Annotated in this window: 82 protein-coding genes and 1 pseudogene (1 of these 83 running past the window's edge); 45 read left to right on the top strand and 38 right to left on the bottom strand. The window is 49.1% G+C overall.

The window, feature by feature from the left end; translation table 11 throughout:
* From G451_RS0113100 to G451_RS0113070, 5 genes and pseudogenes are all read right to left on the bottom strand, one after another.
* On the bottom strand, positions 1 to 244 hold a 244-nt coding region (locus tag G451_RS0113100; RefSeq protein ID WP_156921618.1), incomplete at its 3' end, for a transposase.
* Between the two features lie 493 nt (positions 245 to 737).
* A pseudogene (locus G451_RS35330) lies at positions 738 to 848 on the bottom strand (IS1595-like element ISDsba1 family transposase); the annotation flags it as partial.
* Between the two features lie 353 nt (positions 849 to 1201).
* Entirely contained in the window at positions 1202 to 1516 is a 315-nt protein-coding gene (locus tag G451_RS0113085) for a hypothetical protein (protein ID WP_027184612.1), read from the bottom strand.
* Between the two features lie 1026 nt (positions 1517 to 2542).
* Positions 2543 to 3961 (bottom strand): sigma-54-dependent transcriptional regulator, encoded by a 1419-nt coding sequence (locus G451_RS29320; protein WP_084448564.1) that lies wholly within the window; start codon positions 3959 to 3961, stop codon positions 2543 to 2545.
* A gap of 70 nt (positions 3962 to 4031) precedes the next feature.
* Positions 4032 to 4709, bottom strand: coding sequence for a LexA family transcriptional regulator (locus G451_RS0113070; RefSeq protein WP_027184610.1), 678 nt, complete (start codon positions 4707 to 4709; stop codon positions 4032 to 4034).
* A gap of 381 nt (positions 4710 to 5090) precedes the next feature.
* Between G451_RS0113070 and G451_RS0113060 the strand changes: the two genes are divergently transcribed.
* From G451_RS0113060 to G451_RS29310, 6 genes are all read left to right on the top strand, one after another.
* A complete protein-coding gene (locus G451_RS0113060) occupies positions 5091 to 6056 on the top strand; it encodes a radical SAM protein (protein WP_027184609.1) in 966 nt (321 codons plus the stop codon).
* A 277-nt stretch (positions 6057 to 6333) separates the two neighbouring features.
* Positions 6334 to 7671, top strand: coding sequence for a glutamine synthetase family protein (locus tag G451_RS0113055; protein ID WP_027184608.1), 1338 nt, complete (start codon positions 6334 to 6336; stop codon positions 7669 to 7671).
* 159 nt (positions 7672 to 7830) lie between these two features.
* Positions 7831 to 8751: a transposase gene (locus tag G451_RS32800; RefSeq protein ID WP_027184607.1), complete on the top strand. Its 921-nt coding sequence runs from the start codon at positions 7831 to 7833 to the stop codon at positions 8749 to 8751.
* Between the two features lie 372 nt (positions 8752 to 9123).
* Complete coding sequence (locus tag G451_RS0113040) at positions 9124 to 9903, top strand: LytR/AlgR family response regulator transcription factor (RefSeq protein ID WP_027184605.1); 780 nt, start codon at positions 9124 to 9126, stop codon at positions 9901 to 9903.
* Between the two features lie 10 nt (positions 9904 to 9913).
* The gene (locus tag G451_RS0113035; RefSeq protein ID WP_027184604.1) at positions 9914 to 11614 is read left to right on the top strand and encodes a LytS/YhcK type 5TM receptor domain-containing protein; all 1701 of its coding nucleotides are present in this window, start codon (positions 9914 to 9916) and stop codon (positions 11612 to 11614) included.
* Positions 11615 to 11768: 154 nt separating this feature from the next.
* Entirely contained in the window at positions 11769 to 13208 is a 1440-nt protein-coding gene (locus G451_RS29310; RefSeq protein WP_051261471.1) for a carbon starvation CstA family protein, read from the top strand.
* 112 nt (positions 13209 to 13320) lie between these two features.
* On the opposite strand, the gene G451_RS29305 is transcribed toward G451_RS29310, so the two are convergent.
* From G451_RS29305 to G451_RS0112985, 9 genes are all read right to left on the bottom strand, one after another.
* A complete protein-coding gene (locus tag G451_RS29305) occupies positions 13321 to 16389 on the bottom strand; it encodes an efflux RND transporter permease subunit (RefSeq protein ID WP_034642151.1) in 3069 nt (1022 codons plus the stop codon).
* A 70-nt stretch (positions 16390 to 16459) separates the two neighbouring features.
* Positions 16460 to 17560 (bottom strand): efflux RND transporter periplasmic adaptor subunit, encoded by a 1101-nt coding sequence (locus G451_RS0113020; RefSeq protein ID WP_027184603.1) that lies wholly within the window; start codon positions 17558 to 17560, stop codon positions 16460 to 16462.
* Positions 17557 to 18246: a CerR family C-terminal domain-containing protein gene (locus G451_RS0113015; protein WP_027184602.1), complete on the bottom strand. Its 690-nt coding sequence runs from the start codon at positions 18244 to 18246 to the stop codon at positions 17557 to 17559. Before G451_RS0113015 ends, G451_RS0113020 begins: the two co-directional genes overlap by 4 nt.
* A gap of 308 nt (positions 18247 to 18554) precedes the next feature.
* A complete protein-coding gene (locus G451_RS32795; protein WP_051261470.1) occupies positions 18555 to 20012 on the bottom strand; it encodes a carbohydrate porin in 1458 nt (485 codons plus the stop codon).
* Positions 20009 to 20359, bottom strand: coding sequence for a DUF4156 domain-containing protein (locus G451_RS0113005; protein WP_027184601.1), 351 nt, complete (start codon positions 20357 to 20359; stop codon positions 20009 to 20011). The genes G451_RS32795 and G451_RS0113005 overlap by 4 nt, the downstream gene beginning before the upstream one ends.
* Positions 20360 to 20578: 219 nt before the next feature.
* Entirely contained in the window at positions 20579 to 21241 is a 663-nt protein-coding gene (locus tag G451_RS0113000; RefSeq protein ID WP_027184600.1) for an energy-coupling factor ABC transporter ATP-binding protein, read from the bottom strand.
* Positions 21241 to 21930: an ABC transporter permease gene (locus G451_RS0112995; RefSeq protein ID WP_027184599.1), complete on the bottom strand. Its 690-nt coding sequence runs from the start codon at positions 21928 to 21930 to the stop codon at positions 21241 to 21243. The genes G451_RS0113000 and G451_RS0112995 overlap by 1 nt, the downstream gene beginning before the upstream one ends.
* Before the next feature lie 158 nt (positions 21931 to 22088).
* A complete protein-coding gene (locus G451_RS0112990; protein WP_027184598.1) occupies positions 22089 to 22910 on the bottom strand; it encodes an ABC transporter substrate-binding protein in 822 nt (273 codons plus the stop codon).
* 99 nt (positions 22911 to 23009) lie between these two features.
* Complete coding sequence (locus tag G451_RS0112985; protein ID WP_027184597.1) at positions 23010 to 23510, bottom strand: TlpA family protein disulfide reductase; 501 nt, start codon at positions 23508 to 23510, stop codon at positions 23010 to 23012.
* Positions 23511 to 23729: 219 nt separating this feature from the next.
* Here G451_RS0112985 and ilvD point away from each other — a divergent pair, with 219 nt between their 5' ends.
* Both ilvD and G451_RS0112965 read left to right on the top strand, forming a co-directional pair.
* Positions 23730 to 25406 carry a dihydroxy-acid dehydratase gene (ilvD, locus tag G451_RS0112980; RefSeq protein WP_027184596.1) on the top strand — a complete coding sequence of 559 codons (1677 nt, stop codon included), beginning with the start codon at positions 23730 to 23732 and terminating at the stop codon, positions 25404 to 25406.
* A 737-nt stretch (positions 25407 to 26143) separates the two neighbouring features.
* A complete protein-coding gene (locus tag G451_RS0112965; protein ID WP_027184594.1) occupies positions 26144 to 26680 on the top strand; it encodes a ferritin-like domain-containing protein in 537 nt (178 codons plus the stop codon).
* An 87-nt stretch (positions 26681 to 26767) separates the two neighbouring features.
* Here G451_RS0112965 and G451_RS0112960 read toward each other — a convergent pair whose 3' ends face one another.
* On the bottom strand, positions 26768 to 27544 hold the full coding sequence (locus G451_RS0112960) for an alpha/beta hydrolase (protein WP_027184593.1): 777 nt from the start codon (positions 27542 to 27544) through the stop codon (positions 26768 to 26770).
* Positions 27510 to 29651, bottom strand: coding sequence for a SpoIIE family protein phosphatase (locus G451_RS0112955; RefSeq protein ID WP_027184592.1), 2142 nt, complete (start codon positions 29649 to 29651; stop codon positions 27510 to 27512). The genes G451_RS0112960 and G451_RS0112955 overlap by 35 nt, the downstream gene beginning before the upstream one ends.
* Positions 29652 to 29921: 270 nt before the next feature.
* Here G451_RS0112955 and G451_RS0112950 point away from each other — a divergent pair, with 270 nt between their 5' ends.
* The 4 genes from G451_RS0112950 (at position 29922) to G451_RS32790 (ending at position 35342) form a co-directional block, all read left to right on the top strand.
* Positions 29922 to 32171 (top strand): glycoside hydrolase family protein, encoded by a 2250-nt coding sequence (locus G451_RS0112950; RefSeq protein ID WP_027184591.1) that lies wholly within the window; start codon positions 29922 to 29924, stop codon positions 32169 to 32171.
* A 30-nt stretch (positions 32172 to 32201) separates the two neighbouring features.
* Positions 32202 to 33677 (top strand): O-antigen ligase family protein, encoded by a 1476-nt coding sequence (locus G451_RS0112945; protein WP_027184590.1) that lies wholly within the window; start codon positions 32202 to 32204, stop codon positions 33675 to 33677.
* An 86-nt stretch (positions 33678 to 33763) separates the two neighbouring features.
* A complete protein-coding gene (locus G451_RS29295; protein WP_051261469.1) occupies positions 33764 to 34609 on the top strand; it encodes a trypsin-like peptidase domain-containing protein in 846 nt (281 codons plus the stop codon).
* 10 nt (positions 34610 to 34619) lie between these two features.
* Positions 34620 to 35342: a hypothetical protein gene (locus G451_RS32790; protein WP_051261468.1), complete on the top strand. Its 723-nt coding sequence runs from the start codon at positions 34620 to 34622 to the stop codon at positions 35340 to 35342.
* A gap of 170 nt (positions 35343 to 35512) precedes the next feature.
* Here G451_RS32790 and hcp read toward each other — a convergent pair whose 3' ends face one another.
* Complete coding sequence (gene hcp, locus G451_RS0112930; RefSeq protein WP_027184589.1) at positions 35513 to 37144, bottom strand: hydroxylamine reductase; 1632 nt, start codon at positions 37142 to 37144, stop codon at positions 35513 to 35515.
* A gap of 368 nt (positions 37145 to 37512) precedes the next feature.
* Between hcp and G451_RS0112925 the strand changes: the two genes are divergently transcribed.
* The 8 genes from G451_RS0112925 to G451_RS0112890 all read left to right on the top strand — a co-directional run bounded on the left by G451_RS0112925 (position 37513) and on the right by G451_RS0112890 (position 47658).
* A complete protein-coding gene (locus G451_RS0112925) occupies positions 37513 to 38328 on the top strand; it encodes a PstS family phosphate ABC transporter substrate-binding protein (protein WP_027184588.1) in 816 nt (271 codons plus the stop codon).
* 144 nt (positions 38329 to 38472) lie between these two features.
* On the top strand, positions 38473 to 39366 hold the full coding sequence (gene pstC / locus G451_RS0112920) for a phosphate ABC transporter permease subunit PstC (protein ID WP_027184587.1): 894 nt from the start codon (positions 38473 to 38475) through the stop codon (positions 39364 to 39366).
* An 18-nt stretch (positions 39367 to 39384) separates the two neighbouring features.
* Positions 39385 to 40257, top strand: a complete 873-nt coding sequence (gene pstA / locus G451_RS0112915) for a phosphate ABC transporter permease PstA (protein WP_027184586.1) — start codon at positions 39385 to 39387, stop codon at positions 40255 to 40257.
* Between the two features lie 210 nt (positions 40258 to 40467).
* Complete coding sequence (locus G451_RS0112910; RefSeq protein ID WP_027184585.1) at positions 40468 to 41670, top strand: PhoH family protein; 1203 nt, start codon at positions 40468 to 40470, stop codon at positions 41668 to 41670.
* Between the two features lie 288 nt (positions 41671 to 41958).
* Positions 41959 to 43746, top strand: a complete 1788-nt coding sequence (locus tag G451_RS32785; RefSeq protein WP_051261467.1) for a methyl-accepting chemotaxis protein — start codon at positions 41959 to 41961, stop codon at positions 43744 to 43746.
* A 131-nt stretch (positions 43747 to 43877) separates the two neighbouring features.
* Positions 43878 to 44438, top strand: a complete 561-nt coding sequence (locus tag G451_RS32780) for a GAK system XXXCH domain-containing protein (protein ID WP_051261466.1) — start codon at positions 43878 to 43880, stop codon at positions 44436 to 44438.
* Positions 44439 to 44652: 214 nt separating this feature from the next.
* A complete protein-coding gene (locus G451_RS0112895) occupies positions 44653 to 46350 on the top strand; it encodes an ABC1 kinase family protein (RefSeq protein WP_034642211.1) in 1698 nt (565 codons plus the stop codon).
* A gap of 636 nt (positions 46351 to 46986) precedes the next feature.
* Positions 46987 to 47658, top strand: a complete 672-nt coding sequence (locus G451_RS0112890; RefSeq protein WP_034642209.1) for a response regulator — start codon at positions 46987 to 46989, stop codon at positions 47656 to 47658.
* A gap of 114 nt (positions 47659 to 47772) precedes the next feature.
* On the opposite strand, the gene G451_RS32775 is transcribed toward G451_RS0112890, so the two are convergent.
* The 4 genes from G451_RS32775 to G451_RS0112870 form a co-directional block, all read right to left on the bottom strand.
* The gene (locus G451_RS32775; RefSeq protein WP_156921613.1) at positions 47773 to 51486 is read right to left on the bottom strand and encodes a transporter substrate-binding domain-containing protein; all 3714 of its coding nucleotides are present in this window, start codon (positions 51484 to 51486) and stop codon (positions 47773 to 47775) included.
* Between the two features lie 130 nt (positions 51487 to 51616).
* Positions 51617 to 52864, bottom strand: coding sequence for a patatin-like phospholipase family protein (locus tag G451_RS29270; protein WP_051261464.1), 1248 nt, complete (start codon positions 52862 to 52864; stop codon positions 51617 to 51619).
* Positions 52865 to 52938: 74 nt separating this feature from the next.
* Entirely contained in the window at positions 52939 to 54543 is a 1605-nt protein-coding gene (locus G451_RS0112875; RefSeq protein ID WP_027184581.1) for an ABC transporter ATP-binding protein, read from the bottom strand.
* Complete coding sequence (locus G451_RS0112870; RefSeq protein WP_027184580.1) at positions 54540 to 55580, bottom strand: ABC transporter permease; 1041 nt, start codon at positions 55578 to 55580, stop codon at positions 54540 to 54542. Before G451_RS0112870 ends, G451_RS0112875 begins: the two co-directional genes overlap by 4 nt.
* A 441-nt stretch (positions 55581 to 56021) precedes the next feature.
* Here G451_RS0112870 and G451_RS0112860 point away from each other — a divergent pair, with 441 nt between their 5' ends.
* Positions 56022 to 58052 carry an RCC1 domain-containing protein gene (locus tag G451_RS0112860; RefSeq protein ID WP_027184579.1) on the top strand — a complete coding sequence of 677 codons (2031 nt, stop codon included), beginning with the start codon at positions 56022 to 56024 and terminating at the stop codon, positions 58050 to 58052.
* 202 nt (positions 58053 to 58254) lie between these two features.
* On the opposite strand, the gene G451_RS0112855 is transcribed toward G451_RS0112860, so the two are convergent.
* From G451_RS0112855 to G451_RS0112830, 6 genes are all read right to left on the bottom strand, one after another.
* Positions 58255 to 59736, bottom strand: coding sequence for a sigma-54-dependent transcriptional regulator (locus G451_RS0112855; protein ID WP_027184578.1), 1482 nt, complete (start codon positions 59734 to 59736; stop codon positions 58255 to 58257).
* A gap of 55 nt (positions 59737 to 59791) precedes the next feature.
* The gene (locus tag G451_RS0112850) at positions 59792 to 62170 is read right to left on the bottom strand and encodes an ABC transporter permease (protein ID WP_027184577.1); all 2379 of its coding nucleotides are present in this window, start codon (positions 62168 to 62170) and stop codon (positions 59792 to 59794) included.
* Positions 62167 to 62874, bottom strand: a complete 708-nt coding sequence (locus G451_RS29265; RefSeq protein WP_034642147.1) for an ABC transporter ATP-binding protein — start codon at positions 62872 to 62874, stop codon at positions 62167 to 62169. The genes G451_RS0112850 and G451_RS29265 overlap by 4 nt, the downstream gene beginning before the upstream one ends.
* 180 nt (positions 62875 to 63054) lie before the next feature.
* Positions 63055 to 64029, bottom strand: coding sequence for an ABC transporter substrate binding protein (locus tag G451_RS0112840; RefSeq protein ID WP_027184576.1), 975 nt, complete (start codon positions 64027 to 64029; stop codon positions 63055 to 63057).
* Positions 64030 to 64091: 62 nt separating this feature from the next.
* Positions 64092 to 64514 (bottom strand): MarR family winged helix-turn-helix transcriptional regulator, encoded by a 423-nt coding sequence (locus G451_RS29260; protein ID WP_051261463.1) that lies wholly within the window; start codon positions 64512 to 64514, stop codon positions 64092 to 64094.
* 219 nt (positions 64515 to 64733) lie between these two features.
* Complete coding sequence (locus G451_RS0112830) at positions 64734 to 66599, bottom strand: MASE3 domain-containing protein (protein WP_027184575.1); 1866 nt, start codon at positions 66597 to 66599, stop codon at positions 64734 to 64736.
* 231 nt (positions 66600 to 66830) lie between these two features.
* On the opposite strand from G451_RS0112830, the gene G451_RS0112825 reads away from it, so the two are divergent.
* The gene (locus G451_RS0112825) at positions 66831 to 68453 is read left to right on the top strand and encodes a sensor domain-containing diguanylate cyclase (protein ID WP_027184574.1); all 1623 of its coding nucleotides are present in this window, start codon (positions 66831 to 66833) and stop codon (positions 68451 to 68453) included.
* Positions 68454 to 68487: 34 nt separating this feature from the next.
* On the opposite strand, the gene G451_RS0112820 is transcribed toward G451_RS0112825, so the two are convergent.
* Positions 68488 to 69381, bottom strand: coding sequence for a LysR substrate-binding domain-containing protein (locus G451_RS0112820; RefSeq protein ID WP_027184573.1), 894 nt, complete (start codon positions 69379 to 69381; stop codon positions 68488 to 68490).
* Between the two features lie 128 nt (positions 69382 to 69509).
* Here G451_RS0112820 and G451_RS0112810 point away from each other — a divergent pair, with 128 nt between their 5' ends.
* Together G451_RS0112810 and G451_RS29255 are read left to right on the top strand one after the other, a co-directional pair.
* A complete protein-coding gene (locus G451_RS0112810) occupies positions 69510 to 69758 on the top strand; it encodes a DUF1127 domain-containing protein (protein WP_027184572.1) in 249 nt (82 codons plus the stop codon).
* Between the two features lie 211 nt (positions 69759 to 69969).
* Positions 69970 to 72270: a glycosyl hydrolase gene (locus G451_RS29255; protein WP_051261462.1), complete on the top strand. Its 2301-nt coding sequence runs from the start codon at positions 69970 to 69972 to the stop codon at positions 72268 to 72270.
* 100 nt (positions 72271 to 72370) lie between these two features.
* Here the strand turns inward: G451_RS29255 and G451_RS0112800 are convergent, their stop codons facing one another.
* A complete protein-coding gene (locus G451_RS0112800; protein ID WP_027184571.1) occupies positions 72371 to 73591 on the bottom strand; it encodes an efflux RND transporter periplasmic adaptor subunit in 1221 nt (406 codons plus the stop codon).
* Positions 73592 to 73632: 41 nt separating this feature from the next.
* Positions 73633 to 74103: a chemotaxis protein CheW gene (locus G451_RS0112795; RefSeq protein WP_027184570.1), complete on the bottom strand. Its 471-nt coding sequence runs from the start codon at positions 74101 to 74103 to the stop codon at positions 73633 to 73635.
* Between the two features lie 540 nt (positions 74104 to 74643).
* On the opposite strand from G451_RS0112795, the gene G451_RS0112785 reads away from it, so the two are divergent.
* The 12 genes from G451_RS0112785 to G451_RS0112730 all read left to right on the top strand — a co-directional run bounded on the left by G451_RS0112785 (position 74644) and on the right by G451_RS0112730 (position 88804).
* The gene (locus tag G451_RS0112785) at positions 74644 to 75342 is read left to right on the top strand and encodes an ABC transporter ATP-binding protein (protein WP_027184568.1); all 699 of its coding nucleotides are present in this window, start codon (positions 74644 to 74646) and stop codon (positions 75340 to 75342) included.
* Entirely contained in the window at positions 75317 to 76474 is a 1158-nt protein-coding gene (locus tag G451_RS0112780; protein ID WP_027184567.1) for an ABC transporter permease, read from the top strand. The genes G451_RS0112785 and G451_RS0112780 overlap by 26 nt, the downstream gene beginning before the upstream one ends.
* Positions 76474 to 77640 carry an ABC transporter permease gene (locus tag G451_RS0112775; RefSeq protein ID WP_027184566.1) on the top strand — a complete coding sequence of 389 codons (1167 nt, stop codon included), beginning with the start codon at positions 76474 to 76476 and terminating at the stop codon, positions 77638 to 77640. The genes G451_RS0112780 and G451_RS0112775 overlap by 1 nt, the downstream gene beginning before the upstream one ends.
* 96 nt (positions 77641 to 77736) lie before the next feature.
* Positions 77737 to 78384 (top strand): DUF3540 domain-containing protein, encoded by a 648-nt coding sequence (locus G451_RS32770; RefSeq protein WP_051261461.1) that lies wholly within the window; start codon positions 77737 to 77739, stop codon positions 78382 to 78384.
* Between the two features lie 54 nt (positions 78385 to 78438).
* Positions 78439 to 78843: a DUF4150 domain-containing protein gene (locus tag G451_RS0112765; protein WP_027184565.1), complete on the top strand. Its 405-nt coding sequence runs from the start codon at positions 78439 to 78441 to the stop codon at positions 78841 to 78843.
* A gap of 381 nt (positions 78844 to 79224) precedes the next feature.
* A complete protein-coding gene (locus G451_RS29245; RefSeq protein ID WP_051261460.1) occupies positions 79225 to 81300 on the top strand; it encodes a glycoside hydrolase family 9 protein in 2076 nt (691 codons plus the stop codon).
* A gap of 228 nt (positions 81301 to 81528) precedes the next feature.
* Positions 81529 to 83604, top strand: coding sequence for a glycoside hydrolase family 9 protein (locus tag G451_RS34795; protein WP_051261459.1), 2076 nt, complete (start codon positions 81529 to 81531; stop codon positions 83602 to 83604).
* 297 nt (positions 83605 to 83901) lie between these two features.
* Positions 83902 to 85062: an MlaE family ABC transporter permease gene (locus G451_RS0112750; RefSeq protein WP_027184564.1), complete on the top strand. Its 1161-nt coding sequence runs from the start codon at positions 83902 to 83904 to the stop codon at positions 85060 to 85062.
* 4 nt (positions 85063 to 85066) lie between these two features.
* A complete protein-coding gene (locus tag G451_RS0112745) occupies positions 85067 to 85861 on the top strand; it encodes an ABC transporter ATP-binding protein (RefSeq protein ID WP_027184563.1) in 795 nt (264 codons plus the stop codon).
* A gap of 11 nt (positions 85862 to 85872) precedes the next feature.
* On the top strand, positions 85873 to 86931 hold the full coding sequence (locus G451_RS0112740) for an MlaD family protein (RefSeq protein ID WP_027184562.1): 1059 nt from the start codon (positions 85873 to 85875) through the stop codon (positions 86929 to 86931).
* 3 nt (positions 86932 to 86934) lie between these two features.
* Positions 86935 to 87534, top strand: a complete 600-nt coding sequence (locus G451_RS0112735; protein WP_034642142.1) for a PqiC family protein — start codon at positions 86935 to 86937, stop codon at positions 87532 to 87534.
* 64 nt (positions 87535 to 87598) lie between these two features.
* Positions 87599 to 88804, top strand: a complete 1206-nt coding sequence (locus tag G451_RS0112730; protein ID WP_027184560.1) for a cation:proton antiporter — start codon at positions 87599 to 87601, stop codon at positions 88802 to 88804.
* 82 nt (positions 88805 to 88886) lie between these two features.
* On the opposite strand, the gene G451_RS0112725 is transcribed toward G451_RS0112730, so the two are convergent.
* Entirely contained in the window at positions 88887 to 89534 is a 648-nt protein-coding gene (locus tag G451_RS0112725; protein WP_027184559.1) for a hypothetical protein, read from the bottom strand.
* A 184-nt stretch (positions 89535 to 89718) separates the two neighbouring features.
* Positions 89719 to 91557, bottom strand: a complete 1839-nt coding sequence (locus tag G451_RS32765) for a methyl-accepting chemotaxis protein (protein ID WP_051261458.1) — start codon at positions 91555 to 91557, stop codon at positions 89719 to 89721.
* Positions 91558 to 91984: 427 nt separating this feature from the next.
* Here G451_RS32765 and G451_RS29230 point away from each other — a divergent pair, with 427 nt between their 5' ends.
* From G451_RS29230 to G451_RS0112670, 9 genes are all read left to right on the top strand, one after another.
* The gene (locus G451_RS29230; protein WP_051261457.1) at positions 91985 to 92833 is read left to right on the top strand and encodes a zinc dependent phospholipase C family protein; all 849 of its coding nucleotides are present in this window, start codon (positions 91985 to 91987) and stop codon (positions 92831 to 92833) included.
* 598 nt (positions 92834 to 93431) lie between these two features.
* Positions 93432 to 93971 carry a DUF2939 domain-containing protein gene (locus G451_RS0112705; RefSeq protein ID WP_027184558.1) on the top strand — a complete coding sequence of 180 codons (540 nt, stop codon included), beginning with the start codon at positions 93432 to 93434 and terminating at the stop codon, positions 93969 to 93971.
* A gap of 273 nt (positions 93972 to 94244) precedes the next feature.
* The gene (locus tag G451_RS32760) at positions 94245 to 97259 is read left to right on the top strand and encodes a transporter substrate-binding domain-containing protein (RefSeq protein WP_027184557.1); all 3015 of its coding nucleotides are present in this window, start codon (positions 94245 to 94247) and stop codon (positions 97257 to 97259) included.
* A gap of 165 nt (positions 97260 to 97424) precedes the next feature.
* Entirely contained in the window at positions 97425 to 98177 is a 753-nt protein-coding gene (gene glnH, locus G451_RS0112695; protein ID WP_027184556.1) for a glutamine ABC transporter substrate-binding protein GlnH, read from the top strand.
* A 98-nt stretch (positions 98178 to 98275) separates the two neighbouring features.
* On the top strand, positions 98276 to 98947 hold the full coding sequence (locus G451_RS0112690) for an amino acid ABC transporter permease (RefSeq protein ID WP_027184555.1): 672 nt from the start codon (positions 98276 to 98278) through the stop codon (positions 98945 to 98947).
* Positions 98948 to 98959: 12 nt separating this feature from the next.
* Entirely contained in the window at positions 98960 to 99700 is a 741-nt protein-coding gene (locus tag G451_RS0112685) for an amino acid ABC transporter ATP-binding protein (RefSeq protein ID WP_034642138.1), read from the top strand.
* Between the two features lie 222 nt (positions 99701 to 99922).
* Entirely contained in the window at positions 99923 to 102568 is a 2646-nt protein-coding gene (locus G451_RS0112680; RefSeq protein WP_027184553.1) for a TrlF family AAA-like ATPase, read from the top strand.
* Positions 102547 to 103704, top strand: a complete 1158-nt coding sequence (locus G451_RS0112675; protein WP_027184552.1) for an RNA-binding domain-containing protein — start codon at positions 102547 to 102549, stop codon at positions 103702 to 103704. The genes G451_RS0112680 and G451_RS0112675 overlap by 22 nt, the downstream gene beginning before the upstream one ends.
* Before the next feature lie 96 nt (positions 103705 to 103800).
* Positions 103801 to 104964, top strand: coding sequence for a BaiN/RdsA family NAD(P)/FAD-dependent oxidoreductase (locus tag G451_RS0112670; RefSeq protein ID WP_027184551.1), 1164 nt, complete (start codon positions 103801 to 103803; stop codon positions 104962 to 104964).
* Positions 104965 to 105084: 120 nt separating this feature from the next.
* Here G451_RS0112670 and G451_RS0112665 read toward each other — a convergent pair whose 3' ends face one another.
* The 6 genes from G451_RS0112665 to pta all read right to left on the bottom strand — a co-directional run.
* On the bottom strand, positions 105085 to 106095 hold the full coding sequence (locus G451_RS0112665) for an alpha-hydroxy-acid oxidizing protein (RefSeq protein WP_027184550.1): 1011 nt from the start codon (positions 106093 to 106095) through the stop codon (positions 105085 to 105087).
* A complete protein-coding gene (locus G451_RS29220; RefSeq protein WP_084448555.1) occupies positions 106096 to 107970 on the bottom strand; it encodes a methyl-accepting chemotaxis protein in 1875 nt (624 codons plus the stop codon).
* A gap of 207 nt (positions 107971 to 108177) precedes the next feature.
* Positions 108178 to 109386, bottom strand: coding sequence for an acetate kinase (locus tag G451_RS0112655; RefSeq protein ID WP_027184549.1), 1209 nt, complete (start codon positions 109384 to 109386; stop codon positions 108178 to 108180).
* Positions 109387 to 110590: 1204 nt separating this feature from the next.
* Positions 110591 to 112738, bottom strand: a complete 2148-nt coding sequence (gene ldhH / locus G451_RS0112650) for an L-lactate dehydrogenase (quinone) large subunit LdhH (protein WP_027184548.1) — start codon at positions 112736 to 112738, stop codon at positions 110591 to 110593.
* Between the two features lie 5 nt (positions 112739 to 112743).
* A complete protein-coding gene (locus tag G451_RS0112645; protein ID WP_084448554.1) occupies positions 112744 to 113385 on the bottom strand; it encodes a LutC/YkgG family protein in 642 nt (213 codons plus the stop codon).
* Positions 113386 to 113418: 33 nt separating this feature from the next.
* A protein-coding gene (pta, locus tag G451_RS0112640; protein WP_027184546.1) for a phosphate acetyltransferase crosses the window boundary here: on the bottom strand, positions 113419 to 113479 show its 3' end. It continues 2045 nt past the right edge of the window; 61 of the gene's 2106 nt are visible here — the last part of the coding sequence; its start codon lies beyond the right edge, outside the window; the stop codon is at positions 113419 to 113421.

The following is a 113479-nucleotide window of genomic DNA, read 5'->3' as shown; positions in this document are numbered from 1 at the left end:
ATTCCCAGATTCCCTTGTCACGCCAACGACAAAATCGACGATGTGTATTTTTCCAATCGCCGTAATCGGGTGGAAGATCTCTCCATGGAGCCCCAGTTCGGAGTATCCAGAAAACGGCATTAATGAAAAGCCGATTGTCATGGGCGACACCTCCCCACGTTCCTTTTCTTCCTGGTAAATGAGGTTCGAGCAACTCCCATACCCGGTCAGAAATATCATGTCGTCTATGTGCTGCACTCTTCATTCTGTCTTCTTTTTCCTTTTAGTATCCGATGCCAGGAAAAGAAGAATAAAGCAATCTTGTGACGACACTACCTAGAAACAACGATGTTAATCCATTTAAAAAAGACAAAATATGGCTCTTCATCTGCGGTACATACAATTCCTGAGATGTGTCCATGACCAACTTTCTTTGCAAGAGCATACGCAGGGAAGCCGCCAGGCTTTATGAATGCAAATTGACGACATTACTTTCCAAAGAGCCTTTGATGGACTTACTATCAAAATGACTGACCACATTCATTTTTGCAAATGCAAAAGCATCGTCAACCTGGATAAGACCTGCAAGCAGGTAATGTGAATCACGAGCAGCCATGACCAAGCGGATTTTATGCAGTATTCCCCAAACTGTATTGTATATAACACCGATTTATACGAGGTATAGAGGTCAAAAATACCCCATTTATCGAGAGCACAAGAAAGATAGCCCAGAACATTTGAGGAGCGAGGTCCTCGTTTTATGTATCACTGCCCTGTATTTGTGAAGTTTGATATTTACACTTTTTACATTGGAAGAAGGCACGCTTGGGGAGATCACAAAGCTGAGTATGTCCGCATTTCGGGCATTCAAACCCATGAGGCTAACGAAATGCATACAACTTTTGCTCACAGGCAACATCGTTTGGATATTTTATTAAAAAGCAAAAACCCCATGTTTTCATATAGTTTGAGCACACCAGGTCTCCACTTCGAGGATTATTCAAAAAAATAACCACTCTTTGGATCTAAGGGAATATCCGTATTCTTTTATGTCCGTTTCCATTTAATACACTCAATCATTTCATTGTCTGTGAGAAACATACATCCGTCCATCCTCACATCACGACAACGCAACCACTCTCTCCCAATAAAAAACGCCTCAGGAAGAACAATCTCCCCGAGGCGTCATGAGGCCAATGACAGACCAAGCGATACAACTCGCTTAATTGACCAACGTCGCAGCAGACAGATCTTGATTATCAACAAGATCGCTTGCACCACGAATTTGAACTTGTTTGCCGGAAGCAAGAGCCGTCAACAGCAGGGCATACTGATCTTTGCTTGTCGTATTCAGCCATGCTTGATCCTCAGCACCATCATTGGGGCTGATGCGTGTACAAACCATTTTTGCGCTATAGACTGATTCGCCATTGTTTGCGGAAACACCATTGACAGTGCATTTCCACCAGTCAGCATGAGCAGCCGTTGCTCCAAAAAGAAACAACCCCATCACCAAAAGCATACCAATCTTTTTCATCTTCAATACTCCTCTGTTACGCTCTTCGAAATGTTGTTTGAAAAATTTTCGCACATACAGAAAATTCCAAGCCCCAGTCAGATTTTGCCGTTCATGACTCAATGTCAACATAAATAAGTGTCGCGCAAGAACACTAGCAATATATATACCGTCCAATTAGCTTTTTGCACTCGACACCCTACTATTGCCATTTTTTTTCGGTTAAATATTTTTTAGCAAAAATATAGCACCCCTACATACTACGCAACCAACCATTCTGATTTAATAAAATAATAGATAACGATGGCGTATTTGTCAACAAAGAAACCATTTAAAGAATTGAGATAAGCTGCATTGCTCTTCTTCCCCAAATCTTCTATCCAAAAAATGTACCGTCTCCAACTGCTGATTAAAAGAAACAATGTCAACTCACTAAATAAAAACGCCAGAAAAAGGAACTATCCTCGTTTACCTTCTCAAAAGAACACACCCACCTTAATTCCCATGAACTGCAATCACTACCAACAGTAACAGATTCATTCAATCTCCGAAAAACACACAATATAGATACGAAGAAAATACTGAGTCATGCCTCAACAACAAATTTTCTTTTCAAAATATTACAAAAACAATAAGAACACATATATAGCTATACATCAACATAGATTTCAACGATAGAGTCCAATCTTTTCATGGACTTCGCCACAGTTACAGACTCACACCAATTTTCATGGCAATACAATCTATAAAATTGTGCGTGTATGTATCCAGCAACATTTCAATGAAGACCATACGCCTAAGCAGCATCGTGTACAGTACATTACTTTTGAACGACGATCCAAGTTGATCATGAGACAGAAGGGAAAACGGAATATAAAGATATTTACGAAATTTCGACAAAACCATCAAAATATTTCGTATCCACTCCATCAGAACAGGACTCCACTCCTTTTCGGCCGGAATAGGCTCCAATATAAATAGTCTCTCCGAAAAAGCGACTGATGTATTCACACATGGTTGGCTCAAAAAGGAACAAAGGCACACTTCCTATTCTGGCGAATCAGTACGCCAGTCTTCTTCTCGCAGTCCATGTGCAAAAATTTTCTTCGTCAAGGTATTGCGATGAATACCCAATGATGCCGCGGCTTTCATTTTTTTTCCGTGATGTTTGCGTAGCGCTTCAACAACAAGATTCCGTTCAAAACGCTGACAGGCATCGACCAAACCGACCGTATCGGATGCTGAAGGTTGTCCCGCAAGAGGAGAGGAATGAAAATGATCGAATAACATATCGTTTGTTGCAATCGCTTTTCCCGGTTCTCCGAAAACAACAAGCCGTTCCACAATATTTTGAAGCTCGCGCACATTTCCCGGCCAAGGGTACGACTCGATTGCCGCAAGGGCATCGGCTGTAAAGCCAGGGATAGACTTGCCCTGGCGCTCACAGATTCGAAGAAGAAAGTATTCAGCCAGGAGTGCGGCATCTCCTGTCCGCTTACGCAGGGGGGGAAGCGCTATTGGAACGACATTCAAGCGATAATAGAGATCCTCGCGAAATTCTCCGCTCTTGACGAGCTCAGACAAATCTCTGTTTGATGCGCAAACAACACGCACATCGACATGGATAACATCGTTGCTCCCCACTCGACGAATCTCTTTTTCCTGCAAAGCACGCAAAAGATGGGCTTGCACCGATGGATTCAGAGAGGCTATTTCGTCGAGAAACAACGTTCCGCCATCGGCATATTCAAATTTTCCGATTGTTTTGGAATGTGCACCGGTAAAAGCGCCTTTTTCATGGCCGAACAATTCCGACTCAATCAATTGTTCCTGGAAAAGCGCACAGTTTACGGCAACAAATCGCTTATCTCTGCGTAAGCTCTGACTATGAATGGCCCTGGCCGCAAGTTCTTTTCCCGTGCCAGACTCGCCCGTTATCAGGACAGTGGAATCGGTATACGCAACCTGCTGGATACATTTCAGCACATCTCCCATAGCAGAAGAACGACAAACAATCTCAGGACAGGAAATGGACGAAGAACTCGGAGCGGAAGAACAGAGTGTGTTGCGGATACGGCGCCGATCAAGGATTTCTTGAACGAGCTCAAGAAGCTTGGCATTGTTGAAAGGCTTGTTCACATAATCCGCCGCTCCCGTCATCAAGGACTCTCTGGTTGGTGCCGTCTTGTCCAAAGCACTGACCATAACCACATCAACGGCGGGATCTCGATTTTTTATATGACGCAAGACATCGATACCATTAATATCGGGCATATCCACATCAAGCAGAACCACATCGAATGCCCGAGCTTCAAAGAGTTCGATTGCCTCATGACCGGAAGAAGCGCAGACCATGTCGTAATCGTCTTCAAAAAGGGTCTCGAGAACATCCAATATTCCTTGTTCGTCATCGACGAGAAGGATGCGCGGCAGTACAGCATGTGACATTCTGAAAGACTCACTCATAAAATATGTATCCGGGCAATACCCTGCACAGGGAAGAAACTCTCTGAAATCATCTCATAATCCGTAAAAACTACATCCGTCGTAACACCCAAGAGACACGGCCCACAAGATGATGTTCGATCTTGGACACGGCAAGATACTGACAGTGGTAGTCTGGGTTTTCCGCGCGAAGAACGAGTCGACCATCGGTCGTTTCGAAAAAAACGCGGCGTATAACAAGACCTTCAGGAGGCAACGCAACGGCAAAAAACTCTCCGGAGACAATACGCCGCTGTCCAGTATCGATGCCGACATAGGCTTCCCGAGGGATGAGTGGTTCCATACCGGAACCGTCCATTTTGACGCATACAAGCCCTGGGATATGAAAATCCTCTGGAAGAGGAATAATTTCAAGAGGAGCCCCTGTCCAGCGTTCGCCTTCGCCAATCTCACCAGCCATTGAGTACACAACAACAGAGGTAGAGGCCAATCGTTTGGGAGAAACGGCCCGAGGACTCTGAAGACCAATGCGCCCTTCTTCAGTTTCATATAAATACATCGGTTTTTTTCCTGATTGAATCCATTCCGGATTCAATCCATGACGAGAGAGTAATTTCAATAACCACTCTGCCGGAATGGAATTACGACGTTTGGCGTCAGAAATACTCGATTGTTGAATATCTAGTAGTACCGCTACCTCCATTTGCGATTTGGCACCGGTCGCATTTTTAATCCGACCAAAAGCGTCATCGAAATAAGCTTGATCCATGACAGCCCCTTTCTCACCGGAAAACAAATTTTAAAACACGGCATGACATTTTATCATCACGTCTTCGAATAAAAAGCACAATATACCGATACATGAATTTTATTACTCCTTCATAACACGCAATAATTCTGACAAATTTTTGACCGATTTTAAAGAAAAAAAATGAAGCATTTTCTTTTTTTCAGCCAATTCATACATTTTCCCAAGCATAAAGAAATTCCATTTCATCCGATGAGCATCATAAAATGCATGTCATCAGATCAAGATTCCACACGACAGATTTTATATATGTGAATAGATATAAAATCCTAAGAAGCCCACAATGCGAAAAATATTGACCGTGTATTGTGCTCCGATTCAAATAAATGATAATGACACTCCATGTTTCCTGGATATAGAAACCTTCATCACCAAGGCCTGCTGGCTCAACGTGCCGCCAAAGCACTGACACGCCTTGGATCATGTCGACTGTGCCCACAATCTTGCGGGGTCAACCGCAAAGCAAGCGAAACAGGCGTTTGTTCGACCGGCCGACATGCAATGGTCGCTAACGCTATGCTCCACTTCGGTGAAGAAATCCCTCTTGTTGGTGAAAAGGGTTCGGGCACGATCTTTTTTTGCGGATGCAATATCGGCTGCGTCTTTTGCCAAAACAGTTCTATCAGCCGCACTACACAAGGATGCCAGGAAACACCCGCTGAAGACCTTGCCAGCATCATGCTGGATTTAGCTGCTCAAGGCGCACACAACATCAACCTGGTCACTCCATCACATGTTGTTCCCCAAATCCTTGAAGCTGTGAATATTGCAGCATCACAGGGCCTCAATATCCCACTCGTCTATAATAGCGGGGGATACGACAGCGTGGAGACGCTGGCCTTGCTTGATGGTGTCGTGGATATTTACATGCCGGACCTCAAATTCTACGACCAGAATGTGTCCGCACGTTTATGCCAAGCCCCCGACTACCCTGCAGTTGCCCGGGCAACAGTCAAAGAAATGCAACGCCAGGTTGGTGACCTCATCATAACGGACGGAATCGCCACCAAAGGCCTCCTGGTCCGTCATCTCGTCTTACCCAGTGGCCTTGCTGGAACAGCGGAGTGGATGCGATTTCTTGTGTCGGAGGTGTCACCCCATGTATACGTCAACCTCATGGACCAGTATTATCCATGCGCCGAAGCCGAATACCATCCCGACATCAACCGTCCACTACACCCAGAAGAATTCACTTTAGCACAAGAACACGCTGAAAGAGCAGGTATCTCTCGGCTTCATGAGGCAGATGCCGCCATGCTCGCACGTCTTATTCGGTTGTTTTCCTCCTCTCGCAGCAAAGAACGATGAACACGTTCCACATTGAAATGTTTCATTATTATTCGTAACCCAACAAAATTTGTATGTTTTTTTCACGATTACATCGAATAGCAAACGCTCGTTTATCTTCAAATTATACTAATTATATCATGGTGTTATGTTAAAAATACAGCTTGCACAGCTGTATTTGTTTACATTTTTGTCATTAATGGGCTTTGCGTCTTCTATCAAAATTGCGTAGAGAATGAAGAACTGAAAATTGCCACGTTTTAAAGAAAAGACGCACCTTCATCCAAGGAGGAAAAGTATGGCGGTATTCAATTGTAAAAACGCTGACGATGTGCTCAAAGCCGTAAAGGACTATAACATTTCGTTTGTCCAATTTTGGTTCATTGATGTGCTTGGTACACTGAAAAGCTTCCAAATCACGCCGCGTGAGCTTGAGTCGGCGTTTGAAGAAGGAATGGGGTTTGACGGCTCGTCAATCACGGGATTCACCAAAATCCAGGAAAGCGATATGGTCGCGTTTCCTGATCCCACCACCTTTCAGCTTGTCGCCTGGCGGCCGACAGACCGTCCTGTTGCACGACTTTTCTGCGATGTCAGAAATCCCGACGGAACCCCGTACACGTCGGACCCTCGGTATGTTCTGCGTAAAATGCTGAAAAAAGCTGAGGACATGGGCTATACGTCTTATGTTGGCCCGGAACTGGAATTCTTCCTCTTTGCCAACTCATCCGAGCCGATCACGCTGGATGTAGGCGGCTATTTCGATGCCCCACCACTTGACTTGGCCAATGACGTTCGCCGGGATATCATTTTCGCTCTTGAATCCATGGGCATCGCTGTGGAATACAGCCACCACGAAGTCGCTCCCTCTCAACACGAAATCGACCTGCGCTACGCCGAAGGCATGGCCATGGCCGATATCGCCACAACGTATCGTGTCGTTGTCAAAGAAGTCGCGCGTAAACATGGATGTTATGCGACCTTCATGCCCAAACCCTTATTCGGGGAAAATGGATCGGGCATGCATGTGCACCAGTCGCTTTTCAAAGGTTCCAAAAACGCCTTTTTCGACGAGAGCTCACCGACACACATGTCCAAAGAAGGCCGAAGCTATATTGCCGGTCTGCTCAAGCATGCGAAAGAATTCGTCTGCGTGACCAACCAATGGGTCAACTCCTACAAACGCCTTGTGCCGGGATACGAAGCTCCTGTCTATATTGCCTGGGCTCAACGCAACCGTTCGGCACTTGTTCGCGTGCCCATGTACAAGCCAGGCAAAGAAGCGGCAACCCGCGTAGAACTCCGCAGCCCCGACCCGGCCTGCAACCTCTACCTTGCCTTTGCCGTCATGCTGGGTGCCGGTCTCAAAGGGATTGAAGAAGGTTATGAACTGGCCGCTCCGGTTGAAGATAATATCTTCAGCATGACAGAATCAGAAATGTCTTCGCGAGGAATCGATGCGCTGCCGGGTAGCCTGAATGAAGCGGTCGTAACGCTTGAATCGTCCGAACTCATGAAAGAAGTTCTGGGTGAAAAACTTCATGCGGCACTTGTCGAGAACAAGAAGGAAGAATGGGATAATTATCGCATGCAGATCACCGAATACGAACTCGAACGATATCTGCCCTCCCTGTAACCCACTTCTCAAAAACATAATTGCGCATGGGGCAAACAAAGCCCTGTGCGCAATTTTATTTTTCGGCATCAAAAAGGGACAGGCAAATTTTGTTGCAGACAAACGTATTTTTGACTACACAATCGAAAAACAACGACCGCTTATTCTTGGGAGCTTTGCATGCCGCGTTCAGCCCGATTTATTCTCGACGATCGTCCAGCCGTGTATCACGTCATGTCTCGCACCGCGCTGGACGGTTATCCCTTTGGCGACGTGGAAAAAGATTATTTTCTCGCCCTGCTGAAGCGACTTGCTCGTGTGTATTTCTGCGAGATCCTCGGATTTGCCATCATGGGGAATCATTTTCATTTATTGGTACGCATGACGCCGGCTGCGTCGGTCTCCGAAGAGAATGTGTGCGAACGATTTAAGCGTTGTTACGGCGATACCATTCCCTTCAGCAACGCCCGATGTGCCGAGTTACAACACAAGTGGACCAGCTTGTCCGAGTTTGTCGGTGAGCTGAAGCAGACGTTTTCCCGATTCTATAACAAGCGTCACCGCCGTCGTGGAACCTTATGGGGCGAGCGTTATAAAAGCGTCCTTGTGGAAGATGGTCGGACACTCGTCCATTGCTTGGCATATATTGATCTCAATCCGGTACGAGCCGGTCTTGTACGTCGTCCCGAGGACTATCGATGGTCTTCGATCGGCTATCATCTCCAAACCAACAATCGAGACACACTGCTCAGCCTTGATTATGGCTTGGTTGACTGGAATTTCGACGACAGCACGGAGCGCCAACGACACTATAGGCAATATCTTTACGAGGTTGGAGAATGCTCTTCAGATACTGACGCCTCCATTGATCCGGAAATTGCCGAACGCGCTCGACAAGCCGACTACACATACACATTGCACGATCGGCTCCGACTGCGAACCCGTTGGTTTACAGATGCCGGGATCATTGGCTCCAAATCTTTTGTCAGCCGTATTGCACGCGAACTCGGCCTTCCCGGAGCCGATACCCGTATGCCTAAGCATGTCTCCGGATTGGAGATATATTCTCTGAGACGTTTATCGGAGAAACTGTTTTCATAACACCACACCAACGGTTCTTTCTTCGAATATTATACGCCTCTGTTTCTTCTCCTCCAACTCCATATTTTGGCAACATCCTCGCTCAATTCGGTACTGTTGAACCGGATGTGGAGGATATTGCTCCGATACAAAACTCAAAACGAGTGAAATGTCAGTTCTTCTGCTTGGAAAAAGTGAGACAAACAAAATATGCCTGTCCCCTTTTGTCGAAGTATACATTTTGCCTCACGACGCATACTGATAAAAATGACATACGTTACTCCATGAACACGACCGCTCGACACGGGATGTTCCTCAAAACGCAAGAACGTAACGCGCATTGCTTCGGCCTTTGTCGGCGTCGAGACTTCCGGTAACAACAAGGATTGAGGTATGGCTTCCCCCATTCGTACCATTATTGTTGATGATGAACTTCCGGCACAGGATGAACTCCGTTATCTCCTCACCCCGCACAACGATATTGAAATCATCGAGACTGCCGATAATGCAGCCGATGCCGTGGAATTGATTCACACCCACGAACCAGACCTTGTCTTTCTGGATATCCAAATGCCGGGTGAAAGCGGATTATTCGTTCCTCAGGCGGTGATGGATATGGAAGATCCACCGCTCATCATCTTTGTCACCGCCTTTGACGAACACGCCATCCGGGCGTTTGAAGAAAACGCCATGGATTACATTTTGAAACCCGTTGGCAAAGACCGCCTGGCCGCGAGCTTGGAGCGCGTTCGTCAACGCATGAAACCGGATGAGAGTGGCCAATCCGGCGAAACCCTCCGCAAGCTGCTTGCCGGTGTCGGCATAAAACCAGGCATCACGCGTATCAGTGCCGAGCATAGCGGGCGAAACATCCTTCTCAATCCACGTGAAATCATTTTTTTTACCTATGAAAACCGACGCGTCTACGCGGTAACGTTTGATAATCGGTATGCGTGCCCGTCCGATCTGACGTTAGACCGACTGGAAGAACGACTTGACGCCTTTCCATTCTTCCGGGCAAACCGCTCGCAGCTCGTCAATCTGGCACACGTCCGCTCCTACGCTCCCTGGTTCAATGGGAAATATATACTGACGATGAACGATCAGACAGAAACCGACGTCACCGTCAACAAAGCCCGTGTGCGCGATTTCAGAGACGCCATAGAATTGTAGGAGAAACGGTGTGGAAGCCTTAAATCTTATTCTTGTATTGGGTGAACGCTTCGGCTTGATGGTCGGAGTGGTTTTTCTCCTGCTTACCATCATGCCGGTCCAGCGGCTTCATCACATGCCCGATCAGTTTGACGGCCGTACCGCCTTGCTGACCTTGATATTCGGTTTGTTCGGTATTCTTGGAACGTATACGGGAAACTCGGTCTTTGGATCAGTCGCCAACCTGCGCGCTATGGTTGTTATTACAGCGGGATTATTCGGTGGACCGGTTGTCGGCATAGGGTCTGGACTCATTGCCGGAGCGCACCGCATTCTCACAGACATCAACGGGTTCAGTGCTTGGCCCTGCGGCATTGCCACGGCGATGGAAGGAATTATTGCCGGGATTTTCTGCTTGCGGTTGCGAGAACGGTCCATGGATTGGCGTATTGCTACGGGGATAGCCATCGTTGGTGAAAGCGTGCACATGCTGCTGATTTTGCTGTTGTCACGACCGTTCACTGAAGCCCTGACATTGGTCAAAATCATTGCCCCGCCCATGCTCCTGGTCAACACCATTGGCGCGGGACTCTTTGTGGAAGTCATCAACCTGTTCTCGCGTGATCGGGAACGGCGAGAGTCTCTTCACGCCCAACTTATTTTGGATATTGCCAATACTGCCGTCAGATATTTGCGTATGGGGCTCAGTCCTGAAACTGCGGAAGCCACCGCCAAGATCATCCATTTTCGTGTCGGCGTTGCCGCCGTCGCTATCACAGATACCTGCAATGTGCTTGCTCATGTCGGCAATGGTGCGGACCACCATCTCCCCGGTCACGAAATTCAAACCTACGCGACCAAACATGTGTTGGAAACCGGTGAACCGGTCAGCATCCATACGGCGGAAGAAATCGGCTGTACACATCCGAATTGCCCCATGACGTCGGCCATCATTGTCCCTCTGACCAAAAACGGTGTCATTATCGGGTCTCTCAAGCTCTATGGCAGTGCGAGAAATCCGCTCAATGCAACGCTTTTCGAAGTTGCCAAAGGGCTGGGTAATCTGTTCTCCACGCAACTCGAACTCAAAGATATCGAGATCAAAGAACAGATGTTGGCCCATGCTGAAATCCGTCGCCTCCAAGCCCAAATCAATCCACATTTTTTGTTCAATTCCCTCAATACCATTGCCTCGTTTGCTCGCACCAACGCAGAAAAAGCACGCGAATTACTCATTGACCTGTCGTTGTACATGCGGCGCAATCTCGACTTGAGTCGGGGATTCATCCCCCTGAGCGAAGAGTTGGAGCAAGTTCGTTCCTATCTTGCGATTGAAAAAGCACGCTTTGGCGAACGAATCGCTGTCGAGATGAATATTCCCGACGACGCGATGAATTGGCCGATCCCTCCGTTGATCATTCAGCCGCTTGTGGAAAATTCCATTCGACATGGTTTACTGCCCCGCAAAAAAGGAGGGGCCGTACGATTGAGTGCCGTTCGCAACAACGGGAATCTTGAAATCCTCGTGGCCGACGATGGCATGGGGATGGATGCCGCTACCCTGCAATGCCTTCTTGCCAAAGGCGGAATCGATTCCTGTCATGACGGTATCGGCATGCGAAACTGTTTAAGTCGCTTGGAACATATCTATGGACCGCAATACAGCCCCACTGTACACAGCACTCCGGGGAACGGAACCAGTATCCTCATGCGTATCCCCAAACAGCAGTGACGCAGCTGAAGCGTTTCATTCAATCATGTGATTTGCTCATTCAACCGACCAAATTGACGGTTCAATCAAATTCGGTAGAAATTGTTCATCCAGACCTCGTAAGGGAAGGGGCAGCCACTCTTGAAGCATGACATCTTTTCTGGAGGTAACTGCGATGCTGTATTTTTTCAGTTGTATAGCCCTGTTGATCCTGGGCTACTTTGTGTACGGAACATTGGTTGAAAAAATCTTCTCCCCCGATTCGACTCGCGTCACTCCCGCCATTGCCATGCATGACGGTGTCGACTACATGGCCATGCCGAAATGGAAATTGATTCTGATCCAGGTCCTCGACATTGCCGGTATCGGTCCTATTTTCGGTCCCATTCTCGGTGCGCTTTATGGTCCAGCCGCGCTTGTCTGGATTGTTGTCGGCTGTATCTTTGCCGGCGCCGTCCATGACTACTTCAGCGGAATGCTATCCATCCGCAATAACGGTGCTTCCATTCCCGAAATTGTTGGTGAATACATGGGCTTGTCTGCCCGTCAGGTGATGCGGGTATTTTCCTTTATTCTGCTCATGCTGGTTGGCGTCGTCTTTGTCCTCAGTCCAGCAAAATTGCTGACTGGCCTGACAGGTGTGCATACTGGCATCTTCGTTGCTTGTATTTTCGGCTACTACTTCCTGGCCACCATCCTTCCCATCGACAAAATTATTGGCCGTATCTATCCATTTCTCGGCGCACTACTGCTGTGTATGACGGTGGCACTCGCCATTGCCTTGCTGGGCAGCGGCCATGAAATTTTGCCGAACATGGACATCATGACCAACGTCAACCCCGGAGACAAACCGATCTGGCCGTTGTTGTTCATCACCCTGTCGTGTTCCGCTATCTCCGGCTTTCACTGCACGCAATCGCCGCTGATAGCTCGTTGCGTCACCGATGAACGCCAAGGTCGGTCCGTCTTCTACGGTTCCATGATCATTGAAGGTATCATCGGATTAATCTGGTGTACGTTGGGACTGTCGTTCTACAACTCTCCGGAAGCTCTGAACGCCGTGGTCGCCGCCGGAAGCCCGTCGGCCGTGGTCGCGGAAGTCTCGCATGGCCTGCTCGGCTCTTTTGGTGGCGCGCTGGCCATCGCCGCCGTCATCGTTCTGCCCATCACCAGTGGGGACACCGCCTTTCGCTCTACAAGGCTCATTGTGGCCGAAGCGTTCAAAGTGGAACAGGGGCAATCGAGCAAACGCTTGCTCATCGCCATTCCGCTGTTCATCATCGGATATCTCATTTCTACACAGAATTTCTCTACCATCTGGCGCTACTTTGGCTTTGCCAATCAGTCGCTGGCCTGCATGATGTTGTGGACCGCCGCGGTCTACCTTGCCCAACGCGCCAAACTGCATTGGATCGCCACGATTCCGGCGACGTTTATGACCACCGTCTGTGTGACCTTTATCTGCAATGCCAAAATCGGACTGAACCTGGATTATTCTCTGTCCGTCATCATCGGCCTTATCGCGGCTGTTACCGCCTTCGGTATCTTCATGACGAAATATGTCCTGGGTGGAGGTGGAACTGAACCAACTGAAATCGCCGATGAACTTAGCTGACAGACGTTCCTGAAGTGTTGACTACAAGATACATTTGCGTTCCCCAACGCAAAACCACACACCAAGACTCCCCCATTAAAAACGGCCGCCCGAATTCGGACGGCCGTTTTTTCTATTCCGCGTTCTGCACAGGGCGTGTGTCTCGCCCCATAAAAACCATATAAAGGACAGGACAGAGGAGTAGTGTCAGGACGGTGGCAAAGGACAACCCCGAAATGATGCAGTTCGCCATGGGGCGCCACATTTCCCCTCCTTGCAGCGACAACGGAAGCATCCCGATGACCGTGGTAATCGTCGTCATGAGAATAGGACGCACGCGTTGTTGCGCGGCAAGATAGACGGCATCAGCCACGGACATTCCTTGGCCACGCAGTATTTCGATACGATCAATGAGCATGATGGCATTGTTGACGATAATGCCGAGTAAACTGATCATGCCCAGCATAGCCATGAATCCGAACGGTGCATTGGTCAACAGCATGCCGGCAGTAATACCGCAGATCATGGGCGGCAATGTCAGGAGAATGATAATGGGTCGACGAAGCGAGTTAAATTGCGCGATAAGCGTCAAAACAAGTAAGCCCATGGCCAAAGGCATATTGGCATTGATACTCGCCTGCGATTCATCACTCTTCTCATGTTCCCCGCCATACTCCACAAAAAATCCGGTTGGCCAATCTGGCTGAGAGCGCATGGCATCGATTTGTGGTGCAACGTCGGCCAGCACTTGCGATGCAAAAGCGCCAGCAGCGACGTCGGCTTTAATAGTGATAGTACGCGTCTGGTCGCGACGGCGAATATTGGACGGTTGCCAGACCAGTTCTGGATCAGCGACCTGCAACAAGGGGACACTATGCCAAGCCCCAGCTCCAGCGTTTTGGGCATAGACGTTAAGCCCGACCAACCGATCAGGTTCATGACGCAAGGACTGTTCACTGCGCAGCAAAATGGGAATAATCGTATCGCCCTCGCGATAATCGGAAGCGTGCAATCCGGTTGTTTCCGTCATCATAGACAGGGCGATGTCTTCGCTCGACAGACCGGCTTTGCGCCCGCGTTCCTGGTCCACATTAAGGACAAGTTTTTTCGTCCATTCTCCCCAGTCGTCCCACACGCGGGTAATATCGGATCGCTCTTTCAACAAAGCGGCGATACGGTCTCGTATGCGGTACAATGAAGGAATATCCTCACCAGACAGCCGAATCTGCACGGCAGCGCCAACGGGTGGACCATTCATCAATTTTTTCAGACTATACGATGCATCGGGAAAGGTACGCTTCAAATGCTGATCAGCACGCTCAAGCAGGCCGTCCACTCCGTCGATAGTCTTCGTATTGACCACCATGGTAGCCAGACTTGTATTTTGCTCTTCAAGAAATAAGGTCAAATCCCAACGCGGGCCGCCAAATCCGACAAACGAACCCACGGATTTAGTCTCAGGATCCTGTAATAAAAACTCTTCCAACAATGCGGCACGACGTGATGTTTCCATGACATCGGTACCGTAGGGTTGCCAAAAATCAATCAAAAGTTGAGGTCGCTCATTGGGAGGAAAAAACATTTTAGGAACAAACTGGAACCCCCAAATAGCAACGGCGCAGGCCACACCGACAAAGAGCAGAAAAAGCGTTTTATTACGAAGTGCTAAGCCGAGTATCCAGCGATAGAATCGCATGAGCATGGAATCGGGATGCTCGGTTATCACTTTGGGCTTGAGGAAGCGGTAGCAGAGCATCGGCACCATGGTCAGCGAAAGCAACCAAGAAGCTCCAAGTGTCAGCGTCACCACGACAAAAATGGATGCGCAATACTCCCCGACTTCACTTTGCGCCAACGGAATGGGAAGAAATGCAAATATGGTGGTCAACGATGCTGCCATCAGCGGCATCCACAGTTCCTGAACCGCCTCCGTCACCGCCGCATACCGATCTTGTCCAGAAACAAGACGGACAAGAATATTCTCACTGACGACGACCCCGTTATCCACCAGAATCCCAAGAGAAATAATAAGCGATGCAATGGAAATACGCTGCAGACCGACATCGAACATCGGCATCAGCGCCAAACAGGCCAACATGGCCATCGGAACAAGCGAACCGGCGATCAGCCCGATACGCCACCCGGCAAAGATAAGCATGACAACGAAAACAAACCCGAACGACTCCAAGAGATTCATCATGAAGTCGGACACAGCTCGTTCAACGTGTTCAGGCTGGTACATAAAGACATTCAGGTCGATGCCGAGCGGTGTCTCGGATTCAACCGTTTGGAGCGCCGTGGTGACACGTTCTCCAAGCTCCATGATATTGCCGCCTTTCACCATGCTGATACCGAGCAGTATCGCGGGCTGACCATTGTAGCGAACCAGCGTATCGGGCGGGTCGACATACCCACGAGAGATGCTGGCGACATCAGATAGTGCTACGCCATAGTCTTTGCCAGGCAGGCGCAAGGACAGGTTTCGTAATTCATCGAGATTGGTGATGACCCCGGTCGGTTCGATACCGATGCGCTCCGGACCATCAATGACATCTCCGCCCGGCGTAATGGCGTTTTGCGTATCAATGGCCGCGGCAAGTTGATATGGAGTAAATCCGAATTCCGCCAATCTCGCGTTGGAAAATTCCACAAAAACGCGTTCATCGATGACACCAACACGTTCGACCTTGCCGACGCCTTTGACTTTTTTCAGAATATCACGCGCATTGTCCGCCACGTCCTTCAATTCTCGCATGGAATATTCCGAACCGGTCACGGCAATCAAAATGCCATAGACATCGCCGTACTCATCATTGACCTGAGGTCGACCCGCTTCAGGCGGGAGTAATGCGGCTGCATCATCGACTTTGTTCCGCATTTTTTGCCAAATCGGCCCCATGTCTTTGTATCGGTGCTGAAATTCCACACGCACGACCGAGACACCGGTCATGGATTGTGATTGGATATTCTTCACCTGCGGCATTTCACGGATCTTTTCTTCGATCTTGTCTGTGACAAGCTCTTCAACCCGTTTGGGCGCAGCACCGGGAAAAGGGGTCACAATAACCGCAACCCGAATGGTAAAATCCGGGTCTTCACTTCGCGATATACTGACAAACGACATCATCCCGGCAAGAAGAATAAGAGCAAATAACGCAAATGCCGTTCTATCGTTTTTAATGCACCAGGCAGCCAGATTCACACTCTACCTCACTTCAAAAAGAAGGTTGTGTCCGGAAAATGTTCTGGACGCAAAACTCTGGCCATTCCCGTTACGATGTCTCGGAGAGGATACGAACCTTCATGCCTTCCTCGACACTATGAACACCACGTATAACGAGTATTTCCCCTGGGATTAGCCCTGAATCGATCGTCAAACCGTGCTTTGTAATCGGTCCAAGCGTAACCATCTTTTTGTGAATGATGGCCGTTTCCGGATCAACGGTGAAAACGTGGGTCGTGGTGTCAGGATTGCCAACAACGGCTACCGCCGGCACAATGGGCTTGCCCTTTTTTTTACCGAGAACAAAGGTGACGCGTGCTGCCATACCGCTTCGCGCTCGGACCGGTCGCTCGGTGAGTGTAATCGTGACGGGATAGGTCGTACTACTGCCCGCATCGACGCCGACTTCCGTGACAATGCCTGACAATGATGCTCCGGGAAGCGCATCGAATGTGACAACAACCTGCTCACCACGATAAATATCGGCAATAAGAACATCAGGAATCCCGACCACGACTTCAAGCTGTTGATCGGCTTTCAATGAAACAATGGTCTGTCCCGCATTCACGACCTGATGAACCTCCAGCGGAGCATCGCTTACAATGCCGTCAAAGGGAGCGTGTAGGACCGTATAATTTAAATTTTGCTTTGCAATATCAAACCGTTGATTTGCCGCATCAAGCAATGCTCCAGTGGTTTTATAGACGGCTTCGGCAGCATCGAGTTCGCTTTTGCTCACCACGGCCTTCTCGTACAGCACCCGGATACGCGAAACATCAGCCTGAGCTTTGATGAATTCAGCTCGGGCTTGCTCCAGTTGCGCTTTGGCTTGTTTTTCCTGCAATTCAAAATCAACAGGATCAAGTCGTGCCAAAACTTCATCGACCGAGACTTGCTGCCCGACCTTGGCCTGCATGAAAATGATACGTCCACCAACCTGGAATGACAGATCCGAGTCCATCGCATCTTGAGATGTACCGGAAAATGTCCGTTCAAGCGCGCCGTCCCCTTGGGAGACCATCATCACTTTAACAGGTCGAACGATTTTCGGCTGTTCCACAACGACGTCGTGACATCCGCTGAGACCAGACAGAAGGCATGCTGCTATCACAACAATACAAAGGGATGTTGCTTTTTTCGATGACATCATTTGCTGTCTCCCGCATTTGTATATGGAGGTAGATCCAGAGCGCGCAGTATTTGTCCGGAAACAATCCGTCCAATGATTTCGACATGCTTTTCTTCGTAAGTTTGCCATCCAATGCGCGGCAAAAAATACGGATGACCTTCGACGAAATGCAGACACATTCCACAGATGGCGAATGCAGCAATGAAATTTTCATCACTTCCAACGGGATCGCCTGTGGCTGCAGCGACAATCGCTCCAAAGCAACGCATAACTGGATCGCCGATATTATCGAATAATTGGGCAAACTGCTCTGTAGGTTTATGCGTTTCATTGTGCATAATGAGCGCTACCCAAAGATTTTCTTCCTTCCCCATCAGTAAATTCATGAATTCTCTGACAAACCGATCAACAAATTGCGACATTTCTTCACGTGTCTCAATGCCATTCAGTGTCTCGAAAAACCGCTCATCAAATGCGGGGGGCCCGGTTTGCGCAGCGTGAATGCTCTTTTGGACAATGGCTTGGTAGAGCCCTGGCTTGCCCCCAAAATGGTACCCAACAGCGGCTAAATTGACGCCAGCCTCTTTGGCAAGCATGCGTACGGACACCCCATGGTAGCCGTGGGTACCAAACAAACGCGTTCCAACCTCAATGAGCCGTGCTCGCGTTGCTTCGCCTTTCTCAGAGTTTGTTTTGACTTCTTCCATGATTCACCTCTTGCGGGGTCGTACACGGAACAAACAATCGTGTCAAACGACCGTATGAAACATACATATGTTTTATAAAAACCCGTACGCAAAAATGCGCTCTTCTCAAAAGACCAAAATCCAACGGAAGGAAACGGTGAGAATGAATGGCGGGAAGATGGACAGCAGGCTGCGATCACGTTCAATGAAAGACCGAACGTACAATGCATGCATGCTTATGCTTCAAAAGCACGACAAGAAAAACGATAGACCGATGCACGGGGGAAGCGAAAGAGCTTCCCCCGTATATCTTCAGGAGGGGAGCAGGCCTACCACCAGGCTTCCATTTGCAGCCCAAAAGATGCGCCATCGAGACAATTGCGGAAGGCCGAGCCACCAACATGGCGTTTGAGTCCGTCAGTCCATCCGGCATACGTGGCAAAGGCACGAAGTACAGGACGGCCCATGATATCTTCGGATATAGTAAGCTCTGGGGCAAGGCTGATCTTGTAGAGAGTACCGTAAGCATTGTAGGGCTCGGAGGCGACCCAGTCGAGTCCGCCTTCGAGCGATACGGCAAAATGCTTGTTAAAATGCCAAATAGGGCGCAAACCTCCAGAAATCCACATGGTCTCTGATCGCCAGCTTGCGCCGTTATCGCGATGCTCAAAAATGAACACCGGCATAACGGCGAATTGTTCGGTAATCTGGGCAAGACCGGAGGCCGTGACCTGAAAATTCCAGGCGTCGGCAAGACCCTGCGTAGGATCTTGAACATTCGTTGTAAAATCCGCGCTCGTACCACGTCCATATTGGACGGAAATTTCTTGATACCCGTCCGTCAAACCCAAAAAGTCGTCACGAGAATGGGAGAACCCGGCACCGAAGCCATTCGCATCGGGATACCCGCGAGTGATGTCGTTCGAATCGGTATACGTCCCCCCCTTGACGAGTGAGCCGGAAAGCCAGAACATTCCTTTCCCGAGTGGCACATTGACATCGTACAAGCGGATGTCGATAGTATTCTTTGAGACATACCCAATGTTTTTAAATCGATAGCGGTCAGTAGAGCCACCAAGATAGGCAAGGGCAAGTTTCCCCAAACTCCAGACCGGAATGTCTTCGACGCCACCACCGAAGCCACTCATATCGAGCCAATAGTAGTCATTGATGTAGATATGTTTGCGCCGGTAGAACCGTTGCCCGACCCAGAATTTGACGCCCGGTGACCAATCGAAATTCCCCATTTCCGCGTAGGCTTCGCGAATAGCAAAAACATCGGCGGTGCCGTCGGTCTCGGAATTGTAATACGAATTCGAGAACGACATGCGTACCTGTGTCCGGAAAAACGGCCCGTCAAGATCGTCGAAATTGAGCCAATTCTTCGCCAGGACAAGTTCTCCGTAAACCTCGGCTTCGTTGCCTAAACGATACTTTGCCCCAGCGCCGGGAGCCTGGAAAGGTTCCATGACCCCTCCTTGGCTGTTGACGCCAAAACCGGAACGAAGATAGCCGCCGAACTCGAAACCACTGGCAAGCTTTTCGGTTTTGTCGACAACCTTTTTGACCGCATCAGTTTTCTCTTCGTTTCGTGTCGTTTTCTCTTCCAAAGCACTCAATCGCTCTTCCATCGTCTTCATGCTGGCAGCGTATTGGGCTTTGACCTCCTCAAGTTCCTGACGAAGACGCGTAATTTCAGCATCTTTATCCGTCTCAGCCAGAGCTGGAGTCAATGCAAGCAGACAAAAAATAATAACGCACGGCAAGCAAAGCGGTTTGATGGTCATGGCGTCCTCGAAACGTTATCCGACGAGGTTGAAGTGGATTTGCAGCGGTACGTGTCAGCCGAGATATACGGAGCGTACACATCAGGAATAGGACGCCACACAATGTGGTCGGCACCAAGCCGGGCGGCATCAATGCGAGCGGCATTTCTCGCCCGTTGCAGACCTTGGCCATGCGACAAATTGCCCATGTCCGAATACCCACGAACAATGCCGAGAGAAACGCAGCCCACAACACCGTCAGGTTCGGCGTCGGCAATGGATTGCGGTGAAACGGGTAATGGCGCACAACACGGGAGAAACAACAGGAAGGAAAGGAGAAGAACAACAGGGAAAGCGACTCGGGTCATGGCGCATCCTGCATGGGAAGATGGTTCGAGGAAGAACGGCATAAATGCATTCACATGCCGGCCCGTCAATATACGAACAGTAACGAATCAGGCACGATACATTCGGACTGCCATTTAGACAAGGCTTGAATGGATACCCCATGTGATATGAATGCACAGAAGCACAGGGTGAGAACACCACATGACATTGCGGACGCAATGCCTCTTCATGGAGGGAAGCTAGACAGTCGCACTTTCTACAGGGCAGCCTCGAGCGAGAACAAGTCGGTTATCGGTCATTGCATCAAGGTATTCCATATCATGACTGACAACAATGATCGTTGTCCCCCACTCGTCGCGGGCGGCAAGCGCCGCTTGGACGATGCGTTTGGTACTTTCCAGATCGAGGCTTGCTGTCGGTTCGTCAAGCAGCAGTACCTTTGGCCGTAGTACAAGTCGTGCAGCCAACGCAACACGCTGGGCTTCACCACCGGAAAGTTCACGCCATGATCGACTCAAAAATACGTCAGGACTCAGCCCAACCTTTTCCATGGCTTCGGCTGCTTTGTCCCGTATACCAGATATACCACGAACTTTCAGGCCATACGCAACATTGGCGAGGACAGAGCGTTTGAGCAAATATGGTTCTTGGGTGAGCAACGTGATATTAAGCCGAGCGGCCGAATCTTTAGGTGTGGTCACAGCGCCGTCAAAAATAATTCTGCCTTCATCGGGTGTTTCGAGCAATGCCAGCATACGCATAAGCGTACTTTTCCCGCTCCCGTTGTGACCGGCAACGCCAAGAATAGAACCACGGGCGATATCGAAATGCTCCAAATCGAGAGCACAACGCCCGCTATAATACCGTTTGAGATTTCGCAATTCGAAAATATTATCCATCATCAGGCAACTCGTCGCAGGCTGGCTCCAGCCAGGTTGACGATAAAGGCTATAATCATCAGCACCATGCCAAGGGCGATCCCCATGGCGAACTCACCTTTCCCCGTTTCCAGAGCAATAGCTGTTGTGATGGTTCGGGTATGCCATTTGATATTGCCCCCAATCATCATGGATATACCAATTTCCGAAACAATACGGCCATACGCCGAGGCGCCGGCCAGGAGCATGGAAAACCGTGCTTCCCATAATGTCGTGAGAAGAACCTGCCAGGGATTCGCTCCCAAAGTGAGTAACGTTTGATGGAGTCGGGTGTCCATACTTTCCACGGCAGTGGCCGTCATCGCCACAACAATAGGTAAGCCAAGCAATGTTTGGCCCAGGGCGATACCGGGAATGGAGAACAGGAGATTCAGCCCTCCAAGAGGGCCATGCCGTGTCAGGAATGCATACACGATAAGCCCGATAACAACTGTCGGCAATGAAAGCAGTGTGTCGACAACAAGTCGGACAGCTCGTTTTCCAGGAAATTCAAAATAACCCAGGACAAAACCGAGAGGAGAGCCAATGCAAAAACAGGCGATCATTGACATCGTGGAAACTGTCAACGTCGTTGTGATGGCCGAGACGGTTTGTGGATCAAGCCTCATAAGGAGGCCAATGGCGTGCCAAATACCCGAGGCAATATAATCCATACAAATTCTCCAACTATCATCCGCGTGGAGACTACTGACTATTGTTGCGGAGTGACGCTTGTTTCATGAAAGGAAGGACGTTGTCATGTAACAAACAAAAGAATTTCGCAACGAAAAAACGGCCCTGCGAAAGCAGGGCCGTCCAGTATAACAGACAATTATTTCGCGTTGGGCGTAAACAATGGTTTGCCCATAAGCTGGAAGTCAGCAATCATTTTTTGTGTCTTTTTGGAAGCCAACCAATCACTGAACTTCATAGCCAAATCGTTTTTGGCTTTGGCGCAATGCTTGGGATCAATGGGAATGACGCTGTATTGGTTGAACAGATTTTTGTCGCCTTCAACCAGAACGACCAGCGGCGGATTGCCTTTTTTGCTATCAGCGTACTTAATAAAGGTACCGCGGTCGGTCATGGTGTAGCCGTTCTTTTCGGCCGCAACATTGATGGTGGACAACATGCCCTGACCAGTCTGAACATACCAGGGAGCCTTGTCAGGCACGTTCATGCCAGAGGCTTTCCACAGCGAGATCTCTTTTTTGTTCGTACCGGAATTGTCGCCACGGCTGACGAAGGGAGCCTTTTTGGCTTCAATCGTCTTCAGCGCATCGGTGACGGACTTGCCTTTCACACCAGCCGGATCAGCGGCGGGCCCGATAATGACGAAGTCGTTATACATGATTTCGCGACGGTCTTTCCCAAAACCGGCATCCACAAATTTCTTTTCAGCGGCAGGGGCATGAACAAGCAGCACGTCCACGTCGCAATTCTCACCCATTTTCAGAGCTTTCCCTGTGCCAACGGCAGTCCACTTCAGTTCGATGCCCGTATCTTTCTGAAATTCAGGAGCCAGAACATCGAGAAGTCCCGTATTGTCCGTGCTGGTGGTGGTAGCCATCATCAACGTATCAGCGGCAAAAGCCGTCCCAACCAGAGCCAAAGAAAGCGCAAACGCGCAAAGCATCAATCGAGTAATTTTCATTGAACCCTCCGTTTTTGTTATCAAACAGCCTTGAATAATATAGATATGTATCATGTGACACAAAAGGAGGGGTAAGGCAAGTGGGGTAAATAAAAAGAGTCAGTTCGTCCGTGTTATCAACTCTTCAATAATGGGTCTCAACGTGTTTTCCGACTGTACTCCGATAAGACGTTCAGTAATCTCTCCCTGTTTGACCACAAGCGTCATGGGAATAGCGTAGAATCCGAATTCTTCAAGACCCTGTTCCCCCAACCATACAACGGGAAACGGCACATTCAATGCGTCAAGAATCGGAGCCATGGCATCTGCTCCCTGGTAGTCGAGACTTATACCGCGTATACATAGGCCTTTTGAGCTGAATTCATTATATAAAGCAACAAGAGTCGGCAATTCTTCCTTGCATGGAGCGCACCATGACGCCATGCCAACAACGAGACACGTCGTTGACGGATCAGAAAGAAACGATGCATATTCTTCCGATGATATCGGCTGGATATCCGCAGCAGAAACGAGTCGAGCCCCCCCTGTCCAAAATATCGCCATAAGAATCACACAGTGTACAACGCGCCATAAACCTCTGCTACAAACAAACGTATGCATTGTCGTATCCTTATTTCCTGTTAGGCAAAAAGTCAGAATCCGTTTACAATCTCTTCTTGAATCCGCTGTGTTGGGCTCACATGGCTTGCCCGGTGCGGTTCCCCATGCTACCACCCAAACACTGCAACGAACCATCAAATTTCCGTGCCCGACGCGGTCTGCGGCCAAAAATTTCGGCGACCGCTCCCAGCCGGGCTCACATACATCAAGGAGTCGTCCATGCGTAGCAAACTTATGACCGGGGGCATTGAAAAAGCCCCTCACCGGTCACTGCTTTACGCCCTGGGTTTGACCAGGGAAGAAATCGAACGCCCACTTATCGGCGTGGTCAACAGCGCCAATGAAGTTGTTCCCGGCCATATCCATCTTGACACGCTTGCCAAAGCAGTCAAGGACGGTGTGCGTTTGGCTGGCGGTACGCCGTTGGAATTCCCCGTTATCGGCGTGTGTGACGGCCTCGCCATGAACCATGCCGGCATGCGCTATTCGCTGCCTTCGCGTGAAAATATTGCCGATGCCATTGAAATCATGGCCACCGCTCACCCCTTCGATGGTCTGGTGCTGATCCCCAACTGTGACAAATCCGTCCCCGGCATGTTGATGGCCATGTTGCGTCTCAACATTCCGGCTGTGCTCGTCAGTGGTGGCCCCATGATGGCCGGTCCCACGTCCAAACCGGGCAGCAATGATGCCACGGACCTTATTACTGTGTTCGAAGCAGTCGGCCGCGTCAAGCGTGGTGACATGGATGAAGCAGCATTGGCCGATTTGGAAATGAAGGCATGTCCCGGATGCGGCTCGTGTTCCGGGATGTTTACCGCCAACTCCATGAACTGTTTGTCGGAAAGCATCGGTTTGGCCCTGCCCGGAAACGGTACGGCTCCTGCTGTGACGGCCCAACGCGTCCGGCTTGCCAAGACTGCCGGGATGAAAGTCATGGAACTCGTCGACAAAGATATCCGGCCTCGCGATATTGTCACCCCAAAAAGCGTGGCCAACGCCGTGGCCATGGATATGGCTTTGGGATGCTCGACGAACACCGTGCTGCACTTGCCCGCTGTTTTTTCTGAAGCCGGCCTGGACCTCACCCTGTCCATCTTCGACGAAGTCAGCCAAAAAACACCCAATTTGTGCAAACTGTCTCCGGCCGGGCACCATCACATTGAAGACCTGCACGCGGCTGGCGGCATTCCGGCTGTTATGAATGCCCTGGTGCAAAAGGGATTAATCGACACGACGGCATTGACCGTCACCGGCAAGACCGTTGGCGAAAACCTGGCCGACCTGAAGCCCGTTATCACGAATCCTGACGTCATCCGCGCGGATACACCTTACTCCGAACAGGGTGGTATCGCCATTTTGCGTGGCAACCTCGCCCCTGACGGCGCCGTGGTCAAGCAATCAGCCGTGGCTCCGGAAATGATGCAGCGCACAGCCCGCGCCCGCGTGTTTAATGCGGAAGAAGAAGCCGGAGAAGCGATTCTTGCCGGTAAGATCGAAAAAGGCGATGCCGTTGTGATTCGCTATGAAGGCCCCAAAGGCGGCCCAGGCATGCGCGAAATGTTGTCACCGACAGCCTTTATCATGGGTATGGGACTTGGTTCCGATGTCGCTTTGCTCACCGATGGACGCTTTTCCGGCGGTACTCGCGGTGCAGCTATTGGTCACATCAGCCCGGAAGCTGCCGACGGAGGCACGATTGCTTTGGTGGAAGAAGGCGATCTCATCGAAATCGATATCCCGAAACGCATCCTCAACCTCAAAGTTGATGAAGCCACCCTTGAGACACGCCGTCAAAACCTCACGCATCCGGAAAAGCCCGCACCAACCAACGTGCTTGCCCGTTATAGCCGGAGCGTTTCTTCCGCAGCCAGTGGAGCGGTTTTGGAAAAATAGAGGACTATTTTTCCGGTACTTTGCAAGAAATTGTTGCTATGACGCTTGTATGAACAGAATAGTTTGATCACATTTTCTCTTTTTGAGAGAAAAATGAGAGAGCCGCAATGATGTGTCGTTGCGGCTCTCTTTATTGAGTGAGAACTGAATTTTGCCTGTTCCCTTTTTCTCATTTCTTTTCTTCTGTCTTCCCGGCTTTCTCTCCGATGAAAAAGAAGCAAAAAAATGAACGCAAGATGATTGGTCAACTATTTGCCTACGCAATATCTACTCCCATAAGACACTGATAATGCTAAGCATATTGCTCACACTGCAAAAGGAGTCTTTTGACATGAAACATTGTTGCATCATTGTGCTTTTCTTTGCTTTTGCTTTGACTTTTATCGACATTCTCATGGCGAACAATATGAATTTCCAGAGAATGCAACACCAGTATTAATGTATCAAAAAGAAACGATAGACGGAACAATTGAAGCATGGGGAAAAATGTGGATTCAAGAGAATAAAGTATATGTATATATTATTCCGTGGTGCAAACCAGCGGAATCAACAAGCTGTATCGAAATACATCGCTGCTTTTTGAATGAAGAACGTGAAAACTTCTTTCGACACTCCTTCTAAAAAAACAGGGCAAGTACGGAAGTGAGGGTTTGACAATTTGTCGTGTTTTGTTGATAGGGAATATGAAAAAACATTTTTCCGTAACCATGCCTATTCACACCCCTAAGGAGTCTCATATGTCGCAGGATAAAGAACAACGCCGCAAAAACGTTCTGGAAGTTCTCAACAAAGCCCGATCCATGGAGCTTCAGGCTATTCACCAGTACATGAATCAGCACTATGGCCTGGATGACATGGATTTTGGCGAAATGGCCGCCAACATGAAACTTGTCGCTATCGACGAGATGCGTCACGCCGAGCAATTTGCCGAACGGATTAAGGAGCTTGGAGGGGAGCCGACCACGGAAAAAGAGGGGCCTGTCGAACGAAACCAGGAGGTCGGTGCCATCTTTGCGTTCGATGTCGGCCTTGAAGACGACACCGTCGACGCATACAACCAATTCGCCATTGTTGCTCGTGAAAATGGCGACAGTATCACCGTGAAACTCTTTGAAACGATTATCGAAGAGGAACAAGAGCACCTCAACTACTTCGACAATGTCAAAAAGCACATCGAAGCGTTGGGCGATGCGTACCTGTCCAAAGTGGCTGGAACACCGTCATCAACAGGCTTGGCTCCGCAAGGCTTTACCATTCGCAACCAAGGCGCATAGCGCCTTATCGTCTCACGACATAACTCCGGCCATGTCTGTTTTGGACATGGCCGGTTTGTTGTAACCGGCCGCCCAATCATCGTCATGCTATGACTGCATCATATCAATGATGGACGCTGCACAGAAGTCAAGAGCATGCGTGAAATCCTCAGGCCGTGAAAATCGATGGTCACCGCTATCAATTTCCAGAAACCGACACCGATCCCCCAAGAGCAACGCGAGCCGACGACTCTGTTCCACAGTGACAGCCTCATCGACCGTACCATGCACAATGGCGAAGGAACACGAGCAGGCCTGTGCAAGAGTATAGCTGTCATAGCCGAGGGAATCGGAAATGAAACGATAGGACAACGCAATATCGGGACCAAATTCAGGAAGGCTCAATACACCGTCTTCTTTCCACTGCTGCATGATGGCATCACCACGAATCTGACGCTGGAAACCGGCGATATCGAGCGCTGGAGATTTGAGAACAACACCACAAGGGCTCATATATGGCGCACTGGCCAATGCAACGGCACCACCAAAACTGGAGCCGAACACGACCAATGGAAACGAAGCCATATTCGGAAAATGTTCCCGTGTGGCTGTAAGCGTTGCACTCACGCCCTCGACTCCCGATGAAATACAAATATCCTTAAGCTCTCCATCACTATCACCATGCCCCATAAAATCGAAAGACAATGACGCAATGGACGCATCATTTAAAATAGGGATGAGTGTTGTATTCGTCGAACTCCGTTGCGAACTCAGCAAACCGTGCAGAAGAAGCGCCACGCCTCGTATATCGCGTTCTGGCAGATGAAGTTCAGCAGAAAGCCGACTTCCATCACGATGCTGCGGTGTGAGTGGGATGGTCTTCATCGAATTTCTCCTTTACCCGAACCACAATCATGGTCACATCGTCATCCGGTTTACTGTGGCCGCGATGTTGCTCAACAGCATGGAGAATGTCATCAATAATGGCAGCAGCCGTATTGTCTGCATTTTGACGAATAGCTTCATGCATGGGCTTTTTGCCCATAAGTTCGCCAGCCTCATTTTTGGCTTCCCAAATACCGTCCGTCCCGACGAGAAGAATGTGGTTGGGGCGCAAGCGGTGAGTTTCCTCGGTGTACACAACATCGGGTATGACCCCAACGGCGATGCCTTTGCCCATAAGCTCGTCCCAGGTCTCGGCCTTTCGATCATAGACCAAAGCCGGATCGTGTCCGGCTCGAACCGTGGTAATGGTCATACTCTTGGGATCGATTTCCGCATAGAATGCCGTCAAAAATCGTCCCGATCCCTGGGTAATATTTGCGATTTGCCTATTCACATCAGTGATGATGGCCGCAGGCTCGCCGGGCTGATCGGCACGTTGTCGCAGTGCCCCCTTCAACGTCGCCATAAGTAATGCCGCCGGGATGCCATGTCCACAGACATCGGCAACGATCAATGCGAGGTGACCATTCTCTCGAAAGAAATAATCGTAATAATCCCCACCAGTTTGATCACACGAAACCGAGATACCCGCAATATCGAACCCAGGCAGCGTCGGAGGACACGAGGGTAATAATTCCTGCTGCACTTCATGAGCTAGCGCCAGGGCTTTACTCATGGCCACATGTTCTTCCAATTTGGGGACCATCTCATTGAAGGCTTCAACCAGCCGATCACGTTCATCATTGGTCTTGAGCGTCAATCGAGTCGTGAAATCTCCCTGTCCAAGCCGATTCCAGGCGTCGATCATGGCCTGAAACTGATTACTCATACGTCGTGAAGAAAAGAATGCGGTAGCCGCTGCCGCCAACATTAAAATCGGTAATGCCGCACCAACCTTGTAGCGCTGGTCACGCATAATCGATGCCAAGATATCCATCGGCTGGTCGACGACTTTATTGACACTACTTGTGGGCAAAAGCAGCAGAAAATAGGAATGTGAAAAAAGTTTGGAAAAAGCCCAAATGGTCTCTTCCCCTTCAAACGGCAGCGTTATTCTCCCGGCATGCTCGACTTCGATTGCCCGCATGAACAACGCTTTGGATTCCTCATCGGAAAATTCAAGTGGCTTGATCTGAACCGATTCATTCCACGACGTTTTTTCGTCTTCGTATTGCCGCGTGGCAAGAATATTGAATTGCACTGCACCCGACGTTTCGTCACGGCTTACGATATAGGTCTCAAGTTCTTTGGAAAGAGCACTGCTCGCAACGTTGTCAGACAAAACGGCTTTAAGCAACACATCCATCGCGGCCACACCAAGAACATGTCCCGCATTGTCCAGGACTGCCTGCGAACATGTAAACACAATACGCTGAGACGAGGCATCAGGCATGGGGCCGCTCCACACAACGTCTCCTGGGTTTTGCAACGCTTTCACGTACCAAGGGCGAGATTTGGGATCGTAGCCTTTGGGAAGTATGCCTTGCACCGGGTAGGCAGCGTGAATGCCGTCATCAAGGCAAACATATATACGCCATGCGATATTGTCTGGATTAAGTATCACGGACTGAAAATAGGGAAGCAGGCTATTCAATGACGCCGCCGCACCCCGTGCAGCTTTGCCAGCTTTCCCTTTGTACAGATAATACACGATGCGTTCATATCCCGGCGTTGTCGGAGTCGCGCCGTCATGCGTTGCATCATTGGCTGCCGGATGAAAGTGTTTGGGAAGTTCTGCACGTTCAACAAAAAATAACGATTGTCCTGAATCATCTTCCAACCGATTCGACAGCACTTGCTTGCTCTCCAGCGAGAGCGAACGAACTGCCATCTCCACATAGGAAAAATCTTTACGTAAAATGATAGAGGAATCACGGGCGCTGTTGACCAACTCATGCTCATACACACGACGTAAAATACCTTTCACGCCAGTAGAAAAATGTGCAGAGCGCTCTTTAGCGTAAAAATGCACAAACGTTATGGAAAGAATCAGAGGTACCAGGCTGAAGAACAGCAAAAGGCAAAAAATTTTGATACGCATTCGCATGGCGTTATTTTCTCATCGTTCTCGATTAACGCGTCAGCTCTGCAATATTGTACGCCGCGACCAAAAGAAGAAAAAAAGGCAGAGACATACAAGAATACGAGGTGAAGCGTATACTCATGGTTCGCTCATGTGCTACCAGGGAACAATAAACTTGACCAGCGCCACGTCCATGCTCATCTCCAGGGAAAGGCTTTGCTAATCGAGTGTGCCTGGGGTAGAATTCTGACGTAATAAATACATTTCATTTTCCCAGTTTTCATGGGGGGTCTTATGGAAGGCAAACGAAAAACCGTTGGCCTGATGATGGTACTTGTATTGACCGTACTGGCCGGCAGCGCCGGGTGCAGTTTATTCGAGAGCGATCATAAAAACGAATCAAAGCGTCAGTCCGATGTTGCAACGTATGAGCAGCTTTTCAAGGCCAAGGTTGCACAGGGACATGATGTTTCCGAGCCGGCCCGACTCAACCGCCAGGCCATGCAGGCAGCGGCAAACGGGGATTATGACCAGGCCAAACAATATTTGACACAGGCGATTAATGCACTGAATTCCTTGCCGAGTTCCGAACATCGACCGGCTGAAGGACGCCCGGCCATTGCGTCACTGACTCCGGATCGATTGGCATTCGGCAATACACCACAAGAAAAAATTCGCCGTTTCCGTCAACTGTTGGAAGAAAAACGTCGCCTCGGTGTCGATGTCTCCAGGGCAGAAGCTTACAATGACCAAGCCAAACGAGCAGCAAAAGAAGGCAACTTCGAACACGCCGACCGCTATTTAACGCTGGCAATGACAAGCCTTGATCCACAAGCCGGTGGCGTCATGTATGCGGCCGACTCAAATTATTTCCTCATTTCCCCCCCGCCCCGCTCGAAAGAGACACCGGACAGCACCGCCACGGGTACCGATGATCCGACAACACTCCCCAAACCGTCCATGACATTTACGCCTCCAGCGCAAAGCGGAGGCAGTGCGGTGTTTGAAAACCAAAACAACGGGAGGCCCGCGGGGACAACCGCCTTCCGGCCGGCACAAAATTCGACCATACCGATCGGGACAAACACCATTCCTCGCGCCGCTGCCAAAGACATGGTGCCACAAGCTGCCCCGCAACAAGGGATGACGAAGAGCCCTCTCTCCAATGTCACTGTAAACGACAATGCCGCAAGCATGGTGAAACTGCCGGTCAAAGCTCCCGAAGTCACCGTGATATCAGCGGTTCCCGAAGCTGATGCCGGGAAAGATGTGACACAATTCGGTTCTGCATTTGCCGTCAAGTCGCTGTCTGCGGCTGACGGATTCGTTGAGCTCAAAGCCACGACCAACCCGGTGTACATAGTGGCCATCGGGGATAACCCCGGTGCAGTGTCCTCTACGGAATCACCGTTCGGCATGCATCCGGCCAACACCACAAAAATTCTGCCTTCCAAAGGACAGCGCGTTCCCCCCTCACGAGAAGGACATAAGTACGAAGAAGCCCTTGATTTAGGCGTCGGCTGGGACCGACCAGCGTTCTATGTTTTGTGGGGCAAGGTGCAAAACCAGGGCATGCTCAGCAAGGGAACTTTCGACTTCAAAGAAAACGATTATGTCTATCAAAGTGTTCCTCAAGAGCTCAACATCTTTGCCAACATTGGCGGATTGCGCGGACGAACCACGGGGAGCATGGGAAATATCCAGGGATTTCGACTTGCCGACGCCGGACTGGAAAGTAAATTTGCTGATTTTGTCCAAGAGTCAGTCAAGCGATACGATGGGTCCAATGCACAAGTCCGACTGAATAACCCCATACGCCATTGGCAGGTTCTCAACGAACCCGATTTCCGATCGAATGATTGGCAAGGGTATACTCGACTCTATGATATTGCCTCCAAAGCGGTCAAAGACGCCTGTCCATCGTGCAAAGTGGCTCCAGGTGGTCTGTCACGCTTTCAACAACCGGAAGTTTTCGATAATTTTTACAAACCCATGCTCGAACAATTGCGAGGGAGGAACGTCGATATTTTCGATATCCACGTGCTCTCCAAGGCATCTATCTGGCAGGATGCCGCCCGAGACTGCTTTGCCCGGGTCAAACGCACCCTGCAAAGTGCCGGGTATTCCAATACCGAGATATGGGTGACGGAAACCGGTACATACTCCGGATCGCCCAAACAGTTCAAAGGCAATGGAACCTGGCCGTTCCAGAGTGAGAAACTCCAAGCCTCCGACCTCGTCAAACGGTTCAGCCTGCTGCTCGGCCTTGGCGCAAAAAAAGTCTTTTGGGCATTTGGCATGCTTGAAGGGTTTGAACACGACGGAACATGGTTCGATAATTTTGGCCTCATTTATGACGGCCGTTTCGACAATGATTTAGGTCGAGACGTGAAAAAACTCAGTTTTTATTCCTACAAAAAACTCATAGACCTTCTTGAAGGCTGCGACTTCTCCAAAACCACCGAACGGAAAGACGCCTCGGGGGCAACCGTGATCACATTCGTACATCCGGAAAAGACCATATACGTCGTATGGGCACAGTAGTAGATTACGGTTTCGATAGAGCACGATAGTATGGTGTCCGATACGTCTTCTCTTGCTTCATCTCACGGCCGAGGAACGCTTTCCCCGGCCGTTTCTGCTCCCACATTGCCGCCGACTTGGGCCGTCCTGGGAAGCGTCCTTATTGCGTGTTGCGGAATCGCCTTTGCATTCTGGCCGCTGGAGACGAGCCTGGTTCTGGCCTTGTCGCCGCTTGTCCTATATTTGGCGCTGTCTCCGATTGCGTTCTATTGCTGTACCGTCGCGTCCTTTTCTTTCATTGTCATCACGCTCACGATGACAAAAGGAGCGGTGCAATATCCCGTTCGACCGTTCGACATTCTTATCATCCTGTCACTCTTCTCCTATGCCGCCCACCGTGCGCTCGGCACCTTGCCTCGTTGGCGCCCAACGCCTGTTGATCTCCCTGTTTTTGCACTGTTTATTCTGGCTTTGGCTTCTCTCTCTTGGAGCCATGATATAACGCGTGGCCTGTATGAACTCCGGAATCTGGTTGCTATCCTCCCTTTTGCTTTGGTCGTGACGCCGGCAATACTCTCATCCTGGCAACGACTGTCTGCCTTTATGTGGTTTGTCATCATTTGTGGAGCCATCAATGCAGCCATATCGATCTTTGCATTCTATACCTATCCCGACTACCTGAGCGTGATCCTCGACCGGACCCATTTGTATCGATTGGTGATCGTTTTCAACGATCTCACCGTTGCCAAACGAGGACATGGATTTGCTCACCCCCTTGTAACGTCCATCTGGCTCGACGTGGCAATTCTCTTCGGTCTGGCCCAGGCCATGACCATCACCAACCGAAAGAAACGCAATTGGACCATCGTTCTGACGCTGTTCATTCTCTGCGGCCACTTGAGCACTATGAGTAAAGGCGCCATTGTCAGTTTGGTTCCGACGTTTGGATTTCTCATTCTCATGCAACGATCCTGGCGACGGTTTGCCTTAACCAGCATGACACTGTTTTTTCTCACTATTGCGGTCTGTTTCGTCACTGTCCACAGCGCCGATCTCGTGAAACACCTGAAAGTCATCGAAAGCCAGACGACAGGCGATACCGAAGGATCATCGACAAGCGATAGATTGACATGGTGGGGGCAATCACTGGGCCAATGGGTAGATTCCGATTTCCTCGGTGTTGGCATCGGGGGGGTGTTTCAATATCTTGACCCATGGGGACCACATCCGCATAGTATTTATGTTTCCATGGTGTCTGAACTCAGTTTCCCGGGAATATTTCTCTATCTTCTTATTTTTGCTATTACCCTATCGCGAATGCGCACCGCTATCGACATGGCCGTCACGCTTCAAAAACGACAGATAACGCTGTTTACCACTGCGGCACTGATCAATATTCTTTTTTATGGTTTTTTCGACCTCTACTTTACGGAATATCTTGTCTGGTTGCTCGTCGGTGTTGCGCTGTCCTGTGCTCGACTTGTGGATGATGACGCACTTCAGACGGCGGGAAAAGGCAGTATGTAGAGAATGAAAATCTGTGCTAGAATGCATAAGAGACAATATGGAGCCGCCGCAGACGTGTGATGCTTCAAGTCAGCAGGAGGGCAAACATGCAAACACGATTCCTCTTTGTCGTTGTCATTATGGCATGTGCATTAGTCGGCGCATGCACGACCAGACCATCAGCGACAAAACCCGCAATGCCACAACACGCGACAATCTCCTCCCCATCAAAACAACGAATCGAGACGAAAGCCCCGCACTTTGTCGAATTGCCTGATTTTACGGAAATTGTGCAACGAGTTGGTCCGGCCGTCGTGAACGTCAGCAGTGAACGCACGATCGAGCCTCGACGTTCACAGTATTTTCAAGTTCCCAAAGGATCACCTTTTGAAGATTTCTTTCGAGAATTTGATCAATTCTTTCCCCAAAGCCCTGTAAAGAAACAATCTCTTGGCTCCGGTTTCGTTATGAGTCCTCATGGACATATTGTCACCAATGCACACGTCGTCAGCGGAGCAAGCACCATTGCAGTGAATTTGCAATTACCCAATGGAGAAGAAGAGTCCTATCCTGCTCGCGTTGTTGCAACACAACCCGATGTAGACTTGGCTGTCCTGAAAATCGATACCGGTCGACCGCTGCCCTATCTCCATCTTGGCGATTCTTCACGCATTCGAACGGGAGAATGGGTACTTGCTATTGGCAATCCTTTTTCTTTAAGCCATACCGTAACCGTCGGCATTGTCAGTGCAACCGGTCGCAATATCGGAGGCCCCTTGGGCGATATAATCCAAACCGATGCGGCCATTAACCCCGGTAACAGCGGAGGCCCGCTGCTTGATCTGCACGGCGACGTCATCGGTATCAACACGGCCATTGTTGCCACGGGACAAGGAATCGGGTTTGCCATTCCAAGCAATACGGCCAAGCGGCTTATCGCTCAATATCAATAAGGACGGTATCATGAAGTCTGTTCTGTCGTTTCTCATCGGTTTATGTCTTTTGGTCACGAGCGCGACCCCGGCGTTATCTGTGGGTAAATACTCTGAGGGCTACCGAATGGGGCTGTTGTCCAAATATTCGGACAAAGGCTACCTGATCAAAACCGGAGAAGGCGAAATCATGCTCGGTCGCGACAGTTCCGCTGCAACGGAATCGTTTACCGACAAAGAAGGCAAAACCATTGATGCCACGATTAATCCTTGGAGATTTTCAGCGTCACGCAGCAAGTCCGATGAAATTATGAAATACGTCGGCGAATATGTCTGGGTGAAATATCGTGAAGAAATGATCAACATGTCGTTTAAGGATACGGATTATCGTCTGCAAGAAATTGACTTCGTCACCCGCAAAGATCCTAACCCGCTGTCCTATGAAATCAAGAAACCGAGTGGATTTCTCGCAAAGTCCGAAGGCATGCGCGCCGGCCGTATTGTCAAAGCCTCACGCAAAGGGAATCTCATAAAGACCTGGGAAGTCATCGTCCAGCTTGGGAATGCCGGCAACCAATTTGTGCCGATGTCCATTAGCGATGAAAGTTTGTTCAACTACGCCATACAATGCCTCAAATCCGGTCGACTTGTGAAAGTGTTCTATGTCGATAAAGGCGTCGCTGCGAAAATTTTTGTGAATATGGAAGACACTCCTTATCGCGTCTACAAACTCGAAGTGGTGCGAGATTTGTAAACGAAAGAAGAAAAAACAGAATATCAAAAAGAAGATGCCGTGACGGTTAATCGTCACGGCATCTTCTTTCTGATGCTCGTGTGCTTGGTATAGAGAAGATACATGAGTCAGAAAAGAGGGGGCGGAGGAGATAATCTCCCCCAGCCCCCGAAGACAACACGCACTGTTCCTTATCCAAGAATCTCCTTGAGATCGTCGTCAGGAGTGGTAATCGGTTTGATATTATAGTTTGCCACAAGGAAGTTCAGGACATTCGGCGTCAAGAACGCGGGCAAAGAGGGTCCGAGGCGAATATTCTTGATACCCAGCGCCAACAAGGTCAACAGAATAGCCACCGCTTTTTGTTCGTACCAGGACAATACGAGCGACAGCGGCAGGCTGTTGACGTCGGTATCGAAGGCTTTCGCCAAGGCAACGGCAATCTGAATCGCCGAGTAGGCATCGTTACATTGTCCGATATCGAGCAGACGAGGAATGCCGCCGATATCGCCGAGTTGCTTGTCAAAAAAGCGGAACTTCCCGCAGGCCAGCGTCAAGATAACAGTATCCTTCGGAGCCTTTTCTACGAATTCAGTGTAGTAGTTCCGTCCGGGCTTGGCACCATCACAACCGGCAACGAGGAAAAAGTGCTTGATAGCACCCGATTTGACGGCGTCGATGACCTTATCGGCCACACCCATGACAGCATTGTGACCAAAACCAACCAGGACACTTCCTTTTTCTTCGTCAGCGTCGAATCCAGGCATAGCCAAAGCTTTTTCGATCACCGGACCGAAATCACCGTTTTTGACATGGTTCACACCAGGCCAACCAACAAGACCGGTCGTAAAGATATTATCCTGATATTTGGCTTGAGGCCTCTGAATGCAGTTGGTCGTCATGAGAATGGCGCCGGGGAACTCACCGAACTCCTGCTGCTGATTTTGCCAGGCTGTACCGTAATGCCCATAAAAATGGTCGTACTTCTTCAGCTCAGGATAGCCATGCGTGGGCAACATTTCCCCATGAGTGTAAATAAAGACGCCTTTGTCTTTGGTTTGCTCAAGAAGATCGTGCAAATCTTTGAGATCGTGGCCGGAAACAAGAATGGCCTTACCTTTCTTGTGACCCAGAGGAACGCTCGTCGGGACAGGATGCCCATACGCCGAGGTATTGGCTTCATCAAGCAATTCCATGGTACGCAGGTTCACCTGACCGGCTTCCAGTGCCAGACCAACCCAATCTTCCAGGCTGAGATCGGTCCTCAATGTCGCAGCCAAAGCCTTGTGGACGTATGCCGCAATCGACGGATCGGTTTTGCCCAAAATTTGTGCATGATCGGCATACGCACAAATCCCCTTGATGCCATAAATCACGGTCTGCTTAAGACTATGGATATCGTCTTCGCCTTCAGGGGTCTTTCCTTCGAGTACCCCATGGATTTCGCCTTCCTTTTTCACGGCGTCCACCGTAGCGCTCGGATCGGTCGCTGCAGGTCCGTCAGTCGGGTAGGTCACGCCTTTGGCGTCGAGAGCTTTTTTCAGCCCTTCACGCAGTTCCACAGCTTTTTTGACCAGGCCGGGAAAGCGTTCAGGGTCGAAGTTGACGTTGGTCAACGTGGAGAACATAGCTTGATGCGTAAATGCGTCGACATCAGCCATATCAATATCGTTTTCCCGTGCAGGAACGGCAATTTGCGACAAACCTTTCAGCACATACACCAACTCGTCCTGCAACGCGGAGACTTCATCTGATTTACCGCACACACCAACTTTGGTGCAACCGGTTCCCTTCGCAGTCTGTTCACATTGGTAGCAAAACATATCGTGTCCTCCTTCCTGTAGGCGGTTTGAGTTTTCGTTGGAGTCGAAACTACGCCATGACTGAGAAGCTCACCTTGACGTAAGTCAAATTCAGCGATTTGAGGAGTTTTTTTTATTTTTTTTGATTGAGCCCCATCGTGACATGCACGCCTCAAGCAAGATCATACGACTGTAACATACATCGCGTGGAGATTCAGGAATTGCTAAAAAAACGCAGGATAAAGCGAGGAAATCCTTGTGTCACCTATTCTTCCTGCGCTCGACACCAATTTGTAACATCTTCAATCTAGGTTCCAGCCCTATCGTAAGCAGGTTAAGCACTGTCGGTTCACGACAGATTAAAATCACCATTTTTGGAGGGTTCCTCGATGAAAAAGATTCTTGCTCTTTTCGCTGCTGCCATGTTGCTGGCCAGCACGGCTTTTGCTGAAACAAAAATCGAAGTGAAAGGTTCCACCACGGTTCTGCCCATCATGCAAAAGCTCGTTGAAGCTTACATGAAAAAAAATCCCGACGTGAAAATCACGGTTTCGGGCGGTGGTTCGGGCAACGGTGTGAAAGCCATCATCGACGGCACCACCGACCTCGCCATGAGCTCGCGCCACATGAAAGATAAAGAAGTCAAGCTGGCTGCTGACAAAGGCGTGAAAGCCAACCCGATCATCATCGCCATTGACGCCATCATCCCCATCGTTAACCCCGCCAATAAAGTGAAAGGTGCCACCATCGAACAGCTGCGTGACATCTACATGGGTAAAATCACCAACTGGAAAGAACTCGGTGGCGACGACGAATCCATCGTTGTCATTTCTCGCGACACCTCCTCCGGCACCTATGAAGCCTGGCAGGAACTCGTGATGGGCAAAGGCAATCGCGTTTTCCCTGGCGCTTTGCTCCAGGCCTCTTCCGGTGCTGTTCTGCAGGCCATTGGTAAAAACAAGAAAGCCATCGGTTATGACGGTTACGGTTATGTCAACGAAACCGTGAAAGGCCTCGAAGTCAACGGTGTCCCCGGCAACCCCGGTACCGCTGCTGCTGGCAAATACGCCATCTCCCGCCCCCTCTTCATCATCACCAATGGTGAACCTCAGGGTACTCTGAAGGGCTTTGTTGACTTCATCATGGATCCCGCCACCGGCCAGAAGATTGTTGCCGAAGAAGGCGCTGTTCCCGTCAAAAAATAAGACGCCTGAGTAAATTCCTTTACGCCGGGTGGCTCTGTCCGCCCGGCGTTCTTGTCCGAAGCCGACACACCGGCATCATCCACCCGGCCTAACCGCTACGGAAAGGCTCAAAAGCTCCCGGCGGCGGGGGCGACGAGGTGCGCCATGGCTTGGTCACGCAAGCAAAAAGACGATTTCATTCGCAATGTTTTCTTCGTCACCGCCATTTCTTCCATCGTGGCGCTGGCACTCATCATGATTTACTTATTCATCGAAGGCCTGCCCATTTTCAAAGTGACTTCGGTTACAGACTTTCTCTTCGGAAATTATTGGTATCCCACGGACGATCCGCCGGACTTCGGCATATTTCCGCTGATTATGGCATCCATCGCTGTTACAGCTGTATCTTCAATGATTGCCATTCCTCTGGGAGTGTTGACGGCCGTCTATATGGCCGAAATTACGACCCGTAAAGTGCGTGGTATTATTAAGCCTATTGTCGAATTGCTTGCTGCCCTTCCCTCCGTTGTCATCGGGTTCTTTGGAATGGTCATTGTAGCTCCGTTCCTTCAGCAAACATTTGATCTCAATACAGGGTTAAACTTGTTCAATGCCTCCATCATGCTTGCGTTTATGTCTGTCCCCACGATTTGCAGTGTTTCCGAAGATGCGATTTACAGCGTCCCTCGCGAACTCAAAGAAGCATCGCTCGCTCTTGGCGCAACTCACTGTCAGACAATTTTCCGAGTTGTGCTGCCGGCGTCGTTATCCGGCATTTCTACAGCCGTCATTTTGGGAATGTCTCGGGCCATTGGCGAAACAATGGTTGTCCTCATGGTCGCTGGTGGCGCTGCGCTGATCCCCACATCGCTGTTCGACCCGGTTCGCCCCATGCCGGCCAGTATTGCCGCGGAAATGGCAGAAGCACCATTTCGTGGCAATCATTATCACGCGCTGTTCGCCATTGGTATGGTCCTTTTTGTCTTCACGCTCGTTTTCAACATCGTCGCCGATTATGTGTCTGAAAAGCACAAACAGGTCGGCGCTTCCACTCTGTAAACGCGGGAGCAAATCAATATGCTGACTATTCATCCCGGTTTTCAAGCCAGACGACTGCTGTCACAACGCATTGTGTGGTGGATTCTGCGTGCGGCTGCCATCATCAACGGGCTAGCGCTTCTCGTTATTTGCTCCTTTTTGCTCTATTATGGGTTACCGGCAATTAATTTTGAATTCTTGACCCAAGCTCCGCGTGATTCCATGACGGCAGGGGGAATTTTCCCCTGTATTCTGGGAACGGTTATCCTTAGTATTGGTTCAATGATTGTCGCATTTCCATTAGGCGTTGCATCAGCAGTATACCTCAAGGAGTACGCCCGACCTGGCAAAGTCGTTCGTGTTATCCGTCTCGGCATCAATAACTTGGCTGGTGTCCCTTCGGTGGTTTTTGGACTGTTCGGACTCGCGTTTTTCGTCACGATGTTTGAATTTGGCGTCAGTATCCTCTCGGGGGTATTGACCCTGGCCATTCTTATTTTGCCCGTTATTATCGGCACCGCTGAAGAAGCGCTCAAGTCTGTGCCGCAAACGTATCGTGAAGCCTCGCTTGGATTAGGCGCGACGAAATGGCAAACCATCCGACTTGTCGTGTTACCCGCGGCTCTGCCCGGCATGTTGACCGGAGCAATTCTTGGGTTGTCCCGTGCAGCCGGAGAAACTGCGGCCATAATGTTTACAGCAGCGGTCTACTATTCGCCGAATCTGCCATCATCAATTTTGGATGACGTCATGGCGCTGCCTTATCACATCTACGTTTTAGCCACGGCCGGCACAGAGATCGACAAAACACGCCCTCTGCAATACGGCACAGCGCTTGTGCTCATAGCCTTGGTCTTCGGTATGAACATGTTTGCCATCTGGTATCGGGCGAAATTGCAAAAACGCTATTAAGCAATAGGTTCTTGTGACGCCCCCACAGCGTTCGCATCCTTTTCTGAATTTTGCGCGGTCCGGTTTCCTCACCGGACCGCACACCCTCTCTGTTTACCCAAGACACCGCTCTCGCTCACTCGCGCTTTTTACTCCCTCTCCCCAATTCTCCGGTGATGGAATGTTCCTGGCACATCCGGATCAACACTGAAACGAAGGTGCGTAGTGTTCATGACACAACGAATCCAAAAGAAGAACTATGTTCTCGACACCAATGTCCTTATTGAGAATCCTCAAAGCATCCTGACGCTACAAAATGGTGCGGAAAATAATATTTACATTCCGTATCACGTCCTCATGGAACTCGAGGGACTCAAGAAAACGCCAAAATTGCGACACATTGTCGCCAATGTTGTCAACTTGCTTTTGGAGCATAAAGACACCATCCAATTTCTTCGCACTGACAACGTTGCGTCGCATTTCGCGGATATTGTCGATAACTATATTCTTGATGAAATAACGTCCTCTGACGAAATTGAAGACCCCATTCTTGTAACGAATGATCGTATTCTGCAACTTCAAGCAAGTTTGCGGGATATCAAAAGTGAAGAATTACGAGATTCCAGGCCGTTTGAATCCGAATCGCAACTTTTTACGGGGTTTGTTGAAAAGGAAGATGAACGTGTTCCCAACTGTTTTAGTTGGTTAGAAGGAAAACCCGTTTTTCATGGACCGGAAACAGACAAGGTCATTGGCTATCAAAACGAAGTCTGGAATGTGAAGCCACGTACGGTGTATCAAAACCTTGCCTTGGAACTCATCCTGACCGAGCACATTGACCTCGTCTCCATACAAAGCGATGCAGGCTTCGGCAAAACGTTCCTTGCTTTGGCGTCCGCCCTCTATCTTATGTTGGAAAAAAAGCAGTTTGATAAAATTTATGTCGTCAAACCAACGATTGAAATCGGCGCAAAACTCGGTTTTCTCCCTGGCGATGTCACCGAGAAGCTTGAACCTTATGTCAAATATATCTACAGCTTACTCGGAAAACTCCATACTGTGCGAAAAGCGAATAAAGTCTTCATCAATCCGAATGATGATGTTCCCAAACTGAATCCCAAGAAATTTGAAATCCTTCCTCTCACGTTTGTTCGCGGCATGAACATCGAGAACGCTATTGTTATTGTCGATGAAACGCAAAACCTCTCCCGTTCTGAAGTACGAGCACTGCTGACAAGAATGGGAGAAGGCGTAAAATGTCTATGCCTCGGCGATACATCACAAGTCGACAATGTATACCTCAACGCTCAAAACAATGGTTTGAATTGGATTGTGAGAAAGTTCAAAGGGTTTAACAATTATGGCCATATTGTACTTAAAGGCGATAAATCTCGTGGTCCAATCACCGATATGGTGCTGAAGTCAAAACTCTAAAACACAACATCATACATCTATGTGTGCGTAGAAGTGATTGCAGGATACAACGGAAAATCATTGTTTGTTATATTCATCAAAAGAATGTTTGTTTGTCACATAAGCGCCACGACTTCTTCTATATAGAAGCACGCACGAATTCATGATTTCCGGCACATCCGTCCAAGATAACGGATGTGCCGGGAAAAAGACCTCATGACGCGATGTGTTCTTCAGTCTTTTGGTGGAAGGCAATATATCGTTGTGCAAACGATATACTGTCTTCATTATGCTATGGAGGTAGTTCAGATGCGTATTTCTATAAAGTTGAAATTGATTTTTGGTTTCTTGCTGTTGCTGATGGTGATGCTCGTCATTGGTGCATTGGCATATTTTTCCATTAATTCCGGAAACGAAAACCTTCTTGCGTTCAAGAATAAGGATGTCACGTTTCTTGATAGAGCTCAAAATATCAATGTGCAGATGCTCAATTTGCGCAGATATGAAAAAGATTTCTTTTTGAACATTGGAAACACTTCCGTGCAAGAAAAGTATCTCAATAAATTTATACTTGAGGCAAAAGATGTCAAAGCCAGCATCGATGTTTTGAAAAAAATAGCCTCACCAGACATGCATGATGAACATATCACACAAGATATACGTGAGAATATTTATTCACTGCAAAAAAAATGTAATGACTATACGGAAGGATTTCTTGGAATTGTCAAAAAATTAAAAAAGAACAAAAACGTTACCCCGCAGCAAGCCAACACGATGATGGCTGAATTCAAAAACATAATCCATGACTTCGAATCAGATATAGAAGACCTTTGTGTATTTAGTGAGTCCATGTCGGACCAATCCATCCATAACACACTCCATGCTTCATCATACTCCAAAACAATGATTAGTTGTGCAATTGGCTTTGGGTCTCTTTTTGCGGTATTATTTTCTTTCTTCACCGTCATGTCCATACTTAGTCCACTGAACCGAGTCATTGCATACGCCAACGCAGTGTCACAAGGGGATCTGGAAGCCAGAATACAAGGTGTTTTTTCTGGTGAAATGGACATATTGCGCCAAGCTATCCAAAACATGGTTACGCATCTCCAGCAGATGATGTCACAGGCAGAAGAAAAGAGTCAACAAGCAGAAACGGCCGAGCACCAAGCGCGTCAAGCCTTAGTCGAGGTTGAAACAGCCACGCGTCAAGCCGCAATGGCACGAAGCGAAGGGCTGAGCGATGCGGCCAATCAGCTGGAATCCATCGTTAACAACCTCTCAGCGACAAGCAGCCAACTTTCTGTTCAGGCCGAACAGGTGCACATTGGCGCCGGGACACAAAATCAACGCATGGATGAAACGGCACTTTCTATGATTGCCATGAATGATTCTATGCTTGAAGTGGCTAAGAACACTTCCGGCGCAGCTCAAAGCGCCGATACAGCGCGACAAATGGCGCATGACGGACAAATCGTCGTCGACGATGTGGCATGCGCTGTCAAAGAAGTACTCAACAAGACGGTCCGGATGAAAGAAAGTTTGGGACAACTCGGACTTGAAGCCGAAAACATCGGTGGAATCATGGCCGTCATCAATGACATCGCTGATCAAACTAACCTCCTGGCTCTCAACGCAGCCATTGAAGCAGCGCGTGCTGGCGAAGCCGGGCGAGGCTTTGCCGTTGTTGCCGATGAAGTGAGAAAGCTTGCAGAAAAAACCATGAACGCAACACATGATGTTGAAGTTGCCATTGTCGCCATTCAAAGCGGGACAAATAAAAATATCGAAGAGATGAAACACGCCGAGCAAGCGGTAGAAAAATCCACTGCATTGGCCAGTCAAGCTGGTGAATCTCTGCGACGCATCGTGGAAGTCGTTACCTCGACAACGAATCAAGTCAACGCCATTGCTATGGCAGCAGAAGAACAGTCCTCGGCGAGTGAAAAAATCAACCAAGCAATAGAAGAAGTGAATCGAATTTGTTTGGAGACAACGGACGGAATGGGGCAATCTCAAACGGCAATCAATGAACTTGCCGAATTGTCTTCCCAGCTCAAAACGCTCCTTGTCGAGCTCCAACAAAACCACCAATAATGGCGCGATGGTACACAGTCAGCCCCCTTTTTCGATGAACTTTTGAAAAAAAGATTAAAAGTGGTGGCAGAAAAAAGGATTTAACGGTAAGGGAATACTCTGAAAATCCTAATAACTCTGAGGAGACTGTTATGTATCTTGCTCCGAAACAAAAATATGAAGCACTGGTCAAAACGACTGAACTGGGAGAGTTTCTTGCGAATGTCGCGGAAACCGTCAAAGCCGGTAAACTGATCTTTAACGAACAGGATGTTCCTCTCGAAGGTTTTTCATCGCTGAAAATGTCCGTCAAAAACATGGGTGAGTCGTCACTCGTCAAGATCAAGCTTAAATACCAAAAGACGGACGACGATGGCGTTTTTGTTCAAGAAGGTGGAACGACTGAGGCTACCAGTTCCAGTGGACGTCCGAAGTATAAGTCACTGAAGAAAAAAATGAAAAACGAATGGAAAACGATCAGGCTTTCTCTGCAAAACGGTCAATTGCCTAATCCGGCCATTGCCAGTGTTTTCATTGAAGAATCACGCCTCATGACAACGTATCCGGGAAAAGGCGACGAATATTATACTGCTTTTAATACTGCTACCGATGCGTTTGAAAAAGCCATCAACGAAAATGACCTTGAAGCCGCTCGCATCGCGATGTCCGAACTCGGCCGTCTCAAGCGTGAGTGTCATGACCGATACGCTTAGAAAATAAAGCGGAGAGAAAACTCGTGGCGAGCCGCGATAACAATCCAAACTCAGCACCACAGGGCTTTCATCTCCCTATAAAACGAATACTCTCCAAAGAGACGGCGAAAAATGTTCTTTCGCCGTCTCTTTGACATTGTATTTTTTTCCTCTCCCCACTCTTCATACATTTTCTTGTCTTGTTCTCCTGTGCATGCCGACGTACAACGTCGTTATGAAACTCAGCATCAAAAAACTTGGCGTTATCGAACATACCTATCGTCATTTGGACAGATATCGACAAATCTTGGCTATCTTCTTCAAATATGGATTTGGGGATTTGTTGGATCGTCTTCGACTTGAGCCCTATTTAGGGAAGAGTCTCGATCTTGTTGCGAAGAACCGTCATCGACTCGACGGCTTCACCAAATATGAACGCGCACGAATGGCTTTTGAAGAACTCGGACCCACCTTTGTCAAACTAGGCCAAATTCTGTCGACACGCCCGGACCTGATTCCTATTGATTATGTTCGCGAGCTGGAAAAACTCCAAGATGATTTACCGAATTTTGCTTTTTCCGAAGTCCAACGGATTTTCCAAGAGGATTTCGGAGCAGAACCGGAAGAGATGTTTGAATCGTTTGACCGAAAGCCCCTTGCGGCCGCCTCTCTTGGACAAGTCCATAAAGCGCGCCTCAAAACCGGCGAAGAAGTTGTCGTTAAAGTGATGCGGCCTGGCGTGCGCGCTATCATCGAGACCGACCTTGAGATCATGATGCATCTCGCCACCCTTATGGAGCGCCATGTTGCAGAATTCCAAATTCATCGACCAACACGAATCGTTGAAGAGTTCGCCCGAGGATTGGAAACCGAGCTCGATTACAAATTTGAGGCGGCCAATGCCACACGCATCGCCAAGCAATTTAAAGAAGATCCTCGAATATATATTCCGACTATTTCGCCCGACGTGTTATCAAGTCGCATTTTAACCATGGAATATGTGGAGGGCATTAAAGTTTCTGATATCAAACAATTACGCTTGCGCGGTCACGACCTCGAAAAAATTGCTGAACGTGGTTTCGATTTGCTTATGCAACAAATTTTCGTCAATGGATTTTTCCACGCCGATCCACACCCAGGAAACTTGCTGATTCTCGACAATGACGTGATCTGCTTTCTCGACTTCGGCGTTACCGGTCGCATCAGCCAACGTGAGCGCGAAAATTTCATCGACCTCATCTCATACATTGTACGAATGGATGAAACGCGCTTGCTGGATGCCCTGCTTCGACTGTGTGTATATGAAGATGATCCGGACCGCCTACAACTCGGGTCTGAAGTAGGCGATGTCGTCGACCGCTATTTCCACATTCCCGGACAGACAATGGACTTTGGTCGATTTGCCCATCATCTCCTTGAGGTGTTGGAGCGACGAGGTGTGTCCCTCCGACCGAATCTCTATGTCATGATCAAGTCGTTGAGTATGGTGGAAAACATGGCCAAAACTCTTGATCCGGGATTTGAAGTCGTCGAACACGTCAAACCGTTTGTTAAACGCGTTCAGGCCAAACGCTATAGCCCCCATCACGTGTTCAATGAACTTTTTTTAGCGTCAATCGATGCACTGCGTTTGGCGAAAGACCTTCCCTTTGAACTTCGCTCCATTTTACTCAAAGCCAACAAAGGCAAAGTCAAACTCGAATTTGAACACAAGGGACTTGATCCCCTTTTGGCAACACTCGACCGTATTGCCAACCGCCTTGCTTTTGCCGTGGTTCTTGCGGCATTCATTATCGGTTCTGCCCTTGTTGTCCTTGCCGGTGTGCCGCCAACCTGGGGAGGAATCCCTGTTGTCGGCATTATTGGTTTTCTCATCGCAGCCGTTATGGCGCTTTGGCTCCTCATCACTATTTTACGAAGTGGACGAATGTAATACATCACAAACACAGCATTTGTATGTGCTATAGATAACACAATGAATAGTCATACTATCGATAAACAAGATACATATTCAATATAGCAGAATATTAAAGAATACAATTCACCTTATATGTCTGACACGACGTATACCAACAAGTCGATGACGATTTAAAAAAAATCAAAGCCATTTACTTAAATCAAAAAGAAATATACTTCTGTGTGATTGACGCATATATCAATATATCGAAACAAATTATTTGATACATGTTTAACGACAGCATCATGTTGTACGTAGCACCAATCACAACTACACACCATATAATCAGATATAAAAACTTCAAGTCACAAACAAGAAAACCACACTAAAAAAAACCAACCAAAACATCTCTTCGATAAACATACACAAGAAAAAAATCATAAACTATACAAATTTATTCACACCAATTTGTGCTGTTACGTAACATGATGCATATTGATATTTTTATGACATCTTCGTTCTCTTCAACACTTACAGAGAATATCCGCTCTTTTTTTGTGTATTGCGATAAAATGGCCAGATAACTTTGGGGTTTATATTTTGACCCCAACAGTGTATTCAATAAAAAATCAAAAGACACAGATGGAGACGAAAGACGGAAAGGGCATTGCAATGAAAAGATTGTCTCAGGTGGTTATTGTTGATGACCATCCTCCACTTGTTATGGGATTAAAAGTTTTTATTGAAAATGACCCGACATTTGTTGTGGCTGGTGAAGCCGGCTCAATTGCCGATGCTTTGAACGTCTGTCAAAATATTCAACCGGATTTGGTTGTCGTTGACCTTGGACTTCCCGATGGAAGTGGCCTTGATCTGGTGCGAGAACTCCGGTTACGCAATAATGAAGTACGTATTCTCGTCATTTCTGCCAATGATCGATCCGATGTCGCCAGGCAAGCGATTCAGGTCGGCGGTGATGGATACCTTGTGAAAACATCAGCATCGTTCGATCGACTTACCGAAGCGCTCCACTGCATCCTCGAAGGCCGAGTTTTTTTCGATAATATTGTGGCGCGTCAATATTTTGAGCAAAGCCTAACCGAAGAAGAGTTTTCTCCCGAAAAATTAAAAGAAAAAGCGGCATTGCTTACTCGGCGGGAAAGCCAAGTCATGCTTCTTATGGCTCAGGGAAATGCAACACGTGAGGTCGCCAAAAGTCTCAATATTAGTCCCAAAACTGTCGAAACGCATCGAGCAAATATGATGCGGAAAATGCGGTTTACAAACCCTATGGAAATCGTCCGCGGGGCCATCAAGCTCGGACTTATTGAATTCGACGATTAATAAATGTCATTACCGCAAAGAAGAATGGATGCTCCTCCTTCGTTGGGAGAATCCACATATGACAGATTCTCAACAAAATACAGGGCTATTGTCAAGTCGGTGTGACGATACGTCTTAATGAAATGGAACGGATGTATTGCCGCGTGGGGCGTTTTCAAGCTCAAGCAGAACCTGGCGAAGCTGTTGAATACGCTGCAAGCTGGTTTGAATATCGTTGTCAATGAGCGCATCTTTTATGTCTTGTAAGTGACGTGCGGCTCCGGACGAGGGTAAAGTCGCAATGTCTTCCTTAATAATCATCAACGCCAGCTCTACATTCTGAGACCGTAGCGCGGCCTCAACAGAATCGAGCCGGCGTCCCAGTCTGACCAAACCAAGCTGCATAACATCAGCAAGAAGCCCACTTTCGAGATGAGACGTTGCGACGTCGGAAGGGGACAGCTTGCCCTGGCTGCGATCGGACAAAACATCTTTGATACGCTTGGCGAGAACACTGAAATCCACAGGTTTCGTTAAATAATCATCCATACCGGCAGCAAGACCAGCTTGACGTTGCTCAGCCAACGCATGGGCGGTTAAACCAAGGATAGGGATATGAGGGTCAAGCACGCCGTGCTCTCCACGTCGGATACGGCGAGTTGCTTCGATACCGTCAATGTCATCAAGCTGTACATCCATGATGATGACATCGAAGTGATCGTGGGCAAGAAGTTCAAAGGCCTCGGTTGCCGAGCATGCCACGATGGGATCGGCCTTCATATGTTTGAGATAGTTCTCCGTCACATGGCGATTGACCTCATTGTCTTCGACGAGAAGTGGTCGCAATCCTTCGAGAAGCGGCGCATCGTTTGGACTTGCGTCGTTATCAACCTTATTTTTCGTACCAGGCAAAAAAGCAGCACTAAACCGAAAACGACATCCCTTCCCTGGGAGACATGTAAAATCAAGGCTCCCCCCCATATTCTGCGCTAATCTCCGACAAATACTCAGACCCAACCCGGTCTGCCCATACGAAAACACTTCGACATCGTCGCTTTGCGTAAACGACTCACGAATCTGTTGTTGTATTCCTTCGTCAATACCCGGTCCCGTATCCCAAACAGTGAAGCGAACTAAAAAACGACCGCTTGGCAACGGACCATGATTGATGCCTCTGACATCAAGCTCGACTCTTCCTGACTCCGTGTAAGTGACAGCATTATCAAGCAAACAGGATAACGCTTTACGCAAACTATCTGGATCGCCTTTCACAAAGCGAGGCACAGCAGGTCCAAGCGAAATATGCAACAGCAGTTGTTTGAGTGCGGCCTTCGGCAAGTACGCTCTGGCTATGTTCCGCACAAGGCGATGCAGATCAAAATCCGTGGTGGCAGCAAGAGGGTCGCGCACCTCGACATGCGCCATATCAAGCACATCATCGACCACGCTCAACAAGTGTTTCGCGGCGGTATCAAGTTCTTCCAAGGCCTGTTCATGCACCTCGGCCTCTTTCGTACACAGCGTATTCGCCGCACCGATAATTGTTTGTAACGGGGTTCGTATTTCGTGACTCATTGCAGCTAAGAACTCGCTTTTTGCACGGTTTGCTGCATCGGCGGCCTCTTTGGCTGCCAGGAGCTCGGCTTCCACATATTCTCGCCGCATCATCTCCGCTTCGGCTTCTTGAATGCGGGCATTGAGTTCTTCTTCCATGCGTTTTTGCTTCGTGATGTCAATCAACGAGACAAGAACGCGGTCCATGAAGGCATGGGAACCCGGTGGAACACTCAAATTGAGGTACACATCAATAATTTCCCCATCCAAACGACGATTGACGGTCTGCTCTGTAAACAGCGTCGCACCTTCATACAAATGAATAAGTTCATGGAGAAAAACGGTCTCTGATTCCTCGACAAAAACTTTATCAATGCGACCAAGAAGTTCTTCTTTGGACGATGCCCCGAGGAGATTCACCGTGGCTTGATTAACATTACGCACGGTGACACATGCAACAATCCGCTTGCACTCGTCTGGATTGCGATCAAAATAATCATGTAAATTGGGAATGCCAGCATCTTCCAGTATTGCCAACTCCGCCATTGCGCTGGAGAAGTCTTCTTCCCATAACGAAATGGGACTATTTTCGAACAATGTCCGGTAATGGGCTTCACTCGCAAACAACGCATGTTGCGTATCTTCCCGGCGGCGACTTTCGAGATACAATTTGCGGTTCCAATACAAGGTCACCCCAAGCAGCAATAAAAGCGCCCCCACTGTTGGCAGTACCCAAAGCAAGGTATCACGTGAGATAACAGTGTGCTCAAATCGAAGCGTTATCCAGCGTCGATAAATATCATCTCGCCGATTTTCAGGGATGGCACGGAGCGCTTTATTAAAAATAGGAATGAATTCCGGCCAGTCATTTCGAACAGCAAGGGACAATTTGAATTCATACGGTGTGGGGGCAGCCACTTTGATATTGGTCAGCCCTAATTTATGAATATAATATGATGTCGATGCAATGTTGCCGACGAAGGCGAAGACCTGCCCCGTGGAGACGGCACGCAAAGCCTCTTCAAGGTTGTCGACATTGATATATTCGAAAGAAGGATGCCGACTTCGCAAAATATCTTCAGTCGCAAATGATGTAATGACCGCAACGCGTTTCCCGTTAAGATCTTTCAGCCCGCGCAAAGGAGGCGCGTCGTCACGAGTCAGGATAATCATGGGAAACGTGAGGTAGGGTTCCGTAAAGTCGAGATAGCTATCACGCTCTGGGCTTTTCACCGCACACGCGAGGACATCGACGTCTCGTGCTTTGGCGGCAATAATCACATCTCCCCATGTTGGCTGAGGAACAACCTCCATGGTAATACCAAGCATATCCGAAAGCAGACGCATATACTGAGAAGCCATCCCCTCGTATTCCCCTTCGGCGGAGAGAAATTCGAAAGGAGGCCACAATGGGTCCACACCAAGATGCACGACCGGATGTTTGGCAAGAAAATCCTTTTCTTCATCGGTCAGACCAATATCTCTCGGGCTCGTAGGATCTAAAATCCAGGACTGCTCAAGTGTATCAAAAGTACCGTCACGTTTCATCTCATCAAGCGTCCGCTGCCAGGCATTAACGATGCGGTCATCGCTACTCAACGTGAAACCGATATACGACGCTGTTTCCATCACCGTGACAACAGGAACGATGTCTTTGGGATTGAGGCCGACAGCTCGCACCGCTTCAAGCATAGTGATATTGTCGGTAAGCCAAAGCTGAGCACGTCCATATTTCAAATCATCGGCACATTGTGCCGGGCTGCGCGACGCCATCAGATTAGAAAACCCTTTGTTGGTCAGCCCCCTATAGGCATCTGAACCGGTCACGGCAGCAATACGACTCACCCGTTTGGCTTGATCCAAGCTGGATATGCCGACAACATTGTCCTTCAACCCATAGAGTATAATGCGCTTTGGGAGAACAGGGCCGACCCACTTATACAAGTTCTCTCGTTCAGGTGTGCGCAAAAGAGGGAGAATGGCTTCTAATTGCGACCGAGCAGAAGAGCCATCTTTTGCGTTGGCATGACGTATGGTAATATCTACGTTTTCATTGAGACGACGAGCAATTTCCCGGACGAGTTCCACCCCAAATCCGGTGGGACGATCGTCCTGAAGAAACGTAATGGGGGGAGAATACGTGGCGAGAATATGAAGCGTTGGTGATGGAGTGGAATGTTCTTGTTCTGTAGCGGCGAAGCCCAGCCCAACGCATTCCAACGATATCAGCCAAACTATCGGCAAGACGTGCAGAAATGCGCGGCATAACATGGATAGGTATACTCTCATATTCATATCAAAGACTGCAGAACCAATCACGCCCGCAAACACAAATCAATATAATTGTAACAAATGAAATAGCCCATCTCTAGAAGCGAGACAAGGAGAATTCAGCGTGTATCACGCAGGGGAACACGACAGTAATTTACTGTGATGAGTAATCCGGCGGTGTTTTGCTCCAAAGTTTATCGGTTAATGCTAAATCATATCCGAGCTGAAAGAGCTCTTTCATAATTTGGGGATCAAAATCTTCACCAGTATCCAAGGTGAACGATTCGGGGATACAGGCAAGATTAAAGTCGACGTCATCGTCGCGACTTAAGTTGTACATGGTATAAATTGCGCCCATAGTCTGCGCTTTAATCAAAGACGATACGGCATCGGCGGCAATAGAAAGAAGACGTGGCGAAACAGGATCATACGTCGCACCCATACGGTTGTTCACGAGAACATAAAGATGTCGTGGACTATCGGGGAGTGGTAAGTGGAGAGAGGTATAGATTTTTCGAGGATTGACATGCGGCCCGTAGAGAAATATCTGCGTTGTCACCCCACCATCAACATGCATTTCGTCCCAGGTTTTACCGTCAGCTTCAACCTTGAAGTACATGGGAGGAAACGCCACGGGAATAGCCGACGACCCGATAAGGACATCTTGGAACAACTTCAAGGCTTCGGAAGTGCCTTGAGACGCAATTGCCCCCATGTCCCACACGACACTGCGTTTGGCATCGAGATTGGTTGTGCCTATGTATAATCGCCGACCAACACGATATTCCCGTGCAACAGCATCCATCATCTCTTTCGTAATATACTGTTTGACCAAGGTATCAAGAGGGGCCGTATCAAAGACGGAATCACCTCGAAGAATACTCATGATGCCCTTAAAAACATAAATCTCGTTAGACGAAATGGTTGTATACACTTCTTTCAATTCGTCGTCGTAGTCTGCACCAAGAAACGCAAACGGAGCAATAAAAGCACCTGTGCTCACGCCGGTGACAATATCGAAAACAGGTCGTGAGCCTGCGACACTCCAACCACACAGCAATCCGGCTCCGAATGCTCCATTGGGCCCACCGCCTGAGATAGCCAGGTAATTGATGGGTTTTTCACCGTTGGAGTTTTTATGCTCCTCCACCCGTTGTCTCGCATACCCAACAAGCCCCTCAAGAAGAGCAGGGCTGAGTTCATCGGCAAACCCTCGTACATGAGGAAATCCTTTCACCTCGGCAAGTGCAATCTTATCTTCGGGAACGGGCTTTCGTACACGCAACGCACCGCATCCCCCTGCAATCAGCGTAAAGACAACGATGACACATATGCACAGAAAACGATACCCATCAGACAATGTATTGCACTCTGCTGACGCACTATATTCTTTGGTACTCATAAAACTTTTCAATCATGCAACGAAGAGCATGCCAAAATACAGTTGCGTGATAAACGTATTGACCATGGAACGACCTATAGCGGAGGGAGAGTATCAAAAGCGGCTTTAAGCAGAGCCCGTGTATAATCATGCCGAGGCGTATTGAATACAACATCAGACGGACCTGATTCGACGACATGACCATCGCGCATAACAAGAATATCATGACATAAAGATCGTACAACCTTAAGATCATGTGCTATAAAAAGATACGCAAGTTGATGTGTGCGTTGCAGCTCGCGCAAAAGTGAAACCACCTGAAACTGAACAGCCCTGTCCAGTGCTGATGTCGGTTCATCCAGGAGGATACATTGTGGTTTGAGAACAAGAGCACGCGCTATAGCTATTCGCTGTCGTTGTCCTCCAGAAAATTCATGTGGATAGCGATGACGAACGTCCGGATCAAGCCCGACTTCCGTCAAGGCTGCGGTTACTGCAGCATCCCGCTCGGCCCGCGTGCCGTTGCGATGGACTTCCAGTCCTTCGCCTATAATACGCCCCACAGACATGCGTGGAGAGAGAGAACCGTATGGATCCTGAAATACGACCTGAAGTCGTTCCCGTAAAGGACGCATGGCGCGATGGGACAAACCATCAATCGATTTTCCCAGAAATACGATGGAGCCCGTACTTGGAAGAAGACGCAATAAGGCCAGGCCGAGGGTCGTTTTCCCCGAACCGGACTCACCGACAATACCAAGGCTGTGACCTTGCCGAAGTTGCAAAGAAATGTCGGTCACTGCTTTGACGGAATCGACCGTGCGGCGAAAAACCCCTTTTTTGATGGGAAACCAAACACGTACCGTCTTGGCTTCCAAAATGACCGGAGCATCTGCAGCCGCTGCAACGGGTCCGGCGCTATCTCCTTCCCCAAGAAGCAGACGAGTATATGCATCTTGAGGACGTTCAAACACGTCTTGTGTTGCTCCCGTCTCCACAATGTGCCCCTCGCGCATGACATAAACACGCTCACTAATGCGACGCACTGCAGCAAGGTCATGCGTGATAAAGAGGACGGCCATTCCCATTTCGCGCTGAAGCTCCCGCAACAGGTCAAGAATCTGCACCTGAAGCGTGACATCCAGCGCTGTTGTGGGTTCGTCCGCAATGAGCAGACGAGGGCGGTTCGCCAACGCCATGGCAATCATGGCACGCTGCCGTTGACCACCGGACAGCTGGTGAGGGTAGGCATCCTTCCGCTTCTGCGGGTCTCGAATGCCCACTCGATCAAGCAATTCAACCACACGTTGCAGTGGGTTATCTAAACCCGAATCATGAAGGCGGATAACCTCGGCAATTTGCCGGCCAATAGTATGCAGCGGATTGAAGGAACTCATAGGTTCCTGAAAGATCATACCGACATCGCGACCGCGGATACGGCGCAGGGTTGTCTCCGATGCGTTCAAAACATCCAGTGTATCAAAGGTAATGGAACCAGAGGTATAAAGAGTCGATTCCGGAGGCAGTAATTTCAATATGGCATGCGCTGTGACCGACTTTCCCGACCCTGACTCCCCAACAAGAGCCACGGTTTCAGCAGGCGCGACGCTGATATTGACCCCTTTGACGGCCTCGACACGACTGGCCCCTGACTGAAATGCGATACGAAGATCTGTGATATCAAGTAGCGAAGAACTCATTTGCGAATATCCAGAGAGGCGGTTTCACGCGGATCGAAGGCGTCACGGGCCGCTTCGCCGATAAAAACGAGCAAACTGAGCATGACCGACAGCACAACAAAGGCAGATATTCCAATCCAGGGAGCCTGAAGATTATTTTTGCCTTGGGCCAACAGTTCACCGAGTGACGGAGAGCCTGCTGGCAGACCGAATCCGAGAAAATCAAGAGATGTCAGGGTGGTAATAGAACCATTCAACACAAAAGGCATGAACGTAATGGCCGCCACCATCGCGTTGGGTAGGATATGTCGAAACATTACCATAGTATCGGAAAGACCAAGTGCTGTTGCCGCGCGGACATATTCGAGATTGCGTCCCCGTAAAAATTCGGCGCGAACGATGTCGACAAGAGACATCCAGCTAAACAACAGCATAATCCCAAGCAGCCACCAGAAATTCGGCTGCACGACTCCTGAAAGAATAATAAGCAGAAACAACACCGGGAGCCCCGACCACACTTCGATAAACCGCTGAAAACCGATATCGATCACCCCACCATAAAACCCCTGCACAGCGCCAGCGGCGACCCCCACAACCGAACTGAACAGCGTCAGACACAGCCCAAAAAGCACGGAAATACGAAATCCGTACAGAATACGGGCTACAATATCGCGACCTTGGTCGTCGGTTCCCAACCAGTTGTCCCAGGAAGGGGGAGATGGCGCCGGTGTGGGCAAATCATGAATAATCGTATTGTAACTGTAAGGAATAATTGGCCAGACAAGAAATCCGTGTTCGTTGATAAGATCAAGGACATACGGATCATGGTAGTCGGCTTCAGTAGGGAAATCGCCGCCGAAGGTCGTTTCCGGATACGTTTTGAAAATAGGAAAATACAATCCGCCTTCGTAGGATACGAGAAGCGGTTTATCGTTAGCGACAACTTCAGCGCAGAGACTGATGCCGAATAAAAGGAGAAAAATCCATAAAGAATAGTAGCCGCGTGTATTGGCTCGAAATCCGAGCAAGCGGCGTCTGGCCATGGGAGACAGCGTCATGGGTAATCACGGTGTTATCGATATTCTCTGTTGGCTAGGTCTCACCTTCGAGACCCTGTACAGGCGTTGTGCTGTATTTTGAAGGCGATGTAAAGTGAGAGGTATAAAGATGCGATTTACATGAATGTACGAGGTCTCACCATGCTCGAATGTATATTTGAAGAGCATAATACCGCTTTTTTTTGGACCTTCCTCATCGAATCAGAACGCTATTTTCCCGAGGATAAGCCTTTCACATAATCATGCGAATCTTCGCTGTGTTCGGAAATATCGTAAATACACGCCCCACCATAAAAACGAACCCAACCCCAATTCATAACATACTAAAATAAAAAATAATTTTACAGGCATCATTTTTGCTTTTAAAATAGCCAAGTAACACGATTCATACGCGATTGAGTGCAGCACTTCAAAAAATTAACTTTTTCAAGGAAAAGCATTATGTTTCTACTTTCACATCGAGTTTGCATTCACATCAGTTTTTTTTTGCTTCTCATTACAACAGCTACTTCCAGCTTTGCGGCGACATATACGCTGACCGAGGTATGGTCTCGGCCCGGGTTGGCGAGGCCGGAGTCAGCCCTTTATGACCCGGAGTCCAACTTTATCTATGTCTCCAACATCAACGGCGAGGCCTGGACTTCCACAGCGAATGGGGGCTTCATCTCTCGTCTGACAACAGATGGCAATGTGGATACCCGAGAGTGGGCCGGCACCTCACAAGAAGACAGCCCACTTCATGCTCCCAAAGGAATGGCCATCTATGACGGTACTCTCTATGTTGCCGATAGAGATAGCTTGGTCGCTATTTCAATAAGTACGGGTCAAATTCTCAATTCGTATAACGCCGCAAGCACATCACACCTCAATGACGTCACTGTGACTTCAGGAGGTTACGTTTATGTTTCAGATACTGCCAATGGAAACATCTACAAACTCGACCAAGGAAGATTGACCACGTGGTATGGTGGCCTGACTGGTCCAAATGGTCTGTGTACTCGCTATTCCACCCTTCTCGTTGGACTTTCGGGAGAAGGAATTCTCGCCATCGACATCGCTACCAAAGAACACTTTACGATTCTCGATACAACACATGTTGTTGATGGTCTGGCACCAGGCCCCAATAACGACCTCTTTTTCTCCCAGGGGAGAAGCATAAGCCTCGTTCTTGACCAGAAAAACGCTGAAGACCTTGTGACACTTAATCCTGGATTGTTTCCTGCAGATATTTCCTTTGCTGCCAGTCTTGGCTCATCGGGATATATCCTCTCCCCTGATCTTAATGATACAGTAACGGCCTATGCACTGACCAAACCGACACCGACTCCCCCACTGAATCCTGAAGGTCCAACAGTGTCGGCGGGGGGGGATCACAACCTCCTGCTTAGCAATGGCCAACTGTATGCTTTTGGATCAAATTTACATAGACAAGTCGGCGCACCTGCTTCAGAAAATGCCGTCTACGCTCCTTGGCGTGTCGGTTCAGCATCCAATTGGAAGGCCGTCAGTGCTGGCGGCAATCACAGTTTACTGCTTGATAATGAAGGGAAACTCTACGCCTACGGCTGGAACGCCTTTGGACAAACTGGCAACAACGCTTTTGGTGGCGATATATCCAGCCCAACCCAGGTTGGAAATCTTTCCGGTTGGTCTCGTATCGCAGCAGGATCTCAGCACTCTCTCGCAATCCGCAACGGAGCTCTCTATGCCTTTGGTTGGAACGAATTTGGCGAACTCGGGACATACGAATATGGATTTTATACAAACCGCAACGCCCCAACACTCGTTTCCGCTGGGACTGGCAATCCATGGGTGTATGTCGCTGCCGGGTACTTGCACAGCCTCGGTATTCGAGAAAACGGTGATCTCTATGCATGGGGTGACAACAGTCAAGGCGAACTTGGTATAGGCAACACACCGGATCGTTCTGTAGGCCCCACGCTGGTCAAAGAAGCCGGTCCCTGGAAAACGGCTTGCGCTGGCGCATATTTTAGTATGGCTATTAAAGAAGATGGAACGCTGTGGGGATTTGGTTCCAATGAAAACGGTCGTCTTGGTCTTGGTGCCGGGACCGGCAAATCCAGTACACCGGTGCAAGTAGGAACAGAAACGAACTGGACCGATATTTCTTGCGGAGATTGGTTCACATTAGCATTGAAATCCGATGGGAGCCTGTATGGCTTTGGCTATAACCTGCACGGTGAACTCGGTCTGGATGATACCATTGACCGTTATGTTCCGGAACGTATTGGTTCGGAAGGAGCTTTTCAATCCATGAGCGCAGGAGAAAATCATTCGCTGGCAAAAGCAAAGTCAGGTACCATTTACGGTTGCGGCGACAACGCCATGGGACAACTTGGTGTTGGTGATACTTCGGTCATCGAATCATGGACGCTTCTTCCCGTATCTCTCCCCAGCACATCATCAGCAGCACTTTTACCTGTACTGATAACGCTTTTAAATGAGTCATAAACCTTAGGCATTTCATTGCCTTCATGCACCCATGGCAGACTATCCACAACGTCTATAGTCTGCCATGGGAATGGCGCTATTCTTCTTCAATCCTGTAATCACCATTCTTTGGCTTCAAAATGCTTCTTATCGTCTACTATTTCAATCAAACGCAGACGATACCCTTCGTCAAAGAGGGATTGGTCTTTGGCGGACCAACAGCTTAATGTTCGGAGGACGAAACGCCGTTTTCGGGAATTCCCAATCGCATATCATGCTCTTTCAACAGTGCATATAAACGCGAACGAGACAACCCCGACATGGACATTGCCGATTTGACATCGCCTCGGCAGAGATCCACAAGCCGTTTAAGATAGACGGCATCCTGCTCTCGACGGAACGTCTTGATGGTCGGGAGTGTCATGGCAAGATCGGGACCATCGACAACTGCAGAACCAGGTGAAATCAAGGGTGCAGGAGATGCTGTTCGTGTCGTCTCGGGCACGATTTCCGGTCCTGTTTCGCGTTCTCCGACTTGTGAGCGGGCAACTCGGACTCGAATATGAACGGGCAGGTGAATCGGGTAGAGCTCCGGGGATTCAGCGGCAAGGGCCACCACCCCATCAAACGTATTCACGAGTTCGCGAATATTCCCCGGCCAGGGATAGGCAAGCAACGCGGTGGTAAAATCTTCGGAAAAGGTTTTAACGGGAAGGCCCTGACGTTCACAGAACTGGCGGACATAGTAATTGGCGAACAGAAGGATATCGTTTTTATGTTCGGCCAACGTGGGAAGTTCAATGACGGCACCCCGTAACCGAAAAAGCAAATCCTGACGAAACAACCCGGCATCGACCATGGCATCAAGGTCGCGATTCGTGGCCGCCACCAGCCTGAAACGACATGGTCGCTCCGTCGACCCACCAACCGGACGCACCATTCGCTCCTGCAGAACACGCAGAAAAGTCTTTTGGACGTTGAGTGGCAGTTCTCCGATTTCATCCAAAAACAATGTTCCGTCTTGTGCTTGGAGCAGCAAGCCGTCACGTTGCCTGTCAGCTCCGGTATATGCTCCCTTGACGTTACCGAATAAAACACTTTCCACAATCGTTTCCGGCAATGAGGCACAATCAACGACAACGAACGCATGGTCAGCACGTGGACTGTTTTGATGAATCGCCCGGGCCAAAAGCTCTTTGCCCGTCCCGGTCTCACCGATAATCAGGGTATTGGCATCGGATTTCGCCGTTTTTGCAGCAACATGGAGACATTTGATACGCTTGGGGTTCTCGCCCGGTATCCCGTCCCATTTAAAAGCCCACGGGTCCGGAGATGATTGGCTTTGACGATATGCCAAGGCACGTGACAACGTTTGGGACATGGTCTTGAGCGACGGCGGCTTCTCAATATAATCCCAGGCACCACGACGCATGGCCTGTTCGGCACCGTCAGGATCGCCCCAGCCTGTAATCACGACGATTTCAGGAGACGACGGACTTTGTTGAAGGTCGCCAATGGCATCCAATCCATTTCCATCGGGCATCCGAACATCGAGAAAGACAATATCGTATCCACCACGCCCGGCTTGGTGTCGACCTTCGGCCAGTGTATTCACGGCTGTGGCGTAATGTCCGAGTCGGGACACCACTCGGCTCAACGCAGCCCCGATCTTTTGATCGTCGTCAATAATCAGCACATTCCCCATAGCGTCTCCCGGTTAGGCTAACATGGCTGTTTTTTCCCAACCTTGTCAATTTACTCTATTCTTTCATGGCGAGGGCGTCTTGCCAGTGCATGGTGAAGACGGCACGTTGAATGATGATCTGGGAGATGAAGACAAAGATCACAGCTAAGCCAATGCACCATATCCAACTTCCCGTGGTCATGACGACGGGAAATCGATACAAATTATTCGTATATTGGCTGGCCAAACCGGAAAGCAACGCATAGCCAGGAGCAAGTCCTAACAACGTCCCTGTCATATTGAGCAAGAGATTTTCACGAAGAAACAGGTTCCCCACTTCGAAAGGACGATAGCCGAGCACACGGTAAGTCGCAATTTCACGCCGACGTTCCACCAACGCGATAAGCGAACCATTGAGTATGGACCCAAAGAAAATAACCGCCCCGAAAAAAATCATGGGGTAAGACATGGCCCCCATTTTGGCGACGAAATCGTTTTTCATGCTCTCTTTTTGGGCGGCCACATCGCCAAAACCTTCCAATGTCGGGTATCGTTTGAGATTAATGGTAAAAGCCCGCTTCTCTGCCGCTGTCTGGTCAGCGGCGAGTTGTACCATGGAGACCGCATCCCGTTCATCGACCAGCTCATTAAGATAGTCAAAATCAGCATAGACAGAAAGCCCAAACATAGAATCGATCACGCCGACAACGGGAACACGAACCGGCCGTTGTTCTCCTTTGGTCGGGACAACGAGAACACTACCTCCCTGCGTAATATGGAGAATATCGGCCAATCGACGCGTCATGAGCAGACCGGTTGACGGCACACGCACGGCCTCGCCGCGTTCGTTGCGTGGCACGGTCATGGTGGCATTATTTACAATACCCTGAATAAGACCTTTCTTCGTGTGATTCTCTGACACAAACGTGCATGGTACATTGAATACAGGCTCAGCCCGAACAATCCCCGGCATGCGCTGCGCTTCAAAAACGGCTCCCCCATCGCGTTCGTCGCGAAAGGCCAGGGTATAGTCAGCGAGAAGCACCTTGTTGAATTGAAATTCAACCATGTACTGTAAAGCATCCAAGGTGCCGAATGTGGCCACAAGCATGGCTGACCCCATTGCTGCGGCAAACACGGCAACCAGCGACCGGATAGGATTGCGAAAAATATTCCTCAGAACAAGCTGACTGCGAAACGACAAACGCAGCCATACCCACGGGAGGCGTTCGAGCAGAATCCGCCCTCCGGACATGGGCGGGGCATCATGCATGGCTTCGGCAGGGCTGAGTCCTGCAACTTTCTTCACCCCACGCCACGCACCGAGGATACCGAAACACGCCGACACGACAACGGAAATTATTGCCACTCCCGGATAAAACGTGTTGTGCAGGTCGGGGAAGGTGAAAAACGACTGATAAAACTCCGTCATATACGCGGCAATACCATACCCCATCACCACACCGAGAATGGCTCCGACCATAGAAACAATAACGGCCATGGCAAGATAATGCCTGAAGAGTACACCATTGGTATACCCCAAAGCCTTAAGCGCTCCAACGATCATGCGTTGCTTCTCGGTGAGGCGCGTCATAAGCACATTCAGGACCAACGCTGCCACGGACAAGAAAATGAGTGGCATCATCGTCGCCATGGAGGCCAGGCCGCCGAGTTCGGAGTCTAAAGCCAGATTCGATGATTGCTGAGCAAGTGGAGTCACAGCGAAGACTCCGTATTCGGCAAGACGTTGTTCCAAAGTCGCCAACACCGTTTCGGGAAGTGCTCTCGCTTGGGGAGTGAGGCGACCGACAACGGTGTTGGCCGCGCCTCCAAAATCAAGCATATCCTCGGCAAATCGGCGTTTCACATAAAATACGCCGAAATCCGCCGGCTCGGGCACAATGCTTCCAGGCGGCATAAGGTAGGTGAATTCGGAAGAAATCGCTGTACCGACAACATGCAATTCCTTGCGTTGGCCATGGATGACAAGCGGGAGGATATCCCCTGCGGCGAGATGCCGAGCACGAGCAAAATCTGAATTCACAATGACTTCGTCATCACGGGCATCTGTAAAATATCCGCCCGACATCATGACCAACCCATTGATGACCGGCTCGGGCGATTCGGGCATAGAGAGTAAGAGGCCGGATAGCGGACGATCCACCTCGTCGAAATCGACCATCACCGGCGCGCTGATCAAACTTCGCATCTCGGTGATGCCGTCTATCTGAGCAAGACTTGTCAGCTCCGCAACAGGTGCTTTTTTCAAATCAACCCAAAAATCTGCCATGCGACATGTCGCGTAAAGCGATGACTTTGCCGCAATGAGATTCGTGCTCACACCCTGTAGGCCGACGAGACAAGCGACACCAACAGCCACAATAGCAGCAATGGCAAGCAACATTCCCTTTTGATCAAAGAGGTCGCGGCGCAATTTGGTTTCAAGAACGCTCACCAGGCAATGTCCTTAACCGATAATCGATCGGTATTTGTGGTGCAGGTTATGTGGTCCGGTTGAAGGTGCAGGACATGATGGGCTAACTTGGCAATGGGCGTGGCGTGCGTGACAATAACAATGGACGTACCGGTTTTTGTATTCAGATCGCAGAGCAGGTCGAGCACAAGTCGCCCGGTCGAAGCATCTAGCGCACCGGTGGGTTCATCACAAAACATAACTTCAGGCCGCTTTGCCAAAGCGCGAGCAATAGACACACGCTGTTGTTGACCACCAGACAGTTGCGCCGGGAAAAAATTTTCCCTATCGCCTAATCCAACCATCTCCAAAGCCTGTCTCGGATCCATCGCATTATTGACGATTTCGGCGCCAGCCAGGACATTTTCCAAGGCTGTCAGGGTAGGAACCAGATTATAAAATTGAAAGACAAAACCGACGCGATTGCGTCGATGATCGGTGAGACGGCGCTCGCTGAATTGAGAAATATCCTCGCCGTTGAAAAGAATCTGACCTTCCGTTGGTTGATCTATGCCGCCGATAAGATTCAATAGGGTGGTCTTCCCTGAGCCGGAAGCACCAAGAATAACCGTAAGGTCTCCTGCGACGATTTCAAAATTCACCCCACGGAGAACCTCGGTCACGACCTCTCCCGTGAGATAGGATTTCTTAACCCCTATTCCCTTGATGACAACACGTTTATCCATGCTTTCCGCCTAGTTGGGGTACGGCTGCGTTATGATATCAATGCTCAACAGGCTCCCTGTAGACGTACAATTGGCGTAGGGAACCAAACAGATTATCTTGCGGCAATCTGAGGTAACGGTATCACATGATGCCGCAGAACACCCGTCTCGGCAAGATAGGGGGAGGAGTATTCGTCCTGTTTATTCGATAATAAGATCAGCCTGATTGCGGACTTCAGGCGTGACGGAAATACCAATGCGCCGCGCGGTATCGGCATTGACAACAGCAAACAACCGGACCGGCTCCACGGGAATTTCAGAAATCGGCTTTCCACCCAAGACTTGGACGGCCATCTCAGCCATTTGCTGACCGAGCAAACTCGGGTCAGGCGCAACACAAACCAACGCACCAGCCGTACACCAATCCGTCTGCGGTCCAAAAAGCCCAATTTCCTGAGATATGGCTTGCGCAATCAGCTTTTCTCGACCGGAATCATTTTGTGATGCGCGCAAAATCCAAATAAATTGCGTCTTGCGCGGAATTCGTTTGAGAATGCTCAATAAACCATGACGTTGTGTATAACGAATCGTATCCAAAGACACACCGGCCACATCCGATGCTTCCTCCATAATGGCGAACTCGGACTGCGTTTCTTTGTCATGCGCCTTTATTGGAATAACGACTCGATGTACGCGGGGAAATAGGGCTGTCACCCGGGATAACGACCGACCTTGCCAATCTCCAACGGAAACCCCGGTAGCCAGAGTCGGTTTATCGGGATTATCAACGAATTTGCTCGATACAGGATCCGAAACCGCACCAAACAGCACGGGGATGTTCACCCCAGCCTGAGACAGTTTTTCGAGAACGAGATGCGTTGGACGTGTAAAAAACGAGATAATGAGTTGCGGTCGTTCTTCAATCAATGACTGAATATTCTCGGCTGTCGGTTCAATTACATGAATACGGACGGTATCCTGATTCGTTAAACCATCATCCTTAAGACGAAACTGTAGAGAACGTAATGTTTCATCAAGACCAACCTGCGGAGCGACAATGCCAATGAAAACAGCGTCCTGAGCCGGCGGTTCATCACTCCCACAAGCGGCAAGCCAGACAAGACTACACAGTACAAGACATCGGACGACAAATTTTACAATATGTTTTGTGCTCATGGAGTATCAAAAGCAAATTTTAACGATATTGAAAAGGGTTTTCGCCTGCGCACGTGTTTTGACTACGACGAAAGCAGTAATTCGATATCATTCATGGCTTGAAGCAAACGGACTTTGCCGGAGGGATCAAGTCGGCCCAATGCATCTATCATTTGCTGATCTATGGAGACATCAACTTCCGACATGACTGTACAGCCTTTGGATGTCAACCAAAGTGTTTTTTCACGCCGATCCGTATCGGACTCGCGTCGATCAACAAGTCCCCGACGTTGAAGACGCGCCAGTGTCCGACTTACATATCCACGGTCAAGTAAAAGACGATCCATAAGGTTGGTAGCGGTCAAGCCCGGTGTCTCATTGATCTCAAAGAGAAATCGCCATTCGGACAAGGTGACAGGACTGTCGGCGAGGGTATCGCGTAATAATCCGAGAAAACGAGTATAAAATCTGTTGAATCGACGCATGGCCGATACAGCTTCATCCATGGATATCCTCCGGAAAAAATTACGGTTACAGCAGTGCTTGAGGGGTGTTGCAGAAAAAATTGTCTTGGTCAACAAAACTTGTTGACATGAGCAACTTTTGTTGGATAAATCAATTTCAACACACCGATTAAGCACAGCACACACAACAAAGCCCAGTGAGTTCGTCATGAATTTGCTGGGCTTTGTTGTGTTGTGCCATCATTCATATTCTTAACGCCGCTACCCGCCGGAAGGCTCCCACTCTGCGTCCGCACCCTGAACGCATGGTACGCGATGATGACGAAGAAGCTGGCAGAACATCTCTGCTAAAGGCTGCATCGTTTCAATATCATCATCGTGAAAGTCACGTGTAAAATTGATCAAGGCAATTTGCCCAACAAGGTCTCCATCAAGGAACAAGGGGACGCTAAGAAATCTGGAAATGGGAATATGCCCTACCGGAACCCCCCGGGATGCCACATAGTCGTGAGGATGATTGGTATAAAATGCTTTTCTAATTTTCAGACTGTATCCCCAAAGACTTCGATATTCGCTTTCTTTTTGAGCAAGGACAAAAGAATGCTCTTTAATCTGACATTGCCCTTCGGGAGACATCGTTGACAGACTGTGGAGAACGTTCCCGTCAGATCCCACATACTTCGTCGAGATATAACCATGCCGACTTTCTGTTAGCACAAGCATGCGCTGAAGAAGTTGGGAGACCACGGCACTCATATCGGGTCGAGGCTCAATAAACGCCAACGATAACTCAGCAAGAGCCTTATCACAAAGTGCCGCTCGATCGGGTGTCGGTGTTGGCTGGCTATACTCCGTAATATCCATACACATCCCATTCATACGGATGGGCCAATTTTCGCTGTCCCGAACGACCACGGCGCTACAACGAACGATACGCATTGTGTCTTTGATTGGAACCCGGAACTCAATTTCGCGGGCATCGTGGTTCTGCAACGCCTCCATCGAAAAAGCGACGAATTTTTCGACATCGGCTGGCAGAAGACACTCCCGCCACGTCTTCATTTGACCATCAAAGGCATGCGCATCGACACCCATGATCTCGGCCATACGCTGATCAAACACAACCATGCCCGATTTGACATCCCAACTCCACACGCCGGCTTTCGCTGCTGAAAGAGCCAGGCTCAGACGAGCACGACTCTCTTTGACCTGACGCAATGCATCTTCACGCGTCGCAACTTCCCGTATCAATTCTTGATTACGGTCACGCAGGATACCTGCACTCTTTTCTACATTATTCTCAAGTTGTAATTTTGCTTCAAGCGTGGCTTCTTCAGCTTGCCATACACGACGAAAAAGCAGTTGGTTGGGTTCGATAATCGCATATCGTACCATTGCTTCAAAAAGGAGATAACACGAAAGGACTTTGAAGCAATGCCCCAAAAAATTGAAAAGACCATACACATCGACATATAACGAGAATGCAGATTCCTGCATAATGGTCACTAACAGCGATGCCAACAAGGGATAATAGACAACATCGGAAAACTCGGATCGGTATCGATGTAAAAGCATCGCGGAGAGAACCATTACGCAACAAATCACTATTTCAGCCGCAATATTGAATTCGGTTAAGCCTGTTTGCACAAGGTAGCAGTCCGGGAAAACACCTCCAACGATGGCTCCAAGGAGTCCTCCTGTACAAAGAGTACACAGCCCAACAACGAGGAGAAGCGAAACGCGCCGCCTCACCATCAATAAGCTGACGAAGATGGAAAGAGCCTGGAGAATTCTGGCGGCGATCCAAAGTTGTGTCGGGAGGTTGGGTTGTCCATCGCCAACAATCGCCATCCCTTTATACGCAAGTGTATGGAGCACATCGACTGAGCCAACAAAGAAACTCGCAACACCGATAATAGTCAAAAATCCCGTACATTGATGAATACGGCCTGCAGCCAACATGATAAAGAAGATTCCCCACGAGATAGCGACACTGGTCAATTCGGTGAAAGAGTGAAAAAAGAGATAATTCGTCTTGCTCAAGGCGAAAAAGAACGGCAAACTGAATACAAAAACAAGAAGCGTCGTTCGCAGTGTGGTTTCTGTAGACACATCGTATCGCGACATGAAAGAGCTCTGCACGTTGGCGATTGAAAACACCACGGCCCGCCAAGAAAATCCATGACGTCATCAAACCGTGAACTATGGAATTCATCTATACCGTTTCTTGTCGGGGGGTTCGAGCTTTTTTTGAATGAAAAGATCATGATATCATGACGTAGGAACAATGCCGTACAATCCTATGGAAAAGTACCTCTGCCCATATATATGATTGACTCGCTATGGAGGCATGCATTCGTGGATATAAGCCAACAACGAAGAGGCAATCCTCTAAAAAAACTGGACACGGCATTCCTCCTTTTTCTCTTGATCGGAGCGTTTCTCTCAGGCGTGATGTTTCTCGTCTATGAATGGGAGCATGAAAACGCCCTGGTTCGTCTCAAACTCCGAGAGCAACTCGATATTTCCAGTTGGTCCAAAGATATTAGCTCAAGCTTTAGTGCTGTTATTGCAGATGTCCTTTTCCTGTCGGAGTTAAGCGATCTCAAAACATATTTAGCGGACCCTTCTCCTGCCAACCAAACTTTTTTGGAAGACGACTTCACGGCATTTTCCGACTTCCACGACACCTACGACCAAGTCCGGCTCATTGATCAAACCGGCATGGAACGCGTGCGCATCAACAGAACCGTCACAGGGCCTGTCGCCGTACCACTCATTGAAATGCAGTCCAAAGCCGATCGATATTACTTCAAAGATGCACTGATCTTAAGCCGGCTCGAAGTGTTTGTCTCGCCACTCGACCTGAATATCGAACATGGACGAATTGAAGAACCGTTCAAACCGATGATCCGTTTCGGAACGCCTGTGTTTGATCGCAACGGCGTGAAGCGCGGAGTGGTTTTAGTCAACTACATCGCCGATAATATGCTTAATGCACTTCGGCGTACCTCGACGCTTGGACCGGGACAAGCCATGCTTATCAATCGCGACGGGTTTTGGTTGCTTGCTCCCGATCCCGATGACGAATGGGGATTTATGTTGCCAAGCCGAGTTGAGAAACGTTTCAGCAACAGATACCCTGATCTGTGGGAGATGATTCAAACGGAACAATCCGGCCAAATATCGACTGACGAAGGCCTTTTTACCTTTACAACCGTTTATCCGCTTCGCGGTCGCTTTATATCGAGTTCTTCAGGAGCAGCATCCCCAACCGGGGACAGTTCGATGACACTGACAGCAGATGAGTATGTATGGAAGATCGTTTCCTTTGTTTCCCAAAGTCATCTTGAGGAAATATCAAATCGCTTTATAGGAACGATCTTTTTGATTGGAGCCGGCCTGTTTGTTGGAGCTGCCGTCCTTGCCTGGTACTTTTCGAGCATAGTATTTCGACACTGTTTTTGCACCTATGATATTCTTCAAGCATCACAATTTGATAGTCTCACAGGCTTGCCTGATCGACCGTTTTTTTCCGAACAATTGCGTCAAGCCCACGCACATGCCGTCAAGTCGCTTGCTGGCTTCGCACTCTTCGATATTGATATCGACAGTTTTGAGACCGTTAATGAGACCTCGGGACAGGACATTGCAGACAAGCTGCTCAATGAAGTCGCTGTTCGCCTTTCTCGGAGTGTCCGCCCGGTCGATACATTGGGACGTATCGGAGGCGATGAGTTCGGTGTGATCGTTCCCAGACAGCAAGACGAAAAAATTCTTGCCGAATTCGCCCAAAACATTCTCGACGTCTTCAGAGTTCCTTTTGCTCTTGGCGATCGAGAAATTCATCTCTCTGCCAGCATCGGCATCGCGATATATCCACGTGATGCCGAAGCGATGAACGACCTTTTCGCACACGCCCGACAGGCATTGTCCGAAGCCAAAACAATGGGAAATTGCTATCGTTTCTTCAGTTGGTAGACATATCGGTCGGAAGGGTTGAGCAATACAGACATTATGCAGCACAGCTTGGGAAACCGTCCCTTTTTTCAGCAAAAGCCCGTGCCACGGTCTGAGCCAAAGCATCAACGGCTTCAGACCTCGGACCACGCACTTTATGCAGCGTCACGGCGGCAACGGGTAATCCCGGAAAACCGTCCGCTTCACCCAAAATGCGCAACCCTTCGGGGATATGACTCAACCCGAATGGTGCCACCGCCAATCCAGCACTCACGGCGGCAATGAGGCTGCCAATACTCGCACTCACATACGCAATACGATAATCGCGGCCTGCCCGCGCCAAAGTCTGTTCGGCCCAGCGTCGAAACGCACATCCTTCATGAAACAGTGCGAGCGGAAGTGGGTCGTGTTCATGCACATCGTGCACCGCAGATGTCACCCATACAACAGGTTCGAGTCGAATGATTTCCGTAGGCAATGCGGTGCGAACCGCCCCCGGTTCATCAAGCGTACACACCGCAACATCAAGATCTCCCGCTTCGAGTCGAGCCAGAAGCTCTTTACTCGCTTGACTGAACACGTCGACCCGCACACCGGGATGATACGCAGAAAATCGACTCAACACCTTCGGTAAGATCCGCGCAACAAATTCTTCCGGCGCACCGAGTCGAACCAATCCGTCCAAACGTGGCCGAGCTATTGCTTCGCCAGCCTCATCATGTAGTCGGACAAGACGTCGAGCATACCCCAACAACAATTCGCCTTCCGCCGACAGCGTGACGCTTTTTCCATCCCGCACAAACAATGCGTGCCCTATCTCTTCTTCCAAACGCTTTATTTGCATGGATACGGCCGATTGCGTTCGGTTTACGGTGACCGCTGCGCGAGTAAATCCACCGGCGTCGACAATTGCCGCAAAGGTACGCAAGGATTCAATGGGAAGATGCATGATTGCCTCCTTGGCATCACAATATATGATGGAGACAATCAAATCAATTCGTTTGATTCATGGATATTCCTCCCGCATCATGAAGATGCGCACAAAAAACTTTCAACGAGCACTATGGAGGGATCATTATGAAGAGTATACAACAGTGTTGCTGTCGACCAGTTACGGCGTTATCGCCCCATCGTACCCCGCGTATCTCGACAATGTTTCATCGCTGGATATCCTGGTTTCGACAGTATGTCGTCTTCATCCAAAGCAAGCGAGATGAATATATTTTACGTCAAGAGCTTTCCGGTATGTCTGACTTTATTCTCCGTGATATTGGTATGTCGCGAGATTGCATTCATCGAAGTGATGGCGAAGAAGGTTATGAATAGCGTCAACGTCCGATAGCGCCGCACGCCTTACTCAATAAAGTGCGGTGCTATCGGAAATCAAAACCATTTCTTTGCAACAGGTGTCTATAATCCATGTTTTCCAGGCATAACATATCGAAATTTAAATAAAGACTCTTTTTGGCCTCTCTTCTGCAAAACATTGGGGGAATAGTACGCTCCCCCAACACGCTCACTTTTGCGAAGAGGTAGTATGCACATCATTATTGCCATTCTGTTTGCTCTTTTGGCATTGCCCGCGTCGACTGTATCACTTGAAGCGGCCATACATGAACTTGGGCGAGGATCCTACACCGATACATTGCCTCCGGATGTCAGCGGTCCCCAATCGACCATCTATCGTACGGAAAACTTTGTCGGTCCCATGCCGACGAACGATTGGTGGAGTTCTCTTGCCTGGTTGCCATATTCCGAACGCATGTTTCCCCATCCATTGGCCGTCTGGATCACAGGAGACGGTGTCGGTGTCGATTATCCACAAAAAGCTGTCGCTCCACAAAGTTATGAAGAAGCGGACATTCTCACACCATTTGTCGCTGATTTTTATATCCAGGCAGATGCCTTTATTCCGGAAGCTGCCCGCGTGCACAAGGCCGGTGATTTCCATGTCGTTGCCCGTCTCGCAGCCGGTGAGACATATTATGACCTGTCCATAACACACGGAAGCCCGTACCTTTTCTTTGATTTTATTGGAGCCAATCCACGCATAACATTTACATCGGACGTGGAGGTCTTGTCCTCGGACAGCGAGACGGCCGCATTGCTTGTCCGTGTCGATGGTCGAACCTACGGATTTTATGCGCCATCTGGCGCACAATGGGAAGGGCTTGGCAGTACAGTGGTCACCTGCCGCTTACCAGCCAGCGCGACATTCTTCAGTGCGGCAGCGCTACCAGATGAGAGTACGCCGATGCGTACGTTGTTTGCCGACCATGCCTTTGCCCGCATTGACCAAACTCGAGTCGACTGGTCGTATGATCCGGATTCGGGAAATGTCGATACCGTATACCAGGTTGAAACAACTCCGATTCAAGGCCAAGAGCACGACAGCCTTCTTGCCCTCTACCCACACCAATGGCGTAACCTGCTCGATACATCTCTTCTCCCGGCAACCTATGAGACAGCACGCGGTTCTATGAAACTCTTCCAGGGCCAAACCTTTACGACTCGCATGCGCTACCATGGCATTCTGCCCTGGTTACCCAAGACATCAGGCCCTGACCCGACCGTTCTCGCCCGACTTGTGAATGACTTGAAAGCCGAAGCATCAAAAGCGGGAGATTCCTGGGATACATACTGGGGGGGAAAATACTTATACCGCACGGCCAATGCGCTCGCACTGGCGGAGCAGGTTGGCGATACCGCTGCGGCAACAGAATTTACGAATCGTATCAGAACATTGCTGATCAATTGGTTCACAACGGATGAAAACGAAGCGGCATCTCGATTCTACTACGACAGCAATTGGGGCACACTTATTGGAGATCGGCCGTCCTATGGGTCGGATTCCGAGTTAAACGACCATCACTTCCATTACGGCTACTTCATCCAGGCGGCGGCACATCTAGGGTTGCGCGACCTCAATTTCGTGACGGATTACGGCCCCATGGTCGAACTGGTCTTGCGTGATTTCGCCTGCCCGGACCGTGATGATCCACAATTTCCTTTTCTGAGAAACTTCGATCCCTATGCTGGACACTCTTGGGCATCGGGGAAAGCCGCCTTTGCCGACGGCAATAACCAGGAATCGTCTTCAGAAGCAGTCAACGCCTATGCCGGGATTATTCTGTGGGCGACAGTCACCAACAACCCCACATTGCGAGACCTCGGCGTTTGGCTGTACACCCAGGAAACCAACGCAGTCTTCAACTATTGGTTCGACGTTTATAATGACGTTTTCGATCCAGAATTTCCAACGCCCTATTCGTCCATGATCTGGGGAGGCAAATACGTCATCACAACCTGGTGGACCGACGATCCTATTCAGGTTCATGGCATCAATGTTCTGCCCGTGGGCGGACATTCCCTCTACCTTGGACTCTATGCCGACTATCCGACCGTCAATTACGACGCCATGCTCCACGAATACGATTTGCGGGGGACAGCCCCAGAACTCTGGCAAGATATTATGCTCCAGTTCCTCGCGTTGTCCGATGCTCCTCGTGCTGCATCGCTCTATGATCCCGATACGATACCGGCGGAAGCCGGTGAAAGCCCGGCGCATACCTATCAATTCATCCAGACATTACAGGAACTCGGGCAGGTGCATCCAGACATTATCGGAAATACGCCGTTGTCCGCCGTCTTCCGCAAGAATGGAAGAACAACCTATGTTGCCTACAACCCATCCGACACCGATACGCTCGTCACCTTCACCGACGGCACAACATTGCCTGTTCCCGCGCACAGTATGACAACGGATGACGGCACGGAGAACACACCGCAAGCCACAGCGACACTTCTGCCTATCCTCACTCTGATACTTACGGAGTAGACGTACGGCTCCGCCCTGTCTGTAGGCAAAAAGCCATCCCAAGGATGGAGGAAAGAGGGAAGCGTATTTCGTTTCCTCTTTCCCGCTCCCCCAGATGCTTTTATACGCCATCCTTCTCAACGACACGAACAGGAACGCCGTCTTCAATATCTGCCGGCGGATCAAGGAGAACGGAATCACCCGGTTGAAGACCGGAAAGAATCTCAATGCTGTCCCCCAGATCCATGCCAGTAGAAACGGAGACAGCATGCGCTTTACCCTTTTCAACAAGAAAGGCGACCGTCTGACCATCGCGTTGAACAACCGCGGTTTTGGCCACAGCGGGGACCGGCTGCAGCTCTTCCGGTGTGAGCGGACGTTTGAGAAAAGCGGTTTTGGCACTCATCTCCGGCAGAATGCGCGGATCGAGTGTATTGAATCGAACTTTGACAAGGACGGTGGCTTTGCTGCGATCGGCCGTGGGGACAATCCTATGAACATGTCCGGGGAAACGCTCTTCGCCCAAGGCATCAAGTCTGATTTCCGTAGGTTGGTCGGGATGCACCTTGCCGATATTGGCTTCCGATACATCAGCTTCCACCTGCAGTGATTGCATATCCGCAATGGTAACGACGGCAGCGCGGGAATCCGTGGCTGCACCGATCGGCGTAATAATATCTCCAACGTTGGCGTTCTTTGTGAGGACAACCGCATCAAACGGAGCACGGATCTCTGTATAGCCTACGCTGATATGCGCTTCGTCGAGACTTTTGCGAGCGACCTCGACCTCGGCCAATGCACGCCGTTTAGCGGCAAGAGCCTTTTTGTAACGTGCGTTGGCCGAATCGTATTCACTTCGGGCAAGAACGCCTTTGGCCACAAGTTTTTTTAAGCGACTATGATTAAGGTTCGCGTCATAGAGTTCGGCGTCGACTTCATCGACACGATGGGTAGCCGCTTCAAGATTGGCCTCGGCACGTTGCAGCGCAGCATTGACATCGTCACTTTCCAGTCGAGCAATGATTTGCCCTTCTTTGACGGATTCACCTTCTTCAACACCGAGCCACACGAGACGGGCTGTAATTTTAGAGCCGACCGCGGCTTTCCGATCAGCAACAACATAACCCGAAGCATTGAGTTCCGCCAGCGAACGGGAAGGATAGGCCATGCTCACGCGAGTGAGCACCACAGCAGTTTTGAATGGACGCCAAACATATATTGTCACCAAGACTGTGGCAATGAAACATGCACCCCAAACATAGGGCCATATCCGTCGGCGACGACGAAAAGGTTTATCCGAATTGGATTTGTCGATGCGAAGACTGGCCAGCTCCCTGGGCATGTCGGTTCCTTTTGCTTAACCGGACCAGGAAACGAATCTCATCAGGAAAATGCAAGTTCGTCCATGGAGAACAATCGGGACGTGTTGAGCAACATAATGAACTTATCGGCAATTTTGCCAACACCGCTCAAGTACCGGCTGTCGATGGATGTTCCCATGTCCGGAGGAGGTAATATATCCGAAGCACGAATATCATACACTTCGTCAACGGAATCGGCCAGCGCTCCAATAACTGTTTTTTCGCCATCAAGATCGCACTCAACAACGATAATGCAGCTTATTTCATTGACAGCGGTTTCTCCAAGACCAAATTTACTCCGTAAATCAACAATGGTTAAGACATTGCCCCGTAAATTGACCGCACCAGGCAGGTACGCCGGAGTTCGTGGGATGCGTGTAATGACAAAATCATCAAGAACTTCCCGCACTCGACCTATATCAAGCCCAAATGCTTCCCCTGCAAGAAGAAACGTCAAAAACTGATTCGACTGCGCCCCGCTTTCCTGCTCCATGATCCCTTCCTCCACATGAAGACACGGTATCTTCTCTCGCTATTTGAGGCAAGCGATACAGAAAACTTCATACGTCTTTTCTTTTGACGAAAGTTAACGACTCAGTAAAAAAAAGAAGATATGATGCCCAAGAAGCCTCTCCCTCCGCGTATATCCATGAGGAATCATGCAGTTTGACCTAGGGCTGACTACGTCTTATCAGAAGCGTATCGGAACATCGTACACAGGGCTCCCCCGTGCTGAGTCTGTTTTCGACAATACAAAATATCTGCATTCATCAGCAATAAAAATACGTCGACAGACTATACGCTTTTCCCATTCTTTATTTCGGGAGGTATTGTCTCACCCGCCTCGCCCGAAAGCCAACAGTCGTCATCAAACCGCACAGCCCAATTTCGACGAGAACGACGAAGAGAAAACCATGTCCAGGCTTGACGTGCGCGCTCTGTCAGGCCACGTTTGCACCATGCAATGACGGCACGTGCCGTCGAGCTGAATCGTCGTGGACGATTCCCCTACGGACCGGAGGCCGTGGCAACTATGTCATCCAAGCCCATTATTGCCGTGGAGCACGTCAGTAAATCCTATCGCCGTGGCGATCAGCATATCCCTGTTCTGGTCGATATCTCGTTTGATATCGAAGACGGTGAATTTCTTGCTCTCATGGGCCCATCAGGATCGGGAAAAAGTACACTTCTCAACCTCATTGCGGGCATTGATACCATTGATACCGGAAATATTCGTGTACGCGGAGAAGACATCACCACGTTGCGGGAGTCAGAACTCGCCCGATGGCGGAGCCACCATGTGGGCTTCATCTTTCAGTTCTATAATCTCATTCCCGTTCTCACAGCGCTGGAAAATGTGGAATTGCCCCTGCTTCTCACCGGACTTTCTGCTTCGATGCGGCGCGACCATGCGCGTCATGCATTGGAAGCGGTCGGCCTCGGAGATCGTATGGACCATCGCCCCGGGCAATTATCCGGTGGCCAACAACAACGGGTCGCCATTGCCCGAGCCATTGTAAGCGATCCGGATATCATCGTGGCCGATGAACCGACCGGAGATTTGGACCGTGTCAGCGCTGAAGAAATTTTGGATTTGATGGACCGGCTCAATACCGAACTGGGTAAGACCATCATTATGGTGACCCACGATCCGAAAGCAGCGGAAAAAGCGCATTGCATCCGGCATCTCGACAAGGGCGAACTCAGTGTTTCTTCTCAAACTCATCTCTAAAAATGCCTTTCGCCGACCGCTTCGGGCTGTATTGACCATTGTCGGCATCATGATTGCGCTGTTGGCGTTCGGTCTTATGCGGACCGTCCTCGACGCCTGGCATGTCGGTGTCGGCGCGGCATCGGCCGACAGATTAGTCACGCGCAACGCCATTTCTCTTGTCTTTCCCATGCCGATTGCCCACAAGGCGAAAATTCAGGCCATTCCCGGTGTCACCCTCGTTGCCGGAGGACAATGGATCGGGGCCTATTACCAGGATGAAAAAAACTTTTTCCCGAACTTTGCCGTGGACCCGGAAGCGTACTTGGCGCTCTACCCGGAATATCAAGTCGGGGATACAGAAAAACAGGCTTTTTTTCGTGACAGAAGCAGCGCCATTGTCGGCCGTAAGCTCGCCAGTCGATTCGGCTGGAAAGCCGGCGATACGGTCGTGTTGCAGAGTCCGCTGTTTCCGGGCGGTTTTACCCTTCACATCGTCGGAATCTACACAGGGAAACGTCGTGATACCGATGAAACATTGCTCATGTTCCACCTCGACTATCTTTTTGAAGCCATGCGTAAGCTCGTTCCCGATATGGCCGACAAAGTCGGGTTTTATGTTGTCGGTATTGATGATCCATCGCGCTCAGCCGCCATTGCCCGCGCTATTGACAACCAATTCGCCAACTCTACCGCCGAAACACTGACCGAATCGGAACGCGCCTTTATCATGGGCTTTATCGCCATGAGCGACGCTATCATCATGGCTATTCAAATTGTGTCGTATGTCGTCATTCTCATCATTCTCGCCGTTGCGGCCAACACCATGGCCATGTCGGTACGGGAACGCATGGCGGAATTCGCCGTCTTCAAATCGCTGGGCTTTTCGGCAGGTTTCATTTGGTCCATGATTCTCGGAGAATCCATGGTCATCAGCTTACTTGGCTGCATTGCCGGAATCGGATTACTCTTCCCTACCGCTGCGATCTTTGCTCATCAGCTTTCCGAATATTTCCCGTATTTTATTGTGTCTCAAACAACGGTACTCATGGGACTTGCGGCCGGCATTGGCGTCGGTCTTACCGCGGCGGTCATCCCGGGGTGGCAAGCCGGGCAAGTGCCCATTGCCGAAGGATTGCGGAGGATGGGCTGATGGCCGTACCTCTATCGTACAGCATCCGCAATTTGGCCGCACGACGCGTGACGACAATCTTTACGGCAGGCGGAATGGCCCTGGTCGTCTTTGTGTTCGCGGCAACCCTCATGCTTGCCGAAGGTCTCCGCCAAACCCTGGTGGCAACCGGATCTCCGCGGAATGTACTGTTCTTACGCCAAGGCGCGGAAGCAGAAATCCAAAGCAGTGTTTCACGAGACGAAGCCGCAACGGTGTCGGCGTTCCCTGAAATTGCCACGGATACCGCTGGCACCCCATTGGTGTCCAACGAACTTGTGGTGCTCATGACCTTACCTCGCAAAGATACCGGAGCCGTTTCCAATGTGGTTATTCGCGGAACCAACGCCAATTCTCTCGCGATTCGACCGGATATCCGGATAACGTCAGGTCGGACACCGGCACCGGGCAAATACGAAATCATGGTGGGAAATAGCATCGCCAAGCGATTTCGCGGTACAGCCATGGGAAACATGCTTCGCTTCGGCAATCGCAACTGGTTGGTCGTCGGCCATTTCGACGCCGGTAATACCGGATTTGCTTCAGAAATCTGGGGCGATATAGATCAGCTCATGCAGGCCTTTCGACGTAACGCTTATAGCCTTGTCGCAGCACGCCTTGCCGATACCGCGAATTTGGAAACCATCGAAAAACGTATTGCCGCCGATCCTCGCCTGACGCTCGATGCGGTACGTGAAACCGTATTTTACGAAAAACAATCCGAAATGATGGCTGATTTCCTTCGAGTTCTCGGCATTTCGCTGACGATCATCTTTTCACTCGGCGCAATGATCGGCGCCATGATCACCATGTATTCCTCGGTTGCCTCACGAACGGCCGAAATCGGCACATTGCGTGCCCTCGGCTTTACCCGCAAAGCAATTCTTACCGCGTTTCTCATGGAATCCGTGTTTCTCGGTGTCCTCGGGGGATTGGGAGGATTGATCGGCGCGTCATTACTTAATTTTCTCACATTTTCGACGACAAACTTTCAAACATTTTCGGACCTTTCCTTTCAATTCGCACTGACACCAGCCATTGCCACGTCTTCCATGATTTTCGCCGTCACCATGGGAATCGTAGGCGGATTTCTTCCAGCTATACAGGCCGCACGCATGGGGATTGTCGATGCTTTACGCCAATCGTAGCCGAAGGAAGCATTCCACCATCAAAAGCGTTTTCCTTAAGGAACAAATTGCGGTAAGAAAACAGACACGATCAATTGCATTATGCAGGGAGTGAATATGCAAACGGCAGCGCGTATGGCCGCTCACGGCCAGGCTCACATGGAGTACGGCGAAGTAGTACAGTTCCGTGACAGCCGCTTTCTAGTGAAGACCGGCTCCGGCTTATGTCAGGCCGATCGGGCGACCGGATGCCTTGTTGCCCCCGAACTGGGCGATCGGGTGCTTGTTGCCGATGATGGTTCGGGCGAAGCTTATATTCTTTCTGTTCTTGCTCGCGCATCGAAAACTCCAGCCCACGTCGGGGTGACCGGGCCTATGGTGCTTGGCGATGCCGATGCCGGTCTCGCTCTCCGCGGCGACACGGTTCGCTTGGCTGCAGGTCGCGCAATGGAACTGGCAGCCACAGATATGGCCGTTGTGACCCAGAAGACCACCGTTCGTACCAATGAGCTGGATGCGGCCGGAACGAATGCTCTGGTCGCGTTTTCATCTATCAAAAGCGTCTTTGCCAGCATTCATCAAACCGCGGGCCGCGTATTGTCGCGGTTTAAACGTGTCTATACACGCATTGACGATTTCGAAGATGAACGGGTGGGACGAAAACGCCTTTTTGTCCACTCGGATTTCGATATTTCGAGCCAGCGCACCGTGCTTCATGCGCAGAAAAACGTCGATGTCAAAGCGGACAAAATCAACTTAGGCTAAAAAACGAACCGCCTGTCGGTTCTGAAGACCGTACACCGAAACGAGGAGAGTTGCATGCTTGCCTGCACACGAGAAGCCGGCGCCTGTCGCGCATTTCCCGATGTTTGTAAAACACCGGCCCCTGTCGGCATGCTCCCCATTCCGTACCCCAATTTTGCCCAACTCGAATGCGCCGAATGCGGGACATTTTCTGAGAATGTCATGATTTCTGGCGCCAATGCCATCACCCTCCGTACAGTGATCCCCATGTCTCAAGGCGATGATGCCGGAGTAGAAGGCGGTGTCGTCTCGGAAGTGGATATGGGACCAGCCGGTTTCACCTCAGGGAGTATGACGGTTTTTATCGGCGGCTCTCCCGCCGTCAAACTCATGTCGACGACCAAACAGAATGGAGAGGAACCCAACTGTATCGGGGCGGTGCTGAGCCCGAGCCAGAGTGTTGTCGATATTCAGACATAATGCTTCGGTGGTAGAGCGCCAAGAACACCTTTCAAGTAATTCCTGTCTCATCGAACGAGTTTCCGGGCACACCGCACTCCGATTCATTTAGAGACACGCGTATGTATTCTTCTCGCGGAAGAGTTCACTGTAAAGATTGAATCATTTATCCATGGAGAGAAACAACATTACGGACCCCACCACTCGATAACTATTGGATTTTTTAAAATATTCTCAAGAAATTTCTTTCAAGAAATTTCTTACGCCGACGACGACTTATATTCATCTCCTCAAGAAAAGCTCTGTCTTCTTCATCTCTTCCATCTATATTTCCGGGCACAGTGTTTGCTGAACGGTCTTCGCGTAGACGCCACCATGGCAAGGTGAGCAAAAGGAGGAGACATGACTCGACGCAGATACGCCCGTATGTTTTCAGGCGTTCTCTTCTGGATATGCCTATTCACGACGGCAGGAAGCACAACAGATGCACAAGCCGCAACATTCAACTATGCGGAGGCCTTACAGAAGTCGCTTTATTTCTACGATGCGCAACGTTCCGGCCATCTTCCCGAGAGGGGGAAGGCCCCTGGCCAAAACCGGGTGGAATGGCGTGGCGATGCCTTCCTTGGCGATGGAGGTACGCTTCTTCGCACAGACGGGAGTGTCATGACCGACGAGAGCAACTCTCCCGTAGAAGTCGATCTTTCAGGAGGCTTCTTCGATGCCGGCGATCACGTCAAATTTGGCCTCCCCTTCGCGGCTGCGGTCACCATGCTTGCTTGGGGTGGATTAGAATTTGAAGATGGATACGTTGCCGCGCAACAATGGGAATATCTCTTGTCGATTCTCACCTGGGCCGCACAATACATTATTGCCGCACACCCCATGCCGAATGTTTATGTTGTCCAAGTCGGAGATGGGAATATCGACCACAGCTTTTGGGGTGCGGCTGAAATCGTCAACACAGACCGGCCTCTGTTGGTCTGCGATCCCGATCGCCCCGGCACAGAGCCGGCCGCCGAAGCGGCTGCCGCGTTAGCCGCCATTGCCATGGTGTTTGAACGCGCCGGGGGCGAAGCCGCCGCCTATGCTCGTGACGCCGATTTGCTTGGCCATGCGCGGCAGCTCTTTGCATTTGCCGACACGTACCGTGGAAGCTATTCCGATTCCCACCCCAGCGTATCCTCATTCTATAAATCCTGGAATGGTTATACCGACGAGTTGGCTTGGGCTGCGGCGTGGTTGTACCGAGCGACCGGTGAACAAACGTATCTGGACAAAGCCGAAACAAACATGAACGCACTCGGCCTGTATCACACATCGTCAACACACTCCTGGGATGACAAATCCTATGGCACGATGATTCTTCTTGCCCAACTCACGGATAAACAATCATATCATGATGGTGTTCAACGTTTTCTTGATACCTGGGCCGGTGGCAGCGGGGCCGTTCAGATGTCTCCCGGAGGATTGGCGTTCGTCTCACAATGGGGATCGTTGCGATACGCCTCGTCTGCAGCATTCTGCGCGCTAGTCTATTCGGCAACATCCGATATTTCCTCGTCACTGGCATCGAAATATACGACGTTCGCCACTCGTCAAATTGATTATATTCTTGGAGACAACCCGCGTCAGTCGAGTTACATGGTCGGATTCGGCAACAACCCTCCTCGCAATCCACATCACCGGACCGCCCACGGTTCCTGGACAGGCGGGAGTCCGGATGCGCTTCCCAAAATAAGCCGACATATCCTTTACGGTGCCCTCGTGGGGGGGCCAAAATCGACTGACGATTCTGATTGGGAAGACGATCGCGGTGATTATATCGGCAATGAAGTCGCGTTGGATTACAACGCAGGGCTGACCGGAGCATTGGCTCGACTCGTTTCAACCAACGGAGGGCAACCGCTGGCTGACTTTCCTGCACAGGAAACCCGCGATGCCGAGTTTGGTGTGGAGGCCAAAGTAAATGTTGAAGGGACCGACTTTATTGAGCTGGCCGTACGCATCGAAAACCGCACAGCCTGGCTGGCTCGACAGACCCCCAACCTGCTCTTTCGATTCTTCGTGGACTTGTCCGACGAAATCGCTACTGGTCTTGATCCTTCGACCGTCACCGTCGAGGCCGGAGGCTATAATCAGGGAGGCATCATCTCTCCGCAACTCAAGACATGGGACGCGTCGAAAGGAATATACGCGGCGGAGATATCCCTTGCCGGTCAAACTATGGCTCCGGCAAATCACGAAACATATCGTCGTGAAGTGCAATTTCGTATTCATCTCCCAGAAGGACAAACACTTCGGACGGTGAACGATTGGTCGTTAATCGGTCTGAGTCAGACGTTTTCGGAGACAGACCGTATCCCCGTCTACGAAGGAGCGAGTCTGGCCGCTGGCCTTGAGCCCGATCACAATACAACCTGTGCAGCCGTTATCGATCTCGATACACCTTCTGTGCTGACGTTTCCATGCCCATAACAGCAAGACAGCTTCGCATTCTCCGTCCGGTCGTGTTTTCATGCTAACCATAATGAAAACACGACCGGTTTTGACTTTCAAGCAAACAGCCTTACTTCGAACAGTATGCCTATTCCCCTCATATGACCTTACTACGTCCTGATTTTAAAGGTTCCAATACGGCACCGTATTTGCCTTGAAATCGTTGTTTACCACCCGCGACATGAAACAAAGCAACAAGGAGGAAACGTGATTCGAAGCATACACGCCTGCGTGCTTTCAGGTTTCCTTTTGGGGTTTTCCATACTTATCCCCCTGCAGTCCGTATCGCACGCGCAGAGTGCATCATTCAATTACGCAGAAGCCTTACAGAAATCGTTGTTTTTCTACGACGCCCAACGCAGTGGTCGCCTTCCCGAACGGGGCACAGCACCGGGACAAAACCGGGTGGAGTGGCGTGGCGATTCATTTCTTGACGATGGAGGTACCCTTCTTCACGCCGACGGCAGTGTGATGACCGATGATATCGGTAATCCCGTCGTTGTGGATCTCACAGGTGGATTTCTCGATGCCGGAGATAACATGAAATTCGGTCTGCCTCTCGCGTCTGCAGTCACCATGCTTGCCTGGGGAGGATTGGAATTTCAAGACGGATATATTGCGGCGCAACAGTGGGACTATTTGTTATCAATCCTTTCCTGGGCAGCACATTATATTGTCGCTGCACACCCTTTGCCCAATGTCTATGTGGTCCAGGTCGGTGATGGAGACGCGGACCACAATGTTTGGGAAGCGGCAGAAATTGTGGACATGGACCGCCCCATGCTGGTTTGCGATCCGGATCGGCCCGGTACGGAGCCGGCCGCCGAAGCGGCTGCCGCGTTAGCCGCCATTGTCATGGTGTTTGAACGCGCCGGAGGTGAAGCCGCCGCATATGCCCACGAGGCCGATTTGCTCGGCCATGCCCGTCAGCTTTTTGCTTTTGCCGATACATACCGCGGGAGCTATTCCGATACCCATCCCACCATCGCACCATTCTATAAATCATGGAATGGATATACGGATGAACTGGCATGGGCTGCAACCTGGCTCTACCGCGCAACAGGAGAGCAAACATATTTGAACAAAGCCGAAACGAGCATGAATACGATCGGCGAGTATCATACAGACTCGACACAATCCTGGGATGACAAAGTTTACGGCACACAAATTCTTCTTGCTCAATTAACGGGAAAACAATCATATCACGATGGTGTGCAACGATTTCTCAATGCCTGGGCCGACGGGGCAGGAGGGATACAGCACACGCCCGGCGGATTGGCGTTTATCATGGAATGGGGCTCCTTGCGCTATGCGGCATCAACAGCTTTTTGTGCGCTGGTCTATTCCGCCGTTGCCGATATTCCCTCGTCACTCACATCGAAATACACCACCTTCGCTACCCGCCAAATAGATTATATTCTCGGCGACAATCCGCGTCAGTCGAGTTACATGGTTGGATTCGGCAACAATCCTCCCCGCAATCCACATCACGGAACCGCCCATGGCTCATGGAAAGGCGGTTCTTCGGATGAACTCCCGGAAATAAACCGACATATCCTCTACGGCGCACTCGTCGGTGGACCTAAATCGGCAGATGATTATGACTGGGTGGATGATCGGAACGATTATGTCGGCAATGAAGTCACTTTGGGCTATAATGCCGGATTGACCGGGGCACTGGCCCGACTTGCTTCAACGACAGACGGTCAACCTCTTGATAATTTCCCTCCCCAGGAATCACGCGATGCAGAGTTCGTCGTCGAAGCCAGAGTAAATTATGAAGGAAGTGATTTTATCGAGCTCGCCGTGCGCGTCGACAACCGTACCGCCTGGCCAGCCCGACATACACCAGACCTAAACTTTCGCTATTTTGTCGAGTTATCCGATGAGATCGCCGCCGGCCTTGATCCATCGACAGTCATTGTCGAGCCTGGAGAATATAATGAGGGAGGAATTATTTCACCGAGACTTTCCCCCTGGAATACGTCGGCAAGGATTTATGCAGTAGAAATTTCGTTAGCCGGTGAGAATATGGCACCAGGTAGTTACAAAACATATAGCCGCCTCGTCCAATTTCGCATTTACTTGCCAGAAAAACAGATGCTTCGGCATGTGAGCAATTGGTCATTTATCAGCCTGAGTGATACCTTTGCGGAAACAGACCGTATTCCTGTTTACGAAGGAACAACGTTAGTCTCTGGAATTGAACCCGATCATTCCATGACCTGTGTAAGCGTGATCGATCTCGAGCTTCCTTTGGTGTTGGCATTTCCCTGCACGTAACGGCAAAAATTCATCAATAAGCCCGAACCGGCCGGGGTCTCAAGTCTGTTATCATGAGCCCCGGTCGGTTTGGGCTTTTATGACATAAGAGCTTGACAGTAAGAGAATTTCCTGTCCATGAATTGTATACATTTTGTATCGAGCGTGATTTTGTTAAGAATTACTCGGTGCATGTTCTTTCTGTACTTTGGCATCTCATTGTGACAATCATGCCGTACGAGATTGTCTTACCATAATGTTCTAATCGGACGAATCGGTACACACTACGTTGAACTTTGTCTCCGGCGAGTGAGTTGAATGACCCCGACACCTGCTCCATCTGCAACGGTCTCCACGCCGACGCAACTCACAACACGCGTTGATGGCGATCGTCTGGTGTTGTGTTTTACCGGCGATTGGTCCATTGACAGCGAGTTGCCCACATCCGAACGTCTGGAATCGCTACTGAAGAGCGCATCATCCCCGAAAACACTCGCGTTTGAGAGCCAGGGCGTTACCTCTTGGGATACCCGATTCCTTGTCTTCTGTTCCCGTGCAGCCACGGCAGCGCAACGCGCCGGCATTGACGTCGATACGAGCGGCTTACCCGAAGGTGCAGTTCGTCTCATCACGCTCGCAGCCAAAGTGCCTCCTCGCCCTGGAGCCGGGAGAGAAAAAAAACATGCTCCCCTGACCGTTCGTATCGGAGATACAACGCTTGAACTCGCCACGTCGGCCCACAATGTAGTCGTATTCATCGGTGAGATGACCCAATGCGCGCTACGTTTTCTTCTCGGCCGAGCCGTATACCGACGAAGTGAGCTCTTCGCGCAAATCCGTATCTGTGGATACAGCGCGTTGCCCATCGTCTCACTGATTAGTACACTCGTCGGTCTCATCTTAGCCTATGTCAGTGCCATTCAGTTGCAAACATTCGGCGCTCAAATTTACTCATCCACCCTTGTCGGTATTGCGATGGTCCGCGTTCTCAGCGCGGTTATGGCCGGTATCATCATGGCCGGCCGCACGGGAGCCGCTTTTGCCGCCGAACTGGGGACCATGCAGGTCAATGAAGAAATCGACGCGTTGCGTACATTCGGCATTGAACCCATGGAATTTCTCGTCTTGCCACGCATGGCCGCCATGACGATGATGATGCCCGTTCTCTGTCTCTATGCCGATTTCATGGGCATGCTCGGCGGATTTATCGTCGGCGTTCTGCTTCTTGGCATCGGTCCCATGGAATATTTTGAATTCACCATCCAGACTGTCCCATTAGCCAACTTTTGGATCGGGCTTGTTCATAGCTTCGTATTCGGAATTCTTGTCTCCATGTCCGGGTGTTATCAAGGCATTCGGTGCGGCCGAAGCGCATCGGCGGTGGGCAAAGCAACCACCTCGGCCGTGGTCTCAAGTATTGTCAGTATCATTGTAGCTACATCCATTCTGACCATTTTATTCAATATTTTGGGGTATTGATACCATGCACCCCACCGACACGACACAGCAAGCACGGCCTGCCGTCATCACCGTCGACAACCTGACCATGGCATATGGCGACTTTGTCGTCATGCGAGACCTCAATTTTACCGTGAATAAAGGTGATGTCTTTATCATCATGGGGGGAAGCGGTTGCGGGAAAAGCACCTTGTTGCATGTGCTTGTCGGGTTGCTCAAGCCAGCAACGGGCCACGTGGTCTATGGCAACACGAGTTTATGGGATGCCGACGAAATAACCCGCAATGAATTGCTCAAAGGCACAGGGATTCTCTATCAAAGTGGAGCGCTTTGGAGCTCCATGACTTTGGCTGAGAATATCGGTCTGCCGCTTCAGCAGTATACGTCTTTGAGCACACGAGAAATTCGAGAACTGGCTTCCTTTAAACTGGAACTGGTCGGACTCGCCGGATTTGAGGACTACTATCCCTCGGAAATTAGTGGCGGGATGTGCAAACGTGCCGGCCTGGCCCGTGCCCTGGCACTTGATCCGGAAATTCTTTTTTTTGACGAGCCCTCAGCAGGCCTCGATCCAATCAGCGCGCATTTGCTCGATGAACTTATTCAGGAGCTGTGTGCCAGCTTGGATGCAACCGTGGTCATCGTAACCCACGAACTCGCGTCGATCTTTGCGATTGGTACCAACTCCATTTTTCTCGATGTGGAAGCGCGGACCGCTACCGCGTGGGGAAATCCGAGTGAATTACTGAAAACCTCGGATAACCAACGGCTTCTCACGTTCCTCACTCGCGGAGAACATCAACCTCCATCTCCAGAATAAGAGCCCTGACTATGACCAGCATAAAACAGAAAAGCCTGATCGGCACGTTCGTTCTCGGATCTATCGGACTGCTTATCGTGGCCGTCGTTTTTTTCGGCTCGGGACTATTTTTCACACCCAAGACGCCTGTCGTGCTCTATTTTCAGGAATCAGTCGGAGGATTGTCCGTTGGCTCCCCTGTTGTTTTCCGGGGGGTGCAACTCGGCCAGGTTACAGGCATCAAGATTGAGGCCCGCATCAATCCGCTCTCATTTTCCATTCCGGTGACCATTGAGCTGGCTCATAATCAAATACAACTCATGAATCCCAAAAAAAAAGGGACGTCGTTGGCTTCGGAACTCAATATGTCCAAAGAAGCATTTTTCAAGGAACTTATTGATAAAGGTTTGCGGGCCGAGTTGTATTCAAAAAGTTTTGTCACGGGCGAACTCCAAGTTATGCTCGATTTTGCGCCAGATACGCCGGAAACCTATTATGCGCACGATCCGAACATCCTTGAGATTCCGACCAAACCATCCAAACTGGAAAAGATCGCGCGAACCCTGGAAAGCTTGCCGTTGAGTGAAATTACCGATCATTTACTCTCAGCCGTCAAAGGCATCGATGAATTGGTCAATTCTGAAAAAATGAAGGCCGTTCCGGAAGATTTGTCCACCATGCTGACCAATGCTGATGCCGTTGTCCAAAAAGTCAAAACCGACATCGGTCCTCTTATCGCTCAAGTCGAAAAGACCTTTGCGAGTTATAAAGCACTGGCTGACGATGTCGGGAAAAATCTCCCGGCGTTAACGGAAAGCTATACGAAATTGGCCCAAAACGCGGACGAACAAATCCGAACCATGGCCATTGAAGCCAAGGCAGCCATGCTGAAACTCGAATCAGCTTTGGACCAGGGCCAGAAAACACTTGTCGATTTGAGAAAGACGGCCGGTCCCAATTCTGCGACCGTAACAGACTTGCAAAAGACGTTGAATGAGATTGCCGGCATGGCACGCTCGGCCAAGAGTCTCTTCGACTTTCTTGAACGCCACCCTGAAGCCTTGATTCAAGGTAAAGGACAAAGGAGGTAGCCCATGCGTCGCCACGTCCGTATCCCCCTGCTTCTGAGCTGTGTTCTTCTTATATTCTTGCTCGCTGGTTGTGGTATGAGCGCTCCCACGCACTTTTATACGCTTTCTCCGGCCGAATCGACAGCCCTGGACGAATCCAAGTGCATCAGTGTCGGCGTCGGGCCGGTACGTGTCGCCAGCTATCTCGATCGCGATAGTATCGTAACACGCAACAGCGCGAATCAACTGCACGTGGCTGAATTCGACGAATGGGCCGAACCCTTGCAAGATGGCTTGGCAAACGTCGTGGCGGAGAACATACAAGGCCTCATCTGTACGCAGCCAATTACCGTCCATCCGTGGCCTATCGGAATAAGCCCCGCGTACCAAGTGACCATCCAGGTGCAGCGTCTGGACGGCACATTGGGCAAAGACGTAACATTGCAGGCCACATGGTCCATCGTCAATGCCGAAGGAGCAATGCAGCAATGGCAGACGTTCTCACAGCATACGGCATGTGGTCTGACCTATAATGATCTCGCGGCATCAGCCAGCCAACTTATTGCGGAGATGAGTAAAGATATCGCCACAGCACTGAAGACGTTGCAGTCAAAAGAATTGTAATCTCAAGTGGAGAAGGTGACGCAGACACGCTGAGTTCATAAAAGAGAGGCACAAGGAGAACCACATGTATGCCTACATGGCCATTTTGGGCGTGTTTGTCTTTGTTTACAGCGTTCTTGCCGGTCGCATTGAATCCACGCCGATTTCCGGTCCGATTATTTATACAATATTCGGTCTTGGTTTGAGCATTTTTGCCACGGACCTGGAGCCACTCGCCCCAACGGGAGAAACAATCAAAACGCTGGCAGAACTCAGCCTCGCACTTGTGTTGTTTACCGATGCGGCGACCGCCGATCTCGCGGTTTTACGACGCAGTTTTCGTATTCCCCAACGCCTGTTGCTGTACGGACTTCCCCTGACGATCCTTCTGGGATTTCTTGCCGCGATTCCGCTGTTTCCCGGTCTCGGATTTCTTGAAGCGGCCATACTCGCCACCATGCTCGCTCCGACGGACGCCGCTTTGGGGAAAGCCGTTGTCACCAACGATGACGTGCCCGACACCATCCGCGACGGCCTCAACTTGGAAAGTGGCCTGAATGACGGCATCTGTGTCCCAATTCTTTTTGTCTTTCTCGCCATGATTGCCGATGAACAGGCCAGAAACAGCGTGTTTGGCTTGGCTTTACAGCTTGTTCTGGAAGAAATCGGTATTGGTGTCGCTGTCGGCGTGGGTTTGGCCGTACTTTCTAGTCATATCATCAGGTATTGCTCCAAGCATGGTTTCATCACCGAAACATGGCGACAGTTACCTGTCGTCGCACTGTCCATTAGCTGTTTTGCCTTGGCACAACTCTTCGGTGGCAGTGGGTTTATTGCCGCTTTTGTTGGAGGACTGGTCTTTGGCGGTGTCACGAAAGAGCACAAACACCACCTTCTCCTTGCGGCCGAAGGGAGCGGTGATACCATGGCGCTCATCACCTGGGTATTTTTTGGCTATGCCATCATCGGTCACGATGGCCTCAGCTTTACCTGGCCCATGTTCGTCTATGCCATACTAAGCCTGACGGTCATTCGTATGGCTCCGGTGTTCCTTGTTCTCAGCGGACTGAATCTCTCGCCACACGCCAAACTCTTCATGGGGTGGTTTGGCCCTCGCGGGTTGGCGAGTGTCGTCTTCGCTGTTCTTATTCTCGATGGCAAACTGCCTCACGGTCAGACGATTGTACTCACTGCAATACTCACCATCTGTCTCAGTATTTTGACCCACGGCCTGACCGCGGTGCCACTATCACGAGCATTTGGGCGGGAAGGAGACAGCGCCAGCGGCTAGGAAAAAGCCAAGCGCACTCCCGACTCCGCACACGTTTATCCTGAGTGTGCCGTCGATATACAAAACGGAAATTGATTACGGTCTACTCTTCACGGGGCTCTTTTTTCGGACTGACACTCACCGAAGCCGTATGCTGCGGTGTTAACGTGACCTGCTGCTCTTGTGGGGAAAGCTTCCATGTGGCGCTTTCCAAGCCGACAAAAACATTCAATCCCTTAAACTCGGATGGAATGCCGTGAAAGACCGTTTCTCCATGGCTGCCAAAGGACTGTTTGAGGGGATCGTTTTCCAGACGCAGGACAAGTACCCCGGAATGTTCCAGCGGTATCTCGACCTTGTCATCAAGAGGATGGACCATGACGGTCATATCGAAAACAACGGCTGGCGGGAAAAACAGCTTGGCAACAAGCATGACAACAATACCGAACGCAAAGGGGCCACCATATTTGATATGTCTCTTCATTCGAGGGACAGCGTCTTGCGCAGAAAATTGAAGAATCCCCAAAAGCGCCAAACCACAACAAATCCCCAAAAGAATGTCTGGAATGTAATACAATTCGCCAAACAAATCATAACGATTGAGTATTGCAGGTTGTGCAGCCATGCACCATGCAATAAGAATGGCGAGGGCCAAAAAGACCGAAGAGAAAAAACAATATCCCCACGATTTTTTGGGAGAGGTCGTTTTTTGAGAAGAATTCTTTTTTGGGGATGATGGCATTTGCAGCATATGAGCCTCCTTTTCCAGAGACATTATGCAATACCCCACCACGTCAATCAATTCGAAAAAAAACAAAAAATGAGGTGTTCGGCAGCGCACCATCCTCTAGTGAGTGAGGCGGCAATGCAAAGTCGTGATCGCGCATTCTCTTTTCTTCATCATCTTTGTGGAGAAGCGAGAATGCGCGACTCTGTTAGCATAACCGCGTGAATCGACGCGTATCGCTAACAAGTATGGCATCACTTTTAGCAAGATGATGGTCTCCTCCTTCTCCTTTCAACTGATCGATCAGCTTTTTCAGGACTTGGGACTGCAGCAACAGTTCATCGACAGCCCGTGCAGATTGCTGCATTGCATCCGAGGTCTCGGAAGAGATCCTATTGACGTCTTCAACCCGGTGATGAATTTCTTCGCTTGCTGCGGACTGCTCTTCGGAAGCCGTCGCAATGGAATGGATCTGACCCGTTACCTTCTCAACAAAGTTGACAATCTGATGCAACGATTCTCCCGATTGATTGGCTAACAGCGTCACCTCTGCCAACGCACGGACAGATTGCTCCACATGGCTGTAATTCATCTTTGCCCCTTGCTGAATGGCATTCGTCGCGTCCTCGACTTCCTTGGTTGCAGTCATCGTTTTCTCAGCAAGCTTCCGTACTTCATCGGCAACGACAGCAAAACCTCTCCCGGTTTCACCAGCGCGTGCGGCCTCAATGGCGGCGTTGAGCGCGAGAAGATTTGTTTGATCGGCAATATCGGAGATAACATTGAGTACGTGTCCGATACCTTCAGCCTGTTTCTCCAATGCGCCCATATCGTTAAGGGATTGTTTGGCATTATCCAATACTTGATCGATGAACCGAACAAGTTGCGCAACAATCTTGGCACCTTCTTCCGCACTCTGTGTCGTTTGGCTGGCCGTTTGAGCTGCCTCAGAAGCATTTTGCGCAACTTCAAACACCGTTGTGTTCATTTGTGCCATTGCTGAAGCAATTTCACTCACTCTTTGTGCTTGAGTCTCAGCTCCCTGAGCCGATTGTTCTGTTTGCGCAGCGAGCTGTTCCGATGCTGAGGAAACAATATCGACAACATTTTCGAGCTGTTGCGCGGCTTGGAGCATTCCATCTGCTTTGGCGTGTTCGGTCTGCTCTTTTGCATGTTTGGCTTCTTCAACGGCATAATTCGCCTTTTTCGTCTCGGATTCGGCAAGGACGGTCTTTTCTTCAGACAGTGAAATCTTACGTTTGAGTTCTGCAAGCATAGTACACAGATTTTCTCCAAGCTCACCGAAATCATCTTTCCGAGTCATACTCAACGTTGCATCCAGTCTGCCTGCGGCGATATCCCGAGCAAAACTCCCACAACGCTGAAGTGCTCTGGTAATATTCTTTGCAAGAACGCGATTAAAAATCATGACGATAATAAGGCTCACGGCAAAGAAGACATTGAAAAACATAATTCCGCTTTCGACGGTTTCTTTTCCTTTTTTTTCAATATGAGAAGCTTCGTCCTCCAACGATATCGTAAAGCTGTCGATAGATTCTCGTTGTTTGAGAAAGGCTGGGGTCACTTTATGCGCAAAAATATCCTGCATTTTCTTTCGATCCAGCTTTCGAGCGGCCGGAATCAACTCAGATTCAATGATTGCAAAGACATCTTCCCCAAGTGGGCATACCTCATCCAATAATATTGTTCTCAGACGTCCTTCGTGCATATCTTTCGCCCAAAGCTGACGGTGTTCGTCAAAAACTTTTTTTTGCTTACGGATGAGTGAAGAAATATAATTCACATCTTCAATTCCACGAGCATTCAGCATTTCGGAAGCTTTGAGATATGTTTCCATAACAAAAAGTGGCGGCGGAATTATATCCGCCAACAGATTTCTACTATTTATTATGGAGGCATACGAATGACTTCCAATAGACGTGGTGTGAATGGTGTACCGAGAAACAGCATAGAAAGCACCCATACAGCAAAAAAAGACAACGGAAAGAAGAGTGAATTTTTTAAAAACGGATACATTATTCAGCATCTGTATTCCTCCACGTAAAATTATGAATAACAAATTTCAATTTAACGACTGCTTGATTTACTCTTATTTGTTTTCAAAAAATTTGGCAATAACAACAAATTTAAACTTATAAATACAACAAATTCAAGACATCAAAATTCAATAAATAAAAATATTCAAGATAGTTATCGCTATAATAATTCTCATTTTTTGAACAAAATATGTACATGATTTACAACTTTAGACGTTCTCATTTTATCAAAATATTATGTACGACAAATTGCAAACATACCGACGCGCCTTCTGCATGAATCCATATACACGCCCCGCCTCAAACGGGTTATTCAAACGACTTTCACCCACTTTGAGAACCTACGATTGGTTGCCAAGCCATCCAATCGGTCTTATGTGAACCCCTGACATTATTTTCCAATAAGAAAGGGCGGATATGGGATTTCTTCTTATCGTTCCTCTTGTGTTGGGTGTTTTTGTTTTTTGCGGCGCCACCGATGCCTTTGCCTGGGGGCCGGGAGCGCACATGGCAACAGGACATTTCATCCTTGAGAACCTGCGTTTTTTGCCGGTTTCCATGGGAGCGATTTTGGAAGCGCATCGCCAGGCATTTTTATATGGATGTTTGTCGACTGATTTTTTCGTCGGATCGGGATCACGAACTCGACCACCAGCAAGTCATAGCTGGGAGACAGGCTTTCGTTTGCTCAAAACAGCCGACACCCCCGAGCTTGCTGCCTATGCGTATGGGTATCTCGCCCATTTGGCAGCAGACACGGTCTCCCATAATTATTTTGTCCCCAATATCTTGGCGACGATGCCTTCACGGGGGAAATTAAGTCATGTCTACGCTGAAATGCTGGCTGACGCCCGTATTGACTGGTGCGGCCGAGAAGCGGCGGGATTGTTTGCGCATCAAGGCGATGCCGATGCCACGTTGCGCGTTGTCATGTCGAAGTCGAGACGTTCGTTTTATACAAAAAAATACCTCTTCCGTTTAGGGCTTCTTGTGGGAGACACAGGCCCATGGACGATGCCACTTCGATATGTCCGAGGAAAACTTCCTTCGCCTGTTCCCGAAACTTTTCTGGATACGATGCTCGACACGACGAAAGCCGTGGTATTCGACCTCTTGACAAACCCGGACTCTGCGGTTGCCCTCGACTTTGACCCCACGGGAAAACTCCACCTTAATGAAGCCAAAAAACTGCAGAAACGAGCACAGCATACGGATGCTTTTCCTCTGTCATCACGCATGCGGGGGCTGATCCGTATCTGGCATTAATCGACAACGTCCGACATGGACGCCTTGAATTCGTACCGCATACCACACACCACATCCCAACATAGGCATCTATTTTGCAAGTCTCTGGCGTGTGTCATAGGGTGGTACCTGTGATTTTCATGAATTCTAAGGTGGACACATGCCGCGAACATATCCTCATTCTCAGAGTTGTTTCACCTGCTATTCTTTTACCCGAACCGCTGTTCGGGGAGCATGCCATGGCGTATGTGCCAGGTTTCAAAATAAATTTGTCGCCTGGAAAGACTGCTGCCCCTGGTATGCCAAGCGCAATGCGGTCTCACCTGATGAACTTTATGAATGCAGGCCAGCGAACTCCATGACGGACCATTCCTAGACAACCGACGTGGGCGAGAAGACACGGTTGGAAACGGCCGGACCTTGTGGGGAGGTCCGGCTGTTTCATTTTTTATGACAAAATTTCTGAATTTTCGATCTACAAATGCTGGATAATCCACAAAAATGAGACTGTTCAGTCCATTTATAGTGGAACATCGGAGAGCATTTCTTTCCAAAGATAGCGGTCCGTGATAGATACTCTCAATCATTTCGAGAAATTGGTGACCGGGGGAAAAACACTATGAATCGCGCGATTGGCATTGCGATATGCCTTATTCTCTTTATCCTTGGATGGTTGTATTACTACCAACCCTACGATGCCGCCATAGCTTTGGAAAATGCCGTAAAGAATCATGATACAAAACGGTTAGAAGAACTTATTGACTTCAACTCGTTGCGGTTAAACTTCAAATCGCGTTTAGCTGAAAGTCTTGGCCGTCCTTATCCAAAAGAGAGGCCAGTTGCAGAAATCATCAACCTTGGCCCTGGAGAGACTCGGGACCTTGCCGTGGCGACAGTGGATACTCTACTGACACCGGAACGCATCATTCTCGTCATGCAAGGCAAATGGATCATTCCAGGAATAAAGATCACCAAGGAAACATCCGGCAGCCCCGTTGCGACACCTGACGCAACACCTATCTTCAACAAAGCCACCTACGACTATGCGGCCATTTCCAAATTCGTTATCATAGCTCATCCCACCGATTCCGCGACGGTTCGTTATATTTTGAAGCGTGAAGGGTTCCATTGGAAAGTCATAGATATTGAAATTATCTGAAAACGGTGTAATAGAAATAGTACAATACAAGAATTCTTCTTCTATAAATATCAATACAGGTAGAGGAAAAATTCTTCCACCATTTGAACAAAGTATGCAAAATGAATTGCCCTTTGGTAGCCCCGAAAGGGAAGCTCCAGGAAAGTGCTGGACAGTATATCCTGTACTATACTCGGATTGAACGCAGTATGCTGTATAGGCTGAAATGCCTTTTTCCCCTTTCTTATTGAAATAGGTCGTGCTGAAACAACACGACGACGTGGGGCACATAAAATGCAATTCCTTTGGGCTGGCCCGCTGTCGAATATATTGAGAAGGAAAGCATGTTGGCATCATGCAGCGTTTTGGAATTTTTCTGGTCGTATAGCGGCATATCTGGTCAACATAACCGGCAAAAGAAAGTGGCCGCAAATCCAGCAAACGAAAAAGCGTACACGCTGCAGTGCACTCTTTTTCTATGGGTTTCTGCTCCTCTGTCTCATCGTCCCACCTCAAGTCTCAGCGCAATCCTCACCACACGTTCTCAAATCCGCAAGTGAACTCGATTACCCTCCTTTCGCCTTGGTTCTCCCAGATGGACAAGCCGACGGATTCGCCGTTGAGCTCCTGAAGGAAGTCACTCGAGATGTCGGTCTTGACGTCACCTTCAAGATTGGTCCCTGGAATGTCATTAAACAGGAGCTCAAAGACGGAAAAATCGATGTCCTTCCCTTTGTTTCCTATTCTAAAGAGCGCGCTGCCTATTTTGATTTCACGGCTCCGTACCTCCGTATGCATGGAACAATCTTTGTCCGCAAAGATAATACAACCATCAAAAATGAGGACGATCTTTGGGGAAAAGAAGTTGCGGTCATGAAAGGCGACACGGCGCATGAATATATTGTGGCAAACCATCTTTCAGAATACATCATCGCAACCGATTCATACGCGGAAGCATTGAAACAACTTTCAAAAGGCCAACACGATGCAGTTGTGGTCCAGCAATTGGTGGGATGGCAACTTGTTCGAGCTCTCGGCATTCACAATCTGAAAGATGTGAAGGAAGGTTTTCAGAATAAACTCAAAGTTGCCCCGCAACCGCTTTCGGGGTTTGAACAAAAATTCTGTATCGCCGTACAAAAAGGCAATGCAGAACTGCTCAGAGAACTCAACGAAGGATTGGCGATCGCGTTCTCCAGCGGCAAATACGATCAACTCTATACAAAGTGGTTTAGTCCAATTTTACCTGAATTACGCCCAAGTTTCGGTGATATTGTCAAGAATACACTGTATATCCTTATTCCGCTTCTCGCAATTTTTGGCACCATAGGGCTCTTTTACTTTCGGCGCGAATTTAATCGACGCACCAAAGAACTTCGCGACAGTGAAACCCGCTTTAAAGTCCTCCACAATGCATCCTTCGGGGGGATTTTCATACACGACAAGGGGATCATTTTAGATTGCAACCATGGTTTGAGCGATATTACCGGCTATCCCCACGCAGAACTCATCGGTATGGATTGCATTCGCCTCATCGCTGCACCTTTGCAACAAGAAGTACGAGAGAAAATGCATTCCGGCTATGAAAAATCGTATAATGCCATGGCGCAACGAAAAAATGGTGTCATTTTCCCTGTACGTATAGAAGCTCGCAATATTCCGTACCAAGGAAGACCAGTTCGAGTTGTCGAATTTCGAGATATTACAGAACTTAAACAAGCAGAAGACACCGTCCGTCGAAGTGAAGAACATTTGCGTAGTCTCGCTGCAACGGTTCCCGGGGCATTGTATCAATTTAAAGTGGACCGGAACGGCCTTTTTCATATTCCGTATATGAGCGAGGGAATTCGCCTCTTCGGCAATATCACGGCCGTGAAAGCCATGAAGAATGCCCACTTCCTCTTGGACTCCATTCTTCCTGAAGACAAAATATCTTTTGAAGAGGGAATTGCCCATTCCGCTCGTGCACTCCAGCGGCTCGATGTATGCATTCGATTCCTTCCGCAACGAGAGCAGCAGTCAGGACGTTGGGCCAGGGCTGTTGCTCTTCCTATGATCCAAATTGACGGGACGGTATTATGGAACGGTATTCTTCTCGATGTAACCGAGCAAAAGGAATCCGAAGAAGCACTTGCCATCGCCAAATACCAGGCCGAAGCCGCAAACAAAAGCAAGTCCGAATTTCTGGCGAACATGAGTCATGAAATTCGTACCCCCTTGAACGGCGTCGTTGGTATGCTTCAACTTCTCCAAGCCACACACCTTGATACGGAACAGCAGCAATATGCCCATATGGCTCTCCAATCTTCCCTTCGATTGACGCGTCTGTTGTCCGATATTCTTGATCTTTCCATGGTCGAAGCAGGAAAACTCCATCTGAATTGGGAAGAATTCGATTTACCGAAACAGATTCATGAAGCTGTTGAACTCTTCCATTCTGTCGCAAAGCAGTCCAAGCTTTCCATCCACATCCACATTGATGAAAGTATTCCTTTGCGGCTCAAAGGCGACCCGGTGCGAGTCCAACAGATCCTGATCAATTTAATTGGTAACGCTCTGAAATTCACGAAACAGGGCGAGGTCTCTGTGAGCGCCGACCAGCTCCCCTTCCACCACCCCAATCAGGTGTGTGTTCTTTTTTCTGTTGCCGATACCGGGATTGGAATCTCGGATGATAAACTTGCCGATATCTTTTCGCCCTTTACGCAAGGGGTGCAAGGCTATTCTCGCGATCATCAAGGAGCCGGTCTGGGTCTTGCCATTTGCCAACGCCTTATTTCCCTCATGGGAGGGGGGCTGGCCGTCGAAACCGAGAGCGGTAAGGGCGCGGCATTTATGTTCAGTATTCCATTCGACTGTGTCGAATCATCAGCAGCGCCCCATGATCCAGTTCCTCAAACGTACCCGCACGACAATACAGCTCTTCATATCTTGCTTGTTGAAGATGACGAAACAAACAGTATGACGGCTCAAAAGCAGATAGAGAAATTCGGTTTTCATGTTACTGCCGTCAGCAATGGCAAAGAAGCATTACAGGCGTTGCAAGAAACTGAATTCGACGTGATCCTTATGGACATTCAAATGCCTGTTATGAATGGAGTCGAGGCAACCTTGGCAATCCGACGTGGCGCCGTCGGAGAAGAAAATTCTACACTTCCTATTATCGCGATGACAGCATATGCCATGCCCGGTGATAAAGATATTTTTCTTACGGCTGGCATGGACGCATATCTCGCAAAACCTATCGACATGCAGGATCTCAACGCTCTGCTCTCCAGGTACAAAAAAAGCATAAATCGTTCTGCATAAATGCCAACACATACAAATCATTGTGCGAGACTGATTTACTCCTGCTTTTTTATAACTTGTCTTGCCTCGCCGACATAATTCGGGCAAATGTGAGTGATGTAGTTCTCTCATGCACTGGTCGCAACGTGCTGTTTGATACGTCAAAACTTTATTGGAGGATAGAACATGAAAAAAACACTGACTCTTATCATGACATTGGTTCTCACATTGGCGTTTACTGCTTCCGGTTTCGCCAAAACGCTTGTCGTCGCTACCGACACCAACTTCCCCCCCTTTGAGTACAAAGATCCTGAATCGGGCAAGCACACCGGCTTTGATGTTGAGCTGTTCGATGCCATTGCCAAAGACAATGGGTGGGAATACGATCTGCAGCCCATGGATTTCAACGGCATTATTCCCGGTTTACAATCGGGACAGATCGACGTTGGTATCGCTGGTATCACCATCAAGCCCGAACGCGCCAAAGTCATTGATTTCTCCGACCCGTACTATGATGCCGGCCTGCTCATTCTCGTCAAATCCGACAACACCGACGTCAACAGCGTCGAAGATCTCAAAGACAAAGTCGTCTCCACGAAGCAAGGCACGACGAGTGAAGACTTCGTTAAGAAGAATGCCAACGCCAAAGATGTGAAACTGTTCCCCAACAATGACGCCATGTTTATGGAACTGCTTACAGGCGGTGCCGATGCAGTGGTGTTCGACTCCCCGGTTATCGCTGATTTCATGCGCAAAGCCGGAAAGGGAAAAGTCAAGGTCGTCGGCCCGCTGTATATGGGCCAATCCTACGGCATCGGATTCCCCAAGGGTTCCGACCTGGTTGCCAAAGCCAACGCCAGCTTGAAAAAGTTTAAAGATGATGGCTCTTATAAAGAACTCTACATGAAGTGGTTTGGCACCGAGCCCAAGTCCAAATAGTCAACAACGTCATCCGACGCTTGTCGGCGACTCGATAACTGTGTCTTCACGCATCAACGGGGCGGTCTCCGGCCGCCCCTTTTCACACTGAGGCGTCTATGCAATTTCAATTCGAGTGGTCCGCGTTTTTCGACGCCTTCCCCATGCTCATGCGCGGGTTGAAGTTGACCATTATTTTGACCGTCGGGGGACTCTTTTTCGGTTTTATCCTCGGAGCGGTCTTTGGTCTCATGAAGTTGTCACGTAATTACTTCGCCCGCAAAATTGCCAATATCTACATTGAAACTATTCGCGGAACTCCCATGCTGGTTCAGGCCATGTTCCTCTATTTTGGCGTTCCAATGTGCATCGGAATACGTATTCCACCCATAACGGCCGGTATTCTGATTATCGCCATCAACTCTGGAGCATATATTGCCGAAATCGTACGTGGTGCGGTCCAGTCCATTAACAAAGGCCAGGCCGAAGCCGGGCGATCCATTGGACTGACTCGATTTCAAACCATGCGATATGTTATTTGGCCGCAGGCCTTTAAGCGCATGATTCCCCCCCTGGGAAACCAATTTATCATCAGCCTCAAAGACACCTCCCTTCTTATGGTCATCGGCGTTGGAGAATTATTGCGCACAGGACAAGAAATCGTGGCCGTCAATTTTCGCGCGTTCGAGGTCTACCTTGCCGTTGCGGTGGTCTATCTCGCCATGACGCTGTCCATCGCCAAGGTATTGCGTGTTGTTGAACACCGCATGCATATGAAGACCCAACGCTAAAGGACAACTGTCATGACTGCGATGATCCGTATCGAAAATTTGCACAAGAATTTCGGCACCACCGAGGTGCTGAAAGGTATCGACCTTGTCGTCAATCAAGGTGAAGTGGTCTGTATCATCGGACCGTCCGGTTCGGGAAAGTCTACGGCTCTTCGGTGTATCAATCGTCTTGAAACGCCCACGTCAGGGCGTATTATCGTAGATGGATTCGATATCACCGATCCCAAGACCGACATCAATCATGTGCGTACCGAAGCGAGTATGGTATTCCAGCAATTCAATCTCTTCCCTCACATGTCGGTTCTTGAAAACGTCACCTTAGGGCCAACCAAGGTTCGAAAGATGTCGAAAAAGGACGCCGATACATTGGGACTCGAACTCCTTGCCAAAGTTGGCCTTTCCACAAAAGCCTCCAACTACCCGGATCAATTATCCGGGGGGCAAAAACAACGTGTTGCCATTGCTCGTGCGCTGGCACAGCGGCCGAAAGTGATCCTTTTTGACGAACCAACATCAGCTCTGGACCCGGAACTGGTCGGTGAAGTCCTTGAAGTTATGAAGCAACTCGCCAAAGAGGGAATGACGATGGTCGTCGTCACACACGAAATGGGATTCGCCAAAGAAGTAGCCGACCGTGTCGTTTTTATCGATCAGGGGATTATTCAAGAAGAAAACACCCCGAAGGAATTCTTCTCCAACCCCACCAACCCACGTCTCAAAGACTTTCTTGGAAAAGTCGTATCACATGTATAATCCGGGGAAGGCTCTTTCTGTCTTATGGGACGTATGTACAGAATCATGACCAGATATGAAGCCTGGTCGCTGAAGAGTAGTGGGCTCCCAGAATTCATGGAATGATAACGACTCCTCAACGAGGATCGACTTTGCTGACAAATGTTACAATAATGTTTTCGAAGAGAACCCCAAGCTGGCCATGTGATACGACCAAGCCGTATCCACGTCTGGAGGTGAGTAATGGCGAGTTCACGCGTAAATATTTTTCAAAACGGTAGCCGATGGTTAAGAGCAGATTTTCATCTGCATACAAATGCTGATAAAGAATTCAGCTATGCTGACGCCCATGACTACTACAACTCCAACTATATTGATGGCCTCGAGAACTCTGGGATTAACGTTGGCATTATTTCAAACCACAACAAATTCGCTATTGATGAATTTAAATCTCTACGGAAAACGGCATCAAAGAAAGAGATATACCTTCTTCCTGGTGTTGAACTCTCGGTCAATGATGGAAGCAATGGTATTCATATTGTTATTGTTTTTAGCGATGAATGGCTTGACCGGGGACAGGATTACATAAATCAATTTCTTAATGTTGCATTCGCAGGCAAAGCTCCGAATCAATATGAAAATGAGAATGGTCGTTGTACCCTTAGTATTGTCGACACGATTAAAAAACTTGAAGCATATGATAGAGACTTTTTTTTAATATGTGCCCATGTTGAAAATAAAAGTGGCCTCTGGAACGAACTTGATGGTGGACGTTTGGAGGAATTGGGTAAAGAAGAAGGCTTTCGTAAAAGAGTTCTAGGCTTTCAAAAAGTAAGAACCCACGACAAAAATGATACGAAATGCCGCGTCAAGGTTCAGCAGTGGCTTCGTGACGCATACCCAGCTGAAGTTGAAGGCTCCGATTGCAAGTCAATTAACCAAATTGGACAAGGTCGATCTTGCTATTTAAAAATTGGTGATTTTACATTCGAGGCAATTAAATTCGCCTTGATAGATAATGAAAACAGAGTAGCGAATGAGCCTGTAGAGTCAAAGCACTCACACATTCAAAGCATTTCATTTGATGGTGGGGTACTTGACGGGAAGAGTATTTACTTTTCATCCGAATTGAATGCTCTTATTGGAATTCGCGGCAGTGGCAAATCTTCTATTATCGAGACAATTCGGTATGCCTTGGATATTCCCTTTGGTGAAAAGGCTCTCGATATAGACTACAAGAAGCAACTAGTAGACCACGCATTAGGCAGTGGTGGCAGAATCTCTGTAAATGCTGTCGACTCTCGCGGTCAATCTTACGAAATAAGAAGGATAAACAAAGAAATTCCTGATGTTTATATTGACGGGAAGTTGCAACCTGGCATTTCAATTCGAGAAACGGTTTTAAATAAGCCTATATATTTTGGACAAAAAGATCTTTCCTCTACAGGGGAGGGTTTTGAAAAAGATCTTGTGGAAAAACTGGTCGGAGAAAAGCTGATCGGAATCCGTACCCAAATAGAGACACAAAAGCAGAAAGTCATTGAGTCTATACATAAGATATCTAGGCTAGCGAACACAGAAGAGAAGAAGCGGGATTGGACACAAAAGAAGCTGGACGCTGAGTTTAAATTAAAATTTTACAAGGAATATGGTGTTGAAGAAAAATTACAAAAACAGGTTGATTTTGACACCGATGACAGAAAATGCTCAAGTATAATTAAATTCGTGGATGAATTCCTAAAATCATTAAAAGGATTTATCGATCAATATCAGGATGATTTTGCAAATCAAAAAGTATATACATCGAAGCAAAACACTCATTTCTTTGATGAATTATTCATCATATATGACAAAATACAGGCCTCCTTCAATAAAGTACAAAACTTATATAGCACGTCAAAAGAAGCATCCCAGCTTTTGGAAAAGAAATGTGGTGAATTTCAACTGTTGAAAGAAGGACAGAAGGAAGAATTTGCGAAAATTGAAAGAAAGCTATCTGAACAACTGCAGAAGGCTGGAGTTCAAGCAATTCAGCCTGACGAGTTCAGACAACTGAGAAAGACAGTCGAACAAGCTGAACAAATGCTGAACGCTTTGGACAAGGAAGACAAGACGAGAACAGAGGTACAGCGGACATTAGAAAATGACCTAGCCGAATTGAATGACCTTTGGAGAAATGAGTACAAAATAATTCAATCTGAACTCGATAAAGTAAACAACGCACATGATTCTCTAGAAATTAAAGCTGGTTTTAAGGATGACAAGATTGCTTTTGTCGCCTTTATGAAAGCCGTATTCCGTGGAAGCCGTATTCGAGAAACCACCTTTGTGGACTTAGCAGAAGCGTATTCAGACTTTGGTTCTATATATAAAGATTTTACGAATGCTGTCAAAACTGTTGGGGCTTTATCTCAAACGTTCACGGAGTATTTCTACGGCAACTTGACTGCTCTTCTCGTGTGGCAGGTGCCGAATAAATTTATTATTGAATATCGTGGTAAAGAACTCAAGCATCATTCATTAGGCCAAAGAGCATCCGCTCTCATTTTGTTTGTCCTTAGCCAACAAGAAAATGATGTATTTATAATTGACCAACCTGAGGATGACCTGGACAGCCAAACCATATACGAGGATGTCATTAAATTGGTGAGAAAGCTCAAACCCAATACACAATTTATTTTTGCCACACATAATGCAAACTTTCCTGTTTTAGGTGATGCAGAGCAGATTGTCGCATGCAGCTATTCTGACGATAAAGTATCTTTCCTTAGCGGAAGTATTGACAACCCTACTCTCCAAAAGGAAGTTGTTGATATCATGGAGGGTGGCGAAGAAGCATTCAAGCAGCGCAGAAGGAGATATGAAATATGGAACCCTCAGAGCTTTTAGAGATAATTGGACGGAACGAGGACAGCAAAAATCAATTTAAGGCCAACGTCACCAATGTAACGTCCTTGGCTCAAGAAATTGTAGCGTTTAGCAACTCTGGTGGGGGATACATTCTTATCGGAGTGAGCGACGATGGCACATATTCGGGATTAGAACGTCACGATATTGGAAGGCTGAACCAACTCCTCTCTAACGCCTCTTCACAACTGGTGCGCCCAGCTGTAAACCCCAAAAGTCAAAATATACAAATGCCTGATGGCCTTGTGATGGTTGTTTCTATACCTGATGGAATCAGTAAGCCATACATGGACAAAGATGGCGTTATTTGGGTTAAATGTGGCTCTGATAAACGAAAGGCAACGTCTCGGGAGGAGATTCAACGACTCTACCAATCTGCGTGTTTGATTCATGGAGATGAAATCCCTGTTCCTGGCCTAACCATTGCGGATTTTGACGTTGATTATTTTTCGAATTTCTATGAGCGGAATTTCGGAGAGACTATCGAGAACTCTGACGTCCCACTCGCAAATCTACTTGAGAATATGAACCTCTTGAAAGAAGGTTCTCTCAATGTGAGCGGAGCGTTACTTTTCGCCAAAAATCCAAGCTTCAAACTGCCTTCGTTTATAGTTAAAGCCATCTCATTCCCAGGTGAGGATATTCACGAAGATACCTACATTGATAGCCAAGACATTACAGGTAAACTTTCTGATGTATTTCACAAGTCTATGAGTTTTGTACTTGGTAATATAAAACATATCCAAGGTGTCGGAGATGTAAACGCACCAGGGGAATTTGAAATCCCGAGACTTGCTCTTGAAGAGTTAATTGCAAATGCTCTTATACATCGAGACTATTTTATTTCTAGCCCTGTAAGAATATTTATTTTTTCAAATAAAATAGAGATAATAAGTCCTGGAACTCTCCCCAACAATTTAAACGTAGAGAACATTAAACGAGGAAACTCAAATATTCGAAATCCAATTTTGGCTTCATATGCAACAAGGCTTCTTCCCTATAGAGGTCTTGGAAGCGGTATAGTCAGAGCTCTTAAGGCATATCCTCATATTGCTTTTGAAGATGACCGCGATGCAAACAAATTTACCGTCATCATTCATCGCGTAACAAATTCATGACAAACAGCTGTATCCCTCCACAATTATAGAAGAAAAAAAACCTTATTGAGGCAAACCAATTGTCATATTCGACAAGAAGAGACCTCTTAGGAACATATGCAGTACGATGTCATTATTATCGGTGCCGGAGCTTCCGGCTTGGTTTGTGCGGCGGCGTGTGGTCAGCGCGGTCGGCGAGTTCTCGTCCTTGATCATGGCCCCAAAGCAGCGCGTAAAGTACGCATTGCCGGTGGGGGACGATGCAATCTGACGAATCGGCATGTCAGCGCCAGTGACTATATCTGTTCAAATCCTCATTTCGTGAAGTCGGCACTATCACGATTTACTCCGGACGATATGCTGGCACTATTAGGGCGATATAAGCTTGACGTTGTCGATGAAGGTCACGGGCGATTGTTTTGTATGCAGGGAGCTGATGCCATTGCCTCCATGCTCGAAACGGAAGCAAAACAGGCTGGCGTTGGCATACAGCTCAACGTGAACATTGAAGAAATACGCCTGACAACAAATGAATTCGTCATACAAACAGATAGTGGACGATTCGCGAGTGCATCACTTGTCGTGGCGACGGGTGGGGCAGCATGGCCGCAGGTGGGGGCGTCAGGGTTTGCGTATGAAACAGCGAAACAATTTGGCCTCAAAGTCACACCGATCAGGCCAGGACTTGTCCCACTGACGATGTCGGATCAGGATGCAACACTATGTCGCAGTTTGAGCGGAATTGCGTTGCCTGTACGCGCCACCGTGGCAGGTAAGACGATCACCGACGCGTTACTCTTCACACACCATGGTATTTCCGGCCCGGTCGGCTTGGATATTTCCATGTACTGGCAACGTGGCGACGCCGTTACGATTGATTTCGCACCGAATCACGATGTCGCCGAATTGCTCTCACGAGAGACAAAACGCGATGTGAAGAACGTCTTATCCTTTGTTATGCCCAAAACCTTGGCCGCGGCATTATGCCAACGAGCGAATGTTTCAGGGCCAACAGCCAGCCTCTCGAAAAAACATCTCACCAGCTTGCTTGAGACGGTTCACGCCTTCACCCTTCAGCCTGCAGGAACCGAAGGGCTCAAAAAGGCTGAAACGACCATTGGCGGTGTCGACGTTGCTGGTATCTCCTCCAAAACCATGGAGTCCAACACCGTTGCCGGTCTCTATTTTACGGGTGAAGCATTGGATGTCGCGGGCCGACTCGGAGGGTTCAATCTACAATGGGCCTGGTCTTCTGGCTACGCAGCCGGTCAATTTGCCTAAATCATAAGATTCTTCATCATCGAGGGGTTTGGGGAGGATGATCCTCCCCAAACGCCGGCATTGTTTCTTCACGTCTTCAACGCCGCAGGCTCTCCTTCCCCTCTCTTCAACTCATCTGCTTTACACTAAAATATGCTTATCCACGTTCTTCACGTCGGCCGTGCCGGTGAGCAGCATAGCGCCAATGAGTTGTGCCTTCATGGTATCGAGAATGGTGGTGACGCCTTCGGTTTCCTTGCCGAATGCGCCCCAAACGAGCGGACGACCGGTGAGTACGGCTTGGGCTCCCAGCGCGAGAAGCTTGAGCACATCAGAACCGGTGCGAACACCCCCGTCAGCGAGAATAGTCAGCTTATCACCAACCTTCTTGGCAATATACGGCAACACTTCAGCCGCGCCAGGCGTGTGATCAAGCACACGGCCGCCATGGTTGGAAACAACAATAGCGGCACAACCAGCTTCAGCGGCGATCTTGCCCTCTTCCTTGGTCATGATACCTTTGAGAATAAACGGCAGCGAAGTCGACTGAACCAATTCGGCAATTTCGTTCGGAGTCTTGGGGGACACAGGCTGTCCGAATTTCGCCATGGTGACAAGTCCGGCACCATCCACATCGACACCGACGGCAATACAGCCGGCTTCTTCGGCTTTGGCAATGCGCGCCTTGATCTCATCTTGAGAGCGAGGTTTGATGATGGCAATCCCACCACCACTGGCTTTAATGGCTTCCAAACCGCTTTCGAACATGGCCGGATCGGCACCGTCACCGATCCATCCGGCAGAACCAGCTTTCGTTGCTCCGGCCACAACATGACCGATAAATTCCGCTTCGCTCATGTCACCGCCCATGTTGTAGACAACGCCGGTCATGGGTGCGGCTTGAACGGGCGTGGTAAAACTACGACCGAAAAGCTCAATCGACGTATCAGGACTGGTTACACCGTGCAGGGTTCGCATATGAAAACGCAGAGCTTTGAGCGCTTCGACATTGGCCGTAAAGGAAGACGATGTACCAAGTCCTCCCATACCGGGAACTTCACCGGCACAGACAGTGCCATTACAGACGGGACAGACCCGACAGAAGCCTTTGAGCCGCTGTCGGGCGCGTTTCTTGATTTCGATGAGATCCATCTAGGTGTGCCTCGGGAGTTGAGGTTGCGAAGAATGAGCGAGGCGTGCAGCAGTCTCGCTCGAAGTACCTTCGTTTTCAAGATCGGCGACAAGTTCTCGTAACCGATCTGCCTGCTCCGCGAGTATACCAATTGAGCCAGTAATGTCGACCATGCCTTGAGCATTTTCCTCCGCGGTCATGCGTAAGTTATCAACGGTGCCGGTAATTTGCTCACTCGCTGCGGATTGCTCTTCTGCGGCAGCGGCAATGTCTTGTATCTGCGATGCCGAGTCATCCGACAACGCAACAATTTCTCTCGCCGCTTTATCCGAAGCCGTGACGAGGTCGGCAGCTTGAGCAATTCCTTCGGCAGTCTTATCCATTCCGTCGATATTTTTTCGAGAGATATTTTGAATACCAAGAACCACTTGCTCCACTTCGGTGGTGGCGGAAGTTGTCTTTTCTGCCAATTTGCGGACTTCGTCGGCTACAACGGCAAAACCGCGACCAGCTTCCCCTGCTCGGGCCGCTTCAATGGCCGCATTCAACGCCAACAAGTTGGTCTGATCAGCAATGTCGGAAATCACGTTCATGACACGACCGATATCGTTGGCGCGCTCGCCAAGCACATCCATATCTTTTTTCAGGCCTTTTGAAAGGCGGAGCAGATCATTCAACGAGTTGACGATTTGTGTATTCGCCTGTGAGCCCATCTCGGCTTTGGTACGAGCATCGGCCGCGCCTGCAGCGGCACGTGACGCATTTTGTGCAACATCAAGCACTGTCGCGTTCATCTCTTCCATGGAGGTGGCGGTTTCGCTGATGCGTTCGCGCTGCAGATTCGTGTTTGTACCAACTCGTCCAGCCTGTTCACCAATAGAATCCGATGTTTCGGAAAGCGCATCGACCACATCGCGCAATCGCTCTGCCGCAGTGGCAAGCCCTTGTCGTCGTGCTGCCAGCGCTTCGTTCTTGGCTTCTTCTGCAGCTTCTATGGCTTCACGCGCTGCCGTCGCCTGTTGAAGCGCTTCTGCAGCCTTAAGTTCGATTTCTTCTGTATTGCTCTTCAGATGATCCGCCATCATGTTGAGGGCATGTTCCAACGTCGCGAGTTCATCCGTTCCAGTGGCGTCGAGTTGCACATTCAAGTCACCGGTTGCAACCGCTTCCGCCGCGCGCGTTGCCCGACGCAACGGCACAATAATAGAACGCGTGATGACAAGACCGGCAGGAATAAGCAGAACCAGAACAGCAAACCCGACACCCAGCGAGATCATCATTGTACGTGCGTTCGTAAACGTATTGATTTCAGTATGGATAGTTTGTGTCGCAGCATCAATATTATCAATATAAATTCCGGTTCCAATCCACAATTTGGTGCCGGGAATCATTTCAGCATAGGCTAACTTCGGCTGCAGGCCTTTGCCAGGCTTATCAAATATGTAATTAACGAATTGGCCCCCACTCTGCGCCGCTTCTTGAAGTTTTTGGACATAGTAAACATTGTTTGTGTCTTTCACTTTGCCCAAATCTTTTCCCTGAAGTTCCTTCTTCGTGGGAAGAGCGACGTTCACGGTTCCATCATAGGCAAAAAAATACCCGGACTTGTCATCCTCAAAACGAATCGGGTCAACAACAGTCCGGATAATTTCAATCTTACGTTGTTCATCATCAACTGAAGAGAGCAACTGGCCCAAAGCAACCGCTATGGTGTTAACCGCAACCTGTAGCTTCTTCTTTTCACCTTGAAGCATCACCTCTTCCACCTGGTTTGCAGCGTAGGAACCAACATCGCCAAGAGCGGAGTAATACGCCAAACTGATGCCAAGACAAAAAAGAACAGACAGGAGAAGAAGAAACAGAATTTTAAAACGGACTGATACAGATCGCAACATACTCCACCCCCCAAATTTACAAATCACCCTTTATACACCGCTGAACATTTCCACCTGTGCAATACACACTGTTAGATAAAAAACTTTGTCTTTTTATAAAATGATAACCAAAAATTTTATACAAAAAAATACGTTGAGACAAAAAAGCAAAGGCGTAAAAATGGATAAAGGCGGTACTGCGATGGGCTCGCAGTACCACCGGGAAGGCTACTCGGAAATGGTCTTCAATGTTTGTGTCGCAATGGCATATTCTTCGTCAGTCGGGACAACCAAAATTCGAATTGCGGAATTATCAGCGTTGATTTCGACGATTTTCCCACGCTCGAATCCATAGTTCTTTTCTTTATCAATGACGATGCCAAGGTGTTCCAGATCTTCACAAACGGCTTGGCGAACTTTGGGATCATTTTCACCAACACCGGCTGTGAAGATAATTGCTTGAATTTTCCCAATTGAAGCAAAGTAGGCACCCAGGAAATGCTTTACGCGGTAGCAAAACATTTCAAAAGCAAGCTGAGCACGTTCATCACCGTTTTCGCGGCGAGCATGAACGTCGCGCATGTCGTTATCGCCGCAGACGCCTTTCAACCCACTCTGCTTATTCAGAATATTATCGACGCTACGGGCGTCGAGGCCTTTGTGTTCCGCAAGGAACGCACAAATAGCCGGGTCGATGTCGCCGCAACGAGTTCCCATCATGAGGCCTCCCAGAGGAGTCAGCCCCATGGATGTATCGATGCACTTGCCGTTCTTGATGGCGTCCATGGAACAACCCGAACCAAGGTGCATGGTAATGCAGCTGAATTCTTCGTATGGAATACCAAGGTATTCAGCGGCCTTACTTGAAACATAGTTGTGTGAAGTGCCGTGAAATCCGTACCGACGAACTTTGAGGTCCTCATAAAATTCATACGGCAGAGGGTACACGTACGCTTTGGGTGGTATGGTTTGATGGAAGGCCGTGTCCATGACAACGACTTGCTTGACGGGGAACAGTTCCAACGCAACCTTAATGCCAGCAACAGCACCAGGGTTGTGTAAAGGAGCCAACGGAATGATGGAAGTGAGATCGTCCACAACCTGCTGCGTAATGATCGTTGGTTTGGTGAAGAATTCCCCACCGTGAACAACCCGGTGACCAACACCATGAATATCGCTTTTATCAGCAATAACACCGGCTTCACTGCCGGTCAGTTGCTCAACAACCACATTGACGGCAACGGTGTGATCTTTGATGGGCTGTTCGCCTGTGACGACCTTTTCCTGATCACTTCCGGGATAGGCCTCATGCTTGAAAGCACCGGTCTCTTCCCCGATGCGCTCGACAAGCCCCTGCGCCATGACCATATTCGTGCCCATGTCAAAAAGGCGGTATTTCACTGTGGAACTGCCGGCATTGATGACGAGAATATTCACGTGAATTATACTCCTTATCTGGGAGAAGAAACTTCTCCAATGGTCTAAGAAGCTTTAAGAGCTTCTTGTGAAACATGAAAATATTAAGCGGAAGAATGCGTGATACAAATCCAAGACAAGACGACCAACCTCATTTCGTACCAATCTATTATAATCGCATGGCTGGCGACTGCCTTGAATAAATATCGGACAACTCATACATACATACAAAGGCAACAAAAAATTTTAATACATTGCCTGCCCTGCACATTCTTCGCTAATACGAACACACAACACCGTCTATACATTGAAAACATCAAATATAATACACTCTAAACTATCTCTCCACAAAAACAACAAAACAAAATATTCAATATCTATGAGATAATGAAGTTCTCAACAAATGCTTTCGCATTTTCGCAATACATGAATCCAACTAACATGTCTGTCTCTATCGAACTATCCTCTGTAAAGCAAGTTTTGATCAAAAAACGAATTTTATGTATATCCCTAGTATCAATGTGCTCCAAATCTGTTTTCAGATTTCCAACAATGCATTCTCTCCCGTTGTAATCTTTAATATCTCAAGACATAACATGATGACACAAGATATATTTTTCATTGTAATCAATGCATATTAAAACAAAACTTAACACAGCACATAATTCATAAATTGTGAAAAATGACTTTCCATACTGCATTCGATCATAGCTATGACCATAGATCAAACAACGAATTCTTAATCCAGCGACCATGTACTATTGATAAAATATGCAACAAAGAGAAAACAATCAAAGCAATCATGAGTGCATTATCAATAAACATTCAAATATCAGCATGAATTAGAAAGTTACACCGTTCATTTCAAATATTCCGCCTCTTACACTTCATCCTTCATCGAGACTATAAAGGGGAAAATTCCACCTACCGATACGATAGATTGAAGCTATTAACGAATAATGTGTTGTTGCATAGCCGTATATTCAAGTCATCGACACTCGGAAGAGGAATTTGGTGTCATTAATAAAATTCTCAGCATCCCCATACGCATAACTATCGAAAGAGTTACCATTCGACGCTTTACTAGCTTAAGCATTTCTGACCATGGCACACACAAGATGCACAGCCATACCCAAAGAAGAAAAGCTCAAAAAATAGAGGATGATACGAAAAGAAAACGATCAGGGAGAACATATTGCTCTCCCCGACCGCCAAGAAGTTCCTCTTATTTCTTTCCTAATATCTCGCTGATATGCTTTACTTGAATCTTGCGCCCTTGTTTATGAGCGCCACCGCGAAGTTGCAGAACGCATCCAGGGCAATCGGTGACAAGAATTTCAGCACCGGCCTCCTCGGCAGCATTGAGTTTGTTGTTGAGCAACTCCTTCGACAGTTCCGGGAACTTCATGGAGAAGGAACCGCCGAAACCACAGCAAACCTCTTCTTCCGTTGTCGGCACGTAGTCGAGACCGGCCTTGGCAAGAAGATCACGCGGTGCTTGGCGCACACCCAACTCACGGCACAAGTGGCACGGCGCATGGTATGCGGCTTTGACCGGGGCCTGCTGCACCACATCTTCCGTTCGAGTTTCGAGCACATCATTGATGAACGTACTAAAATCGACCACTTTGCGCGTAAACGCATCAAGACGAGTGATGAGCGCAGGATCGCCGGCCAGAATGTTCTTGTACCCATGGGTCAGATGTGAGGCACAAGAGGCGCACAACGTTAAAATGTAATCATAGTCGTCCGGGTTGAACGCTTTGACATTCTGCAACGCCACCTTCTTGGCCGCGTCCTTTTCACCCATCATAGCCACGGGCAAACCGCAGCACGATTGATCCACAGGAAATTCGACATTGACGCCGCTCTTATCGAGGAACGCTACGGCCGCTTCAAGTTGCTCGGGATAAATAAAATCCTGGGCGCAACCGGCAAAAATCGCAACCTTGAGGCCACCAGGCTTGGTTGACGGTTTGATCGCCGGGAAACGGTCACGGAACGGCTTTTCAGCAATAGTCGGGAGAGCCCGGAAGTTATGCTTGCTCGAAAAGATCAACGGTAAATGCCGCAGATATCCGGCATCAGCCGATATGGGCTTTTGCGCTGCCTTGGCCGAACGGAGCAACGTATGAAAAAGTTTGCGATTGGAGAGAACTTGACCAAGTAAACGGCTTTGCAGCGGGCGTCCTTCTTCTTCCTGAATGCGTGCATGAATATCTTTGATCAAGCGAGGCAGATCAATGCCACCGGCGCAGATATCTTTGCAGGCGCCACAGGCGATACAGTTTTGGACAAGGTTCTTGGCCTTATCCTTGCCATGGAAGAAGTAGGTCAATAGCAAACCGATGGCACCAATGTAGACATGGCCAAGCTTATGCCCGCCAACGAGTCGGTACACCGGGCAGACATTGGCGCAGGCTCCGCACCGTACGCAACGCAGAATGGTCGAAAAAAGAGGATCCTCAGCCAAAGCCCGACGCCCATTATCAAGAAAGACGATATGGATTTCTTTCGTCGGATATCCCGGAATCGTCATGGGCGTGGCTCCACTGATCCAGGTGACATACGATGTAATCGCCTGGCCTGTGGCATTCTTGGGGAGGACGCGTAACAGCTTGATAGCATCATCCGAGCTTGAAATGAGCTTGTCCAGACCGACAAGAGCAACATGAATGCGTGGCAGCGTGGACACCATACGCGCGTTGCCTTCATTGGTCACGATACCAAGAGTGCCGGACTCGGCAACAGCAAAGTTGGCACCGGTAATTCCCATGTCGGCCTCTACAAACTTGCGTCTCAGTTGGCTCCGTGCCACTTTGACAAGTTTGCCGATGTCGGCTTCCTGGGGTTGTTTCGTCACATCGGAAAACAGGTCTTTGACTTGATGGCGCGACAGGTGAATGGCCGGCATGACCATGTGCGACGGACCTTCGTGGCGTAATTGAATAATCCATTCACCAAGATCGGTTTCCACCACTTCAAGATTGTCCTTCTCCAAACGTACATTGAGGTGGGTTTCCTCAGCCGTCATGGACTTGGATTTGATCACCCGCTTCACTCCGCCTTCCTTGGCGATACGGGCTATAATCTCGTTGGCTTCGTCCGCGGTTTTCGCCATGTGGACAACGACACCACGCTTTTCCGCTTCGGTTTTAAACTGCTCATACAGCTCGTCCATTTTCTTGGCGGCAGCATCTTTGATGACAGCACCTTCAGCGACCAGAGCGCGAAAGTCGTAATCGGCAAAAGCGCGTTGCCGACCGGCGGGGTACGCTTTGGCAAAGGCATCAAGCGCAGCTCGCAAAAATTCGTTATCCAGGGATTCACGCAGTTCGTCTTTGTATTGTTTCAAGGAATCAGCAGTTTGCATAAGAATTACGCCTCCACAAGCACGATGTGCAGTTCCAGGGGACCATGAACGCCAAGAGCGAGGACGCGCTCAATATCAGCCGTACGGCTCGCACCCGTAATAAACGCGGAATAATCGGGGCCGGCCATACGTGCTTTCAACTCAGCTTCCAAATCCTCAGCTCTGTCGACAATTTCAGAAATTGGCAACGCCACGACATGTGTTTCACACAGCATGGTGGTCAAACGGATATCTTCATCCGTAGACGGGACGAACAAAGAGCCAGTTTCGGCAATACCTGCAGCGGCAATCGAGAAACCGACTTCAAAACCGGCAACCTGGTCGCGCAAGTGATCCTGGACGAAACGAATATTCTTTTCCGTGCATGCCGTCGCCAACGACTCGCGCACCGCTTTGGGTAAACTGGGAGCGGCAACGCTTTTGCTGTCACGCGAACGGCACAGCAAAGACGCTTCTTCGCTCAAATTCGCTTCATCACCTCCAAGCAATAGGAGGCAGCTGTCCATGGAATCCGCCAGACCGACTGCGTAGACGGCAGCTTCTTCCATAGAAGACGCTTTCGTTACCGTCGCAGAAACAGCCTGCGCTTTCGCAACAAAGGTTTCAATCCGTTCTTCCGGGGACATGGGAAACATCGGGGACATCATGGTCTCCTGGAACTCCTCACCGCCTAGAGGAGCCTATGCTTTTTTTTCGGCCTGTGCCTGAATGGCTGTAATGGCCACGGTGTTGACGATATCG

The sequence above is a fragment of the Desulfovibrio inopinatus DSM 10711 genome, from assembly GCF_000429305.1.
GTDB classification, from domain to species: Bacteria; Desulfobacterota; Desulfovibrionia; order Desulfovibrionales; family Desulfovibrionaceae; genus Alteridesulfovibrio; species Alteridesulfovibrio inopinatus.
This window is presented reverse-complemented; position numbering and strand designations above follow the sequence as displayed.

Bases quoted from the DNA above. Each gene is read 5' to 3' on its own strand.
- G451_RS0113085 (WP_027184612.1), bottom strand. From the start codon at position 1,516: ATGAAAAAGATTGGTATGCTTTTGGTGATGGGGTTGTTTCTTTTTGGA.
- G451_RS29320 (WP_084448564.1), bottom strand. From the start codon at position 3,961: ATGAGTGAGTCTTTCAGAATGTCACATGCTGTACTGCCGCGCATCCTT.
- G451_RS0113070 (WP_027184610.1), bottom strand. From the start codon at position 4,709: ATGGATCAAGCTTATTTCGATGACGCTTTTGGTCGGATTAAAAATGCG.
- G451_RS0113060 (WP_027184609.1), top strand. From the start codon at position 5,091: ATGTTTCCTGGATATAGAAACCTTCATCACCAAGGCCTGCTGGCTCAA.
- G451_RS0113055 (WP_027184608.1), top strand. From the start codon at position 6,334: ATGGCGGTATTCAATTGTAAAAACGCTGACGATGTGCTCAAAGCCGTA.
- G451_RS32800 (WP_027184607.1), top strand. From the start codon at position 7,831: ATGCCGCGTTCAGCCCGATTTATTCTCGACGATCGTCCAGCCGTGTAT.
- G451_RS0113040 (WP_027184605.1), top strand. From the start codon at position 9,124: ATGGCTTCCCCCATTCGTACCATTATTGTTGATGATGAACTTCCGGCA.
- G451_RS29310 (WP_051261471.1), top strand. From the start codon at position 11,769: ATGCTGTATTTTTTCAGTTGTATAGCCCTGTTGATCCTGGGCTACTTT.
- G451_RS0113020 (WP_027184603.1), bottom strand. From the start codon at position 17,560: ATGATGTCATCGAAAAAAGCAACATCCCTTTGTATTGTTGTGATAGCA.
- G451_RS0113015 (WP_027184602.1), bottom strand. From the start codon at position 18,246: ATGGAAGAAGTCAAAACAAACTCTGAGAAAGGCGAAGCAACGCGAGCA.
- G451_RS32795 (WP_051261470.1), bottom strand. From the start codon at position 20,012: ATGACCATCAAACCGCTTTGCTTGCCGTGCGTTATTATTTTTTGTCTG.
- G451_RS0113005 (WP_027184601.1), bottom strand. From the start codon at position 20,359: ATGACCCGAGTCGCTTTCCCTGTTGTTCTTCTCCTTTCCTTCCTGTTG.
- G451_RS0113000 (WP_027184600.1), bottom strand. From the start codon at position 21,241: ATGATGGATAATATTTTCGAATTGCGAAATCTCAAACGGTATTATAGC.
- G451_RS0112995 (WP_027184599.1), bottom strand. From the start codon at position 21,930: ATGGATTATATTGCCTCGGGTATTTGGCACGCCATTGGCCTCCTTATG.
- G451_RS0112990 (WP_027184598.1), bottom strand. From the start codon at position 22,910: ATGAAAATTACTCGATTGATGCTTTGCGCGTTTGCGCTTTCTTTGGCT.
- G451_RS0112985 (WP_027184597.1), bottom strand. From the start codon at position 23,510: ATGCATACGTTTGTTTGTAGCAGAGGTTTATGGCGCGTTGTACACTGT.
- ilvD (WP_027184596.1), top strand. From the start codon at position 23,730: ATGCGTAGCAAACTTATGACCGGGGGCATTGAAAAAGCCCCTCACCGG.
- G451_RS0112965 (WP_027184594.1), top strand. From the start codon at position 26,144: ATGTCGCAGGATAAAGAACAACGCCGCAAAAACGTTCTGGAAGTTCTC.
- G451_RS0112960 (WP_027184593.1), bottom strand. From the start codon at position 27,544: ATGAAGACCATCCCACTCACACCGCAGCATCGTGATGGAAGTCGGCTT.
- G451_RS0112955 (WP_027184592.1), bottom strand. From the start codon at position 29,651: ATGCGAATGCGTATCAAAATTTTTTGCCTTTTGCTGTTCTTCAGCCTG.
- G451_RS0112950 (WP_027184591.1), top strand. From the start codon at position 29,922: ATGGAAGGCAAACGAAAAACCGTTGGCCTGATGATGGTACTTGTATTG.
- G451_RS0112945 (WP_027184590.1), top strand. From the start codon at position 32,202: ATGGTGTCCGATACGTCTTCTCTTGCTTCATCTCACGGCCGAGGAACG.
- G451_RS29295 (WP_051261469.1), top strand. From the start codon at position 33,764: ATGCAAACACGATTCCTCTTTGTCGTTGTCATTATGGCATGTGCATTA.
- G451_RS32790 (WP_051261468.1), top strand. From the start codon at position 34,620: ATGAAGTCTGTTCTGTCGTTTCTCATCGGTTTATGTCTTTTGGTCACG.
- hcp (WP_027184589.1), bottom strand. From the start codon at position 37,144: ATGTTTTGCTACCAATGTGAACAGACTGCGAAGGGAACCGGTTGCACC.
- G451_RS0112925 (WP_027184588.1), top strand. From the start codon at position 37,513: ATGAAAAAGATTCTTGCTCTTTTCGCTGCTGCCATGTTGCTGGCCAGC.
- pstC (WP_027184587.1), top strand. From the start codon at position 38,473: ATGGCTTGGTCACGCAAGCAAAAAGACGATTTCATTCGCAATGTTTTC.
- pstA (WP_027184586.1), top strand. From the start codon at position 39,385: ATGCTGACTATTCATCCCGGTTTTCAAGCCAGACGACTGCTGTCACAA.
- G451_RS0112910 (WP_027184585.1), top strand. From the start codon at position 40,468: ATGACACAACGAATCCAAAAGAAGAACTATGTTCTCGACACCAATGTC.
- G451_RS32785 (WP_051261467.1), top strand. From the start codon at position 41,959: ATGCGTATTTCTATAAAGTTGAAATTGATTTTTGGTTTCTTGCTGTTG.
- G451_RS32780 (WP_051261466.1), top strand. From the start codon at position 43,878: ATGTATCTTGCTCCGAAACAAAAATATGAAGCACTGGTCAAAACGACT.
- G451_RS0112895 (WP_034642211.1), top strand. From the start codon at position 44,653: ATGAAACTCAGCATCAAAAAACTTGGCGTTATCGAACATACCTATCGT.
- G451_RS0112890 (WP_034642209.1), top strand. From the start codon at position 46,987: ATGAAAAGATTGTCTCAGGTGGTTATTGTTGATGACCATCCTCCACTT.
- G451_RS32775 (WP_156921613.1), bottom strand. From the start codon at position 51,486: ATGAATATGAGAGTATACCTATCCATGTTATGCCGCGCATTTCTGCAC.
- G451_RS29270 (WP_051261464.1), bottom strand. From the start codon at position 52,864: ATGAGTACCAAAGAATATAGTGCGTCAGCAGAGTGCAATACATTGTCT.
- G451_RS0112875 (WP_027184581.1), bottom strand. From the start codon at position 54,543: ATGAGTTCTTCGCTACTTGATATCACAGATCTTCGTATCGCATTTCAG.
- G451_RS0112870 (WP_027184580.1), bottom strand. From the start codon at position 55,580: ATGACGCTGTCTCCCATGGCCAGACGCCGCTTGCTCGGATTTCGAGCC.
- G451_RS0112860 (WP_027184579.1), top strand. From the start codon at position 56,022: ATGTTTCTACTTTCACATCGAGTTTGCATTCACATCAGTTTTTTTTTG.
- G451_RS0112855 (WP_027184578.1), bottom strand. From the start codon at position 59,736: ATGGGGAATGTGCTGATTATTGACGACGATCAAAAGATCGGGGCTGCG.
- G451_RS29265 (WP_034642147.1), bottom strand. From the start codon at position 62,874: ATGGATAAACGTGTTGTCATCAAGGGAATAGGGGTTAAGAAATCCTAT.
- G451_RS0112840 (WP_027184576.1), bottom strand. From the start codon at position 64,029: ATGAGCACAAAACATATTGTAAAATTTGTCGTCCGATGTCTTGTACTG.
- G451_RS29260 (WP_051261463.1), bottom strand. From the start codon at position 64,514: ATGGATGAAGCTGTATCGGCCATGCGTCGATTCAACAGATTTTATACT.
- G451_RS0112830 (WP_027184575.1), bottom strand. From the start codon at position 66,599: ATGTCGCGATACGATGTGTCTACAGAAACCACACTGCGAACGACGCTT.
- G451_RS0112820 (WP_027184573.1), bottom strand. From the start codon at position 69,381: ATGCATCTTCCCATTGAATCCTTGCGTACCTTTGCGGCAATTGTCGAC.
- G451_RS0112810 (WP_027184572.1), top strand. From the start codon at position 69,510: ATGAAGAGTATACAACAGTGTTGCTGTCGACCAGTTACGGCGTTATCG.
- G451_RS29255 (WP_051261462.1), top strand. From the start codon at position 69,970: ATGCACATCATTATTGCCATTCTGTTTGCTCTTTTGGCATTGCCCGCG.
- G451_RS0112800 (WP_027184571.1), bottom strand. From the start codon at position 73,591: ATGCCCAGGGAGCTGGCCAGTCTTCGCATCGACAAATCCAATTCGGAT.
- G451_RS0112795 (WP_027184570.1), bottom strand. From the start codon at position 74,103: ATGGAGCAGGAAAGCGGGGCGCAGTCGAATCAGTTTTTGACGTTTCTT.
- G451_RS0112785 (WP_027184568.1), top strand. From the start codon at position 74,644: ATGTCATCCAAGCCCATTATTGCCGTGGAGCACGTCAGTAAATCCTAT.
- G451_RS0112775 (WP_027184566.1), top strand. From the start codon at position 76,474: ATGGCCGTACCTCTATCGTACAGCATCCGCAATTTGGCCGCACGACGC.
- G451_RS32770 (WP_051261461.1), top strand. From the start codon at position 77,737: ATGCAAACGGCAGCGCGTATGGCCGCTCACGGCCAGGCTCACATGGAG.
- G451_RS0112765 (WP_027184565.1), top strand. From the start codon at position 78,439: ATGCTTGCCTGCACACGAGAAGCCGGCGCCTGTCGCGCATTTCCCGAT.
- G451_RS29245 (WP_051261460.1), top strand. From the start codon at position 79,225: ATGACTCGACGCAGATACGCCCGTATGTTTTCAGGCGTTCTCTTCTGG.
- G451_RS0112750 (WP_027184564.1), top strand. From the start codon at position 83,902: ATGACCCCGACACCTGCTCCATCTGCAACGGTCTCCACGCCGACGCAA.
- G451_RS0112745 (WP_027184563.1), top strand. From the start codon at position 85,067: ATGCACCCCACCGACACGACACAGCAAGCACGGCCTGCCGTCATCACC.
- G451_RS0112740 (WP_027184562.1), top strand. From the start codon at position 85,873: ATGACCAGCATAAAACAGAAAAGCCTGATCGGCACGTTCGTTCTCGGA.
- G451_RS0112735 (WP_034642142.1), top strand. From the start codon at position 86,935: ATGCGTCGCCACGTCCGTATCCCCCTGCTTCTGAGCTGTGTTCTTCTT.
- G451_RS0112730 (WP_027184560.1), top strand. From the start codon at position 87,599: ATGTATGCCTACATGGCCATTTTGGGCGTGTTTGTCTTTGTTTACAGC.
- G451_RS0112725 (WP_027184559.1), bottom strand. From the start codon at position 89,534: ATGCTGCAAATGCCATCATCCCCAAAAAAGAATTCTTCTCAAAAAACG.
- G451_RS32765 (WP_051261458.1), bottom strand. From the start codon at position 91,557: ATGCTGAATAATGTATCCGTTTTTAAAAAATTCACTCTTCTTTCCGTT.
- G451_RS29230 (WP_051261457.1), top strand. From the start codon at position 91,985: ATGGGATTTCTTCTTATCGTTCCTCTTGTGTTGGGTGTTTTTGTTTTT.
- G451_RS0112705 (WP_027184558.1), top strand. From the start codon at position 93,432: ATGAATCGCGCGATTGGCATTGCGATATGCCTTATTCTCTTTATCCTT.
- G451_RS32760 (WP_027184557.1), top strand. From the start codon at position 94,245: ATGCAATTCCTTTGGGCTGGCCCGCTGTCGAATATATTGAGAAGGAAA.
- glnH (WP_027184556.1), top strand. From the start codon at position 97,425: ATGAAAAAAACACTGACTCTTATCATGACATTGGTTCTCACATTGGCG.
- G451_RS0112690 (WP_027184555.1), top strand. From the start codon at position 98,276: ATGCAATTTCAATTCGAGTGGTCCGCGTTTTTCGACGCCTTCCCCATG.
- G451_RS0112685 (WP_034642138.1), top strand. From the start codon at position 98,960: ATGACTGCGATGATCCGTATCGAAAATTTGCACAAGAATTTCGGCACC.
- G451_RS0112680 (WP_027184553.1), top strand. From the start codon at position 99,923: ATGGCGAGTTCACGCGTAAATATTTTTCAAAACGGTAGCCGATGGTTA.
- G451_RS0112675 (WP_027184552.1), top strand. From the start codon at position 102,547: ATGGAACCCTCAGAGCTTTTAGAGATAATTGGACGGAACGAGGACAGC.
- G451_RS0112670 (WP_027184551.1), top strand. From the start codon at position 103,801: ATGCAGTACGATGTCATTATTATCGGTGCCGGAGCTTCCGGCTTGGTT.
- G451_RS0112665 (WP_027184550.1), bottom strand. From the start codon at position 106,095: ATGGATCTCATCGAAATCAAGAAACGCGCCCGACAGCGGCTCAAAGGC.
- G451_RS29220 (WP_084448555.1), bottom strand. From the start codon at position 107,970: ATGTTGCGATCTGTATCAGTCCGTTTTAAAATTCTGTTTCTTCTTCTC.
- ldhH (WP_027184548.1), bottom strand. From the start codon at position 112,738: ATGCAAACTGCTGATTCCTTGAAACAATACAAAGACGAACTGCGTGAA.
- G451_RS0112645 (WP_084448554.1), bottom strand. From the start codon at position 113,385: ATGATGTCCCCGATGTTTCCCATGTCCCCGGAAGAACGGATTGAAACC.